We start from the raw sequence: 115,343 nt of genomic DNA, 5'->3' as shown, positions 1-115,343 counted from the left end.
GCTCGCCACCACCGGAGCCCGCATCAATGGAGCAGACTGCGCAGCGATCGGCATCGCCACCCACTATATGACCTCGGAAAAGCTCGACGCGGTCAAGGCCCGGATTATCGCCGACCCCGACGGCATCGGCGAAATCCTAGACGAGATGAGCGACCCACCGCCCCCCTCCCCCTGGGCAGCACAGCGGGCCAACATTGACCGGCTGTTCGCGTCCGACCGCTACGAAGACATCCTCGACGCCCTGCGCACCGACGGATCGGAATGGGCGCGCGCGCAGCTGGCGGTTCTCGCCACCAAATCGCCCCAGACGATCAAGGTCGCCCTGCGGCAAATGGCAGAAGGAGCGGCTTTTACCGACTTCGCGGCCAACATGCGCAATGAGTATCGCATCGCCTGCCACGTCATCCGCCGCCCCGACTTCATCGAAGGCGTACGCGCCGTCATCTTCGACAAGGACAATGCGCCAAGATGGAACCCGGCCACCCCGGAAGAGGTGCCGAATGCGCTTATCGACAGCATCTTCGCACCACTCTCACCGGACAGGGAATGGACGCCGCTTCCCGAACTCGGAGAGTGAACGGGCCTTAATCGGGGGTCCCGCTCTAAGCCCCGCCAATCAATCACACATCCCAAACGCCGCTAGCCGCCGCATCGTGCGCATATTCGGAAAAGCGTCTCGGTTTCCGGCCTAATACCCGCTCAACATCATCCGTGACATAGGCCAACTTGCCGTCGGCGATACCAGAATAGGTATAGGCATATTCTTCAGGCAAACCGTTCGACAGGATCGACTCCCGAAATGTGTCGAAGGGAATGGGGGTGAAGCTGATCTTCCGTCCCGTCGCCTTCGTCAACGCGTCGGCGGCGGCTTCAAAGCCTATCGATTCCGGCCCGGTCAGCTCATAAACCTGTCCACTATGCCGACCGTCCAATAACGCCTCTGCCGCGACAGCAGCGACATCTTCGATATCGATAAACGGTTCGGTCGCGTCACCAACCGGCAGCACGATCTCACCCGCCAGCACCGCGTCGAGGAAGAACATTTCCGAGAAATTCTGCATGAACCATGCCGGACGAAGGACTGTCCAGTCCGCCGCACTCGCCCTGAATCCGCCTTCAACCGCATCCAAAAAGCCCTCATCGGCTCGCCCGGAAAGCAGCACCTGCCGCTTTACCCCGCAATCCAGCGCAAGCTGTGCAAGCCGCCCAATCTGCGCGCCAGCATCGGGATGCGTATTATCATGATGCGCGATATAAAGGCCATCCGCGCCCTCCAGCAGGGATTTCCAACTGGCCTCCTCTTCCCACAGAAACGGCTGCTCCGCGCTCCGTGAACCAATGCGGACAGTGTGACCAAGAGCCGTCAAACGATCGGCCAGACGACGACCCGTCTTACCGGTGCCCCCGACGATGAGAATGGTCGATTTCTGGCTCATTTCTATCCCCTCGGCTGCCATCAGCATCTCAATTACAACGATGAATGTAACCTGGCGCGCGCTTTGTCCACGAAGAGTTACTATAATGGCCCCTCTACCGGCGACTGGCGCGTTGGCCGAGGACAGGCTATCAGCCCGTCATGAGCGAGGATATCCGCCACATTCTCGATCGCCTGCGCACGCCGCCCGACAATGTCGTGGCCCGCGCCCGTCGCATGGTTGAGGCTTATGTGCCGGAGGACCGTCGTGGCCCCGGTTGGGACCGCCACTGGCGCGAACTGGAAGCCTATATAGAATTGCCCGGCCGCTGGATCGGCGGAGAGAAAACCGAAGATGACGTCTGACAAAATCACCGACCTTCTCGTCACCCGCCTTGTTCGCGACCACGGCCGCAGCAAGCATCACTGGCGCAAGGTCCTGGGCGCCGTCCGCCTCTACAGCCGCGCCACCCATCCGCATTGCAACTGGACGATCACGCCAACGGGCACCTTCCATGAGGTTTCGGTGATCGAAGGGCTGATGGATGACCTTAGAATGCGTTATCCGGTGATAAGCGGCTGAAGCGACGATCCGCTTTCAGGCCGGTCTCATCAACTGCCTGCTTGCGTATTCACTGGCGGGGCGAGCGGGTTGGGATCCTTCACTTCGCCTTTTTCGATCCTTTTCTCCGCTTCGCCGCTTTCCTGATCGCCACCGGCCAGCGGTGATCCCCGTTCCGGCGGCGGGGTGTCGTCCCGGTCTTCTGCCGGTTCGTCAGATGATTGGCCGCTCTTCCCGTCCTGCTGCATCGACTTTTCCTTTTGCTGCTATCCTTGATCAACGCCGCGACGGCAGCAGATATCCATGACCGAAGCTGGCGCTGACATGGGCGAGTCAGGTGGCCCGGCATCCCAAAGCCATCGAAAGCGTTCAGCCACCATGGCTCGCGCGCTCAAGGTCTATCGCACCCCTATCGGCTTCCATGACGCCTATGTCGCTGCGCCCAGTCAAAAGGCGGCGCTGGAAGCGTGGGGCGCCGACGCCAATCTTTTCGCGCGCGGTTCTGCCGAGCAGGTCACCGAAGCAGAATTGATGCGAGAACCACTCGCCAATCCCGGCAAGGTCATCAAACGACCACGCGGCAGCGAGGCGGAACATCTGGCATCCCTTGCCAAATCACCGCAGCAACCCGGCGGGGCGAAATCCCGCCCTGAAAGGGCGACTCCTCCCAACTCACCGCCGAAGCGCGCCTCCCCTCCAACACCACGACCCAGTCGTAAACCGCTCGACAAGGCGGAAGAAGCCCTCGCCCAGCAGGAGAAAGAAGACAGGGCGGCGTTGAAAAAACTCGAAGAGAAACAGGCGCAGCTTCGCGCCCAGATTGAACAGCTGCGCAAGCAGCAGCAGGCCGCCTATCGGCAGTTGGCTGACCGCGTGGACAACGAACGCCGCAAATATGACACTGCGCTTGAACGCTGGCGCGCGTCATGATCGATCAACCCGCCAAAAAGATAAGGATTTTTACCGCTTTCCACCAACAGCTTGGCACCAGATCGACTTTGCATCGTTATCGTCATTCAGGAGGGGTCTTAAATGGACACCCGTGAAGAGATTGTTGCGATAGGGCTGCTGACGCAGAACGATATTCATCGGCTTGGCGAAAGTTTTTCCCGGCTCTTCCCGCTCCCGAGCGACGGCGCCTTCGACGATCTGATTAAGGCGATCGATGAAGCAGACCGCGAAAAGGACCGCCGTCCCAAACCATGATTGGCCGCCTACTGGACTACGGCTAAAGGAAAGTCGGGTCCGGCTGTAAATCTTCGACCTTATCATGGTCGGGGCAACCGGACCCGGTTCCGCAAGATCGGGGGAACCTCGCGGAAGCCGCAGGTTCCCCGAGCACCGGCGACTGAGCAGCATTCTACAATGGTGCGCCTCCGCGAACACTGACGCTTAATGCTGCAAGTCCGGCGATTTGGGACGAAGCCAAATCTCCTTTAGGAGAGTTGACGGAAAGCGGTGCTATCCCCATGGAATCGCAACTGGCTATCCCGATATCAGCAGGGCTTGAGCAGGCCGCCGCTGTGCCGTTATGACGCAACCATGCGATCCTCCCTTTTGCCGCTCCTGCTTGCCTTGTTCGTCGCTGGGTGCGCTTCGTACCAGCCCGTATCGGACACGCCGGTTCGCGTCGGGCCGCCCTATACGGTGCGCGGCGTCACCTATGTTCCCGCGCAACAACCGGGCTATGATGAGGTCGGCTATGCCAGTTGGTACGGAAATGAATCAGGTAACCGCACCGCGCGCGGAGAAAAGTTCCGGCCGGGCGGGATCAGCGCGGCCCATCCCACCTTGCCGCTGCCTTCCTATGTAGAGGTGACGGAGCTTGGCAGCGGCCGAACCGTGCTGGTTCGCGTCAACGATCGCGGCCCCTTCACCCGCGGGCGGATCATCGACCTTTCCCGAGGGGCGGCCGAAGCACTCGGGATACGCAATCAGGGGCAAAGCGCCGTGCGTGTCAGGCTTGCCGAACCCCGCGAGAAGGATCGCCAGCGCCTGCGCAAAGGCAAGGAAGCGAGCGAACGGCCGCCCCTCACCGGCGAAGCCCTTGCCGCGCAACGCCGCCGACTTCTTACACCCCGTTGAATTTAACCTCGCCTTGACGGACAACCGCTGTATAGCCGCATATATACCTTAAGCGTCAGGCGTCGCATGCATCGGTTCCTTGTTCTGCTCCTTCTGCTCGTTACCGGCTTTGCGGTTGAACCCGCCGAAGCGCGCGAACGCGGGCCTTTGGTATTGGCCGCCGCCAGCCTCCAGGAATCGCTGACCGCCGCTGCCGATGCCTGGACGGCGCAGGGGCATGACCGACCAATCCTGTCCTTCGCCGCCTCTTCCGCCCTCGCCCGGCAAATAGAGGCCGGGGCGCCTGCGGACCTGTTTTTATCGGCGGATGAACCTTGGATGGACGCCATCGCCGCGAAAGGGCTCGTCCGCCGTGGCACCCGTGTTCCGCTGCTTACCAACCGCCTCGTCCTGATCGCTCCAGCGGGCAGCGGAACGAAAATGGCGATCCGCCGTGGATTCCCCCTCGCCCGTGCGATCGGCACTGGCCGCCTCGCAATGGCTGACCCGGACAGCGTTCCTGCCGGAAAATATGGCAAGGCCGCGCTTGTCGCGCTCGGCGTTTGGCCAGCGCTATCTGGTAAAGTGGCGGCGGCGGAAAACGTCCGGGCGGCTCTGGCGATGGTGGAGCGGCGGCAGGCGCCCTTTGGCATCGTCTATGAAACCGATGCGCGGGCCACGAACGCCGTCCGTATAGTGGGCATCTTTCCTGCGGCCAGCCACCCGAAAATTACCTATCCACTGGCACTGTTAAGCCGCTCCACCCATCCCGAAGCGGCAGGATTTCACCGCTTTCTCCTGTCGCCACGCGGCAAGGCGATCTTCCACAGCTACGGCTTTGGAACGCATTGACGGTGACCGTCTTCAGCCCGGAAGAATGGGAGATCGTCCAGCTGTCCTTGAAGGTCAGCTTCGCGGCCATGCTCTTCGCTCTCCCCTTGGCCTTCGCCCTCGCCTGGGTCCTCGCGCGCTGGCGCTTTCCCGGCAAGCTGCTGCTCGACGCGGCGGTTCACCTCCCGCTTGTCCTGCCGCCGGTAGTGATCGGTTGGCTGCTTCTCCTGACCCTCGGACCTGCCGGCCCCGTAGGAAGCATAATGGAACGCTGGTTCGGTGTGACCGTCATGTTCCGCTGGACCGGCGCCGCCATCGCTGCTGGCATCATGGCCCTCCCCCTGATGGTGCGCGCGATCCGCCTATCAATCGAAGCTGTAGATCATCGTCTGGAAGAAGCCGCCCAAACCCTCGGCGCCAGCCCCGCCTGGTGCTTCCTGACGATCCTCCTCCCCCTGTCTCTACCCGGATTAGCTGCGGCATTCATTCTTGGTTTTGCCCGATCGCTCGGTGAATTCGGCGCGACCATCAGCTTTGTTTCAAACATCCCCGGAGAAACGCGCACCCTGTCGCTCGCCATCTACAGCGCCCTCCAAATCCCCGGCGCCGATGCCGTCGTATGGCGGCTTGCCGTAATTTCGATCTGCCTCTCGCTAGGCGCACTGCTGCTTTCGGAAGCGCTCAGCCGCCGGGTATCGGCGGATAGGTCCAGCCATGTCCTTTGACATCGACGTCCGCAAGGTTCTCGGCCCCACCCTCGTTACGGCACGCTTTGCAGCATCAGATGGCATCACCCTGCTCTGGGGACCCTCCGGCGTAGGGAAGACCTCGATCCTCAACATGATCGCTGGTCTGCTGCGCCCGGATCAGGGTCATATCAGCGTCGATGGAGAAATATTGTTCGATGCCGATGCCGCCATCGATCTACCCTCCCATCGTCGTCGCATCGGATATGTTTTCCAGGATGGCCGCCTTTTCCCCCATCTTCGGGTGCGGGCGAACCTGCTCTATGGCTATCGGCTTGCGACGCCGCAGGACAGATGGATGTCTCTACAAGCGGTCGTCGATTTTCTCGGGATTGAACATCTGCTCAGCCGCTGGCCACGCACATTGTCGGGCGGCGAAGCACAACGTGTTGCCATTGGCCGCGCTCTGCTGTCTGGCGCCCGAGCATTGCTCATGGACGAGCCTCTCGCCTCCATAGACCCCGCTCGCCGGGAAGATATTATGGATGTCGTCCTGCGCATACGGGATGAGCTTCGGCTCCCGATAATCTACGTCACCCATAATCCCGACGAAGCCGACCGTCTGGCAACGCGAAAGATCGAACTCACGCCTTCATTTCGATAAGGGCGACCAGCCCGCCACCTTCCGCATTCATAAGCCGGACGGACGCATCGAAGGTGAGTGCCAGTGACCGTGCTATAGTTAGGCCGATGCCTGTGCCGGGCCGCCCGCCCGGCTGTCCTGAAGCCCCACGAGTAAAGGGCTCAAACATCTGATCTAGCTGTTCCGCCGGTATGCCCGGCCCTTTGTCCCGGATGTGTATGACAAGTCGGCATCCCTGGCGGAAACATCCGATTTCGGCCTCGCCACCATATTTGAGGGCGTTACTGACCAGATTAGTGATGCATCGGCTCAGTGCATTGGGCTTGGCCCGGATCGTCCCGCCACACCCTCCCGCGAACCGCAATGGAGCACCCAGATCCTGCGCATCCTCGACCATGCTTTCCAGCATGGAATCGATATCAATGACGGACCATTCTTCCTGCGTCTCGGTACTGGCGGCGAGATCCAGTCCCTCTTTTACCAGGGTTTGCATCGCCTGATGATCCTGCAACAGCCGCGTACGCAACTCCTCATTTTCGACGAGTTCAAGCCGTAACCTTAGCCGGGTAAGCGGCGTCTGCAAATCGTGGCTGATGGCCGCCAGCAATTGCGTACGCTCGGCAAAACCAGCACGCGCACGCCGTTGCATGAGGTTGAAGGTCGATAGCGCCGCACGCACTTCTTCAGGCCCATTTTCAGGAATTTCCTCCGGGTCGAGCGACAGGGAGAAGGACTCCGCCGCATGCTCAAGGCGCCGCAGTGGTTGGGTTACGATCCGGGACACGATGATAGCAAGACCAGCAGATGCGACGATGATCAGGAGCATATAGAGCGGGTTGGCCATCATACTGGGCGGACGCTCCATGCGCGGCAGGTTGAGCGCCATGGATCGTCGAGCACCGGTGCTATCGGTAAATCGTACGATCCAGCATGACGGGCGCGGCGCGTTGACCACCCCAGCGGCGCCCGCCGATGGATCATAACGCAGGCGCGGAAAGCAAAATCCTGCAGGAACCTGACTAGCCTCCGGGTTCGACCCGGGGCCGAACCGCGCCCTGAGCGCTTTTGCAAGCTCAGCATCCGGTTCAGCCACTGCAATGCCCTCCGGTGCCAACGCCGCGCCCATGATCTGCTGGGCCGCCAGCATGGCCTCCACCCGTTTGGGATCACGCTGAAGGCGATGACCGATGTCCTCGGCGCTCGCCACCACCCGCTGCATGCGCCATTGCTGAAAGTCATGGCTCCTACTCTGTTCAGCAATCAGCAAAGCCAGCATCGCTGCCAACGACATGCCAATCGTCAGCAGCAGGAATATCTGTCCTGTCAGCGAGCGCAAAAAGCCTCGAACACGGCTCCAAAGACGCTCGATCATTCGTAGGACACCGGACTGGCGAGTACATACCCTTCGCCACGCACCGTCAGGACGAGTTCCTCACCCCCCGGCATGGTCGCCAGTTTCTGCCTCAATCGGCTCACCTGTAGATCGGTCGAGCGGTCGAATGCAGCAGTCGCTCGACGTTCAGGCACAAGGCTTTCCCGTGAGAGGACCACATTGGGCTCCTCGATAAACCGGGACAGCAAACGGAACTCCGCAGACGAAAGCATCACCAGTCGGCCGTCTTCAGCGATCAGCCTGCGCTGGAAGAGGTCGAGACGCCAGGGACCGAAGCTGGCGATGCGCACGCCTTTGTCGCGCTGCCGGTCGGGTTCGTCAGCATGGGACCTGCGTAACAGGTTGCGTATGCGAACGAGCAATTCGCGTGGCTCGAACGGCTTTGTGAGATAGTCATCCGCTCCCAGTTCCAGCCCGAGCACCCGGTCGATCGCACTGCCTCTGGCGGATACCATGATGATGGGGACGTCATTTCCTTCGGCCCGCAACTCCCGGCACAGGGTGAGCCCGTCGCCGTCCGGGAGGTTGAGATCAAGCACGATGAGGTCGGCCGCATGCACCGAAAGGGCCTGATAAAGCTCTCCCAAGCTGCCTGCGGCTACCACCTCATAATGTTCCTGCCGCAACTGCTGAACAATCAAATCCCGAATATCGGGGTCATCATCGACTACGATCAGGCGTGCTGGGCGGCTGTTCATCTGGTCAGGCATCGCCGCCTTTTACGGTGTTCAGCATGAAAAGTCTGCCTTCCTCAGAGCCCCTGATACGCGCTGATACATTCCGACATATTGCGATGCACAATGGCACATGTTCGGCCTTTTCAAACAGCTGCCAAGAAGCGAATAGGGGGCGTCGGAGCCGGTCAGATAGCTGGCCCGTCCTTCACCCGGCGCTCCCCTCCCCCTGCGCCGGGTGAAGTTTCCCCACTGCTGGACTCCCCACTGGATAACCTGCCGCCATGCCGCTGCGCTCTGCACTCTCTTCATCCCGCTACGCTCAATTAGGCGCGGCCATTTGTTTGCTCGCCACCGCATGCAGCCAAAGCAAACCGCCTGAGAAAAAGCAGGTCGAAGTGGGCGTAGTCACGCTTCAGGCGCAGGACGTTACCGTATCGACAGAGCTACCCGGACGCACCGCGTCGACGCTGATGTCTGAGGTGCGGCCTCAAGTTGCTGGCGTCGTTCAAAAGCGCCTCTTTACCGAAGGCTCCTATGTGCATGCGGGCCAGCCATTATATCAGATTGATCCGTCCCTCTACCGCGCCTCTCGCGATGAAGCGCAAGCTTCGCTAGCCAATGCGCAGGCGACAGCGGTCGCGGCGCAAGCCAAGGCGCGCCGCTATCAGGCGCTCGGGCAGACAGAGGCCGTGAGCGCGCAGGAGCGGGACGACGTGGTGGCATCTTCGCGGCAAGCAAGCGCCGCCATTCAACAAGCGCGCGCGTCGCTTCAGACTGCCAGCATAAACCTGCGCTTTACCGAAGTTCGGGCACCGATCAGCGGGCGCATTGGCCGTTCTTCGGTTACGCCGGGCGCATTGGTCACAGCTAGTCAAGCTGCCCCGCTTGCCACAATCCAGCAGCTTGACCCCATCTTTGTCGATATTACGCAGTCCAGCGCGCAGCTCCTGGCGCTGCGCCGCAATCTGGCCGCGGGTAAAGCACTACCCGCCAGTGCCACCATCCGGCTGAAACTGGACGACGGCAGCGACTATCCGCTTGAAGGCCGCATAGAATTTGCCGAGCCCATCGTGGACCCCAATAGCGGAACCATCACCCTGCGCGCACGCTTCCCCAATCCTGACAGTCTTCTCCTTCCCGGCATGTTCGTACGCGTCGTGGCCCCGCAGGCCGTCATACCCAAAGGCATACTTGCGCCCCAACAGGGGATCAGCCGCGATCCCAAGGGCAATGCCACCGCGCTTGTCGTCAATCGCGCGAACAAGGTGGAGCAACGTACCGTCACCACGGCACAGGCGATAGGCGACAAATGGCTCGTGACCGCAGGCCTCAAGTCCGGTGATCGGCTGATCGTCGAAGGAACGGACAAGGTGAAACCGGGCGATACCGTCCGCTCCGCAACCGTCGGCCAGGGGAGCTAGGTCCTCCGATGCTCAGCCGCTTTTTCATCGATCGGCCAATCTTCGCCTGGGTGATCGCGATCGGCATCATGCTGGCTGGACTTGGCGCCATGCTGTCGCTGCCTATTGCTCAGTATCCAGATATCGCGCCGCCTGCGGTCAACATCAGAGCAAATTATCCAGGCGCTTCGGCCGATACTGTAGAGACAAGCGTCACGCAGGTCATCGAGCAGCAACTGACTGGCATCGATGGCCTGATGTATTTCTCCTCGACATCCACCGCCAATGGCCAGTCGCGTATCACTGTCACCTTTGACAAAGGCACCGACCCCGATACTGCGCAGGTCCAGGTTCAAAATAAGGTGCAGCAGGCGTTAAGCCGGTTGCCCAACGCAGTTCAGCAGCAGGGCCTGACCGTCACTAAATCGCAGACCGATTTCCTGATGCTGGTGGCGCTGTACGATCGTACCGATCGAGCCACCCAGACTGATATCTCCGATTACCTGGTCAATAATTTTCAGGACCCCATCTCCCGCCTGGAAGGTATCGGCGACGTTCAGATTTTTGGATCCCAATATGCCATGCGCATATGGCTGGATCCCTACAAACTCGCCACCGTCAAGCTCATGCCGTCGGACGTCGAAAGCGCGATCCGGTCCCAAAATGTCGAGGTTTCCGCCGGTCAGATCGGCGCTGATCCGGCGCCCGCCGGACAGCAACTGAATGCCACCGTTCGCGCGCGTGCACGCCTCCAGACTCCCGAACAGTTTCGCAACATCATAGTGAAAACTCAAAGCGACGGATCCGTCGTTCACCTGTCCGATGTTGCTCGGGTCGAACTTGGGAACGAAAGTTACACCTTTTCAGCCGCGTTGAACGGACATCCTGGATCGGGCATCGCGCTCCAACTCGCGCCCGGCGCCGACGCTCTGAAGACCGCCGAACTCGTCAAGGCAAAAGTCGCCGAGCTGTCCACGAACCTGCCAAATGGGTACAGCATCGCATTCCCGCGCGATACGACACCCTTCATCCGGCTTTCCGTGGATGAGGTCATCAAGACACTTATCGAGGCCGTCGGGCTGGTCGTCGTGGTCATGTTCGTCTTTCTGCAAAGCTGGCGCGCGACGCTGATCCCGGCGGTGGCGGTGCCGGTCGTCCTGCTCGGGACCTTCGGCGTGCTCGCCCTTTTCGGCTATTCCATCAACACGCTCACCCTGTTCGGCATGGTGTTGTCCATCGGCCTTCTGGTCGATGACGCGATCGTAGTCGTCGAGAATGTCGAACGGCTGATGCACGATGAGGGGCTTGACGCGCGCGCCGCCACAATCAAATCGATGGAAGAGATAGGCAGTGCGCTGGTCGGCATAGCCCTTGTCCTTTCGGCCGTTCTCCTGCCCATGGCCTTCTTCGGCGGTTCGACGGGGGTTATTTACCGGCAGTTCTCCATCACCATCGTGTCCTCCATGCTTCTGTCCGTGGTGGTTGCGCTCATCCTGTCGCCCGCCCTGTGCGCCACATTGTTGAAATCGGCCAGTGAAGAGCGCCGTCAGCAAGGATGGGCGGGCCGGTTCAACCGCTGGTTTGGGCGCGTGACCGACGGCTACATGCGGCGGCTTGAGGCAATCATGCATCGGCGCGCCCTCTTCTGGACAATCTATCTGCTGATACTGGGCGTCCTTGCGCTGATCTTCGTTCGCCTGCCGACCAGCTTCCTCCCCGTAGAGGATCAGGGACAGGTCATGGTGCAGATGACCCTTCCCGCTGGCGCCAAGTCCACGCGAACCGCGCAAGTGGTCGAGAGTGTTCGCAGCTACTTCCAAAGCGAAGAAGGAAATAACGTCGGCAACATATTCATTGCCCAAGGTTTCAGTTTTGCAGGACAGGGCGAAAATACGGCGCAGGGTTTCATCAATCTCAATCCTTGGGAAGACCGGAAGGGTAAGACGAACAGCGCGACCGAGATCGCGAACCGCGCTACAAAGCAGCTCGCAGCCGTACGTGATGCGAAAATTCTGGCCATGACGCCGCCCGCCATCCGTGGCCTGGGCCAGTCGAACGGCTTTACCTTCGAGCTGCTCAACACAGGCGGCCTCAGCCGAGACAAGTTCCTGGCCGTGCGCAACCAGCTGCTCGCTGCAGCTTCGCAAAGCCCTCTGCTCGCGGGTGTGCGTGCCGCTACGCTTGAGGACACGCCCCAGTTGAAGGTCGATATCGATAATGAAAAGCTTGCTGTGCTTGGACTTACACAAAATGATGTGGACGATGTTCTAAGTTCCGCCTGGGGAAGTAGCTATATCAATGACTTCATTGATCGCGGACGCGTAAAACGCGTCTTTATGCAGGCAGACGCGCCTTATCGAGCTTTGCCGACCGACATTGAAAACTGGCAAGTGCGTTCCGCTGCCACGGGCGAGATGGTTCCATTCTCCGCTTTCGCCACCACCCATTGGGAAATGGGTCCGACAACAGTGTCGCGCTTTAATGGCCAATCCTCTTATGAAATACAGGGACAGGCGGCACCCGGTGCGAGTTCGGGGGAAGCCATGGATGAAATGGTGCGTTTGCAGCAGCAATTGCCGACCGGAACCAGCTATGCCTGGAGCGGCCTTTCCTACCAGGAACAATTGTCCGGCGGACAGGCGCCCTTGCTTTATTCTCTCTCCGTGCTGGTTGTATTTCTCTGCCTCGCTGCGCTTTATGAAAGCTGGTCGGTGCCACTCGCAGTATTGTTCGTAATCCCGCTGGGCCTGATCGGGGCAGTCGTCGCCGTTTGGGCGCGCGGGCTGGAGAATAATGTATTCTTCCAGGTAGGCCTCCTCACCACGATGGGGCTGGCGGCCAAGAACGCAATCCTCATCGTTGAATTCGCCGAGTTTGCCTATCGCGATGGCAAGGACGCGATGAGCGCGGCAATCGAAGCGGCCAGGCTCCGTTTCCGACCGATCATAATGACCTCGCTCGCCTTCATTGCGGGCGTTATGCCGCTGGCGCTCGCTCATGGCGCTGGCGCACAAAGCCGCATCGCCATCGGCACGGCGGTTGCTGGCGGCATGCTGACCGGAACCTTGCTTGCCATCTTTTATGTGCCGCTGTTTTTCTTCACGATCATGCGGCTTTTCAGACGCAAGGACCATTCATCTGTCACCGGATCGGAGGTGCCCGCATGAGGCGCTTGCTCCCCCTCGGCCTGTCCGTGACGCTGACCGCCTGCAATCTGGCACCCGCATATGAGCGGCCCACCGCGCCCGTTCCGCCCGCCTGGCCAAATGGATCCGCATATTCAGCCGCCCTTCCTACAGAAGTGGCAGGTTTGCCCTGGACGGCTTTGGTCGGCGACGAACGGCTGCGTACGATCATTGATCGGGCGCTGATCAACAATCGGGATCTTCGCGTAACTCTGGCCAACCTTCTCGCGGCGCGCGCCCAATATCGCATTCAGCGGGCCGCGCAGATGCCTACGGTTACGGCGGATGCCAACGCGACGCTCACGCACCGGAATGACCAGCGTCAGGACAATTACAGCGTGGACATCGGTTTTAGCGCTTTCGAAATCGATCTGTTCAGCCGCCTGCGGAACTTGAGTGAATCCGCCCTTCAATCCTATCTCGCAAGCCAGGAGGGCGCGCGCGCCGCGCGCATCGCGCTCGTGGCGGAAACGGCCAGCGCCTATGCAACGCTTGCTGCGGACCAGCAATTGCTCGCCGTAGCTCGCGATACGCTCAGCAGCGCCGAACGGACGCTCGCGCTTACACGATCGCTCAACGGCGTCGGTCTTTCCGGCAAGCTCGACGTCCATCAGGCGGAAACGATCGTCGAACAGGCGAGGTCCGATGTCGCGGCCGCAGTTACGCAGGTAGCGCAGGATCGCAACGCGCTGGATCTGCTCGCCGGGGCGCCGGTAGAAGAAGCTCTGCTCCCGCTATCCCTATCCGCTCTAATCAGCTCGACTGCGCAAGTTCCTGCCGGGACTTCGTCCGAAATCCTGCTCCAGCGGCCAGATGTGCTGCAGGCCGAACATCAATTACAGGCTGCGAATGCGAATATCGGCGCTGCACGGGCCGCGATGTTCCCGAAGATCAGCCTGACGTCAGCGATCGGCGTCGCCAGTTCAGCACTGTCGTCGCTTTTCACTGGCGGCGCATTCAGTTGGACAGCTGCTCCATCGGCGAGCCTTCCCATCTTCGGTGGCGGTGTGAAAGCCAATATCGAATATAGTAAGGCGCAACAGCAGGCCGCAATTGCCAGCTACGAGAATGCCATCCAGAGCGCCTTTCGTGAAGTCGCCGACGCCTTGGCACGCGGAGGCACCATAGGCGAACAGCAGCGGGCTCAGCGAGCTCTGGTCGCGTCGAATGAGAATGCCTATGCCTTGTCCGAACAGCGTTATCGGGCGGGTATCGATCCGTTCCTGACAACACTCGTGAACCAACGCTCGCTATATTCCGCCCGGCGGAGCGCGATCGCGACGGACCTTGAACTGTTGCTAAATCGTATATCCCTCTATCGCGCAATCGGTGCCGATTTTTAAGAGTTTTACTCGGTTGAGCCCCTAATGGTGACGGGCCGTATGGCTGCAACGCCGTCACCTCCCTCTCCACCGAGTTCGGTCAAGCCGGGCCAACTGACTTTAGGTGCGACAGTTTCCTTGCAGTTCGCTTTGACGAAATGAGCTTCGAACCACGCCGCGTTGTGCGCGGCATGGCTCGATCCTCACTCAACAGGCATTGGCAGTCCTCAGTTTTGATTATCAGGCGCTGACCTGAACTTCGCTGATAAGGGCCAATAACTGCTGAGCATGTTCTTTTCTGCAAATGAGCAGGTCAGGCAGATACACATTTGCCTGATTGTAGATCAGCGGGCTGCCATCAATTCGCGAGCAGTGCAGGCCATGCGCCTTCGCCACGGCGACAGGTGCCATACTGTCCCATTCATATTGGCCGCCGGAATGCAGGTAAATATCTGCCTGCCCCAATATCACCGCCATCGCTTTCGCGCCGGCCGAGCCCATCGGAACAAGCTCGGCACCCAGCTTTTCCGCGACCGCGACAGCTTCGGCGGCCGGGCGGGTGCGGCTGACCACCATGCGTAGCTTTTCGGGTGCAGGCGGGATCGGCTGCGGCTGATCCGACCGAACTATTGTACCCTTCCCTTTTCCGGTCAGGTCAAGGCCCGGCAGCGCTACAGCGCCGATCTCCGGCTGCCCATCGATCGCCAGACCGACATGGACCGCCCAATCGGATCGCTCCTCGCCATATTCGCGGGTGCCATCGACAGGATCCACAATCCAGACGCGGCTTTGGCTCAGCCGCTCGGCATTGTCCTTCTCTTCCTCAGACAGCAACCCGTCCTCGCCCCGTTGTTCACGCAGGGCGTGAACAAGGAATTGGTTGGCCGTTTGATCGCCCGCCTTGCCCAGCGCCTTGGCGCTGAACATGCCGCTGGCGCGCACCTCAAGCAGGATGCGCCCGGCGGTTTCGGCAAGATGCGCCGCAAGGTCGGCATCGCTCATCCCGCCGCTCATGGGATCAGCCTGGCTACGATGGCGTCGGCCGCTTCCTCGGCGGTCATGGCCGTTGTGTCGATGCGGATTTCCGGATCCTCTGGCGGCTCATAGGGGCTGTCAATGCCGGTGAAGTTCTTGAGATCCCCGGCACGCGCCTTCTTGTAGAGGCCCTTGACGTCCCGTGCCTCTGCTTCAGCAAGCGGCGTATCGATGTGCACCTCGATGAACTCGCCCGGCTGCATCATCTGCCGCACCATTTCGCGCTCCGACCGGAAGGGCGAGATGAAGGCGGTAATGACGATCAGGCCCGCGTCGGTCATCAGCTTGGCAACCTCGCCCACGCGACGGATATTCTCCACGCGGTCGGCATCGGTGAAGCCCAGATCCTTGTTCAGGCCGTGGCGTACATTGTCGCCATCCAGCAGGAAAGTGTGCCGGTTCATCCGCGCCAGTCTCTTTTCCACCAGATTGGCGATGGTCGACTTGCCCGCGCCAGAAAGCCCGGTGAACCACAGCACGGCAGGCTTCTGGTTCTTGAGGCCCGCATGGAACTCACGGGTAACGTCGGTCGCCTGCCAGTGGACATTCTGCGCCCGCCGCAGCGAGAAGTGCAGCATGCCCGCCGCCACGGTGGCGTTCGTGATCTTGTCGATCAGGATGAAGCCGCCCAGCGTCCGGTTCTGCTCATAGGACTCGAACACGATCTGCTTATCGGTGGACAGATTAGCGACACCGATGGCGTTGAGGTCCAGCGTCTTGGCCGCCAGATGCTCCATCGTGTTGACGTTCACCTGATATTTCGGGTGCTGCACCGTCGCGGTGACGGTCTGCGTCCCGATCTTCAGCCAATAAGGACGGCCCGGCAGCATTTCCTCGTCAGCCATCCACACGATGGTGGCTTCGAACTGGTCGGCAGCCTGCGGAGGATTGTCGGCCAGCGCGATGACGTCGCCGCGCGAGCAGTCGATCTCGTCGGCAAAGCAGATCGTCACCGATTGCCCCGCGACAGCCTGATCCAGATCGCCGTCCAGCGTCACGATGCGGGTGACGGTGCTGGTCTTGCCCGAAGGCAGCACGCGGATCGCATCGCCCGGCTTCACGGTGCCGGTGGCGATCAGGCCGGAAAAGCCACGGAAGTCGAGGTTCGGGCGGTTGACCCACTGCACCGGCATGCGGAAAGGCTTTTCCGCGTCGGTCGCGCTGTTGACTTCGACGGTTTCCAGATGCTCGATCAGGGCCGGGCCCTTGTACCAAGGCGTGTTCTCCGAAGGGCCAGTAATATTGTCGCCCTTGAAGCCGGAAATCGGCATCGGCACGAAATGCTGAATGCCGATCGAGCGCGCGAATTCGGTGTAATCCTTGACGATACCGTCATAGACCGCCTGGTCATAATCGACCAAGTCCATCTTGTTCACCGCCAGCACGATATTCTTGATGCCGATCAGGTGCGCCAGATAGCTGTGGCGCTTCGTCTGCGTCAGCACGCCCTTGCGCGCATCGATCAGGATGACGGCGAGATCGGCGGTCGATGCGCCGGTCACCATGTTGCGCGTATATTGTTCGTGGCCGGGGGTATCGGCGACAATGAACTTGCGCTTTTCGGTCCCGAAGAAGCGATAGGCCACGTCGATCGTGATGCCCTGCTCGCGCTCGGCGGCGAGGCCATCGACCAGCAGCGCGAAGTCGATTTCCTGGCCCTGCGTGCCGACCTTCTTGGAGTCCGCCTCCAGTGCCGCCAGCTGATCTTCGAAGATCATCTTGCTGTCATAAAGCAGGCGGCCGATCAGCGTGGATTTGCCGTCATCCACCGACCCGCAGGTGATGAAACGCAGCATCGTCTTGTGCTCATGCACCTTCAGATATTCGTCGATATCCTCGGCAATGAGGGCGTCGGTCTTGTAAATGGGTTCGTCGAGAGTGTCGGTCATGTCATCTGTCCCGTCATGCCAGCGCAGGGTGGCATCTCGTTGATCTGAAGGAAGGTTCTGCCTCGGGGCCTCAAATCCCGGCTAACGCCGGGATGAGGGCAGAGGTCAGAAATAGCCTTCCTGCTTCTTCTTCTCCATGCCGGCGCCGCCCGCATCCTTGTCGATGGCGCGGCCCTGACGCTCGGAGGTGGTGGTCAGCAGCGTTTCCTGGATGACTTCCGGCAGCGTCTTCGCTTCGCTTTCGACAGCGCCAGTCAACGGATAACAGCCCAACGTGCGGAAGCGGATCGATCGCATCACCGGCGTCTCGCCTTCCTTCAGCGGGAAGCGTTCGTCATCGACCATCAGCAGCATGCCGTCACGCTCGACGGTCGGGCGTTCCTCGGCGAAATAGAGCGGCACGATCGGCACATTGTTGAGGTGGATATACTGCCAGATATCCAGCTCGGTCCAGTTGCTGATCGGGAAGACGCGGATGCTCTCACCCTTGTTCTTCTTGGCGTTGTAGAGGTTCCACAGTTCCGGCCGCTGGTTCTTCGGGTCCCAGCCATGCGAGGCGGTACGGAAGGAGAAGATGCGCTCCTTGGCGCGGCTCTTTTCCTCGTCACGGCGTGCGCCGCCAAAGGCTGCGTCGAAGCCATAAAGGTCGAGCGCCTGCTTCAGACCTTCGGTCTTCCACATGTCGGTGTGCAGCGCGCCGTGGTCGAACGGGTTGATCCCGCGCTCCTGCGCTTCCGGATTGTGATAGACCAGCAGCTCCATGCCGCTTTCCTTGGCCATGCGATCGCGCAGCTTGTACATTTCCTGGAACTTCCAGGTCGTATCGACGTGCAGCAGGGGAAATGGCGGCGGCGAGGGATAGAATGCCTTGCGGGCCAGATGCAGCATCACCGCGCTGTCCTTGCCCACGCTGTATAACATGACTGGCTTTTCAGCCTCGGCCACAACCTCTCTCAGAATATGTATGCTCTCCGCTTCCAGGCGCGCCAGGTGGGTGAGCGTTTTTGTATCTGTCATCGTCTTGTCCAGCCTTTCGCAGACCCAGATGACAGAAGGCGCGAATCATCAAACCTCCCAGATGGGAGAGAGATATTTCTTCCATTGCCGCACGACGAAAATTTAATCAGCGGCAAGAGCGCGAGCCGACTTTTCAGGCATTTTGAGGCGACGCTTCGTCTTCACCCAACCTCAGTTCCACCTCATAGCCAGAGATGATCCGCTCCAGTGTTGTGCAATAATCGCCAAGGATGTCAGGCAGCGGTCCCCAATTTTCAGTCTCGTACTCAGGGAGTTGGATCAGCACCTCCCTCCGCATCATGCTGATCGCAGCGCCGATCACGACCTGATTAATCTCGATATAAACGTTCAGGGCCACAGCGGGAGGAAGCCCCCTCGCCTCCAGCATCGTGAGCACCCTCTGCGAATAGTCGAACGAATGCTGTTCGGGTTCTTTTCCAATCAGATTGGTGATGAGGTGAGGCAGGGACCGGAAGAGACGATAGGTAACTGTCGCATGTTCGCGCAATATATCCTGCCAACTCTGTCCTTCATCCTTGATCAGCGCTTGCCCTACTAGACGCTGTGCCACGAGTTGCAGCAGATGTTCCCGCCCCCGCACATAGCCATATAGCGTGGCAACACCGGTATTCAGCCTTTCGGCAACCAGACTCATCTCCAGCTTGGCGATGCCGACCTCGCAGGCGGCATCGACAATCATTTCCAGCGTCAGCCTTCGGGGACGCCCTACCGTCCGTTTCGCCTGCCTCGGCATTCCGCTCTCCAAATTCGATTTCAACGCGATTCTAGCGCGCCTGTTTATATTGACAACGATTGCTTGCGCTCCTGCACGAACCGATTGTTCTAAGGGTAGATTATATCGATCGCCTCGTCTCGGCGGTCAGGCGTATCCGCGCGCCACCGCACCGATCCGGTCGGCCGTTCGAGGCGCCGCCGTACCCGCCCCTCGCCGCTCCCCATGTGGAAGACATTAGCGGCGTCCTCGATCTGGCGGTCGCTCATCGTCATACGATCGCGCTGGTGCAGATAGTCTCCCCAGGTCGGACAATGATAATGTTCAGTCCAAAGTTCAGGATCGGCGATGTCACGCGCCACGGACCAGCCAAAGGCGCCACTCCGGAGGCGGGCGCTGCGCACCTTCTGCATCGCGGCATAGAAGTCGCGCGCCTTGTCAGTATCTACCCGATAATCGATTTCCACGACTATGGGACCACTGCGCGAGGTCAGTGCAAGGCCAACCTGCGGCTGATGACTGAGAATGCTTTGTTCCAATCCATCGGGGAGCGATCGCGCCAACGGAAAGACGAGACCGAGAATGGTGCTGAACACCATCGCTGCCCCCGACATCATCATCGCTTCACCTGTTCCTAGAGCGGTGGCTACCGAGCCCCACAGCCACGCACCCAGAGCGAGCCCACCCGTCAACGCCGAGCCATAGCAGGCAAGCGCGCGCGCCGTGACCCAGCGCGGTGCTGACATTTGCACAGCGACGTTGAACTGCGCGACCAGGATCATCCAGGCAAAGCCCGCAACCAGCAGTGCCGCGCAAGTCAGAAGGGTGTAGCTGCTGATCCCGGCGAGGATGATCATTGCGCCCAGCAGTATCGACAGCAGCCGCGCAGCCTGCTCAGGCCGCAGACGCCGACGCACTAGATCAAGCCCGGTGGCGCCCAGCACCGCGCCCACGCCATAGGCGCCCAATAACAAGCCATAGGTGCTTGCCGACCCGTGCAGCAGGTCCTTTGCGATCAAAGGTGTGAGTGCGGACACTGATGCCCCCGCCAGACCCACGACATGTGTGCGGATAAGCACGACCCGGATTGGGGGCGAATGCACCGCATAGCGCACGCCCGAGACGATCGCCCGATCGATCCTTTCCGGGGGCAAGCGCGAAGGCTTATGTTCCCGCTGCCACATCAGGAAGGCAAGGATCAGCGGCAGATAGAAGAAAGCGTTGGCCGCAAAGGCCGCCATTGCGCCCAGCGAGGCAACGATGATGCCGCCGATCGCGGGGCCGAAGCTGCGCGCCACATTGTAGCTGATCGTGCCGAGGGCGATCGCGGCAGGCAGATGCTCGCCGCTTACCTGCTCACCGATCGAGGCTTGCCAGGCAGGCCCATATAAGGCGACCCCCGTGCCGATCAGGAAGCAGAAGAGCAGCAATGTCCAGGGAGAGAGCAGTTCCGCACCGGCAAGCAGCGTGAGGCAGATCGCCATCAGTGATGCGAAGACAAGGCCAGCCAGCGCCACCTTGCGCCGGTCGAACATGTCCGCGATCGCCCCAGCGGGCAACGCGACGAGCATCAACGGCAGCATGAGGGCCGTTTGGACCAGCGCCACCATCTGCGGCGACGAACTCAGCCGCGTCATAAGCCAGGCCGCACCGACGCCTTGTATAAGTTGCCCGAAGTTCGAAAAAAGGCTGGCGATCCAGATTGTGCGGTAGGTCCGCTGGCGCAATGGCTCCAAAAGGGCGAAGCGGCCCGCCCCTGAAGTCGCGGTTTCAGCTGTGGTTACGGCCTTGTCGCTCATCTGCCTTAGTCTCGTTTCACGCTGAACACTTGTCTTGTGCGGCACAGAAACAGAATATTGCTGAACGTCCTGGAGTTTTCCAGCAAGGGTTTCGATTTAGATAGACTTATGGCTATCAGGCAGCCGGGGGGGCTCACACCAAGTTCAATCGCGACGGAATACAGGGGAGCGCTTTTCGAAGAAGGCAGCGAAAGCTTCCTGTGCCTCTTCGGATTCCAGCATCTGTTCGAAGAGCCGTGCCTCCTCTTCGATCCTGTCGAGCAGCGCGGCAGGATCGCCCTTTAGCAGCCGCCGGGTGACCGCAAGTGCCTTGGGCGGCTTATTCATGAGGGTGGCCGCCTTCGCCCGAGCGTGACCAAGTAGTTCTTCGGTGGGTATGACAGCTGTCACTAGACCTGAGCGGTCAGCGGTTTCGGCGTCCATGGGTTCACCCAGCAACAGCATCGCTGCCGCCTTTGCATGGCCCAGCGTTGCGGGCGCGAGCAGGCTTGAGCCAGCTTCCGGCACGATGCCCAGATTGACGAAGGGCATGATGAAGCGCGCGTCGGGCGCCGCATAGACAAGGTCGCAATGGAACAGCATCGTCGTGCCCACACCCACAGCGAGGCCCTGGACGGCAGCGATCAGCGGCTTGTCGAAGCTCGCAATGGCGCGGATGAATGCGAATGCAGCCGCGCCACCCTGCGGTCCTTGAGTGAAGTCCTTAAGGTCATTGCCTGCGCAGAAGGCGTCACCCTTTCCTGCGATCAGGACAGCGCCGATGTCGCTCCGCGCCGACGCGTCGGCAAGGGCTGCGGTCATGCTGTCGTACATGGCCGCGGTGAGCGCATTCTTCTTGTCGGGGCGATCGATGTGGATTTCCAGGACGCCGCCCTGTTCGATGATTTCGATCCCGTTGGTCATGACCGCCTCCGTTTCCTAAGCCCCCACTAATGTGTCGATCGGCCGGGCGTCTATCCTTTTTCCGTTAGACTGCCTACAGCCCTGGCATGAGCCGTCTACGGGAAATCGCCGACCCCTTCCTGCTGCTGCTGATCGCCATGGTAGCGCTGGCCTCCGTCCTTCCCGCGCGGGGCGAGGGTGCGCATATCGTTGGCATCCTTGCGGACGCTGGCATCGTGCTGCTGTTCTTCCTGCATGGGGCGAAGCTATCGCGCGAGGCGATTTGGGGCGGGGCGATGGCGTTTAAGCTGCATCTGGCGACGCTGGGAACGACATTCGCGCTGTTTCCGCTGATCGGGCTGGCGACGCAGGAGGTGGAAGCGATCCCCGGGCAGATGCGAGCGGGGTTGCTGTTCCTGACGCTGTTGCCCTCGACGGTGCAATCGTCGATCGCCTTCACGGCGATAGCGCGAGGCAATGTCGCGGCGGCGGTGGTGAGCGCGTCCTTTTCCAACCTGCTGGGGATCGTTCTGACGCCGTTGCTGGTGGCGCTGCTGATGCAGAAGAGCGTGGGGGGGACCGGCGGTCTGATCTCCCTGTCGGCGGTGGAGGGGATTGTATCGCAGTTGCTGCTGCCTTTCCTGCTGGGCCATATGGCGCGGCCGTGGATTGGCGGCTTTGTGTCGCGGCACAAGGCGATGTTGGGGCGAGTGGATCGGGGTTCGATCCTGCTGATCGTCTATTCGGCGTTCAGTGCCGCAGTGGTCGAGGGACTGTGGCATAAGGTGTCGCGGGGAGAATTGTTGTTGCTGGCGCTGTTGTCGATTGCGATTTTGGTGGTGGTGCTGCTGTTTACCTGGGGTCTTGGGCGCTTGCTGGGATTGTCGCGGGAAGATGCGGTCGTTCTGCAATTTTGTGGGTCGAAGAAGAGTTTGGCGACGGGGGTGCCGATTGCCGGGGTTTTGTTTCCAGCAAGTGCGGTGGGACCGATATTGTTGCCGTTGATGTTGTTTCACCAGATTCAGTTGATGGTTTGTGCCGGACTGGCGCGGCGTTATGGAAGTCGTGAAGGAAATGGCGAATAGAACGGGATTTTCCGAAGGTCCGTGAGTTGTTGTACATATGTATAAGTATGACGCGGTCATTATCGGGGGCGGGCATAATGGGCTGGTGTGCGCATTCTATCTGGCGCGCGCGGGTTACCGGGTCCGCATATTGGAGCGGCGGCGCGTCGTAGGCGGCGCTGCGGTGACGGAGGAGTTCCATCCCGGTTTCCGCAATTCGGTCGCCAGCTATACTGTAAGCCTGCTGCATCCCAAGGTCATCGCGGACATGGCACTGGCCGACCATGGCTATCGCGTGATCGAACGGCCGGTCGCCAATTTCCTGCCGCAGCCGGACGGACGCTATCTGAAAGTGGGCGGCGGCATCGAAAAGACGCAGGCGGAGTTCGCCAGGTTCAGCGCGAAGGATGCGGCCGCCCTGCCCGCCTATCAGGACGCGCTGGAGGTAATAGCGGGCCTGCTGCGCGACATGATGCTGAAAGCACCGCCCAATGTCGGCGACGGACTGTCCATGCTGACGGCGGCATTGTCGCAGGGGCGGCGCGTCGGCGCATTGTCGCTGGACGAGCAGCGCGACATGCTGGACCTGTTCCTGAAATCGGCGCGCGCCTTTCTGGACGGATGGTTCGAGAGCGAGGCGGTGAAGGCGGCCTTCGCCTTTGACGCGGTGGTCGGCAATTATGCATCGCCCGATACGCCGGGCAGCGCCTATGTCCTGCTGCACCATGTCATGGGACAGGTGAACGGCAAGAAGGGCGCATGGGGCCACAGCGTCGGCGGCATGGGCGCGATCACGCAGATCATGGCGAAGGTCGTCCGCGCGATGGGCGTGGAGATCAGCGTGGAAGCGCCGGTCGAGCGAGTGCTGGTGGACGGCGGACGGGCCGTCGGCGTCAGGCTGGAAAGCGGGGAGGAGGTCATGGCGGCGGCGGTGATAGCCAATGTCGGTCCCAAGCTGCTGTACGAACGGATGATGGACCCGGCCGATCTGCCGCCCGATTTCCGCAAGCGCATTCAGGGGTTCAGGACGGCGTCGGGCAGTTTCCGCATGAATGTCGCGCTGTCGGCGCTGCCGGACTTTGCCTGCCTGCCGGGACCGGGCGAGCATTTGCAGGCCGGGATCATCATCGCGCCGGACATGGACTATATGGACCGCGCCTTTACCGATGCGAAGGCCAGGGGCTGGTCATCCGCCCCGATCGTCGAAATGCTGATCCCGTCGATCATCGACGACAGCCTGGCGCCGCCGGGATGCCATGTGGCGAGCCTGTTCTGCCAACAGTTCGCGCCGCAGCTACCCGATGGCCGAAGCTGGGACGAGGCGCGGGGGCAAGCGGCGGACGACGTGATCGCGACGGTGGACGCTTATGCGCCCGGCTTTGCGGCGTCCGTGATCGCGCGGGACATATTGTCGCCGCTGGACCTTGAACGGAAGTTCGGGATGGTGGGTGGCGACATCATGCATGGCGCGATGACGCTGGACCAATTGTGGGCGGCAAGGCCGGTGCTGGGCCATGCCGGTTATCGCGGACCTGCCGAGGGGCTCTATATGTGCGGCGCGGGCACGCATCCGGGCGGCGGCGTCACGGGCGCGCCGGGACATAATGCCGCGCGCGCGGTGATGAAGGACTTGGCGCTGGGCGGACGGCTATGGCGGCGGAAGCGGGCCGATTGAGCCTGGCGGTTGGGGCCTCGAGTCTGCGCCCAATGGTCAGGCATGAAGGCGCGCGGAGAGAGATTCGCGCGGCACGAGCAGGCGCATGGACCCCGCCAACCCCCAAAATATCTCGAATCCGGCACGAAAATATCGGTTAATGGGCAAAAACACCCCTAGTTGCGGGCGATGAGACAGGTTAAGACCCGTCGTCCACGAAAGGGAGACGATCGATGAACAATACCGAACTCGCCGAAGCAGTTGCAGCCGAGCATGGCCTGACCAAGGCCGATGCCCGCAAATATGTGGACGGCGTGTTTGCCGCTATCGCTGGCGCCGCTGCCAAGGGTGACGAAGTTTCGCTGAGCGGCTTTGGGAAGTTCAAGGTCAAGGATCAGCCAGCACGCGAAGGCCGCAATCCGTCGACCGGCGCAACCATCCAGATCGCAGCATCGAAGAAGCTGACCTTCACGCCCGCAAAGGCGGTCAAGGATCAGCTGAACGGCTAACAGGCCGGGCGCCCCTTCCGGCAAGGAACGGGGCGCCGCGAATGTTACGATTGCATGACGTGCAATCGACATGCCGATCTAAACAATTGTCAGGAGAGGGTCGCGGCGGCAAATGCCGCCCTGCCTTTCAGGCATCCTCTCCTAAAACTCATTAGGCCGGTCCTTTTTGGACCGGCCCTTTTTTTGGCCCGCAGCGCGACGGCCGGTTACTTTCGGCGATGGCGGCGTATTTTGGATGCGTATTCCTCGGTCCTCCCCTGGCGACAATATATAAGATGGTTACGGCCCAAATTGTGGGTAGAGCCGCGTTCAATCAACATCTTCACCCATCATGTCGATAATGAGATGGGACAAGATCAGCCCTCTAGTAAGGGCGCCACAGCAGCGGAACATCAGAAGCGTCCATCATAGGGACAGATATCGCCACACTAAAGAAGTGAAGGTGATTTACATTTGAGTTGAAAGCGCGCAGAAGGTCGCCACAGTTATTCAGTGCGGAGAAGCGTGCCAATGTCTGAAAATTCGCAGCCCGACATCACGACGCTCACAGTTCAGCTTTTGAGTGCGTTTGTCTCCAACAATTCGGTTACGAGCGAGGGGCTCGCCGAGCTTATCCGGACAACCCGGATCGCCTTGACTGAAGATCCGGCGGCGGAGTCTGCCGATGCGCAGGCAGCGACTTACACACCGGCCGTTTCCGTTCGCAAAAGCCTGTCGTCACCCGACCACATCCTGAGCATGATCGACGGCAAGCCGTACAAGACGCTGAAGCGCCATTTGGCGACGAATGGCCTTTCGCCGGACGAATATCGCCAGCGCTACAATCTGCCCAAATCCTATCCGCTGGTTGCGCCCAGCTATTCCGAAGCGCGCCGCGCCGTTGCCACGCGCCTTGGCCTGGGACGCAAACCCGCGACAGCGAACGGCGTGAAGGCAGCCGCACCCCAGCAGGCGAATGCAGGCGACAAAGCCGCGCCGAAAACACCCGGTGCCGCAGCAAGCGCCAAGGCGCCCGCGGGCAAGGCGGCGAAGGCTGCAAAGCCCGCCAAGGCAGCGGCGAAGCCCGCCGCAAAGCCTGCCGCCGCTTCGGCAAAGGCGGCTGACAGCGCGCAGCCGAAGGCGGCCAAGGCAGCACGCAAGCCTCGCGCAAAGGCGGCACCGGCCGGGGCCGAAACCAAGAGCTGACGCTCCCTTCCTTTTCGAGATAATGGACGGGCCGTTGCGGTTGGCGCAATGGCCCGTTCTCGTCAGTCGATGGTCAGTCGTCCGCAGCGGTTACGCGTACCGGTACATGGCCCACCCGCTTGGCGAGTTCAGCTGCATCGGTCAGTTGCAGACGTCCCGAACGCAGGATGACATCGCCACGCCGCCGCATCTGTTGCAGGGTGCGGTTGACGTGAACGGACGTCAGGCCGAGGGCATCGGCAAGGGCGTTCTGCGTCAGCGGCCATGCAAAGCTGCCCTCGCTCACCAGACCGCACAGCGCCAGACGGTCGCGCAATTCCAGCATGAGATCCGCGATCCGTTCCTCCGCGCTGAGGCGGCCGAGGCGCGTGATCTGGGCAAGCAGATAGGCTTCGTCCAGGGCGTGGCTTATTCGATAGGCCTGCTGAAGCGCCGGGGAGCCGATGGACGGCGCGGCGCAGACCGTCAGCTGGCTGAGGGCGACGACGGTCGATACCGACAAGGGGCGGTCATGATGGCAATTGCCGATGAGGTCGCTGGGCAGGATTATGCTCATGATCTGCCGCCGTCCATCGGGCAGGAAGCGCGTTCGAGCGGCCCAGCCATTGAGGATCAGCAGCGGGTTCGAAATAGGCGCGCCCTCCGCGATCAGTTCGCGCGCGGGCTTTAATATGCGGCTGCGCAGGGCGGCATCGGCCAGCGCCGCCTCCGCATCCTGATCGAGAGGGGCAAGCGCGGAAAGCCTGCGGATGGCGGGGCGCGCCGGAGCGGACAGGCGGGTGATGACGGTCATGGCTGGACGACCGGGTTGATGACAGCGCGTTTGCCGATCAACCGCGCCATCGCGAACGGCTTTCTGAACCGGGGCGCATCAATGGACCGCAAGCCGCTTTTAATTGTCATGGATAGCGGCAAGTACTTCATTGGGAATGCCTGTCCCATTTCACCGACCTCCAGAAGCATCGATTTTGCCTGCAAAGGTTAATATGAACGGATGGGAAACGATGTTGGAGGCGAAAGGGTCCACATGTGGTGGTCAACCTGAACCGGTTCGTCTTAAGCCTGCCAATGCAGCTTGGCATTCGCCCGATGGCGTCGCGGGCGATGGAGCATTACCCACGTCAGCACCTGCGCGTCACTGGGGGGCCTGACAAAGAAGCGTCGAACGCGGGGAATTAGGCAGAGTATCGACGGACGCCGTGGGCCTGTTCCAACGGTGGCGCGGTTGGGGCGGTCAGAGACCAAGCTCCCCTTGCCGCGGGCGCACTGGCGCGGATATTGGCGGGGGAAGAGGCGGCTGCATGGGCGGCATGACGGCGGATGCTATCAGAATGCGGGCGAGGCCGGTCAGCGTATAGACGGCCTGCCGCTGTGCGCCGCGATTATGGTGATCGACGCGGTAGCCCTGATAATGACGGCGCAGCAAGCCCGCCGCGACCATTTCCGATACGGCGCGGCTAAGGTTGGTCTTGCCCGAGGCGCGGACGCGCAGCTTCACCTCCTCTTCGACCGCCAGGCTGGCGGCGTCCGGATCGGCGGGCAAGCGCCCCTGTACGGCAAGTTCGGCTCGCACGCGCGCGGTCAGCGCCATGCGGCGGGGATCACGGCCGCCCATGGGGGTCAGCGCGTCGCACAGCCAGTCGCGCAGGGGCCGCAAGCCGCCCTCTTTCGCCACTAACGGTCCTGCGCTGCCGTCCGGGCGCGCCGCTTCGGCAATCAGGGTCAGCAGCATGAAGGCGTAACGTGGCCGCGTGCTGACATGGGCAAGCCGGTCCAGCAGGGCGGACAAATCGCCACTGGAGGAAGAAGGAGGCTTGATCGAACCGTGAAACATAACGGGGATGAATCAAGCACAGGTGGAGGCCAATGTGAATCCCTTGCGTTGGGAATTGGTCGCTTTTGTCGCGAATGACACTTTGCCCGAGGGTAAAGTGTCATTGTTGGCACTTTGGTAGGTGGGGTAGTTGAGGAAGAGTGGATTGCGTTCAGTGGAGGCCTGAGCCGCCGCCGCTGAGTTCCTTGGCGATGGAGCCGACCATGTCCTTGGCATCGCCGAACAGCATCTGGGTGTTGCTGTTATAGTAGATCGGATTGTCAATCCCGGCGAAGCCCGCGTTCATCGAGCGTTTGATCACGAACACAGACTTGGCCCTGTCCGCCTCGATGATCGGCATGCCCGCGATCGCGCTCTGCGGATCGTCGCGCGCCGACGGGTTCACCGTGTCGTTCGCGCCGATGATCACCGCAACGTCCGCCTGCGGCAGTTCAGGGTTGATGTCGTCCAGGTCGACCAGCTGTTCATAGGGAACGTTGGCTTCGGCCAGCAGCACGTTCATGTGGCCGGGCATGCGGCCTGCCACCGGATGGATCGCGAACTTGACGTCTACGCCCTTCTTGGTGAGCGCCTGATACAGCTCGCTGACCTTGTGCTGCGCCTGCGCGACCGCCATGCCATAGCCGGGGATGATGACCACGCTGCTGGCATTTTCCAGCTGCATCGCGGCTTCCTCGGCAGAGGCGGAACGCACGACGCGGTCGTCCTTGCCGCCCGCAACGCCCGCGACCACCTTGCCGAAGCCGCCGAACATCACGTTGGCGAAGCTGCGGTTCATCGCCTTGCACATCACCAGCGCCAGGATGAAGCCCGAAGCCCCGTCCAGCGCGCCCGCGACGATCAGCAGCTTGTTGCCGAGCGCAAAGCCCATCGCGGATGCGGCAAGACCCGCATAGCTATTCAAGAGCGCGATGACGGTCGGCATGTCCGCGCCGCCGATCGGGATGACCAGCAGGATGCCGAACAGCAACGCCAGACCTGCGAACAGCGGGAACAGCCAGGTCTGCGTCGGGTCAAGCGCCAGCGTCACGCCGATCGCCACCGTCGCCAGCGCCACCGCGCCATTGACGATGCGCTGGCCGGGGAAGGACACCGGACGGCTGCCCATCAGTTCCTGCAGCTTGGCAAAGGCGACGATCGAGGCGGTGCAGGTCAGGAAACCCAGCAGCATCTCGAACATCAGCGCCCACAGGATGAAGCCGCCCGCATATTCGGCATGGGCGTGCTTGTAATATTCAGCCGCGCCGATCAGGCCGACGGCGAGCGCGCCAAAGGCGTGGGAGATGGCGGTTCGCTGCGGGATCGCCGTCATCGGCATCAAGAGCGCCATCGGAATGCCCGCCGCCGCGCCCGCGATCATCGCGATGATGATCAGGTTGTAATCCACCACCTCATGCTGGACGAGCGCGCCGATGATGGCGATCACCATGCCGATCTCGCCCGCGCGCACGCCGCGACGGGCTGTCGAGGGATGGCTCATCCACATCAGCGACAGGATGAACAAAGCAGACGCGACAATCGCCGCGAAGGGTACGAAAGCGTCCATCTGTTACTTCCCCCGCGGCTTGAACATCTTGAGCATGCGATCGGTGATCATGAACCCGCTGACCAGGTTCACGGTCGCGCAGAACACCGCGATGAAACCCAACGTCTTCGCCAGAGGCGTCGCCCCTGCCTCACCCGTGATCGTGATCGCCCCCACAATCACAACCGCCGCAATCGCATTGGTCAGCGACATCAAAGGCGAGTGCAAAAGCGGCGACACCTTCTTGATCAGCTGAAAACCCAAAAAGGCCGCCAATATGAAGACGAACAGATAATCTGCATTGAAAGCGTTCACTGACTTATCCCCTGTTTCAGGCCGCCGCTGCCCGCACGAAGCGCGGGTGAACGATCTCGCCATGGCGGGTCAGCGCAATCGCTTCGATCAGCGCGTCGTCGGCGGGCATCGCCAACCTCTTTTCCGCCTTGTCCCAATAGGCTTCGATGAAATTATAGCAGTTGCGCGCGAACAGGTTCGACGCGTCGACGGCGACCTTTGCCGCCCCATCGACAAGCCCGATAAGCTTGACCCCGTGACGCAGCACCATTTCCCCGGCGACGACACCTTCGACATTGCCGCCGCTTTCGGCGGCCAGATCGACGATCACGCTGCCCGGTTTCATGCTTGCGATCTGCGCATCGCTGATCAGGCGCGGGGCCGGCCGTCCGGGAATGAGGGCGGTCGTGATGACCATGTCCTGCCCGGCGATATGCCCGCTGACCAAGGCCGCCTGACGCTGCCGATAGGCTTCGCTCATTTCCCCGGCATAGCCGCCCATCGCTGCGGTCAGCTGGTCGCCGTCCTGAATCTCTTCGAATATGGGCTTGGCGCCCAGAGACATGATCTGCTCGCGTGTTTCGGGCCGCACATCGGTGGCGGATACGACCGCGCCCAGCCGCCGCGCAGTCGCGATCGCCTGAAGACCCGCGACGCCTACGCCCATGACGAACGCCTTGGCCGCCGCGATCGAGCCTGCGGCCGTCGTCATCATCGGCAGGCAGCGATTGAGTTCGGTCGTGGCCCGCGCAACGGCATGATAGCCAGCGAGATTGGCCTGGCTGGACAATATATCCATTGCCTGCGCGCGGGTCGTGCGCGGGAGCAGTTCGAGCGCCATCGCTTCCACTCCCAGATCGGCATAGGCCGCCATCCTGCCCGGATCCGCAAAGGGCGCCAAGCCACCGACCAGCTTCGTTCCCGGACGAACCCCGAGCAGTTCGGCGGCAGCCGGAGGACGCACCGTGACCACGACATCCGCCTGCCCAAGCGCTTCCTTGCGATCCACGATCAGGGCACCCTGCGCGGCATAGGCGTCATCGGAGAAACCCGCCGCAAGACCTGCACCGCTTTCGACCAGCGTCGACAGGCCGAGCTTTGCATATCGGGCGACAATCGAAGGCGTCATGGCTACACGATGTTCACCAGCCACCTGTCCGGCCAGGACGGAAATATTTACCATCGATCCTCTCTCTGCCTCAGTCAGCCGGACAACGATCACCGCAGCTGATATGCCTCGCTATGGGGGAGTAGCCCGATTCAGCCTTCGCGGGCCGCGCCAGTGATACATGTTATCTGACATATGTCAATTATCGATGCAGCCCACGCAGGTGTGTGTGCAGCGGGCCGTCATGGAGCAGGCGCCGTCATGAAGACTGGCGCCTGCCAAAGGTTCAAAGCGAAATGCCGCCATCCACGCAGGTGATCTGGCCGGTGACATAGGACGCCTGTTCAGACGAAAGGTAGAGCACCATGCTGGCAAGCTCCTCGCCCCGACCCGGCCGATTGCCCAGGCGAATGCGGCTGGTCATCCATTCCAGCGCTTCGGCCCCAGCGTCGCCGCCGGTCATGGCACGACCCGGATCATCGAGCGAAGCCTCCGTCTTGTCGATCGCACCCATGCCAAAGTTGAACCAGCCCAGGCGGACGACATTCGCGCGCACTCCGTAGACAGCCTCTTCAGCCGCCAGATAGAGAGCCATGCTTTCCAGACCCGCCTTTGGCACCGCCGACTGACCATCGCGATCGAAGCGGCGAGCGTTGCCGAAGCTGGTGCAAACAGTGATGACGCCCTTATTGGCGCGCATCTGTTCCTTGGTGGCGCTGATCACATTGAAGAAACCGAACAGTTCGGTCTTGACGAGAAATTCCATGAAGCTGGGCTTGACGTCCGCCAGTTGCAGAGTGTTGTCCCACATCGGCCCGGACGCATAGATGACCGTGTGGATATGGCCGAAACGCTTCACCACGCCGCTGATGCATTGCTCGACAGCCTGCAAGTCGGTTATGTCCAGCTTGCTGGCCGATGCCGTTACGCCTTCGCTTTCCAGTTCATTCACCAACGCATTCGCCTTGGTTTCATTGCTGTTGTAGGTGAAGGCGATATTGGCGCCAGTCTTTGCAAAAGCGCGCACGATCGCCGACCCCGCGCCGCCGGTTCCGCCGATGATGAACACGGCACCTTCGCGCCGCACCGTCAAATTATAGGTCATTTTTCCTCTCCATAAGTCCGCGTTGCAAGCACCCAATCCGCCAGCGAACGCCCGTCAGCGCCAAAGGTGTTGGCATATTACCTGACGGTTGTCGTTCATTTAGTCAATGACCAATGCGCTGTCCCGCCACCCAAAGGGCCGCCTCCCCCGCCCCATTCAGTCGACGCCGCCATTTATCAATTTGACGAATGGAGGCATATTCGTTAGCAGACATTTGTCGTTTGTCGAGAAATCAGCGACGGAGGAGCAGGGCATGAGCCGCTCCGGGTAGAGGATGAATGATCATCAAAAGGTCACCAAAAGCGCTGCATAGCGGAGGGCCAGCTCGCTCAAGGGCCAGGAAATACGCTGGTTTTCGGACCTGCGGCATGTCCTTGGCCACCGGCGGCCGACATGGTCCAATGCCGTCGGCGAAGATCGGATCCCTCGCGCGATTACCCTCATCATCGAATCAATCATCTGACAATTGTCTTTGAAGGAAGCAACGCCATGAGTGATTTTATCTTCACACCCGCCCTCGCGATCACGCAGATCGCTTTTGTGGTGCCAGACGCCATCGAAGCGGCCCGTGCCCATTCCCGCCGTTATGGATCGGGGCCGTTCTGGGCTGTCGAACATTATCCGCTTCACGTCCATCGCTATCGCGGCAAGGACAGCGTCATCGACGTCACCTCCGTCTATGGTCAGTGGGGCAATATCACCGCCGAATTCGTGCAGCAGCATGATGATGAACCGTCCGCCTATCGTGATCTTGTGAAGAAGGGCGAGTCGCGGATTCATCATTTTGCCATGTTCGTCGACGATCTGGACAAGCGGATGGCTCAATATGAAGCTGAAGGCTGCGAGGCTGCTCTTTATGGCGAAACCTTCCCTAATGGTATGGGCCGCTACGCCATCATGGATACGTCGAAACAACTTGGCGTGATGACTGAACTTTATGAAGAAGAAGGCACCCGTCCCTTCTACGACCATATGAAGAAGTCCGCAGAAGGATTTGATGGCACCGATCCGATCCGCCGGATGCAGTTCACCGACCTTTAAAACGAGGTGGAGCCGCCCCGACAGCTAACAGGTCGGGGCGGCTGCTGCATGTAGCAAACAGGTTGTTCAGGCGGTGCCCACTCGGCACTGCCCGCGACAGTCTGGGATCGAAATGCCGCCAGCAGCGAAATAGGGAGGGTAGCCAGCGCTACCCTCCCTTTCTGCATTCCCTGCGCGTTTGCGGACGGAAGCAATGCTCCCGCCCGCACCGCTGTGTCGTTGTCAGCTGCTCAGATGCGCCGTGGCACGCGCGGCCACCTCGCCCAGTTCGGACAGGATCGGGTTGCGGCGGAGCGTGAGCCCGCCATTTACCTGAAGATTCTGGCCGGTCATGAAACATTCGTCGGATGCCAGCCACACAACGGCAGCCGCAATATCTTCGCGCGTGCCAAGGCGGCCAAGCGGATATTCCTTTGCAAAGGCGTCGATCAGTTCCTTCACGCTGAAGCTGTCGCCAGCCATCGGCGTTTCGGTCAGGCCCGGCGAAATGGAGTTCGCCCGAATGCCGCGCGCGCCATATTCGTTGGCCACGGTACGGATCACATGGTCGATTCCGGCCTTGGTGCCCATATAGGCGGCGTGATTTTCGAGCATGATAGTCGCGGTGGCGGAGGAAATCTGAATGATCGATCCGCCCTGCCCCATTACCCGCAACATCGCCTGGATGAAGAAGAAGGGGCCTTTGAACTGGATGTCCATGATCTTGTCGAGATCAGCCTCCGTCGTTTCATGGGTCGGCTTCATCAGCCCCCAGCCAGTCGCGTTCACCGCGACGTCCAGTTTGCCATAGGTTTTGACGGCAAAGTCAGCGGCGGCATCGACATCGGCCTTGCTGGTGATGTCCATCAATATGTAGCTGCCGCCGATCTCTGCCGCGAGCTTGCGCAACGGCTCTTCGTGACGACCGGTCACGACGACCTTCGCGCCTTCCTGGGCGAGGCGCTCGGCGATCTTCTGGGCCATGTTCTGTTCGCCCGCGGCGCCGGTGACCAGTGCTACTTTTCCTTCAAGCCTCATATTCAACTCCTGGGATTTTCGGTGCCCCGCCGCAGCCTGATGAAAAGCGAAAAAGGCCGGGCCGCCTCGCCAGGCTGACGAGGCGGCCCGCCATGTCGTGTCAGAAGCGCGCGGTCAGCGACGCGCCCCAGGTCCGGCCCGGCGACGGGTTGGCCCAGTCGATGAAGGTGAATACCGCCTCGCCCGACGTGTAACCGTCGTACGTGGTGTTGTCGGTCACGTTCTTGACGAAGCCCGAGACCTCGAGCGTGGTGTTGCCGCTCACCGGGAACTCGTAGCGTACACCGAGGTCGACCTTCGTCACCGGCGGGATCAACGCACGCGGGTCGTTGATCACGTCCGTTTGGTAGCTCGATGTATGGAACAGGGCCGCGTTCAGGCCGATGGTCCCCGGACCGGCGTTGAAGCTGTAGTCCGAAATCAGACCACCGGTCCATTTCGGGGTGCGCCGCAGCTTCAATCCGGAAAGGTCTGTCGTTCCCTGCCCCAGATTACCGATGAAGTTCAGATACTTCGCTTCGAGATAGCCGAGCGATCCGGAGATCGTCCACCCCCGCATCGGCGCAACGGCCAATTCGGCTTCGATGCCCTGATAGCGAGCCTTGGCGGCATTCAGGGTGTTGGTGACGTTCGTGGTTCCGACGACCTGCAGGATATTTTCCTGCTTGTCGCTCAGCGTGTTGTGGAACGCGGAAAGGTTCAGGCGAACCCGGTTATTGAGGAATTCGGTCTTGAGGCCGACCTCGAACGCATCCATCGTTTCGGGCAAATAGGCCTGTGTTGCGGTAACCAGGTTGCCAGGACGACCGTTGAAGCCGCCGGTGTTGTAACCACGGCTGTATTGGGCATAGGCCATGACGTCGGGCGTAAACTTGTATTGCAGGTTCACCTTCGGCGTAAACTTTTTGAACTTGGCGCGCCCTGCAACGCTTCCGACCAGCGGCCCGATAACATCATTGTCCCGCACGGTAGAAAATACGGGGTCCCACAAACTATAGGCAGTCGTCTTCCTGTCCCAGGTCTGACGGGCACCAACCGACAACTGCAGTTTTTCGGTGATGTCATAGTCCGCCTGGAAGAACAAGGCGAAGGTCTTGTTGGTCTGATGCGTATCGTAGCGGTTGAGTGAATTGAGGAAGCCTACGCCCGGCGGAGTCGAGAAAGTCGGCAAGCCGTTCGTGAGGATCGGACTCCCCGTGGTGAGAAACCCGTCGGGCAGCATCGACACGTCAAGCGACGGATCTTGCACCTCCGTATAGGAGTAGTTCATGTAAAATGCGCCGGCAACGACGTTGAACGGCCCCTCGAACGACGTTGCGAAGCGGGCCTCCTGCGAGAACTGCTTGGCATCGACCCGGGCCTTGTCGCGAAACAGCGCAAAGCGGGTTGCGTCGAAATCGCTGGTCTGCCGTTCGTGGAACTCGCGATAGCCGGTCAGCGAAACGAATTTGACCTGATCGGTCAAATCGTACGACACTTCACCGGTCACCGCAGTCATGCGCAGAGATGCGGGAAGCTGGGTCGTTTCGACGACATTCTTGCCCTTGTCGAGATTGGCAAGCGGGCCGCAGACGATGCTCGTCGCCGGATTGTAACAGGTCGCGTTTGCGCCACCGACATAGCCCGGCAACGGATAAGGGATGAAATCGGGGACGTTAAGGGGCGTATAGGGCGGAATCTGGCTGTCGTTTTCCAGCCGGTCGAATGCCAAATAGATGTTCAGGCGATCGGTGGGGGTTGCAACAGCGGCGAGCGAGTATTGCCGGACATCACGATCGCCCTCCCGTCCGCCGGTCACGATGTTGCGGAACTGGCCATTATCCTTGCGCACCGAAACGGTTGCCTTGACCGCGAGCACGTCCTTGATCACCGGGGCCATGATGTAGCCTTCGTAGTCGTTCTGGCCGAAGCTGCCCACCGTGACGCGCACCTTGCCCGTCGTGTCCGCCGACGGGTCGGGCCGGAGGCGGATCACGTTGATCACCCCGCCGGTCGTGTTCTTGCCGTTCAGAACGCCCTGCGGGCCGCGCAGAACCTCCACGCGCTGGACATCGAACGCATCGATGAGCGCGCCGCGCTGGAACGCGATCGGAATGCCATCGAGCGTGATGCCGATACCGGCCTCGACGCTGGGCAGCACGTCCTGAATGGAAATGCCGCGCAAGCTGATCTGGGGCACGTCGACGGCGGCGCCTGAACGCGTGACGGTCATGCCCGGCACGAGGCCGCGAAGGCCGGTCAGGCCGTCGACGCGGGCCTTTTGAAGCGTGTCATTGCTGAACGCGGAAACGGAGACAGGCACACTTTGAAGTGGCTCGGCACGCTTCTGCGCGGTTACGATGATGTCCGAAAGTCCTTCGGATTGCTGCGGCTGATTGGCTGCGGTCGCGTCCGGCGCTTGCTGCGGCTCCGCGGCCAATGCCGCCTGAAAGCCGCCCAACGCAGTTGCGATCGCTATCGCCGACGAAAATGCCAGGCCTCGCATATGCCCTCCCCATTCAACGTTGATTATGATCCGATGTAGCCGCGACTCTTTTTGAATCGACTTGTCGCTACACAAGTGTGCTAGCTAACTGCTTTTCGCCGGAGGGTCAACAGTGAAGCATGCGCAGCAAGCGCTTGTGAGCATTTTTATCTGACATATGACGGTTATTTTCTCATTTCGTGGCGGGTTAAGCGGCTATCCCTGTCACGCGAGCGACCAGTCTTTGATGCATCATGTCGTCGCTTGAATATCAGACGTTCGTCATTTATCGTACGAATGTGCGGTGAGAGCCAGGCTCCGGCCGCGATCGCAAGGAGTGGATATCAGATGAGCGTTTATCTTCAGGCAACGTTGGAACTCGATTATGAGACGCTTCCCGTCTTTTTGAACATAGTTCCTGAGATGAAGCGCATCGCCGAAGGCGCGGGTTGGGAGATGATCGCCGGGCTCGTCACCAAGATCGGTCGGGCCAATACCGTCATCCATCTTTGGAAATTGCCGGACATGAACGCTTTCGATGCCGGTATACAGGCCATGGCGAACGCACCTGAAGGTGGCAAAATCTATCAGGAAATCTGCCGGAGCGGTGCGAAGGAAACGCTGATCTTCGCTGATGCAGCGCCCTATTCACCGGCGCACTGATGTTGATGCAAAGCTGAAAATGAAACGGCGGGAGGCTTAGAGCTTCCCGCCGTTTTTTATACTGTTGCTCCCCGGCCGCAGTGACCGGGGACCGTCGCTAATTACAGCTGATCCAGCTCGGCCATTATGTCTTGCGGCAAGACTGTCATGCAGGCCTGCGCATTGGCGTAAACCTGTTCGGGCTTGGTCGCCCCGGCGATCACGGATGAGACGAAGGGCTTTGCGGCGAGCCAGCCCAGAGCAAGCTTCACCATCGGAATGCTCGATTTGCGGGAAATCTCCCCGAGACGGCTGACCTTCTCAAACCGTTCCGGCGTCAGGAACTTGTCGAAGAAAGGTATCTGCTTGAGGGTTTCCAGACGGCCCGAACTGTCGTCGCCGCCCAGATATTTGCCCGTCAGCAACCCGTTGGCGAGGGGGAAATAAGGCAGAAACCCGACGCCATTGGCGACCATCAGGGGCGCAAGTTCGCTTTCGACATCGCGTGCCAGCAGGCTGTATTCGGATTGGCATGATATGAAAGCCGCACGATTGGTGGCTCCGGCTGCGTCCAGTGCTTCAGCAAGTTGCGCGGCGCTGTGGTTCGCACAGCCGACATAGCGCACCTTGCCCTCCTGAATCAGCTGGTCGAATGCGGCCAGCGTTTCGCTAATGGGCACCTTCGGATCGGGATAATGAAGTTGGTAGAGATCGACATAATCAGTGCCCAAATTGGCAAGGCTCTCTTCCAGAGCCTGCCGCACATAGGCAGGGGCCGCGCCCTGATTATCGTCGCTGTCGCCGACCTTGTCGCCGACTTTCGTGGCGATGATCACGGAATCCCGGCGACCGCGAAAAGCTTCGCCGAGGATGCGTTCCGATTCTCCGGGAGGAAAACCATAGTTGTTGGCGGTGTCGAAGAAGTTGATCCCGGCGTCCAGTGCAGCCGAGATCACCTCAAGGGATTTTTCCTTGTCCAGAAACCAGCCGAAATTATTGCAGCCAAGACCGGCAATAGAGACTTTAAGGTCGGATTTCCCGAGATTACGCTTTTCCATGTCGAGAATATCCCCTTCAGGGTTGGCCATATATGTAGCGGATGGGATCGGACCCGTCCCAGCCTTCGGCGGCATCGCGCACCATCTTGTAAAAGTCGCTGACAACGGCCTCTTCATAGAATTCGGTCAGCATGCCGAACTCCTTGCGCGTGTCCATCATCGCATAGGGGCTGGGTTTGGAGTCGCCGAGCGGTGACACGACGGAATAAAGGATATTATCAAAGCCCTTGCTTTCATAATCCTTGATCGCCGCGTGAATGTCGTCAACGAACACCGTCATATGGTGCAGGCCGGGACCACCCGTCGGATAAAGTTCGCTGTAGGCCGATGGCGTGTCACAATGCTGTTCCACCAGTTCGACCATCACATCGCCCCACTGGCCGACGACACCTGTCGTATCGAGGTCGATTTCCTTGCCGCGATAGGTTTGCAGGTCATGGGGAAGGTGCGCGAGCACAAAGAAGGGGCCAGAGCCGAAGCGGGCCATGTGTCGGCGCGCCCATTCGATCGCGTCCGGTACAACGAAGGCGATCTGCCGCACCTTCTTGAGTTGGCCTGAAACAGGTTCCAGGAACATCGAGCCTCTCCTTTTAATCGGCAATCGTCGGTTCGCCGCCCGATGATGCGGGCGCAGGTTTTTGCATTTCAGCAACCGCTAACCGAAGCTGCCACGCCTATCGGCGCTGCGGACGCGTACGCCCGCAACGCCGTTCGTCATTCAGCGGCGATGGACATCCCATTTTCTGCGATCAGTTGATCGATGCGATCGTGATAGTGGGAAATCCGCTTTTCCTGCCCGGCCAGTTCCGCGCCGTTCCATCCGCGCGAATGCATGCCGCGCTGCTGCGCCTCCATGATACCGGCATCGCCATCGAGCGTGATGCCAAGGCTTCCTTCGCCGAAGTTGCGCCATTCGCGTTCTACAGGCGCACGCACGGTGTCAGCCACGCCGCCCGCAGAGGTCAGCATCTTGGTGAAGAAATCCTCTGAACCCGTCGCATAGAACCAAGTGTCGAAGGTGCATTTTTCCGGGTCGGTCGGGTGCGGCCAAGCGCGCAGGAACAGCATGCCGTCCGAAAAACAGGTCAGCGTCAGGTTAGGGAAGATCGAATAGAGGAAGGTGTCGGTCAGCTGCGCGTCTTCCATCCGGTCATAATGGCTATGGCCGCGCTCGACGCCCAGCTTCCGCTTTTGCGCGATGATCGCTTCCCGGATAGCCAGCGGCTTGTCCTTGAAATCTTCCGGCTGCAATTCCCAGGTCTTGAGATCCTGAATCAGATACTCGTCGATCGCCAGCTTGCCATCGGGCAGATAGCGCGAAGGCTGGCTGCCCGGCGTCACAAGGCGCGCATGGCCGTTCTTCAGCGTTTCGATGACCGCTGTCACATAATAGGGCTCGTTCACATACAACCCCTCCGGATGCGCGGTGGGGATGTGATATGTTTCGCGGAAATTGTCCGAAATGATCTTCCAGTTGCAGGGCATCCGCACCGATATGGCCTGGGTGCAGTGCATCTGCTCGAAGGGATAGCGCGCCAACGGCTCGTACAGTTCGCCCAGATACTCCTTGAGAGGCATCGGGTTGGCGTCCATGTTCACCCAGACGAAGCTGGCGAAGGTCTCGCTGTTGATCTGGGCGAGCCGCTTGCGTCCGCATGGGGAGCCCGCAGAGAAGTCCTCCGGGTCCTGCGCGCCGATGCATTCGCCTTCCAGCGACCATTTCCAGCTATGATAGGCGCAGGTGAAGGATGGCATGGACCCTTCCGCCACGGACACCAGCTTGTTCCCGCGATGCTGACACACATTATAGAAGGCCTTGATGCTGCCATCTTCCTGACGCACCACAAGGATGGATTCCGTGCCAACCTCTTCCACCAGGAAGTCGCCCGGCTCAGGGATCTGGTCTTCCCGGCAAACCACGAGCCAGCTCTTGGTCCAGACTGCGTCCCATTCCCGCCCCGCGAAGTCGCGGTCGAAATAGCGCCAACCCTGAAGTTTCGAAGACCGTCCGGCTCCCGCCTCGGCGACCAGATTTTCCGTCATTTCCATCTCCTGTCGATTCAATCCAGGCGCATCCCGGCGCGCTGACCCTGTTTCCAATCGTCCAGCTACATCCAACGGCCCGCTTTACGCGCACTAGGCAAAAGGCGGCCAGGTTCCGGACGATCATGCATAACGGACAATTGTCCGTCAATAGCGGAGTATCATTCCCTCGCGGAGTCCACGCCTTTACGGCAGACCCCGCGCGAGATTTATGCTTGTGACGGCTTGTCCACCGCCTGGGCGATCTTCATCGCCAGATCTTCAGCAACCGGCTTCAGCATCGGTCCCAGCAGCAGGTTGAGAACCGGCCCGGTGGCTCCGCCCGCCTGAACGTTCAGCCGGAAAGTGATCTGCGTGTTCGGATCGCCCGCATCTGCCACGGGCGCTGCTGCTTGCACATCGACGCTGTTCGTGACGCGCCGCAGCAACCAGCGGGACAGGCGTTCCCACAATCTGCTCAGCCAGCCGCCGGAAGGAGAATGCGCGGGGACGGCGGCGGGTGGCGCGGCATTCGGCATGCCGCCGCCCAGATCGATCGCCAGAAACTCGCCCGAGCCGGTGACAGGCTCCTGCAGACCCTGCATCACGAAGGTGACGCGGCTAGGCTCGTTCCATTCCGTGACCTGGACCTTGAACTCCGCGCTGCGGGTCAGGCCGCCCAGTTCGCCCTTCACAACCCAGATGGATTCATCGCGGTTGATCTTCTCGTGGCGCTGGTAGCCTGTGAGGAACGGCGCCCAATTGTCCATGTCCTCGACGAAATTCCAGACCTGAGGCAGGGAGGCGGTGACCGTTGTGGTATGTTCGACTTCGGGCAATGTCGCCTCCTTTTCAGAACCTGTTGACGCTGGACGCCGCCTCGCGTCCGGCGATGTGGCCGAAGACCAGGCCCGGCCCGATCGTGGCCCCGGCGCCCGGATAGGCCATGCCGGTGAACCCGCCGGAGACGTTCCCCGCCGCGTAAAGGCCGGGGATGCGGCCGCCCCTGACATTCACCACTTCGGACTTGGCGTTGATCTTCGGGCCGCCCTTTGTGCCGAGCACGCCGGAATAGACACGGCAGGCGTAGAAGGGGCCTTGCTGGATCGGCCCCAGCGATTGGAGTGCTCCTTCGCGTGACGGGTCGCCATAATGACGGTCATATTTGCTCCGGCCACGGTGGAAGTCGGGGTCTTCACCCCGTTCGACATTCGCGTTGAAACGTGTAACCGTGTCTTCAAGGCCATCTGGGTTTACGCCGATTTTCTCCGCCAGTTCGCGCAGCGTCGGCGCGGATTCGAGCCATGCCGGAATCGGATCGCCCGGATAGCGCGTGCCGAACGGATATTTGTCGAGGAAAGTCGAATCGAGGATGATCCAGGCGGGCAGGTTCGGATAGTCGAACGCCACTGGGTCGAAGTTGCGGAAGGAGCGGCCAACGTCATTATAATTGTGGGCTTCGTTGACGAAGCGCTTGCCCGCGCGGTTGACCATGATCGAACCGGGCGAGGCTCTTTCGCCGACCACCATGCGGTTGAGCTGCTGCCCTTCATATTCGTCGCCGGGGATGCGGATCATCGGCATCCACCAGGCTTCATGGGCATTGGCCATGCTCGCCTGCGCCTCGGCCGCCATGATCAGGCCGTCGCCCTCGTTGAAAGGCGGGCTGAGCGGACCTTCGATGGGAGCGCCCATCAGGTCGGTCGCCATGTCCTTGTTCCATTCAAAGCCGCCGCTTGCCAGAATGACGGCGCGACGGGCGCCGATCCGGACCATACGACCATCCTGTTCAACCTCGATGCCGACAATGGCGCCATCGTCGATCACCAGGCGGCGGCCACGGGCGTTGCGGCGAAACTCCACGCCCTTGTCCACCGCGCCCTTGATGAGGCCAGCCATCAGCGCCATGCCGGTGCCCACCATGCCCTTAGCGAGGCGGTCGCCGATGATTTCGGGGTCCAGCATATTGGTTCCGTCATCAATGTCGGTCATCGCGACAGGCAGCGGGAAGCAGGGGGCCGAACGCAGATGCGCGCGCAGTTCCCCCAACTCGCCCGCAGGAAACAGGCCGGGGCTTACGGAGCGGCCGAAGGTGCCGCCGGGATGTTCCGGGTGATAGTCCGGCGTCTTGAGCGCCCGGAACGCCAGCTGGGTCTCTTGCTCAAGGTAACGCAACACGCCTGGCGCTTCATCGACATAGGTTTCGGCCAGTTCGATGTCCATTTTGCCGAGCGAAAGGCTGCGAAGATAGGTGAGCGCCTGTTCGCGCGAGTCGGTCGTTCCAACCTCGTGCATGTGGTGATTGTTGGGGATCCACGGCACGCCGCCCGACACGGCGCTCGTCCCGCCCAGCTTGTCGCTGCGCTCCAGCACCAGCGTCTTGCAACCGCGATGCTGCGCCGCGATCGCGGCGGAAACACCCGCCGCGCCGGAGCCCATGACCACCACGTCGAAAACCTCATCCCATACCGGCATTATAGCTCTCCAGTCGCTCGCGGTTCGCGCCGCTTCCTATGTCGTTTGCACTTGTCACGCATGGCTGCGGCCCTTGATCAGGTCCGCGGCCTTTTCGCCGATCATGATGGCGGGCATATTGGTGTTCCCGCCGACGAGCGTCGGCATCACCGACGTGTCGGCGACCCGTAGCCCGCCAATGCCCCGGACCCGCAGGCGGGCATCGACGACGCTGTCATCGTCCGATCCCATCTTGCACGTACCGGCCGTGTGATAATCCGCACTTGCGTTGGCACGGATGAAGGCGTCGATCTGGCTGTCAGTCTGTACGGACGCGCCCGGCGACAATTCATCGCCGCGATAGGGATCGAAGGCGGCCTGTCCGAAAATCTGGCGGCACACGCGGATGCCGTTGCGGAAATCGACCATGTCGCGGGCATCGCTGAGGTAGCGGTGATCCACGACCGGGGCGGCATGCGGGTCGGGCGAGGCCAACGTCACATGGCCACGGCTGTGGGGCCGGACGACGCAGACATGCGCCATGAAGCCGTGGCGCGGCATCAGGCCTGTCAGCGTGTCATTCATCAGCGCCAGCACGAGCGACAGCTTTATGTCCGGCTCAGCGATGTCCGGTTGCGATCGCACATAGGCGACCGCTTCCATGCCGGTGCTGGCGAGCGGCCCCGTGCGGAAAGCCAGATATTGCGCAAAGGCCAGCGCCCCCTTCAGCGGGCTGACATATTGATAATGGGATACTGGCTGCGTCACCGCCTGCTTCACATAGGTGGACAGATGGTCCTGAAGATTTTGACCGACGCCGGGCAGGTTATGGACCGGGTCCACGCCGACCTGCGACAGGGCCGAAGCGTCACCGATGCCGGACAGCATCAGAAGCTGGGGCGAATTGATGCCGCCGCCGCAGAGGATCACCTCGCCGCCCGCACGGAGGTCAAGCTCCTGCCCTTTTTCACGGATGCGAACGCCGACGGCGCGGCCATTTTCGACCAGTATCTTCAGCACTTGCGCGCCCAGACGCACCTCCAGGTTCGAGCGCGAGCGAAACGGCTTTATGTAGGCGGTTGCCGCGCTCCAGCGGCGGCCCCGGCTGACGAACATGTCGACGGGACCGGCGCCATCGCGAACCGCGCCGTTGGTGTCGTCATTATAAGGGTAGCCAGCTTCTTCGCAGGCTTGCAGGAACGCCTTGGCGAGTGGATTGTGGACGCCGGGGCGGCTGATCCTGACCGGCCCGGAGTGACCGTGCCACCGCGCATCGCCGCCCGGCTCGTAACTTTCGGCCCGCTTGAAATAGGGTAGCACGTCCTCATAGGACCAGCCGGAATTGCCCAGCGCCGCCCACCGATCGTAATCGCTCGGCGTGCCTCGATCATAGATCATGCCGTTGATCGAGCTGCCGCCTCCCAGAACCTTGCCACGGGGGAGGAAAAGGACGCGGTCGTTCAGCTCTTCCTGCGGCGCGCTCCTGTAGTTCCAGCTATGCTTGCCCGACGTCAAAAGCGGCATCAGCCCGCCGGGCGCATGGATGAGGGGATCACGGTCAGTGCCCCCCGCCTCAAGCAGGATTACCTTGTGGCGGCTGTCTTCCGACAAACGGTTGGCGACGGCACAGCCCGCCGCTCCCGCGCCGACAACGATATAGTCCGCGTTCAATGGCCGCACTCCGGCAACGAGATCCGTCCATCGTTAAGGGGAGCCGCGCCGCAACAGCCGACCATCGCACAGTGGCGGAAATGCAAATGACCTTGCAACGATCCTACTCCTCCAGGACGCATTTCGCCCCAATTTTTCCCCGGACGCCGTGATGCGCCCCGATCCACTTTATGCGACCCTTGTCACATTACGCAATGGCGGCCGACCGCAGCTGTCTCAACTTACCTCCGCAGGCACCGCGACCTCTACCTGGCCATCCACGACACGTGTTTCAAACGTGCGGAGCGGCTTGTCCGTCAGCTGACCCTTGGGATTTCCGGTTCGCAGGTCGAAGGGCATGCCATGTTCGGGGCACAGCACCATGCAGCGCCTGATGCGTCCGGCTGCCAGGGAAAAAGCGCGATGCGTGCATTCATTTTGCACACAGAAAAACTCTCCGTCCGCATGACACAGCAGAAGGTCCAAGCCGTTCACTGTTATCGGCTTGCTGCTGTTGTTCGGCAGATCGGCGGCCGCAGCGACGGGAAGGAAGTCGGCGCTCATGCTATGGTCAAGCCTCCATCAACGACAAATTCGGCACCCGTCACATAGGACGTCTCTTGCGATGCCAGGAACAGGGACATGTTCGCGACATCTTCCGGTCGGCCCAAGCGACCGAGCGGGATCGGCGCAGTGGCGGCGTCGATAGCGGCCGGATCGCCCTGAAGCAATTGGTCGACCATCGGCGTTTCGATCGTGCCGGGATGCACCGAATTGCACCGGATGCCATAGGGCGCTTCATCGAGCGCGACACTTTTGGTCAGCGCACGAACGGCCCCCTTGGTAGCGGCATAAGCAGCGCTTCTGTGAACGCCCGTCAATGCGGCAATGGACGAGATATTGACGATGGAACCGCCGCCATTGGCGCGCATGTGCGGGATCACCGCCTGGCAACCCAGGAACGTGCCCCGCAAATTGATTTCGAAAAGGCGGTCAAGCATGGCGACGGGTGTGTCAGAAACATATGCCGCATGATAGATGCCCGCATTGTTCACGAGAATGTCGATGTGCCCGAACCGTTTGAGGGCGTCGGCGGCGAGTTCCTGCCATCCCTCCTCCTGACGGACATCCTGCGATCGGGACAGCGCAACGCCGCCTTCCTGCGTGATGGACGCCGCGACCGCCGCAGCGCCCGCTTCGTCAAGGTCCGTCAGGATCACCGACGCACCTTCCCGAGCGAACAGGCGGGCGGTTGCCCCGCCCATGCCGTGCATCGAGCCAGCGCCTGTGATAATTGCCGTCTTGCCAGACAGTCGACTGCCCAACGCACCTCTCCCTACAGTCCGCTCCATATCCGGCGTGATCGACCACCACAGCCTTTCAGAGACAGACAAATGTCATATAAGGACCATCTATCGCGCCAGCGGAAAGCTGTAAAGCGATATCGTGCGCTAGGATACTATTTTTGCAACATCGGAGTTGACAGCCGTTTTCGAACCGACTTCACTTGAAACCTCACCCCGCTATGATATGGTTCAATGATGAAAAAACAGGGACTGGCGCCGCTCAAAGGTAAAGCGGAGAAAATATCGGCGAAGATCAAACCTCACAGTTTGAAAACAGATTCCGAGCCCAATACCCTTCAGTTTCTTCAAAGCGAGTTGCTTTCCGAACGGGAGAAGCTGGGGCAGCGCGCGCCGGGCAGAGCCCGCGTCGACCGGATCATCGAAGCGACGATTGAACTGCTCAAGGCGCATAAGCCAGCTGACATCTCCATCGCCATGATCGCCGATCATGGCGGCATTACCCGGACATCCATCTATTCCCACTTCGCCAGCGTCGACGAGATATTGGGCCAGATCGCCATCCGCTTCGTCCAGCAGACTGGCGTCGAAGTTGAACGCTATGTTCGGCGACGCAAGCCGGAAAGCCTGGAGCAATTGGTCACGTTGATGATCAAGGGAATCCAGGATTATTTCAACCAACCCAGTCCAGCAAAGCCGGGCGCCCTCGCCCGTCACATTCCGTTCGAATCCCGCCATTTGGTGCGGGATTTCGACAAGGTTGCCGCCCTGCCCTACCATACTTTGTGGCATACGGGCTGGGCGATCGAACCGCTGTCGGAAGAAGACCCGTTTCGTACCCTTGTCATCATCCAGTCAGCCATTTTCGAAGCCAGCATCCAGCAGCAGGGCAAGATAACGGATCTGGCGGTAAAGCAGGCGACAGAAGTCGCGCTGGATTTTCTCGCTCGGGCCGAAGCGCGTTACGGTGCGGCCCCGGAAGAAACCACGACCGCAGAGCCCACGCCGGAAGACAGAATAATGGCGGCCGCCAGAACCCTGGCCGCGCATGACGACCCGGCACTCATTGAGATGGCCACGGCGCAGATCGAATTGCTCGCGTCCACGGTCACCAAATTGGCGGCCAAGCCCGCGGCGAGGCGTCGCAAGAAAGCGTGAATTGAGCAATGCCGACGCTGTGTCGGCACTTTCGCTGAGGGTCCCCGGCGCTGAAGTTCCCCGGCCCAGCGTACACGGCTGCTGGGCGGGTGGCGGCGAAGGACGAGTCGTTCGCCTTCGCATCACCGCCGCATCTCCGTAACCCGGCATCCGTCCGATTACGGCATTGTTCCGCGCCCATGATGCCGACGCGGTTAGCGGCGGCGCGGCTCCCTTGCCCCCCTTTGCCCTTGCTTTTCAACGCCCGACAAGCGTCAGATATTGGTCGGCGATCACCGGCTTGGTCCTACGGCCTATTATCCAACTTTCCATTATGTCCGGAATGGGTTTTCATATGATCCGTGGCTGTCCCAGGACGAGCCATCGGTAATCAGATTTATAGTCGCGCGAAAAATGACGCGACAAACGGAAAACCGACAACAGACATGAATGGAGGGGATAACATGCGGACCTTTACAGGAACTTCGCTATTGGCGCTCAGTTTGGGCGTGATGGCACCCGGTAGCGCCTTGGCGCAAGCTTCGGCGGACTCGAAACAGTCCTCGTCGGCTGAGCTGGCGGACATCATCGTCACCGCCCAGAAACGGGCCGTGCCGTTGCAGGATGTCCCCGTTGCCGTGACGGCTTTCACCGGCGAGGCTATGCGCGCGTCCAACCTGGATGCGTTGACCGGGCTGCGCGGCATGGTGCCGGGCATGACGATCTCGCGCTCCGGCGCTGCGCTCAACACGCCGCAGATCAGCTTGCGCGGCATCTCGCTTCAAGATCCGAACCGCGCCGTCGAATCCGGCATCGGTTTCACCATCGACGGCATTCCGCTGGCATTTCAACGCGGTACGCTGCTCGACGCGTTCGACATCGAACGACTGGAGATTTTGCGTGGTCCGCAGGGCCTGCTGTTTGGTCGCAACACGACGGGCGGAACGGTGAACGTCATCCGCTCCCGTCCCGATCCCGACGCTCCCACAAGCGGCAGGCTGCGCGCGACGGTGGGCAGTTTCGGACGAACGGACTTTGAAGGTGTCGTGATGGCGCCGATCATCCCCGGCCTGTTGGCGGTCAAGGGCGCGATCGCGATCAAGAAGCATAATGGCGAGTTCCGCAACAGCATCACCGGCGATCGCGAAGGCAAACGCGATATGCGGGATTATATGCTGTCGCTGGTCGCTACCCCTTCAGACCGAACCAGCATCTACCTTTCGCTGGAGCGGATGGAGGATGATAGCGAAGTGCCGCCCTATGTGCCGGTCCTGACCCCCGACCTTATTCCGCTGACCGGCCCCAAGCTGCTGACGGCCAATGGTCTGGGCACGCTGGGATATCCGACTTATGTCACCGGGCAGAATATACAATGTCTTAATCCTGCGACCTCGATCGTTTGCAGGCCGCTCAGCAAAAAGCGTAATGATGTCGAGACGACGCAGTTTCCGGCCTATTACAATCTTAATGCAGTGACGCTGGAAGTCGCGCACGAACTCGATGGCGTAAAGTTGGTGAGCCTGTCGGGCTATCGTGAGGACGAAGAAGACCAGCTCGGCGACTTCGACGCGACCCGTTTTGCGATACAGCGTAACGACAAGCGGGAAAGCTCCTGGCAGTTTTCGCAGGAGTTGCGTGCGGAAACGCAGTTCGACGGCCCGATCAACTTCGTGGCTGGTGCATTCTTCATCGAATATGCGTTCACCGCGCGGCAGTTCCCGTCGGTCGATTTTGCCGGACTGTCGGCGACTACCGCGCCGGGCACGGCCTACTTCAACTCGCTCAACGCCTATCGCATCCGGCAGAAAAGCCGTTCCTTCGCGGTCTTCTTTCAGGGTGACTGGGACATTACGGACAAGCTGCGTCTGACGGCGGGTGCGCGGCAGACATGGGATCGCAAGCAGACGAACTTCACGCTGTGGGGAAGGCTACAACAGCCGATCCGCGATCAGTTCGTGCTTGGCCCGCAGCAAGGGCCGGTGAGCGCCTCGGTCAAGTTCGACGAGCTGACGCCGCGCATCGGGTTGCAATATAAGATCCAGCCCGACCTGCTGGTCTACGCCAACTGGAGCCGGGGCTATAATGCGGGCGGGTTCAACGGCCGCGCGGGAAGCATCGTCAACGCCGTCATTCCCTATCGTCCTGAAATCATGGATGCCTATGAAGTCGGCTTCAAGAGCGAATGGTTCAACCATCGGGTTCGCCTGAACGTCGCGGCATTCCACAACACGCTGAAGGACAAGCAGGAAGATGTCCTGACGGTCGCACCGGGCGGCGGCATTGTTACGGCAACGGTGAATGCAGCCAAGGCCCGATACAAGGGCGTGGAGGCCGAGCTGGCAGTGGTCCCTGTCGCCGGATGGACGATCACCGGATCGGCGGGCTATCTGGACGCGAAATATCTGAGTTTCGTCGGGAATCTCGCGGGTCAGGGCCTTGCGGACCTCTCGGACCTGAAGCTGCGCCGTACGCCTAAATGGACCGCGGGCCTGATCTCCGACTATGCTTTCGATCTGGGGGCAGGCCGAGCGGGACTTAATGCCGCCGTCTATCATACGTCGCGTTACGAAACGAGCGTTCTCAATGATCCACGCGGGTCGATTCCCCCGGTGACCAAGGTCGACCTGGCCATGCGTTACCAGTTCCCGGTGCATGACAAGCTGAACATGACGCTGACTGGCTTCGTCAAGAATGTGACGAACAACACCACTTATGACGGATTCACGTCCAGCAACACGATCGGGTCGTTCATCGACTTTGCGATCCCGTCGGTCGGCCGGACCTGGGGCGTGTCTCTGGCGGCAGACTTCTGATGGGGTTGGAGGATCTCATCCCGCGCAATGACAGGATGGCGCTGTTGCAGAATTGCTGGGTCGTGGCGGACCTGGACGATGCGATGGAGCGGTGGCTGTCCATGGGGGTCGGGCCGTTTTTCCGGCGCGACTCCGACTATCCTGACGCATTGTATCGCGGGCGGCCCGAGCCGCTCGCTTTCAGGGCGGCGCTGGCGCAGGCGGGGCCGGTTCAGATCGAACTGATCCAGCAGACGAGCAAGGGGCCGTCCGCCTATCGCGACATGGTTCCCGAAGGCCAGACCGGTTTTCATCATATGTGCCGGATAGTTCACAATGTCGGCGAAGAAATCGGGCGTCTGAAAGCGCGAGGCATAGAGATGGCGAGCGAGTTCCGGTCGGTCGGCGGGGCGCAGGTCGCCTATGCCGACACCCGCAATGAACTGGGCTGCATGCTGGAACTGGTGCCCGCAGAGCCGGTGTTGATCAACCTGTTCCGCGACGTGGCGCAAGCCGCGCAAGATTGGGACGGGACCGATCCCGTCCGCATGCTGGAACTTAAAGACGGCCCGGCCGCACAAGTGGGAGGATCACAGTGAAGACAGAGGCAGCCAAGACGCTGGACGAAGTTACGTTCGCGACGACGGCGGATGTCGTAATCGCGGGGCTGGGAGGGGCTGGCGCTTCCGCCGCGATTGCAGCGGCCGAAGCGGGCGCAGAGGTTTTGGTCATTGAAAGGACCTCTGGCGGGGGAGGCTCCACCGCCATGTCCGGTGGGTTCATCTATCTGGGCGGCGGCACGCCTCCGCAAAAGGCCAATGGCTTTGCCGACACGCCGGAGAATATGGCCCGGTTTTTAAAGGCCACGCAGCCGAAGGCGGCCGTGGACAAGATCGAGGCCTATTGCGAGGGTAGCGTCGGCCATTATGACTGGCTGATGTCGCTGGGCGTCACGTTCAACGAACGCTATTTCGACGGCAAGCATTTCCACCCCCATAGCGATGAAACGCTGGTGTGGACCGGAAGCGAAGCCTGCTGGCCTCTGTCTGAAGCGGCGGAGCCTTTCCCGCGCGGTCACAAGCCGGGCGGCGGATTTGTCGGGCATCTGCTGTTCGACCGGTTGCTCCAGCGCCTGCATGAACTCAAGGTGCGCGTCGTCTACGATGCAGCGGTCAACGCGCTGGTCCGGGACGAGGAAGGCGCGGTCGTTGGCGTCCAATATCGGCAGGAAGGCCGCAACATGGCGGTGGCGGCGCGCAAGGGCGTCGTGCTGGCGACCGGCGGTTGCGAGTGGGACCGGGAACTCGGCCTTGCCCATGGATCGAAAGCTGGACGGGAGGGCATCGCGCCTCTGGGCGTGCCGACTGCTGACGGATCGGGCATAGCGCTGGGCCAGAGCATGGACGCGGCGACCGTCGGGCTGGATCAGAGCATGATCACATCGCCCTTCTATCCGCCTGCCAGCCTGGTCAAAGGCATATTGGTGAACAGCGCGGGCCGCCGTTTCGTGGCGGAGGACGTCTATCATGCATGGTCCACGGATGCGATTTTGAACCAGCCCGAGGGCAAGGCTTACCTGATCTGCGACAATGTCAATTTCGGCAGGCCGGAGCTTGGCGACATCCGATCCGAGCGCAAGCATGAGGTCGTCGATGCCTGGGACAATATACCGGAAATGGAAGCCGACCTTGGCATGCCCGAAGGGTCGCTGGTGGAGACGATCGGCAATTATAATCGCTATGCCGCGACGGGCTATGACGAGGAATTCCGGAAGAACCCCAAATGGCTCGCCCCGATTTCGGAGATACCCTATGCCGCGATCGATTGTTCGGTAGGTTCGGCCTATTTCTGCTGCATCAGCCTGGGCGGCGTTGATACTGACGTCGATGGCCGCGCGCTGAAAACCGATGGCACGCCCGTTCCCGGCCTTTACGCGGTTGGTCAGGTGGCCCCCAATCTGTCGGTGGAAGGCTGGGGCTATGCGAGCGGTCTGTTGATCGGCGGCGCGACCTTCTTCGGGCGCAGGGCAGGCAAGGCCGCCGCCGCCGAACCGGCTCGCCACGCTCTCGATCCCGGATCGAAGCGCCCCGAATTACCGGCAGATGTCGCCTGATCACGCGCGCGTGATCGGCCGCCCCCCAAATCTAACATTTCAGGAGCATTTCATGACATCCACCCCCACGGCCAATCTCTACGAAAGATTGGAAGAAGATCCCTGGCGCTTCCTGGAGCTTAGCCAGGAGGAACTGTTCGACCTGGATTATGCCGAAGTCGAAAAGATTCAGCTCGCCCTGTTCCAGCGGCGATTCCGCGATTTGAAGCCCAAATTGCGCGCGCTCCAGCGTCTGGCCGAGGAAGTTGGGCTAGAGGAAATCAGCGGGTTCGATGACCTGACGCGTCTGGCGATGCCGCACACCATGTTCAAATCCTATTCCGCGCTGGACGTGCAGAAAGCGCGCTTCGACAAGCTGACCCGCTGGCTTCAGGCGCTTACCACGCACGACCTGTCGGGGGTGCATGCCGAACATTGCGAGTCGATCGAACAATGGTTGCTGGAAGTCGAGCGTTCGACGCCGCTGCGGCCGGTTACCTCATCGGGGACGAGCGGCAAGATTTCGCTCTTCCCCCTCAGTACCGTCGAAGAAACCCTGTTCGTTGACAAGAACACCTATATCGTCGAGCCATATCGCGACGAACCGGGTATTTACGCAAAGAGCGGCGAATATGTTTTCGTCTGTCCGTGGCCTTCGCGTTACGGCCGTCACAACATTCCGCTCATCATGCGTGTTCTGAAGGAAAATTGCTACGACGGCCGTGAGGACATGTTCATCACGCTGGATGATGGCACGCTGACCGCTGACGAGATGTGGCTGAACGGACGGCTGCAACGGGCACAGGCGCTGGGCGAGGAATTGGAGCTGAGTCCGGCCGAGCAGGCAATCGCCAGTGCGCTCGCAACCCGTGCGTCCAATGCGGATGAACGATGGACCCGCTTCATCGAACATGCCGTGGTTGGCCTGAAAGGCCAGAAGGTCATGTTTTACGGGGCTCTCATGAACCTCTACCTCATGGCCGAGGCGTGCCGGAAGATGGACATCTTCGTCGAATGGCATCCCGATTCCATGATCATGACCGGCGGCGGGAGCAAAGGGTTCAACTTCCCCGAAGGGTGGCGCGATGTCGTCGCCGAGCGGTTCCCGCATCATGTGCCGGGGCGCGTCAAGGAAGTCTATGGCATGACCGAATCCAGCTCGACGGCGGTCTGTTGCCCCCATGACAAGCTGCATCCCCTGCCCTGGGGCATCACGCACCTGATGGACCCGGCAACCGGTCAATCGCTACCGCGCACCGGCACGCAGACCGGACGCATGGTCGTGTTCGATCCCATGCCCACCACCTTCTGGGCCGGGGTCATCACGGGCGATCAGGTGACGGTCCATTTCGACGGCGGATGCGCATGCGGGCGCAAGGGTCCGTTCATGGACAATGACATCAACCGCATTTCGGAACTGAATGGCGGCGACGACAAGATCGTGTGCGCCCGCACGCCGCAGGCCTTCCAGAGCCTGGAAGATTTCCTGGCCAAGGCGTCCTGACCCAATCTGTCTCGGAGTATCGAAGATGAAAGAATATACTATCCCGCTCATCATCCGGGGCCGCATCATAGAAGATGACCTGGTCCGCTTTGAAGGACGCCGGGGCGAAATCGCGTTCCTGACCCCCGACGTGAACAAATATCTGGACCAGATCGTCCTGCGCAATGGCGCCGACCTTCAGGATTATTATTCCGTCAGCCTGGACAATATTCTCGACTTCCTGGAGGAATTGGGCCGCAGGCTGCACCCGGACACGAATCCCGACATTCGATTGGCGCTGGAAATGAACATGCAGTCGTCGGGCCAGTCGCCCGACATATTGCGCACCGCCTATGTCTCCTTTGCCGCCAATCTGCGCCGGACCATCGTCGAGGAAGCCGTCGATCAGAATATCGGCCGCGACTATCTGGAAGGCTGGAAGGCGAGACCACTGCACGATCGCGACGCGATGGTGCGCGCCTTTGGATCGCGCATCGTTCACCTGAACGCAGGCAACGCACCCAATGTGGCGTTGCACGCGGTGATCAACGGGGCCGTGCTGCGGTGTGACAATATCGTCAAAAGCCCGTCGAACGACCCTTTCACCGCCGTCGCCATCGCGAAGACGATGATCGCGATGGACCCCGACCACCCAATCACCCGCCACATGACCGTCGCCTATTGGAAGGGCGGGGACCTCGGCTTTGAGAAGAAGCTGTATGACACGCGCAACATCGACAAGATCGTTGCGTGGGGCGGCCCTGCGTCGATGAACCACATCCGCCAGCATCTGACCTCCGGCCTCGACCTGATCGCGCTCGATCCCAAGGTCAGCGCCTCGATCATAGGCGCGGAAGCGCTGGAATCAGAGGAGCAGATGGGCTGGGTCGCCCAGCAGTTGGCCAAGGATTTCGGCTATTTCAATCAGGAAGGCTGCGGCAACAGCCGCCTGGCCTATGTCGTGTGCGGCAGTGATGATTCATCGCTCGACCGGCTGAACCGCTTCGGCCGACTGGTGCATGAAGCGTTGCAGGCCCTGCCCGCCGCCTATAGCTCCCCCCACCCCGCGTTCGACCCGGTGCTGCGCGACGAGATAGAGGGTATCCGCTATTCCGACGATTATCGCGTGTTCGGCGTCAAGGCGAATGAGGGCGGCGTTATCGTATCGCAGCAGGCGGAGGCGGTTGAATTCAGCGACCGGATCGGTGGGCGCGTCATCAATATCATTCCCGTGCCAGACCTGGATGCAGCTGTGGCCGCCGTCACCATCCACACCCAGACGATCGGCATCTATCCCAATGCGGCGCAGGCGGAAATTGCCGACCGATGCATGTTGCGAGGGGCGCAGCGCCTCTCACCACTGGGCTGCATCGCTTATGAAGGGCTGGGTTATCCGCATGACGCCATGGAAATCATGCGCAGGCTCGCCCGCTGGGGTGTTCGCGAGCAATTTGACGAAGCCGTTGCGGAGGCAGGCGCCGGGATGATGTGCGCCGCCTGACGAGGCGGGCACATTTTGAAGGGGAGCGGGATCATGGATTCTCCGATTGGCCGCTCAATATTACGATCTTCCCCGATCGGGCGGCTCCGGTCAAAGCTCCCCTTCCTTTTTTTTGGCACCCGGCGAGACGGCGCCCCGCATCAGACTTGGCGGTATCGCTCGTCGATAAGCTGGACGGCCTCTTCTTCCCAATTGTCCAATATGTGACTGATCTGGTGGCCGATCTCCGACATGATCTGCCCCACCAGCATCGGTGAAAGGACAATGGAGATGATGGAAAAGGCCGCAACTTGCGGGTCGGTATCCGCCCGATAATATCCCTGACTTACCAATGTCCGGACCAATTCCTGCATCCGGATGAAGCTGCCCTGCGATTTCTTCTGCCGGTAGGAATGCCACACGGTCGAATAGGGGCGGAAACTTTCGATCAGGACCACGCTGGCCGTGCCCCGATGAACTTCCAGCACCTTCATCCAGGCACTGACAATCTTGCGCGTGGCGTCCTGGCAGTCGGTCAGGAACAAGCTGTTGAGATCATTGAGTATCTGCGCGATGTCGCTGCTCAGATTGTCCAGCGCCGCGTCGATCAGGCCGTTCTTGCCGTGATAATAATAGTGGATCATGCCGGCATTGGTGCCGGCGGCTGATGCGATTTCCCGCGTCGTCAGATCCAGATGACTCTTGTTCCGCAAGCCATGCTCCATTGCATGGAGCAGTTCGTTCGACACTTCGCGGTTGTCGGAGACCGTAGGCCGACCACGCGCGGAACATGCGCCAGGGCGGGCGTCGCCTGCGTTCGTCATGGGTACCTCTCCATCACTTTATCGATGCAGTCACTCCCGCCGACATTGTCCCATGAAAGGAAGAGAGGCGCAACCGCTACCGAAGGTGGCAGCGCTGCGCCTCGCTCATGGGTCGATTGATCTTACTGCGGAAGCTGGTGCAGCGCGCAGAGCTTGTTACCGTCCGGATCGCGCAGATAGGCAAGATATAGAGCCCCCATCGGCCCTTCACGGACGCCCGGGGCATCCTCAATGGAAACGCCGCCATTGGCTACCCCAGCCGCATGCCACGCGTCCGCTTGCTCAGGACCCTGAACGGCGAAACCGATTGTGCCGCCATTGGCATGCGTTGCGGGCTGGCCGTCAATGGGCTTGGTGATCAGCAGCGACAGGCCGTTGTGCATGTAGATCAGCCGTCCGTTATCATCGACGAAGGCCTGTGCGCCGCCCAGCGCCCCAAGCGTCGCGTCATAGAAGCGCTTTGATTTTTCTATGTCATTGCTGCCAAGCACGATGTGCGAAAACATGAAACTCTCTCCATAAAATGCCGTCCTTGCGGGCGGGAATGTGCAGATGGGAGCTGGTTATATTTCGAAGTAACTGACATCTGTCAATAACAGCATGGACTGTAGATTGACAGATGTTAGTCAATCAGCCGTTCAGGCGGGAGCGAGCGCGTCCTGCTTCGCCTCTCGCAGGCAGGACTGAGCAGCCCTGCGGCCTGTGAACACGCAATCCGCGAGGGAAAGGCCGCTAATGTAGGTGCGCGATGGTATGCTTCCGGTGGCCCGCCCCGCAGCATAAAGGCCCGCTATGATGCTGCCATCGGCGCGCCGCACAGCGCCTGTCGCCTCTTCGAGCGCCAACCCTCCCAAAGTATGGAAGGTGATGAAGCTGTAACGGTTGGCGAGGGACACATTCATTGCGACATAGGGACCATTGCCGAGCGACTTAAGATGATCCTTCAGCTTTGAAAAGTCGTCGTCATGCCGGTTGCGGACCATGTCTTCATAGCGCCGTACAGTCTGGCGCAGACGATTGGGATTGATGCCGCATTTTTCCGCAAGCACGTCCAGATCCCTTGCCCGCTTGGTGCCGCCAAGCATAAGATTCAGCATGGCGGGCGCGCCAAAACGCATGAATGCGTCCAGGCCATCCGTTGCCACCTGGCGCATCGCCTTGCGAATGTCTTTGGTGGACATGATCAGCCACGCCTTGCCCTCCGGCTGATCGGCAATGGCTCGGCCCAGAGTGCCGACATAGACGGCTTCGTTGGCAAACCGCTCCCCTGCCTGATTGACGAGAATGCCATCCAGCAACGCCGCCGGAGGAGATTGGACCCGGCCGACGAACATCGCGTCCATGCCCACGGTATCCGCGCCCAGCGCCGTGCCCATCTGCACGGCCGTGCCATCGTCACCCAGAGTGCCGAGGCGCATCATGGTCTTGTAATGCTTGCTCAGCATGGGCGCATGTTGGCCGAGCATGTCGAGGTTGAAGACGAAACCGCCCGTAGAAAGGATAACGCCAGTCTTCGCTCTGATATAGCGCAACTGGCCATGCTCCCGCTCCATGACGCGGGCAACCTTGCTCGCGGCTTCGGCCTTGCTCTCCTTGAACGGAGCGGTAGGCGGGAACTTGTCATAATATTTCTGATGCTCGGCATGTTTGGCGGCCGGAAGCTCCAGCGCAGCGACGCCGACGACGCGCCCGTCACTATCGACAACGAGGCTCTGAACGATCGTATGCAGCTTCTTGCGAATGGCTGACCGATCCGCGGTCTCGCGCAAGGCGCGATACAGCTTGTTTCCGGTAAAGCCGCGCCCCAGCGTCCGGTGCCCTCGCGGTGCGGGCCGGGCGTCGCGGCAATAGGCCTCCACCTTCTCATTGCCGGAATATTGCAGGAAATAGCCTTCCGGCGGATAGGTCGTCTTTCCGGTGTAAAGTTTGGTCCCGAACACGACGCCATGCGACTGCAACCATTGCAGATTGCCTGCGCTTTGATCGCAAAAGCGTTTCAGTGTCTCCGGCTGAACGACATCACCGACCTCCAGCCGAAGATATTTCAGCATGTTGTCGGGATCGTCCTCAACGCCGTTTTGCCGCTGAATGTCGGTCCCTGCCGCATAGACGACGCCGCCGCTGAAGGCCGTTGCGCCGCCGCCATTGAAGCGGTCTATGGCAATCACGCTGGCGCCGTTTTCCACCAGCTCGAGCGCTGCACAAATTCCCGCACCGCCATAGCCAACGACGACGACGTCGGCTGCATCGTCCCATTGGAACATGTCCGCATTGTCGATGGAAATCACCGGCTGACCATCTTGGGAAATCATTTCATCTCTCACGCCGTCATTTCCTTCGAAGATATTTCCGCGCCGTAGTTCATCATCGATCCGCACAATCCGCTTTTCCGCAAGCGTCCGATTACAACCTCATGCCGCCGCTCGCCTGAATAATCTGTCCGGTGAGCCAGCCGGATGCCGGGGATGCAAGGAACAGAACGATCTGCGCTATGTCGTCGGCGGTGCCGATGCGGCCCAGCGCGGCCATGTTTTTGAACATGCGCATTGCCTCCTCACTGTCCCGATAGCCGTTGATGAGGTCGGTATCGACCGGTCCAGGGGCCACAGCATTGACGCGAATATTGCGCGGCGCAAGCTCAACAGCCATCGAAACCGTGAACGAATTCACCGCCGCCTTGCTCATGGCGTAGGCGAAGCCGGGCGGCTGCGCCATCAGCCCGCTCATCGACGAGATATTGACGATCGCGCCACCATCATTGAACCGCTTCAACGCCTGTTGGGTGACCAATATCGGCGACTTGAAGTTGACCCGATACATGCTGTCGATTTCTTCTTCATCGATCGTGGTGATGGAAGAGGTTCGTCCCGCGCCGGCATTATTGACCAGAATATCAAGTCGCCCTCCGGCCTGTTCGTCAAACTGCTGGAACAGCTGCCCGACCCCTTCGGAATGGCTGAGGTCCGCCTGCACAATCACCGCATCGCCGCCCGCTTCGCGCACTTCGGCCGCCGTCCGTTCGGCGCCTTCGCGGCGAGAAGAATAGTGCGCGACGATCCGCGCGCCGCTTTGCGCCAGGGCAACGGCGATCTGCCGACCAATGCCTCCCGAGGCGCCGGTCACCAGCGCAACCTTTCCGTCCAATACAGCCATCTCACACCTCTCCTAATCAATTGCCCGACGCTTGAGGCCGGGCCAGCCGTCTTCACAAGACGGCGTCTTACGGTGTCATTACGTGACTAATGTCTGACAAACTGTCAATACTGCCCGCATATGTCCTTGATATGCGGTCGGGCTGACAGAGAGGGGAAAGGCCATTGTGTCCGCCAATCCGCCGTGTCATAGAAGCGTATATAAGACGAATGTCATTTAATTTCTGGAGAGGTCATGACTGAGGAGTTCGACTTCATCATTGTGGGCGCGGGCAGCGCCGGTTGCGTACTTGCAAACAAGCTTTCGGAAAATCCATCGAATCGGGTGCTGCTTCTGGAGGCCGGTGGCGAGAACAAGCACATGTTCGTTCGCATGCCAAAGGGCGTGGCGAAGCTGGTCGGCGACCCGACATTCGCGCAATATTTCCCTGTCCAACAGCCGCGTGAAGAAGGACTGGACGCGAGCGAGATCTGGCTGCGGGGCAGAGGACTGGGCGGATCTTCCGCCATTAACGGCATGATCTATATCCGGGGCCAGCCTGAAGATTACGAGCAGTGGGAAGAGCGCGGCGCGAGGGGATGGGGTTGGAACACCATGCTGCGGTCCTTCAACGCCATTGAAGATCATGAGCTTGGCGCATCCAACGAGCATGGCGTCGGTGGTCCTGTGCATGTCTCGACCTCCAAGTTCCATTATCCGCTTGCAGATCGGATGATCGAGGCGGGCAAGCAAATGGGCTTGCCACGCAACGACGATTTCAACGCCGGGAGCCGGGAAGGCGTCGGCTATTATCATTATAATATCAAGAACGGGCGCAGGCAGAGCGCGGCGGTCGCTTTTCTGGACCCGATACGCCATCGGCCCAATCTGGTGATCCGGACGGGCGTACAGGTGGATCGCATCATCATCGAACAGCGCAGGGCGAAGGGCGTCATGTGCAGGATCGGCGGGCGCAAGACGGAGTTCCGGTGCCGGGGCGAAGTCATCGTGTCGGCAGGCGCGATCGCATCCCCCAAGCTGCTCCAGCTTTCGGGGATCGGACCAGCCGAGGATTTGAAAGCCGCAGGCGTCGATGTCATTATGGACAGCCCGGACGTAGGCCGACGGATGCAGGAGCATCCCATCTACGGCATCAACTACGACTTGCAGGGCGAGAAGGGCCTGAACCATCGCTATCGCGGCCTGGGTCTGGCCCGTAGCCTGGCCGAATATTTCCTGTTCAAGGGCGGCCCGATGGCGACGGTCCCGCAGGAAGTCGGCATCTTTGCCCGCAGCCGTCCGAGCGTAGCCCGTCCGGACATTCAGTGCTTCGTTGGTGGCGTCACCCTGGCGCAGGGCGAGGCGGATGTTGCGGTTCCGACCAACGGGGTCAACAAGACACCCGGCATGATGATCGCCACCGCGATGCTGCGGGCCACCAGCGAGGGTTGTCTTACCATTACGTCGCCCAATGCCGACGATCCTTTGCGCATCCATCCCAACTGGCTGACGACGCAGGAGGATTGCGAGACGGCGGTTGCGATGGTGCGTTTCGTGCGCAAGTTGATGACGCAGCCCGCCATCGCTCCCTTCGTGACGCGCGAGATCGCGCCGGGGCTGAACGGTAATGACAGCGATGACCAGATACTGACGGCGGTGCGCCGCCATCTGAGCTGCGGCACCCATGCCGTGGCAACGTGCCGGATGGGCAGCGATGATGAATCCGTGGTCGATCCACGCACGCGCGTTCGCGGAGTGGACGGCCTGCGGGTGATCGACTGTTCGATCATGCCCAACCTGACCTCTGGCAATACCAATGCACCGGTAATGGCGATGGCCTGGCATGCGTCATCGCTGATCCTCGAAGACGCGCGCTGAAGGCGATGCAGGCAGCCGCGAGCAAGACCCGCAAAGGGCGTGCGCGGCCAGCCAAGGGATAGAATGCAGGAGAGATAATCATGACGACCCAATGGGATGAGGAAACAGACGTTCTGGTGGTAGGCTCCGGCGCCGCCGGTTGCTCTGCGGCGCTGGCCGCCCGGACGGCTGGCGCAGAGGTGCTGCTGCTGGAACGCACGGATAAGCTGGGCGGCACGAGCGCGGTTTCAGGCGGCGTGCCGTGGATCCCCAACAACCATCATATGCAGGAGATCGGGCGCAGCGATTCCCGCGAACAGGCCCTCACCTATCTTCGCCGCATTTCGCTCGGCAAGATGGACGACGTCATGATCGAAACCTTTGTGGACACGGCGCCGCAGGTGCTGCTGTTCCTCGAAAAGGAGACCGATCTTCGCTTCCGCGCGCTCCAGATGCCGGACTATCATCCTGAATTTCCCGGCGGCAATATCGGCCGTTCGGTGACTGCGGGGATTTTCCCCGCTGGGCAGCTTGGCGAATTGCGGCCCGCGCTGCGGGCCAGCGCGCATTTCCCTATCCCCATTTCCATCGCCGATGTGGAGGACGGCATCAACGTGCTGGATTCCGAGATTATCGGCGGGCGCCTTAATGAAGATATGGTCGGCATGGGCGGCGCGTTGATGGCGGGCCTGCTCAAGGGGGCCATGGACCATGGCGTCCGGATCAGGCGCAATGTCCGCGTCCTGCGGCTTGTGCAGGAAGGTGATGTCGTGGTCGGCATAGAGGCGGACAATGACGGCAAGCCCATGCGTATCGGCGCGAGGAAAGGGGTGATCCTGGCCTGCGGCGGGTATGAGTGGAACGAGGACATGACCCGGCAGTTCCTGCGCGGCCCGATGCACGGCCCGCACAGCCCGCCCTGGAACGAAGGCGACGGGCTGAAGATGGCGATGCAGGCTGGTGCCGCCCTTGGCAATATGTCGGAAGCATGGTGGCAGCCATCAGTGACGATACCGGGCGAAGAATATGACGGGCGGCCGCTCGTCCGGCTGACCGGCATCGAACGCTGCGGCCCCGGCTCTATCATCGTCAACCGGACAGGTCGCCGCTTCGTCAACGAAGCCTGCAACTACAATGACATCGGGCGCGTATTCCAAGCCTTCGACCCTGTGAACTTCGACTATCCCAACCTGCCCGCCTGGCACATCGTCAGCCAGGATTATATGGATCGCTTCCCCTTCCTGACGCGCTATCCGGGCGATCCGGTCCCATCCTGGATGGTGAGCGCCGACACACTGGCCGAACTGGCGGGCAAGATCGGGGTTGATCCCGCCGGGCTGGAGGCAGAGGTAGCGCGCTTTAACGATAATGCCCGCAAGGGCGTCGATCCCGACTTCCATCGCGGTGAAAGCGTCTATGAACTATATTGGGGCGATGCTCAGGCAGAGGGCGCCGCGAAGACGCTGGGGCCGATCGAACGCGGTCCCTATTATGCGGTGGAAACCAAGATCGGAACGATCGGGACGAAAGGCGGCCCACGCACCAACGAGCGGGCCGAGGTGATGAGCCTTTCGGGCGGCATCGTCCCCGGCCTTTACGCAGCGGGAAACGCCATGGCGAGCATCATGGGCATGGCATATCCGGGCGGCGGTGCCACGCTCGGCCCCGCGCTGACCTTTGGCCACATTGCTGGCCGTGAAGCCGCGCGCGGATCAAACCGCTTCTGAACACCCTATTGAGCGGAAGCGGCCCTCCCCCTTCCCGCGATGTTGACGAAGGAATTTCATCATGAATGATCCGAAAATTGTCGCGACCTATTACACGATCGCGGGCGATGCTTATCCCGGCGCGCCGGTCGCCAGCCCTTTTCCGTTGGAACGGCGCGCTGCGGCGGCCGTTGCCGCGGGCTATTACGGCATGGGCCTGTCAGGCGATGATCTGGCCGCGAATGTTGCCTTGCATGGCACGGCGGGCATTCGCCGCATCCTGGACGATGCCGGTGTCCAGTTTCTGGAAATTGAGTGCCTGACGGACTGGTTCGCGCAGGGCGAAGCGCGGGCCGCTTCTGACAAGATGCGTCGCCTATGGCTGGATACCGCCGTCGAGATCGGGACCAAGCATATCAAGATCGTCGGAGACATCAGCGATAGCGGCGTGTCGATGGAGACCATGGCCGCCGACTTCCGGCTGCTCTGCGACCAGGCTGCGGAGGTGGGCGCCCATGTATCGATCGAGGTCTTTCCCCTGGCGAATATCCGCGACCTCAAGTCGGGGCGGCAACTTATCGAAATGGCCGGGACCGATAATGGCGGGCTGTTGATCGACATCTGGCACATGACGCGTCCGGGCATACCCTATGAAGAGGTGGCCGCCCTTCCCGCCAGCTATATCAAGCATGTCGAGCTGGACGACGCGGCGGCCGAAGTCGTTGGCGGTCTTTTCGACGATTCGACGGACAATCGCCTGCTGCCGGGCGAAGGCAGCTTCGATGTGCCAGCATTTTTGCGAGCCATCGCGGCGACGGGATATGACGGCTGCTACGGGATCGAGATATTGTCGCACGAATTCCGCGCGCTTGAGCCGGAGGAAGCAGCGAAGCGATCCTTCGACGCCGTCGCGCGCCAGTTCGCGCTGGCACGGGAAAATGCCTGATCGGCCGTGGCGGTGTCCTCAAACGGGCGCTGCTGCAAGGACCATATGACAGTTTCAGGAGGACAGGGTGCCCGAGCAGGATGGGATTGAAGAGACCGACGTCATCGTGATCGGCTCGGGCGCTGCGGGGCTAGCAGCTGCCCTGAGCGCGCGCCACGCGGGAGCAGATGTCGTCATTCTGGAACGTTCGGAAAAACTGGGCGGGACCACGGCGATGTCGGGGGGCGTCCCCTGGATTCCATGCAACCACCATATGCATGAAGTCGGGACCAGCGACAGCCGCGAGGCGGCGCTCACCTACATGCGCCGTCAGTCCTTGGGCCGCATGGATGACGAGATGATCGAAACCTATGTCGATCAGGGTGCAGACGTCATCAAATTCATCGAAGCACTGACGGACATTCGATTTAGGGCGCTCAAATGGCCCGATTATCATCCCGAGCTGCCCGGCGGGACATTCGGACGGTCCCTGTCGGCGGGGTTGTTTCCCGGTAACAGGTTGGGGGAATTGCGGCCGAGATTACGGAGCAGCCTGACCTTTCCCATTCCGGTGTCGAGCAACGACCTTGAGGACGGCGTCGATATCTTCGACCCTGCCATAATCGGGGACCGGCTGGAAAAGGGGCTGGTGGGCGTCGGCAACGCGCTTGTGGCGGGGCTAACCGCCAGCGTGGTTGAGAAAGGCGTGCGCATCCTGTTCGGCATGCGGGCGCAAAGCTTGGTCATGCATGAAGGCGCGGTCACGGGCGTTGCGGGCAGCAAGGACGGCGAACCCTTCGAGATGCGCGCCCGGCGGGGCGTCATCATTGCCAGCGGTGGCTTTGAATGGAATGCCGGTCTGGTGAAGGACCTGCTGCGCGGCCCGCATGAGGGGGCGGCGAGTCCGCCGGACAATGAGGGCGATGGCCTGTTGATGGCGGCGGAGGCCGGGGCTGCCCTGGCGAACACCGATGAGGCGTGGTGGATGCCTATCATGAAGATTCCGGGCGAAGAATATGACGGCAATCCCGCAATCCGTTTCGCGGTAACCGAACTTACAAAGCCCGGATCGATAATGGTGAACCGCAAGGGGCAGCGGTTCGTGAATGAAGCATGCAATTATAATGACCTTGGCCGTTCCTTCTTTCAGTTCGACCCTCAAACGTTCGACTATCCCAATCGGGAGGCGTGGATCATTTTCCATCAGGCTTATCTGGACAAATATCCTGTACTCACGCGCTATCCGGGCGATCCCTTGCCGAACTGGATGATACAGGCGGCGACGTTGCGCGCCCTTGCCGAGCAGATCGGCGTGGATGCCGAGGGCCTGGAACATACGGTCGAGCAGTTCAACAGATCGGCTCGTGAGGGCAGCGACCCCGCCTTTCATCGGGGCGAGAGCCAATATGATCGCTACCATGGGGATTGGTCGCTGGAAGGCGCGCTTCAAACGGTCGGGCCGCTGGATCAGGCGCCCTTTTACGCCTGCCGGGTCTATCCCGGGGTTCTAGGAACGAAGGGCGGCCCGAAAATCAGCGCAAGAGCGGAAGTGCAGAATTTGCGTGGAGGTAATATCCCCGGCCTTTATGCGGCTGGCAATGCCGCCGCGAGCATTACCGGCATGGCTTATCCCGGAGCGGGCGGAACGATCGGCCCGGCACTGGTCTTCGGCCATATCGCTGGCCGAGAGGCTGCGGTCAGGACGAACCGCAGATAGGCATCCCAAAAATAGATACATATATTTATCGTTCGCATGTTTACTTACTTGACAGCCGTCGTTGATGGTGCTGGAATGCGCTGCCTGATAGAGGTGCAGCAATTAGCACCCAATGCGAAGCGGCCGGAAATGGTACTACTTCATAACAAGGCCAGACAAAGAAAACATAATATTCGCCTTGCCACAATTTCGGTCGAATAACTTATAATTATAATATTTAGTCGAGGGGAAGATCAATGAAGAAGAAGGCATTTTCGATCGTTGGTTTGTTATTGGCGAGCGTGGCCCCCGTGCCCCTGCTTGCCCAGACGGATGCAGCCCCACAAGGTGACGCAGCGTCGACGTCCTCGCCAATAGGTCTTCAGGAGATCATCGTCACGGCTCAGCGCCGTAGTCAGAATTTGCAGGATGTCCCCGTCGCGGTAACGGCGTTTACGGGAGAAGCTCTGGAAACAAAGGGCATTTTCCGCGTGTCGGACCTCCAACAGGCCGACTCTTCACTGTTCGTCTCACAGATGTCCGGCGTTGTTGTGCCATTCCTGCGCGGCGTCGGAAATCCCGGTGCATCGACACCGGGTAATGAGGCAAGTGTTCCTGTATATATTGACGACGTCTATTATTCACGTCTTGCGAGCGCCTATCTTGAACTGGCGAACATCGAGCGCGTTGAAGTTCTAAAAGGCCCGCAAGGCACGTTGTTCGGCCGCAATTCAACTGGCGGCCTGATGCAGGTATTCACGCGCGATCCCGGCGACACCACCGATCTTTCGGCAACGCTGGGCTATGCCAATTACGATACGATCAGCGGCAAGCTGTATGCGGCGACGCCGCTGGGTGAAGGCGTCGCCGCCGGAATCTCCTTCAGCGGTTTGAACCAGGGCGATGGATGGGGCAAAAACCTGTTCACCGGCAAGGATACGTACCGCCGCAAATTCTATAATATCCGATCGAAGGTCGTGTTTGAACCGAGCGACACGACAAAGATCCGCCTGAGCGGCTTTTATACCTATCAGCGGCAGAATCAGGGCAATTCGGTCCGTATCTATCCGGGAACGACCCGTGGCTATCCGCTGGGCTCACCACTTGAGGGCACCCAATATTTCGATCCGCCGGGCTTTTACGATATCAACGAGAATACCGAGATTTTCCATCGTCTGCGCGGTTGGGGTGGTGCGCTCAAAATCGACCAGGAACTGGGCTTTGCGGATTTCACCAGCATCACTTCCTACCGGAAAGCCAAGGAATTACTGAATTATGAGGGCGATCATACCGAATTGAACTGGCTGGCATTTCCGATCAAGATCGGAGACCGGCAGATTACCCAGGAACTTCAGTTGAAGTCTTTGCCTTCATCGAAGATCAGCTGGATATTGGGCCTTTTCTACATGAATTCGCGCACCGACGTGAATATCGCTCTCAATGGTGACGCCCTCACTCTGAACGGTCTTGCCAGCCAGAATATTGGTAGCCAGCAAAGGATCGAGTCTCTGGCTCCCTTCGCACAAGCGACCTTCCCCGTCGTGGATGACAAGACGAATGTCACGCTTGGCCTGCGCTACACGAAAGATCGCGTGGAAGGGAACGGCCGTGTTTCGCTGACACCGCTAGTTGGGGCTGACATACCAGCCGGAAACTATCATCAGGTCGCCAACTTCGACAAATGGACCTACAAAGTTTCAGTCGATCACAAATTTACCGACGATATCATGGCGTATGCGACATGGAGTCGCGGCTATAAGTCGGGTACGTTCAATACTATTCCGCTGGCCGCCCCGCCGACCAATCCGGAAACGGTGACGTCCTACGAGGCGGGTTTGAAGATGACCCTGTTCGATCGCAGGGTGCGCGCTAACTTTGCCGCGTTCCGCAACGACATCAAGGACCCGCAGGTCCAGCTCGTCCAGCTTGTGGACACGCCAGCTGGGCCGACACCCTTCGTCGCCTTTGCCAATGCGGACAAGGCGCGGACAAAAGGTTTCGAATTCGACACGACATTCCTGGTGACCGAGCGGTTGAGGCTCGACCTGGCGGGGCAGTATCTCTGGGCGAAATTCCTCAGCTTTGACAGTGCGCCGATCAACGTTCCCATCTTCGCCCCGCCTTGGGGCGTCGCCCTGGCGGTGGGCGATGTGGGTGGGAACAGGCTTTCCCAGACCCCGAAATGGAAAATCAACGCTGGCTTCAACTATGATCTGCCAACCTCTGTCGGTCAGTTCAGCTTTGCCGGTCAGATGTCATACCGTTCCAACCTGAAGTGGGACCCCGACAACATTTTAACCGAACCGAAGCTGACCCTGTTCAACGGCAGCATCTCGTTCAAGCCGGAATTCAATGACAAGCTGACCTTCCGTCTATGGGGCGCGAACCTCACCAACGAGAAATATTTCAACAACGAAATTCCGCAGACCAATACGCCCGCCGGTGATCTGGGCGGCGTTGGTGATCCGCGGACGTACGGGGTCGAAGTCCGCTTCGATCTCTGATCACGGGCGCCTGCATGGTTGCTGAAAAATAAAAGGATGACCCGCGCCAGGTTAAACTGGCGCGGGTCATGAACATAGCCGGTATCGCCATATCTATGGTCGACAGGGCGCCTTTGCGCCCTTTTCCGCTTTTTTTTGGAGGCGATTATGCTCCTGCACGAAGATTACCCACACACAGTTCCAGCCCGAGCCTGGTTGCGTTGGAAAGAAAATTACTTCTGGGTCTTCATGGACCCCGATCGCGACCTATGCTGCCTTGCGCATAGTACGGCAGAGCCGACCTTTGACCGGGCTTTTGCATCTTTCACGGTGCTGCATAAGGGTGTGAAGGTCAGCCATAGCGGCGAGGTTCCCCTGCCCCAACCGTTCGAACATCAGAAGCTGCTGCGCTACGGCAATCAGACGGTGCATTTCCTGAGGCCGCAGGAAGAGTTTCTTGTTGAATATGAGGACGAAAATGTTGCGGCATCGCTGCGGTTTACCCGGCGCATGCATCTGTTCGACTTCCTCGCCTGCGCGGACGTCAATCCTGACCAGTTCTCTATTTCAGAGAATACCGCGCTCGATAGATCCGGCTTTCGCCATCAGGGTCAGTGCATGAATGCCACCGGCAAGGTGACGTTCAAGACAGGTGAGCTTGCGGGCGTGTCTGTTGACGTGGATGGGTCGGGCTATCGCGACCACAGCTGGGGCATGCGCAATGACCAGATAGTGATGGATCACAACTGGTCATTCTTCAACTTCCCTTCCATGGGCTTCCACCTTTTCACGGTGCGTAACATCGTTCGTCCTGAGAATATGACGGCGGAAGGCTATATCGCGCGGCCGGAGGGGAATGAGGTCATCAAGACACTCAGAATCGAGAATGTCGGCGAAGGGCCGGAAGGAATGCCGGACAAGGTCATATTCCACACCATGACCCTTGGCGGCGAGAAATTCACCCTGACCGCTGATGTCGGCAACGCCTTCGCCCGTCTGCCGCTGCATTCGCAGAAGCCCGGTGCCAAGGTCTATTATAATGTCGAAAATATGTGCCGGGTGAGGTGTGAAGAGACCGGCGAGGAAGGTCTGGCCAATGTCGAGATCGGCACATTGAAGGACGTATGAAGCGCTGACACGCCCTCCGGCTGGAAATATATGCCGGATGGCGCGTCCCTCTAAGCCTCCCGAATATGAGCGCCGGGGATCGTCCGTTCGTAGCAGCCATAGCCTTTCACCGTCCCGTTGAGGAGGAGGCTGACGGACTGCTCGTCGACCACGCGCGTCGGACCCGGATCGGTAGGATAGACGCCGACATATGTGTCGTTGGGCGAAGCGAGCGACAGGTAGGAGCTGCCGTGGAATCCAGCCGTGTCGATGACCAGCGTGCCGTTCTCATAACTCAGCACCGTCCGGATCAGCTTTTGGTCGTCATCCACATGGTTGCATCGTTCGATCCGTTCGATCTTCGCTTCGAAGCTCTTGCCATCCTCGTAGATGACTGCCTCTGAAAACACGACCTGCTCGCCCTGATCGATCTCTGCATCGAAGAGCAGGAAGGACAAGCCGTTTTCAAAATAGCCCTGAAACCACTGATGGCTGTGCAGATTGCGGTTGTCGCGCCCGCCAAGGCTGTGATCCCGGTTGGCCATCGCGTTGAAAGAGAATTGCTCACTGCCGACGCGGATTGATCCGGAAAGAAGACCGGGCTGTTCGATGTGGCCAGCAGGGAGAAATTCCTGCAACGCGCCCACCTTATGGAGATCCCAGATGTCGGCCGTCGATGTGAAGGTCAGGTCAAACGAAGCAGGCGTACGCCGTCCGTCTCCCACCAGCCCGTCGAGCATCTGCGCGGCGGGAACACGCATCACGCCACCGTTGAAGCGGTAAGTCAGCTTGCGTCCAGGCTCCACGATCCGCACCGCCAGATGAGGTCCGCCCGGCCCATCCTCAGCGGCATGGGCATTGCCGATGGCTCGATGGGCAATGACCGTGTTGTCGGGCAAGCGGATGATGACGACCTCACGAAAGAGGGTTAGGTCATGATGCCAGCGGCCGATGTGGAACCAGAGGCCCACGCCCGATTGCGGATCGAACCCGGCGAGACAGAAATTCTCGCTCCAATTGTCGATATCGGGAAAGGCGCCCTCCCAGGGCGTTTCCTTCAGCGGGATGTGCATGATCTTCTCCAACGCAGGGGGAGCGCCCACGCCTTTAGCGGACGGAGGGAAACACCGGCGCGCGCTTTTCGAGAAAGGCTGTCACGCCCTCTTCGAAATCAGCGTCGCCGACGCAGGCGACGATGCCGTCTGTTTCTGCATCAAGGACCTGCGCAAGGCTGCGCGCGGCCGCTTCATTGACCAGCTTTTTCGCGGCCACGACGGCGCGCTGCGGCGCCTGCGCGAGGCGGCGGGCGATCTTCATCGCTTCCCCTTCCAGCGCTTCTGCTTCAACGATCTTGTGGAGCATGCCCAAGCGGTGCGCTTCAGCGGCATCGACCTTTGCCCCCGTCAGCAGCAGCATGCGGGCCATGCGCGTTCCCACCACCTGCGGAAGCACCGCTGTCACGCCGCCATCGGGACTGAGTCCGACACGCTGGTGGGCGAAGACGAAAGTCGCGCTTTCGTCGCCAATCGCATAGTCGGCGATCAGGGGGTAGAACAGTCCCGCGCCCGCGACCGCTCCCCGTACCGATGCAAGGATTGGCCGATCGAACGCGACGACGGCCTCCACCAAGTGTCGTGCCAACGGAAGGCGGCGAGCGAAATCCGCCTGCCGCACCCCCACCTCCTGCTTGATCGAGTCCGCAAAGCTCGCGACGTCGCCGCCTGCCGAAAAAACCTTGCCCTCGCCCCGGACCAGGATGCAGCGCACGGTTCGATCCGCCTGCGCCGCGCGGAAAAGTTCAGTCAGCAGCGGCACCATCGCCTTGGGAATGGCGTTGCCCTGTTGCGGCCGGTTGAATGACAGACGCAGGACGCCATCTTCCAAATCGACCAGATAGCTTTCGTCCGGCGCCGATTGAAGCATGACCGATATTCCTTCCCTGCTGATCAGGCCAGCGCTTTGCGAACGGCAGCCTGGATCGTATCGGCGCTGGGCGCGAACGCCTGCTCCAGCGGCTTGGAAAATGGCACGGCGCAATAGGCTGCGCCCACCCGCTGGACCGGGCCTTTAAGCGTGCCCCACAGTTCCTCGGAGATGACCGACGCGATTTCGGCGCCGATGCCGAACTGCTTCACCGCCTCATGCACGACAACCGCGCGGCCGGTCTTGCGCACGGAGGCAAGCACGGTTTCGCGATCCCACGGCGAGATGGTGCGAAGATCGATGACCTCGACCGAAATCCCTTCCGCTGCCAGTGCGTCCGCCACGGCAAGGCTGAGCGTCACCATCAGCGAATGCGCGATGATCGTCACATTGGCGCCTTCGCGAGCGATGCGCGCCTTGCCGATCGGCACCAGCTGCTTGGTCACCGGCGCGGGGGTCCAGTAGCTTGGCATATTCTCGATGAAGAGCACGGGATCGAGATCATCGATCGCCGCCCGCATCAGGCCATAGGCATCATCCGGGGTTGAAGGCGCGACCACCTTTATGCCTGCCGTATGGGCGAACCATGCCTCAAGATAGTCACTATGCTGGCCACCCGTGGAGAAGCCCGAGCCCGTCATGGTGCGGATGACCATCGGCACGCCGGTCTGGCCGCCCGACATGAAGCGCAGCTTGGCGGCATGGTTGAAGATCATGTCCATCGGGACCGCGATGAAGTTCATCAGCATGATCTCGGCCACCGGCTTGTAGCCGCCGACGGCAGCGCCGATCGCCGCGCCGATGATCGCCTGTTCGGATATGGGCGTGGACTTGACGCGCTCTTCGCCGAAGCGGGTGGACAGACCCTTGGTCACGCCCATGACGCCGCCGTCCTGCGGGTCTGCCACATCCTCGCCAAGGACGATCACCTTGGAATCGGCCTCCATGGCATCGTGAAGGGCGAGGTTGATGGCCTCCACCATCGTCATCTTCTTGGGTTCGGTGTCCTGCGACGCGGGTGAAGCCTGCGCGGCGGATGCAGTGATTGTGTCGGTCATTGCCATTACCTCAAGCGATTTCTTCAGCGAACACGTCACGCTTCAGTTCGGCGACGTCGGGGAAGTCTGCCGCCATGGCGGCTTCGATCGCGGCCACGATCCGGCTGTCCGCGTCCCGTTCGATTTCGGCTAGGTCCGCTTCCGTGGCGATGCCTTCGGATAGCAGCCGGGTACGAAGGACGGGCATCGGGTCCTTGGTCTGCGCCTCGGCATAGATCGCCTTGTCCATGTAATGACCTGCCTCACCGAGGATATGGCCATTGAAGCGGAAGGTCATGGCCTCGATCAGTGTCGGCCCCTCCCCTGCCCGGGCGCGTTCGATCGCCACCTTGGCAGCGCCGAACATCTCATCCGGATCGTTCCCGTCCACGGTCACACCGGGCATGCCGTAAGCCGCCGCACGATCCGAAATGCGATCAATCGCCCGCGAATATTCGGGAGCCGTATGTTCGGCATAATGGTTGTTCTGGCACAGGAAAATGACGGGCAGCTTCCACACGGCGGCCATGTTCATCGATTCATGGAAGGCGCCGATATTCGTCGCCCCATCGCCAAAGTTCGCAACGGATACCCGGTTGCGGCCGTCGAGCTTCGCTGCCCAGCCAAGGCCGGTGGCGATCGGCATGGACGATCCCACGATGCCGGTCGTCACCATCATGCCCTTTCCAGGGCAGGTCAGGTGCATCGGCCCACCCTTGCCCTTGCACGTGCCGGTTACCTTGCCTGCAAGTTCCGCCCATAGCTCATCCAGAGGAAAACCCTTGGCGAGCATGTCGTGGATGCCGCGATAGATGGTGCAGATATAATCGTCATCATCCAGGCTGACGGAAATCGCCGAGGGGATGATTTCCTGCCCGCGTGGGCTGTAATAGGGCATCACCAGCTTGCCCGCCATCATCTGCTTGATGACATGTTCGTCATTCTGCTTGATGAGCGTTGCCTTGCGATAGATTTCCAGGAGCGTTGCCGCGTCTGGTTTTGGCCAATTGGACATGTCATCCACTCCAGCTGATTTTCTTAATAGGACTTCGGCAGATCCAGGACTTTTTCGGCGATGAAGCTCAGGATCAGTTGCTCGGTGATCGGCGCGATCCGCATCAGGATTGACTCGCGGAACAGCCTTTCCACCTGATATTCGGTCGAATAGCCCATGCCGCCATGCGTCATGACGGCGCGGGTGCAAGCGTCAAAGGCAGCGCGGCCACCCAGGAACTTGCCCGCATTCGCCTCCGCGCCACAGGATTTACCCGTGTCATACAGGTGCGCCGCCCGCATGATCATCCAATAGGCGGATTCCAGATAGGTCCAGTTTTCCGCCAACGGATGCTGGATGCCCTGATTCTGGCCGATATATCGGCCGAACACCTTGCGCTCACCGGCATATTTGGCCGCTCGCGCCAGTGCTCCCCGGCCCAGCCCGACCGCTTCGATGCCAACGAGTATGCGTTCGGGATTGAGGCTGTGCAGGATGTAATGGAACCCCTTGCCCTCTTCACCGATCCTGTCCTCATCCGGCACGAAATAATCATCGATGAAGGTGGCGTTGGAATCCACCGCGTTCCGGCCCATTTTGGGGATACGGCGCACCTCAATCTGACTCTTGTCGAGGTCGGTGTAGAACAGCGTCATGCCGTCGGTCGGCTTCTTGCATTGTTCCTTGGGCGTCGTGCGGGTCAGCAGCAGGATTTTGTTCGCGACCTGCCCGGACGATGTCCAGATTTTGCGGCCAGTGACGCGATATCCGCCCGGCACCTTCGTCGCGAAGGTCTTGATGCTTGTGGTGTCGAGCCCGGCGTCCGGCTCCGTCACGCCGAAGCAGGCGCGATCCGTGCCCGCGATCAGCGGTTCGAGCATCCGCTTCTTCTGCTCGGCCGTGCCGTGAACCACCACGGCATGGGGGCCGAAGATGTTGAGGTGGATCGTGCTCGCCGCCGAATAGCCGCCTGCGCTGGCCGACACCTCATGCATCATGATGGCGGCTTCGGTTACGCCCAGATTGGCGCCGCCAAACTCCTCCGGCATGGTGATGCCCAACCATCCGGCATCGGCCATCGCCTTGTGGAATTCGGATGGGAAGGTCTTTTCATCTTCGCAGCGGGACCAATAATCGTCGCCGAACTGGTCGCACACCTTCCGCACACTGTCACGGATGGCTTCCTGTTCTTCTGATAAGCTTATATCCACTGCACTGCTCTCTTTGCGCGGGGCTTGCCGATTCAAGCGCGCCTAAACATTGGTACGCGATATTACTATATGCTCCACTCCCTATGTCAAGCGCGCTGAGGGGTGGCGCGGAAAAGGATGGATTTTGACCTCCTGCAATGCGTCTGTTGATTAATATGTCATCGTACCATATGCATGCGGTCTAAAGAGGAGGCCAATGACAAACGCACGTCATATTTGGGCCGTGGCCGAAGCCTTGCAGCGAGAGGTCCGCCCCTTCGTCACCGACAGCGATGCACGCGCCACGCTGGACAATGGCATACGAGTCCTGACCGCTACGGCCAATGGATTGGAAATGGGGCCTTCTGCCTTCATGGACTCGCCCAGTCCGGTGCAGCTCGTTGACACAGACCGATTAGGAGGCCCCGCTGAAAACGCCGCCGCCTATCGAACGACGGGCGCGGTCATCACAGACGTGGCCGGATGTCTGGACCGGGGCGATCAACTTACCGCTTTCAGGGACGCGATAGCCGGTGAGCGCGGACTTCTGGAGTCAGCCGTCGCGCGCATGGACGATGTCGAGCGCGCCGCGCCCCGGCAGGTGGGAGCAGATAAGGACTCCATCGACCCCAAAAGATTGGAAGCCTATCTCCGGCAGCGAACCGGACGCGAAGGATTGCGCGTCGATTCGTTCAAGCTGGTCGTCGGCGGCAGGTCGCGCCAGACGGCGCTCCTTGGCCTAACAGATATGGGTGATCTGCCTGCCCGGCTGGTCATCCAGCGCGGCATCCCCAATCTTGCCACCGATGACAGCTTCCTGGACGAGCTGACACAGTTCAATTTGCTGGACCTGCTGCATAAGGCGGGCATGCGCGTGCCAGCCCCGGTTATGGTCGAAACGGACCCCGCGTGGCTCGATGCCCCCTTCATGCTGGTCGAGCATGCTCCGGGCACGACAGCGCAACCGGAATATTGGCTGCCAGTCGCTGACCGCAATGTAGTGCTGAATCTGGCCAGGCAGATGGCGATCCTGCACAAGCAGCCGGTCGAAGAGGTGGGACAGGGCCTGCGCCCTTCGCGCAGTTCATTCGACACTGAAAGCTGGCAGGCGGAACTGGCAGAGATGGCGAGCGAATGGCACGCCCTTGCCCGCTGGCCTTCCATTACCATGTCGGCCGCCATTTCCTGGCTGCGCGCCAATGTCGACTGTCTGGATGACCGGCGATCGATCGTCCACAATGACATGATTTTTCATAATGTTCTGGCTGAGAACGGCAACATCACCGCGGTTCTTGACTGGGAGCAGGCGGCGATCGGTCATCCGGGTGAGGACCTTGGCTATTGTTACCCGGTCGTAATCGCGGCGACTGACTGGGAAAGTTTCATGGATGCCTATCGCGCTGCGGGCGGCCTGGACATTCCGCAGAGGCAGATTGATTATTTCGCTCTACGTGCCGGATTGCGGCTCATGAATCTGGTGCTCAAGGGCGGGCGCGATACCTTTGAGAAGGGTCTGAGCGACGACATATTGGTTGCAAGCGCTGGCGCGCATTTCACGCAACGGCTGATGCACCGCATCGCCCTGGTGTTGCATTCCGTGCTGAAGCGTTCGTGATGCGCCTCGTAGAACCGTTCGCGCTTCACGTTCCGCAGGAGCAGCTTGACGATCTGGGCCAGCGACTGGAGCGGACGCGCTGGCCGGATGAGGAGCCTGTATCAGGCTGGGAACAGGGCGTGCCATCAGCCCGGCTGCGGGCCTTGGCCGACCATTGGCGGACAAATTACGATTGGCGGAAATGCGAGGCGCTGCTTAACGGCCTTGGCCAGTTCCGCACGCGCATCGACGGGCTGGACATCCATTTCCTCCACATCCGTTCGGCCGAGCCGGACGCGATGCCGCTCCTGCTGACACATGGCTGGCCTGGTTCGGTGCTGGAGTTCCGCAACGTCATCGGCCCGCTGACCGATCCGCTTTCCCATGGCGGGAAGGCTTCAGACGCATTCCACCTCATCATACCCTCTCTCCCCGGTTATGGGTTTTCCGAAAAGCCTCCCGTCAGTGGTTGGGGAGTGGAACGGATCGCCAAAGCGTGGGCCGAGTTGATGCGGCGTTTGGGCTATCGCCGTTATGTGGCGCAGGGCGGCGACTGGGGTTCGTTGGTGACGATGTGCCTCGCAGTCGGTGAGCCTGCGGAGCTGGCGGCTGTCCACTTCAACATGCTTTCAATCGTGCCGCCCGATCTGGCGGGCTCTCTCGATCCTGAAGAGCAGACAGCGCTGGAATCGATGCGGCAGTTTAATGACGTGGAATCCGCCTATGCCCGGCTTCAGGCGACCAAGCCGCAAACGATCGGCTTTGCGCTGGCGGACTCCCCGATCGGCCAGGCAGCGTGGATTTATGAAAAGCTCCAGCGCTGGTCCGACTGCGACGGCGTACCCGAAAGCGTCTTTGCTCTGGACGAGATGCTGGACAACATCACCCTTTATTGGCTGACCAACAGCGGCGCGTCGTCCGCGCGGCTCTATTGGGAAAGCATGAGCGGCTTCCGGCCCAGAAATGTCCGGGTGCCGCTCGGTTACAGCCACTTTCCGCGTGAGATCATCTGGCCTGCCCGCGCATGGGCGGACCGTTACTTTGAAAACATCATTCACTGGACCAATGTCGATAAGGGCGGCCACTTCGCCGCCTGGGAACAACCCGACATCTTCGTGCGCGAACTCCGCGACTGCTTCCGGGCGCTCCGCGGCTGACAGCATGTGCGGCCAAGTGCGATCCAATCACTGATATTGAGGGCATATAATGGCGTCTGAGAACATACTCCCCCTGACGGGCATCAGGGGAATCATCGCGCAGAAGATGAGTGAAAGTCTGCAAAAGACCGCCCAGCTCAGCTTCTTCTGCGACATTGACGCATCCGCGCTTGTCGCTGCCCGCAATAGCTGGAAAGCGGCCGACACGAAATTGGGCTATGAAGATCTGATCATCGCCGCCCTGACATCCATCCTGCGCGATTTTCCCCTGTTCAATGCGGTGGAGACGGATCGTGGCGTGGAGCCGCAGGAGCAGATTCACGTCGGTTGCGCAATCGCGCTGCCCGGCGCGCTGGTCGCACCGGCCATTTTCGATGCAGGCAACCTTTCCCTGCCCGACATTGCGGAGCGACGCGCGGACTTGGTGGCGCGGGCCAGGGTGAACAAGCTCACCATCGCTGAACTCACGGGTGCCACAGTAACCGTCACCAATCTGGGCCTGACGCGCGTCGAGCATTTCACACCGATCCTCAGCTATCCTCAGCAAGCGATCATCGGTCTGGGGCGCATGACGGCCAAGCCCTGGGTAGCGGAAGATGGCGAGACGATCGTGGTGAGGCCGGTTATGGGCTTGTCGCTGACCGTCGATCACCGGATCATTGATGGCGCTCCTGCGGGCGATTTCCTCACCCGCCTGGCGCAGGAACTGGAAAGCGGCGCTGCCTTCTCCCCTCCTACGATCTGACCCGCAGCTGACAAGAAAGGGGCCGCGTATCATCCGATGCACGGCCCCTTTGGCCTTACCATGCCATTTCTAACGAAAAAGCGTGGCTCAGCCCCCCTTTTTGCCTTCCAGATAGAGATCCAGCTCAGCATAGAAATGCTGGATGCGGCGCTCCTGCTCGGAAAAGACGATGGTGCCGTTCAGTCCCTTTGATCGCATGCCGCGCTGCATCGTCACCATGTTGGCGATGTCCTGCTCGACCACTTCACCTGCCATGGGGTTTTCGTGGGTGGAACGACGGATCGGGGGGCGAACCTTGCCCGAAACATCGACGTCGTCCTCCACGCCCATATAGGCTGGCGGCCGCCGACCTTCCGCCAGCTTGGCGGACAAGACAAAGACATCCTGATATCCGCGTTCCGGGTCGGTCGGATGAGGCCGGAACCGCTGGAGCAATATGCCTTCGGGATGCATGTTCATCGTCACGTTCGGGAACAGCGACGGGTTCCAGTCGTCGGTCAGCTGATTGTCGGTATAGCCGGAATAATCCACGCCAAAGGGATTGTTCTCGCTCCGCTTGGCCTGCTGCAATGCCCGGCGGACATGCCGCGCATCACCTTTAAGCGCGGACATCTTCACGCCCGCTTCCTGAAGAAAATAGGCGAGACCGACATTCACGAAGCGATTGTCTGGCCAGCGAGGGCTGACAGAGCCTACCGAGAACAGATTGCGATTATGCCCGTTACGGTAGAAGTCGTACTGGACATAATGATCATCGACATAGGGTTTGATCTGGGGATGCGTCGCGTGCGCGTGATAGGTCTCATTGAACGCCGAGTACATCGTCTTCCAGTTTGCGGGGATATCGACCGTCAAATGCTTGACGACGAACATCTCCTCAATCTTGTAGGAAGCCAGCATCGGGAGAAGATCGGCGTAATATTCCTCAAACGGCATCGGATTGGGATTCATGCTGACGAACACCAATCCGCCCCATTCCCTGACATGGACCGGGGTCAGGTCCAGGTTCTGGCACAGCGCCTCCTCGCGGAATGTCTCCCGGTCGGTCACGCGTACATTCTTGCCGTTCAGGTTGAAGCGCCAACTGTGCACGATGCAGGTAAAGGAGGTGGCGCCGTGGCCGAAATCATCCTGTACCAGTTCGTTTCCGCGATGTTTGCATACATTGTAAAAGGCCGCCACGCCTTCCTTGTTGCGGACAATGATCATGGACTGCTTGCCGACGTCGAACCGGAACCAGTCGCCGACATTGGGAATATCGCTGGAAACCCCCGCCAGCAGCCAGACCTTGCTCCACAACCGCTCCTCCTCGGCCGCCATGACCACCGGGTCGATGGACCTGCTGGTTTTGACGGTACGATAATCGGCGATATTAGGATGAAGGTCTTCCAGACGCCAAGGCGACTTTTTTTCAAAGTCGGCAGTGACTTCCCCCGGCTCCAGGATAAAGCTTTCCGGATCAGACAGTTGTTCTTTAATCGGACGGTCGTTGAACCGGATTTCCGCGTAGCGAGCATTGGCCGCCATTTATCTTACTCCTGAGTACCCCCGGATCAGAACTGGACACGCTTCGTAAAGCCGCCGTCGATGACCAGATTGGCCCCCGTAACGTAGTCGGCCGCCGGGCTGGCGAGGAATACGATCGACTTCGCAACCTCCTGGGGTGATCCCAGACGTCCCATCGGAATCTGGGCAACAATGCCGTTATAGAGGTCCGGCATGAGCGCCTTGGCCCCTTCCCAGTTGCCGCCGGGATAGCTGATCGGGCCAGGCGTCACCATGTTCACACGCACGCCCTTGGCCGCCCAGACTTGAGACAGCTGCTTACCGTAGGTAATCAGTGCCGCCTTGATGGCGTTAAACGCCTGGGGCATGAGGAATGTCTCGATTGCAGCCGTGCTCGACATGAAGATAACCGAGCCAGCTTGCGACTTTTCAAGATATGGCTCGAGTGCTTCGCATGCATCGACCGCGCCCAGCATGTCGATACGATAGCTTTCGTCCCAGTCCATGGCGCCTTGCGCGCCCGATGAGCTGATCGAATGGATGAATATGTCGCACCCGCCCAGTTCTTCGGCGAGGCCCGTCAGCATCGCCTTATACCCTTCGCGGTCCTCCAGCGTGAATTCCCGTGTGACGGCCTTGCCGCCCAACTCGCTGTTGAATTCCTCCAGCGCGTCTCCGTTGCGCGAGAAGAGGCCCAACTGCGCGCCTTCCGCAGCGAACAGTTCGGCGGCGGCGCGGCTGATCCCGCGGGTCGCGCCGCCCATGATGACCTTCAATCCTGACAAGCCCAGATCCATGAACCCTCTCCCATTTTTGGATAATGACTGGCAAAGCCGAACGACCGGCCTCCGCGCCCCATCATCATTACTATGCTAGCATACTATTTTCAATAGCCGACATTAGTCATTTTTCCAGTAAAGTTGATCCATGCCTTCGCCAGCGTCGAAGCGCGCCTGAATCGCCTTCATGCTGGCCACGCTGTCGGGGTGCGCGAACAGCCCCTGGCTGATCAGCTGGTCGTTCTCAATGCCTTGGCTCTGGTTGAGATCTTCCGCTTCGCCCAGCATCTTCTTCATCCCGGCGACCGACTGCGGCGGGAGCGATGCGATATGCCGGGCGAGCGCAAGCGCCTCTTCAACCGCTTTGCCTTTGGGAACCACGCGATTAAGGCCGCCAAGCTCATATAGCCGTTGCGCGGTCAGGGGGCGCCCTGTCAGGACGACTTCGGCAGTGGCCGTCCGTCCTATCAGACGCATCAGACGGGACGTTCCTCCGATCCCGGTGCCTGCGCCAATGGCTACTTCCGGCTGGCTGAAGCGCGCCTGCTCCTCGGCAACCCGCAGATCGCATCCCCAGCCCAGCTCACAACCGCCGCCCGATGTGTCACCGTTGATCGCGGCAATCGTGACCGCAGGTCCACGGTTGAGAAGCTGAAGCGAGCGGAACCACCCGGCCGGGTCGCCGGTAGCGGCCTTCCCTTCGACCAGGTTCACGATGTCGCTCAGATAGGCATGTTCGAGCCAATGCCCCTCGATGGATGACGCGAGCACGATGACGCGGGCCTTTTGCTCAATCGCCGCCTCCAACGCGTCCGCAAGCAGGCTCACCGTGGCGCAGGTGGTAAGGCTTCCCGATACGCCGCCATCGCCCACCGTGATCAATGCGATGCCCTCAGCGGGCAATTGCGTGTCCACATTTCCCTTCACGTGCTTCTCTCCTGATTCTGACAGATCGCATTGGAGTATCGCTCAACGCTCCTTGACAACCGTCACTACAATATGGCGCATAAACATACAAATGTCATTTATTGATGCAGGCAGGGCCATGATGCAAGATGATGAGACAAGGCCACCGCCAAACGTCGGCATGATTCGCAGCGGCATCCGGCACGGAACAAAGGGGGATGAAGGTGGCGAGAAGCAGTGACAAGATGAAGCGGGCGGAAAAGTCGGATAACGACGCGCAACAATGCTCATTCCCGATGTTCAAGAAGACATTGGCATATCAGGCGCAATTGCTGGCCCGTATCACGCAAGCGGATTATCTTGAGAGAATCAGGATGACAGGAATAGCGCCCGCGCAAGCCTATGTTCTTGGAGAATTATGGCTGGAGGAACCTCTCTCTCAAGTAGAATTGTCACGAAGACTCGAGATTGGCAAAGCCACAATCGGACAGACGCTTCAGAGGCTTGAGAAAGCCGGCATAATAGAGCGGCGGCGTGTCGCGGCCGATCGGCGACTGGTAATGGTCCACTTGACCGCAAAAGGGCAGACATTGCACCAGCCGTTGAAAATTGGGGCGGTTGAGCAGGACGAGCTGCTCGCGCGAAAGCTCGGGTCCGAACGAATCGCCATGCTGACGGACCTTCTGGAGGAATCAAACCGACTCCTGTCGGGCAGCTTGCCGGTCGACGCGGGCGGAACGAAAATATTGGAGTGAGGCAAATTCCGCGCCGCTCGCATATTTTTGCGGTCGATAGTATGCTAGCGTTCTAAGTTCTGCTATCTGTTGTTACAAGGTCGAGCGAACCCAAGCATCACTGGGAGAGGACATGAAGTTCGAGCATTATGAAACCCTCGCTTTCGAGCGTGAAGGACGGGTTCTGACCATAAGGATGAACCGCCCGGACGTGCTGAACGCCGTCAGTTCCGCTCTCCACGAGGAAATGGCCCGCGTCTTCTTCGACGCTGCGGACGATCCCGAAAGCGACATCATCGTCCTGACCGGATCAGGCAACGCCTTTTCCGCAGGCGGCGACCTGGAGTGGCTGGAAGACCAGGCCGCAGGCCGCCGTGAACCATTCGTCAATGATGCAAAGAGCATGCGGCGCATCGTCATGGGCCTGCTCGACTGCCCCAAGCCGGTGATCGCCAAAGTGAATGGCGACGCGATCGGATTCGGCGCGTCTATTGCCCTGTTGTGCGACATCGTCATCGCCGCCGATCATGCCCGCTTCGCCGACCCCCACGTTAAGCTGGGCCTTGTGGCCGGTGACGGGGGCGCTCTGATCTGGCCGCAACTGATCGGTTTCGGCAAGGCGAAGCATTATCTGCTGACCGGCGAGGCAATCGGCGCGGTGGAAGCGGAAAGATGCAATTTGATCAGCTTCGTGGTTCCGGCGGCCGAACTGGACGGCTATGTCGCCAAATATGCGGAACGCCTCGCCCGCGGCGCGCAATCGGCGATACGCTACACCAAATCGGTCACCAACATCGCCCTGCGGCAATTGTTCAGTTCCGTGTTCGAAGCTGGCGTCGCTTATGAAGGACTGGCGACCTACACCGCCGATTTCGGCGAAGCGTTGCGCGCGGTTCGCGAGAAGCGGCATCCGTCCTTCACTGGCCGTTGATCGCGGCTCGAAGGATTGGGCGCTTTCCATCTTGCGTTCCCCTGCATTACGTATGTATGCATATGGTATTGACACACACTATTTAGGGCTAGGTTGAGCCGATGGATCCCGCCTACAGTGAAGATGATAAGGCGTTCAGAGCTGAAATCCGAGCGTTTGTGGAAGCCCACCTTCCAGCGGACCTCGCCCGGCGCGGCCGCCACGACTTTCATCCCCACCGCGAGGATCAGGCGGCCTGGACGCGCATTCTCGCCGAGCGGGGATGGTCGATGCCGCACTGGCCTGCCGCCCATGGCGGTCCGGGCTGGAGCGCCATTCAGCGGTTCATCTTCGAGGATGAGATGCGGCGCGCCTATGCGCCAACCGCAGACCGAATCGGTGCCGAGCTGGTCGCGCCGGTCATCTACACATTCGGTTCCGAAGAGCAGCGGCAGGCCCATCTTCCCGGCATAAGGCGGGGCGAGACATTCTGGGCGCAGGGATTTTCGGAGCCGGGCGCGGGCTCCGATCTGTCCTCGCTGCGCACGCGCGCGGTGAGGGATGGCGACCATTATATCGTCAACGGGCAAAAGACCTGGACCACCGAAGGGCATCATGCCGACATGATGTTCATGCTGGTGCGGTCCAACCCTGACGTCAAGCCGCAGGCTGGTATATCGTCGCTGGTCGTGGACCTGAAGACGCCCGGCATCACCCGCCGCCCGATCTGGACATTGGACGAGGGATTGACGGTCAACGAATTCTTCTTCGACGATGTTCGCGTGCCGGTGGGAAACCTCATCGGAGAGGAAGGACAGGGCTGGACCCACGCCAAGTTCCTGCTGGGGAATGAGCGCACCAACAGCGCCGAAGTCCCGCACACCCGGCGTGACATCGCGCAGCTTCGCGAAATCGCTCGGATCGAGAGGAAGAACGGGCGTCCGTTGATCGAAGACCCGCTCTTTCGCGCAAAGCTGGCCCGTATCGAGATCGACACGAAATCGCTGGAAATCGCGGTGCTGCGCGCACTGACATCCGACAATCACGGCAGCGCGTCCGTCGCGTCTTTGGTCAAGGTTCGCGGGTCGGAACTGCGCCAGCGCGTGGCCGACCTCGCCGCCGAAGCATTGGGCGACCATGGCATAGCCGTCAGCACCGATGGCGACGCCGAATATCGCCTGTACGATCAGGATCATGGCGTCAGCCCCACGCCGGAACATGGCATCGGCGTTGCGGCCAAGGCGATGTTCCGCCGCGCAACCACCATCTATGGCGGGGCGAACGAAATTCAGCGCACCCTGATCGCCAAGACCGTCCTGGAGCTGTGACATCATGGATTTCAACTATACAGCCGAGCAGGACGCTCTGCGGGACAGCGTCCGGCGCTTCGTCGAACGGGAATATGACTGGGAAAAGCGGTTCGCCATCATCCGATCGGCGGACGGAGCCGCGCCGGATCATTGGGGAGCCTTCGCTGAACTGGGCTGGCTTGGCGCGGGACTGACGGAAGAGGCGGGCGGTTTTGGCGGCGGCGTCACAGAAAATGCGCTGATAGCCGAGGAACTGGGGCGCGGTCTGGTGACCGAACCCTTTGTCGGCCATGTCCTCGCCACCCAATTGCTGGCGACCATTGGATCGGACAGGGCGAGCGCCATGCTCGCGGACCTGATCATGGGCGAGAAGCGCGCCGCTGTCGCCTTGCAGGAGCCTCAAGGGCGCGGCGACTGGCGGACTGTCGAAACGCGCGCGGAAGGTTCGGGGTCGTCGCGGCGCCTCACCGGGGTGAAATCTCTGGTCGAGGGCGCGAACCACGCAGACTGGCTCCTCGTGACCGCCCGGCATGACGATCAGGTCGGCATTTATCTCGTTCAACAGGGTCAGGCTGGTGTCGATTTGCGACGCTATCGTACCCTGGATAATCGGCGGATCTGCGACATCCATCTGGAGGGCGCGTCGGCCGAATTGCTCATGGAGGGCGCTGAGGCCGAACGTGCCGTCGCGCTGGCCGTTGATCATGCCATCCTTGCCGTTTGCGGCGAAGCGCTTGGCATCATGGACGCTGCGCTCTGGGCAACGCGTGACTATCTCAAGGTCCGCAAGCAGTTCGGCACGACCATCGGCAATTTCCAGGCTCTTCAGCATCGCATGGCAGACATGCTGATAGAGGTGGAGATGACGCGCTCCGCGCTGTTCAATGCGCTGGGAGCGATGGAAGAAGAAGAGGCGATCAGGACCGCCGCCGTGTCAGCGGCCAAGGTTCAGGCGTCAACCGGAGGGCTGTTCGTCGGACAGCAGGCGATCCAGCTTCACGGCGGGATCGGCGTGACCGAAGAACTGAATATCAGCCATCATTATCGCCGCCTCTTCGTCATCGCGCGGCAGTTTGGCGACGCCGACCTGCATCTTGCTCGCTTCGCTCAAGCGACGGACGAGGTAGAAGGTCGTTAGGATTGGGCGACATCGCGAAACAGGGCGACGTCCTGATTCCCCGCTTCACGGAGCGTAACAAGGCCCATTTCTTCGATCAGCCACTCTCCGTCTGCCAACCTGAAGCCATAAGATAGCAGGCCCCAAAGCTCATGAAGCGGCGGCGTCAACTCTTCGCAGCTGGCCCAGCCGTAGCGTTTTGCCCGCAGGGTCGCATGTTCGGCCGTCACGGAAACGATCGGGTTGAGCAACATGTGGCAGGACGTCTTGGCGGGAGGATTGAGTGAAGCGATCCCTGCCACCAATTCGTCCACAGGCACGACCGCAGCCTCATCGCCTACCAGAACCCCTATCCTCACAATGACCATGGGCGTGAAACTGCGTCTTACGCGCCGCCAATCTTTCGCATCAACGGCTTCGTCGAGCGCATATGCGGCTTTCAAGACCGCTTCGATAGGGTTGGGATGGGTCATGGCGCGCTAACCGACATGCGCGCGCCCCAGCGGATCGCCCGCCGGATGACTTCCATATAGACCGGACTGTCCCACGGTCCGACCTGCGGCTCAATCTCCGCGATAAAGGGTTGCATGTCATATCGTCCGCAGCTGTGGCCGGGTGCGAGGAACAGCGCCTCGCCCGCGCCGTGACGATGCAGCACCGCTTGCGGACGCGGCGCATCCTCCAGCCATGGCCCCTTCACATAGCCGGGCGCATCGCCAGTATAGTGGGACTCGAGCAGGATTTCGCTCTCCCCTCGCAGTTCCAGAATATAGGGTTCGTCCACCACCTCGAAAGGCGGCAGGCCCGCTACGATCGGGTGGTCGGATACGGGGCGCACGGTAAAGGGCTGGGGCGCGAGGTGGGAGAGAAAGCGGCAGCCCAAAAGATCCATATAGGCCGGATGCCGGTCTGGCGTGTCCGTAAGGCCGGGCAGTTTTATGCCGCCAATCTCCACCGCTGGGCCGGAAAACTCGATGTACGCCGCGCTGCCATGGACGGCGAGCCACCTTCCGCCGCGCGCCAGGAATTGCTCCAGTTCTGCCAGTGCTTCGCCTTCTGGGAAGATGTTCGTGGTGTAGGTCACCAGAAAATCAGCGGTCCTCAGCGCGTCCAGATCATGAAAATCGTTGGTGCATGTCGTCCTGATGCGCTCATGCTCCCCCAACCGCTCCAGCAAGCGGCGGCGCACCATGTCGAAATCATGAAAGTTTCCACCAATTACGAGCAACGCCCGCACGATGCCGCTTGCCGGTTCATCCTTCATTGCTTTTCCCTTGCCATCGCTTCAGTTCCAGTTCGCCTGCCCGCCATCCACCGGGATAGTCGCGCCGGTGATGTAGGCGGCATCATCGCTCGCGAGGAAAAGGACCGCGCGTCCGATATCGGACTGGGGATCACCGATCCGCCGCATGGGGATGGTGGACAGATAGGCGTCCGGTCCCTCCGGCTTGGCGTCCAGCCAGGCGAGCATGGCGGGCGACCCGGCAAGTGGCGCAATATTGTTCACGCGGATGCCGTCTGGTCCCCATTCGGATGCCGCCGCCCGCGTGATCGCGCCGATCGCCTGTTTCGCGGCCGAATAAACGGCGGTCCCGCTCGTGTCCCAGTTTACGGCGGTCGAAGAGACGATGTTGATGATCGCCCCGCCACCCCGCCGCTTCATATGGGGGTGAACCGCCTTCATCATGCGGAACGCCGCGAACGGCCCGCTCTCGAAGGTCAGCAAGAGCCCCTCATCATCGATGTCGAGCAGCGGCGCCAGCACCGCCTGCTGTGCATTGTTGACCAGAATATCGATGCCGCCATGCCGATCGACGGCATAGGCGACGAGAGCCTCTATGTCCGCCGCGTTCCTCACATCGGCGGGTGGAGCCACATCCGACTGGCCACCCCCAGCCGCTATTTCGGCATGCACGGCGTCCAGCTTGGCCTTTGTGCGGCCTGCCAATATCACAATCGCTCCGCCCGCTGCCAAAGCCAGCGCGATACCGCGCCCCACACCCTGCCCCGCTCCCGTGACGAGCGCGATCTTGCCCATGATGTTCATATGACTGACCTTTCTCTTCCCCCGTCAATATTGCGCAGACTGCCCGCCATCGATCGGGATCACGGCGCCGTTCACGAAGGATGAGTCGGCGGACAGCAGGAAGGCCACGACCGACGCGACCTCGTCTGGAGCGCCCATGCGGCGCATTGGATTATGCGCGACGAACTGCGCGGCGGCTTCCTGCCAGTCATCGGGATTTATTTGGCGCAGCGATGCTTCGACCAATGGCGTCAGGATAGCGCCCGGAGCAACCGCGTTGATGCCGATGCCCATCGCGCCATATTCCAGCGCTGCGTTGCGGGTCAGGCCCACGATCGCATGTTTGCTGGCGGTGTAACCGGCCTGCCGCCCCGAGCCGCGAATACCTAGCGCGGAGGCAGTATTGACGATCCGGCCATGTCCCTGCCTCGCCATCACTTTCAGCACATGCTTCAGGCCCAGCAGGACGCCTTTGGCGTTGACCGCCATGATGCGATCGAAAAATTCGGCATCGACATCCTCGGTAGCCACCTGCCGGTCTTCGATGCCCGCATTGTTGAAGAAACCGTCGATCGTGCCGAAGCGGGTCACGGTCTTTTCCACATAGGCGCGCACCTGATCTTCCTGCGACACATCAGCTTGCACCAGGAGAATTTCTGCCTCCGGACAAAGCTCCTGGACGGCGCCGTTCGTTTCTTCCAGACCCTTGGCGTTCACATCGACCAACGCCAACCGCGCACCATCCTGCGCACAGCGGATTGCTGCCGCCCGGCCAAGGCCAGAACCCGCGCCGGTGATGATGATGACCTTCCGTTCCAACCTTACCATTGCCGCCTCTCCCACCGGGCCTTCCCCTGTCTGCTGAACATTGCCGCAGCCACCAATACACGACATATGTCACTTTTATTCCTGTGACACCGCCCTCGGTGCTGACAGATGTTGCATAAACGATCTAAAGCATATAGTACGCATACGGATTAGATGCGTAAAGAGGCAAGGACGGGCGAGGCGTACACGACGCTCGGTTCGGCCGCTGAGCACCAACATATTTTCCTAGGTAAGCAAGGAAGAGGGCATGAGTTTTCTAGAAGGCAGAGTGGCGATCGTTACGGGCGGCGGGCGTGGTGTCGGCCGCACCTATGCGCTCAAGCTTGCACAGCATGGGGCGAAGGTCGTGGTCAACGATCTGGGCGGCGACGCAGCGGGCAGCGGCGGCGAGGATCTGACCCCCGCGCAAGAGGTCGTCAATGAGATCAAGGCTCTGGGCGGCGAGGCCATCGTCAATGGCGGCGACGTTTCCAACTGGGACAATGCCCGGGAGATGGTCAGCCAGGCCGTCGAAACCTTCGGCCGCCTCGACATCCTCATCAACAATGCGGGCATCCTGCGCGACCGCATGCTGGTCAACATGACCGAAGAGGAATGGGACATCGTGGTCAAGGTGCATCTGAAGGGCACCTTCGCACCGACGCACCACGCCGCCAATTACTGGCGCACGGAGAGCAAGGCGGGGCGCCAGCCGGACGCCCGTGTCATCAACACGACGTCGCACTCGGCCCTGTTCGCCAATATCGGTCAGGCGAACTATGCCGCAGCCAAGGGTGGCATTGCGAGCTTCAGCCAGGTCGCCGCACGCGAATTGCAGCGGATCGGCGTCACCGTAAACGCTATCGCACCGCGAGCGGAAACCCGCATGACGGCAGGGTTGCGCGAATGGACGCCCGAACAGCTGGAACGCCGCGACCCTGAATGGATCGCCGGTTTCGTCGCCTGGCTCGCCAGCGCCGAGGCAAGCCAGGTGAGTGGCCGCGTGTTCGAGGTCTGGGGATACGGCATCACCGTCGCCGAAAGCTGGCAGCATGGTCCGAGCTGCGAAGCGTCGAAGGACCCGACGGTGCTCGGCGAACGCGTCTCCAAGATTTTGAAATTCGCGCGTTCGAACGCCGGGATCAACCCGGGCGAATGGCTCGACCCCTGATAGCAGCGTGACGGCGGCGGGCCGTCGAACGTCCGCCGCCTCTTTGGATGGGTAAGCTCACAGGAATATCGCAATGTCTCTGGACGCTTTGTTTGAACCGCTGACGATCGGGTCGCTGGACATTCCCAACCGGGTGATCATGGCGCCCCTCACCCGTGCCCGCGCGGACGACCGGCACGTGCCCACCCCGCTTCAAGGCGAATATTACGCCCAGCGCGCGGACGCGGGCCTCATCATTTCCGAAGCGACTGCGGTCGATCCACTCGGCATGGGCTGGTATCGCGCTCCGGGCATTTGGTCCGACGAGATGACGACAGGCTGGAAAGCCGTAACGGAGCGTGTCCATGCGGCGGGTGGGCGCATCTATTGCCAGCTGTGGCACATGGGCCGATTGGTGCTGCCGGATTATATCGGGGGGCAGCAGCCGATTGCTCCATCGCCCATTCCTGGCGAGGGCGAAACGATGGCGCCGCCCCCTGAAGACTATCAGGGCGGTTTCCTGCCGATGAAAGCTTATGTCGTCCCGCGCGAAATGACGGAGGCCGATATCGGCCAGCTAGTCGCCGCCTATGGCCGAGGAGCAAGAAACGCGAAGATCGCGGGCTTCGATGGCGTCGAAATCCACGGCGCCAACGGCTATGTCATCGACCAGTTCCTGCAATCGAAAAGCAACCATCGGCAGGATGGCTATGGCGGCAGTGTGGAAAACCGCGTCAGGCTGTTGCGTGAGGTCATCGATGCGGTGACGGCCGAGGTCGATCCCGCCCGAGTGGGCCTTCGCGTCAGCCCTACCAGCGAGCGCAAGGGCATGGGCGATGCGGACCCGGGCGCTTTGACGGAGGCGATCGGCCGCCTCGCGCAACAGAGCGGGCTTGCCTATATTCACCTGATCGAGCCCATCGCGTCCGGCTTCATGGAAAAGCCCGATTACCCGGTCATCGAACGGTTGCGCGCCGTCTTTTCGGGCACGATCATTCAGAATGGCAGTTTCGACGGCCCCGCTGCGGGCGACGCCATTGCCAAGGGCAAGGCGGACGCCATTTCCTTTGGCCGTCCCTACATCGCCAATCCCGACCTCGTCGCCCGGATAAGGCGCGGCCTTCCTCTCGCGGAGGCGAATTTCGACTATGCCTATGTCGGAGAGGAACGAGGTTACACGGATTATCCTGCTTTCAGCGCATCGGGGTGTTCCGTCTGAGAGACAAATATCATGGCGATGGACGCGGACGTCGTTCATTCGCCACCATGCTAAATCGATCATCTTCGGCGTCACGGTAGCGCCGCCTAAGGAGAAAATATCATGTCGACTGAAATCCTGCTGCCCAAGCTCGGCTTTTCGATGAATGAAGGACTGTTGTCCGAATGGCTCGTGGCCGATGGCGGGGCAGTAACGGCCGGAGAGCCGCTATTCGCTCTGGAAAGCGACAAGTCCACGCAGGAAGTGGAAGCACCCGCGTCGGGCACGCTGAAGATATTCAAGGAAATCGGGGAAACCTATCCCGTGGGAACGGTGCTGGGCGAGATTATCTGACGAATTACTGATAGGAACTGTTTTCTCTGGAGAGGCGGCGCAAAGCCGAAAATCATATGAAACGCACCGATAAGGTCATCATCACCTGCGCCGTCACGGGGTCGATCCATACGCCGAGCATGAGCCCCCATCTGCCGATCACTGCTGACCAGATCGCCGCTGAGGCGATCGCGGCGGCAGAGGCAGGAGCCGCGATGGTTCATCTGCATGCCCGCAATCCCGAAACCGGGCAGCCGTCACAAGATCCCGAACTCTTCCGGCAGTTCCTCCCCCGGATCAAGCAGGCCACCGACGCCATCGTGAATATCACCACCGGCGGCGGTCTGGGCATGAGCCTGGCTGACCGGCTGGCGCCCGCAAAGATGTTCAGGCCCGAAGTCTGTTCAATGAACATGGGATCGGTGAATTTCAATATTTCCGGGGCCGGGGCCAAGATTTCGGATTGGCAATATGATTGGGAACTGCCCTATCTGGAAATGACCAAAGACTTTATCCTGTCGAATACCTTTGCCCAGATCGAGCAGGCGATGACGCAATTGTCGGACCAGGGCACGCGGTTCGAGTTCGAATGCTATGACGTCGCGCATCTTTACAATCTTGCCCATTTCGTCGACCGCAAGATGGTGGAGCCGCCCTTCTTCATTCAGGGCGTGTTCGGCATATTGGGCGGCATTGGCCCCGATCCTGAAAATGTCATGCACATGAAGACGACGGCGGACAGGCTGTTCGGCGAGGACTTCATCTTTTCCGCGCTTGCCGCAGGAAAGCACCAGATGCGGCTTGTCACCTTGTCTGCGCTGCTGGGTGGATCGGTGCGCGTGGGTCTGGAAGACAGCCTTTATGCGGGCAGGGGCAAGCTGGCGACGTCCAACGCCGAACAGGTGGCGAAAATCCGCCGCGTGCTGGAAGAACTCAGCCTGACCGTGGCCACGGCGGACGAAGCCCGCGCCCTGATGCAGACAAAGGGTGGAGACGATGTCGCATTCTGACGGTGAAGCGATCGGCGGGCTGCTGTCGCAGGGTCTGGCGCTCGCGGAAGGGGCGCCGCTCGATGACAGCGGCCTCATCCTGCCGTCCGATTATCCCAATGTCGCTGCCGCCGCTACGCCAGACAAATTGGCCATCATATTCGGCGATCATAGCTGGACTTATGCTCAGCTGGACCGAGGCTGCGATGCTGTCGTCACATTGCTCGGCGAGCATGGCGTCGGACAGGGTGGCCGCCTCGCTTATCTCGGCAAGAATAACGACCTTTTCTTCCTCATCTTGATCGGGGCCATTCGTGCTGGCGCCGTTCTCGTGCCAATCAACTGGCGCAATACGGCTCCGGAAACGGCCTATGTGCTGGAGGATAGCGAGGTCAGCCTCGTCATTGCAGATAGCGAGTTCCTTCCGCTGCTCAAGGAAGCGGACACGCGAGGCCTTCCGACGCTGGTCGTGGATGAAGAGGGGCCGCAAGGTCTGCGCAGCCGGATCGCAGCGGCACAGCCAACGCCTCGCAAGCCACTGGACCCACACGCGCCCTGCCTTCAGCTTTATACCAGCGGCACTACGGGGCGTCCCAAGGGCGTCGTCACATCCCAATATGCGTTCGGCATCCACCGCCATGTCGAGAACGTGTCCGGCTATTTCGCCGACTGGGGCGATGACGAGGTTTTGCTGTCCCCCCTCCCCACCTTTCATATCGGCGGGATGTCCTGGGTATGCACAGCCTTGGTGCGCGGTGCGACTGTCCACATCATCGCCGACACCGCGCCTGCGACCATCCTGGACGCTTGCCTGGAATTTGGCGTTACCCGCACTTTCATCGTTCCGACGCTGGTGCGCGGGCTGATAGCAGAGATGGATGCGCGCAATGTGCGCGTGCCGACGCTGCGCGGCATCCACTATGGCGCCGCGTCGATGGACCCCGGTCTGCTCGAACGATCGGTCGATCGCTTCTCCTGCAACTTCCTGCAATATTACGGCATGACCGAAAACACCGGGACGATGTCGATCCTTGGGCCGCAAGAACATGACGTTCATCGCGCTCATCTGCTCCGGTCGGTGGGGCGGCCTTTGCCCGGTTTCAGCGTTGCGATCCGCGATCCTCAGGGCCAACTCCTACCCGTAGACCAGCCAGGCGAAATCTGGGTCAAATCGCCCAGCCTGCTGATCGAATATTGGAACAATCCGAAAGCAACGTCAGAAGCCTTGATCGACGGCTGGTATCGATCGGGTGACGGAGGAAGGCTGGACAAGGACGGTTATCTGTTCCTGACCGACCGGATCAAGGACATGATCGTTTCGGGCGGGGAGAATGTCTATCCGGCCGAGGTTGAGGCCGTGTTACGCGATCATCCGGCCGTGATGGACTGCGCCGTGTTCGGATTGCCCCATCCCAAATGGGGCGAAGGCGTGACGGCGGCGGTGGAAGTTCGTCCGGGTCATGCACTTGATGCCCAAGAACTCATCAGCTTCGCGCGGCAGTCGCTGGCCGCCTACAAGATTCCGCGCCGGATCGAACTAGGCGTTGCGCTTCCCCGCACAGCGTCGGGGAAGGTCCAGCGCGGACTAATCCGCAAGCAATTCCTGGGCGGGGAATAAGCCGAGTATCGGCGCGCACGGAGGCAATCCGTGCGCGCCGATGCCGCCCTATGCTTCGTTCACCTGCGCCGAGCAGCGGTCGAGTACCACCACGTCTCTTCCAGCAGCCACCGCGCGGAAACGCAGCTGGCCGCCGCCCTGCTCGTAAAATTCAAAGCGGATCGTCTCGCCCGGCATGACCGGCTTGCTGAAGCGGACGAACATGCCCTTGAAGCGCGCCACGTCATTGTCGCAATAATGCGCCAGCACCGCGCGATTGGCCAAGCCCTTGGTACACAGGCCATGCAGGATCGGCCGGTCGAACCCCGCCTTTCGTGCAATCGCCGGCTCTGCATGCAACGGATTCCAGTCCCCGCTCAAACGATAGATCAGGGCCTGTCCCGGACGGGTGGCAATTTCCACCACCGCATCGGGCTTTCCTTCCGGCACCGGATCAGCGGCCGGGATGGCATTGCCGAAACCGCCCTCCCCACCATTGCCGCGCATGAACAGCGTCGATCGCACGGTCGCCAGATGATCCCCCGTGGCCGTATCATACAGCGCCTTCTCCTGATGGAGCAGCGCCCCGCGCCCTTCACCTTTGTCCTCGACCCCCGCCACGCGATATTCGCCCCTTATGGTGCCCGTCGGGGGCAGTGGCTTGTGCATCGTCAGATGCTGCTCAGCGTGCAGAATTTTCACCCAGTCGATGCCGAATTCCGGCCGTTGCGCCCAAAAGCCGGGATGACACAGAATGTTCGCGAAGCAGGGCAAGGAACGCAGGTCTTTTTCATAGACGAACGGCAGCTCTGCCTCATCAAGCGGGTCCAGACCATAGCCCAGCCCCAGCGCATGGAGGATCGTGTCGCGTTTGTCATAGGATTGGACGATGGGCTCAATCGTCAGGTTCCTGATTTTCTCAATGTCCAAGCGTCATCCCTCCAATGGCGTTTCAAGACCACTCAACAGCCCAGTGGCGTTATATGGTGCGTTATAGTACCATACGCATTATATCTGATTTGACAACCTTTGGCACGGGGATATAGATTGCAGGGATACCAGTTATTGACGCCTGATATGGAGCTTGCGTGCCGGACTTTATTCCTCCGTTCAGCACCCGCCTGACGAACCGGCAGGTCATCCTTGCACGCCGTCCGGCGGCCAGCCCCGTCGCTGTCGATTTCGCCCGGAAAGACGTCAGCATTGCATCGCCCGAAGAGGGCCAATTTCTGGTGCGCAACCTCTATCTTGCGGCGGACCCGGTCCAGCGCGGTTGGGCGGCCAACGAGGCCCTCACGCCACTGGGTGAGCCGATGCGTTCCCTTGCTGTCGGCGTGGTCGTGGAAAGCCGCGATGATGGAATCCGATCAGGCGATGTGGTCTACGGCTTTTTTGGTTGGCAGGATTACAAGGTCGCGACACGCGGCGACCTGTTGTCGCACATCCCCCATCCGCGCGCACCGCTTTCCGCCTATGCCGGGGTGCTTGGCATGCCCGGCGTGACGGCATGGCTCGCCTTGCAAGACATCGCTCCACCCTATGAGGGCGCGGCCATGCTTGTCTCAACGGCGGCAGGTACGGTGGGCAGTGTCGTGGGCCAGATCGGACAGCGCGCCGGCGCCTTCGTCGTCGGCCTGACCGGCAGCGATGAGAAGGTGGAAAGCTGCGTTCGCGACTATGGCTATGACGTCGCCTATAATTACAAGTCGGTCGATCTGGCGGCCACCCTCGCGGAGGCTCGCCCCGGCGGCTTCAACATCTATTTCGACAATACCGGAGGCCCGATCCTGGACACGGCGATCCGCGCCATGGCGAGGCACGGACGGATCGTGCATTGCGGCACCGCCGCCACGCCCAGTTGGAATCCTCCGCCGACCGGCCTTCGAAACGAGCGCGAGATATTGATGCGCGCGCTTCTTTGCGGTGGGTTCGTCATCTTCGATCATGTCGCCCGTTTTCCCGAAGCCGTGGAAAAGCTGAGCGACATGGTGCTGAACGGCGAACTCAAATTTCACGACCATGTCGAACCCGGCATCGACCGGGTCAGTGGCGCCCTTGAAGCGCTTTTTGCTGATAGCAACGCGCCCAAGACACTGGTCTATATTGGCGAGGATTAGCGGCTTCTGGAACTGCGCTCGCGTTCAGTCGGGCCGCCACTCGCCTATGGCAGGCCGCACCGGCTGAACGACGAAATCGCCCGTGAACACGCCTTCCTTGGTGAAGGGGTCGCCCGCGAGCAGCGCGCGGACTGCGGCCTCATCTTCGGCCTCCAAAAGGAAGGAACTGCCTTGAGGGCTTGAGTCCGGCTTGTCTCCATCCAGCATCGCGCCAGCGACTTTCACCGCAGCACCCTGTTCCAGCCAATAATCCAGATGGCGCTGCCGATGCTCCAGCCGAAGCGGCAGGGCGCCGGGCTTATCGGCGGCCAGAACGATGAAAAACATGATCTTCCCGCCTTCCCGTCGCTGATTTTTAGTCTTCGCCCTCGATCAGGCTCGAACCACCCTGCTCTCGCAGGACATCCTTCAAATTCTGCTTCACCTGCAACAGCACTTCCTCGCACACTCCCCTGTCGGCGTCCGACACGCCTTCCAGGATACGGCGGTTCATCGTCGCGGCCAGTTCGATCATGAGGCCGATCACATCGAACCCCTTTTCCGTGATGAACACGCGCTTGGCCCGGCGATCATTGGCATCTGCCCGGCGTTCGACATGGCCCGACGCTTCAAGCCGATCTATCAACCCGCCGACGGTCACCTTGCCCACTTCCATCAGCCGGGCGAGATCGACCTGCATCATCCCGTCATTGCCTGCTCGCGACAAAGTGCTCAGCACCGACCATTGCGACCGGGTGATCCCGTAAGGCCGCATCAGCAAGTCCATCACGGTGCGCCGGATACGCGATACGTCATGAACCAGATAGCCGAACGTGAACTGTTTCGCAGAGGGCCGTTTCGGCGTCTTCTTTTTCGGTGCGGCAGCTTTCAGCGTGTTCGTCATTCTCACCATCCAGTTAAAGGCAATTCAGTGCATCAGCTTCACCTGATGCTCTATAATTCGCCCACTATTGCAATAGCGTATGATAGCGAACCCGATGATCAGCAGGCGTATGATGTCTCATAGCCTCTCTATGCTGACCAACCATGATCTGGCAACCGCCTTCATTTGCCGAACAGGTCGCGGCCGATGATCTGCTTCATGACCTCCGCCGCGCCGCCCGCGATGCGCACGATACGGGCGTCGATATAGGCCCGCGCGATCGGATATTCGGTCATATAGCCATAGCCGCCGAAAAATTGCAGACATTGGTCCACGACCTTAACATGCAGGTTGGTGACCACCAGCTTCACCTTCGCCGCTTCGACGCCTGTCAACTCTCCCGCAAGGAAGCGCTTGATGCACCAATCGGTAAAGGTCCGCGCCGACAGGATTTCGGCCGACAGTTCGGCGAGCACGAATTGGGTGTTCTGGAAATCAGCCAGGGTCTGACCGAACATCTTGCGTTCGGCGGTATAGGCGACCGTCCATTCCAGCGCGGCTTCCGCCACGCAGATGCTACGCACCGCCTGCGTCAGCCTTTCCTGCGCCAGCTTGCCCATCATGATCCCGAAGCCGCCACCCTCGCGGCCCAGAAGCCTCCAGGATTCCGCGCGCGCGTCCTCCAGGAAAATTTCCGACGTATCCTGTGCTTTCAGGCCAATCTTCTCAAGATTGCGGCCGCGCTTGAAGCCCGCTTGATGCGTGTCGATCGCGATCAGGCTGACGCCCTTGGCGCCCGCCGCCGGGTCGGTCTTGCACGCGCAGACCATTATGTCGGCCAGCTGGCCGTTGGAAATATAGACCTTCTGCCCGTTCAGTACATAATCATCGCCCTCGCGAATGGCGCGGGTGCGGACTTCCTTTACGTCCGAACCAGCACCCGGCTCGGTCAACCCAAGCGCGCCGATATATTCGCCCGCGACCATGCGGGGCAGGACCTCGCGTTTCAGCTCCTCAGTGCCTGCCGTCAGGATATAGGGCGCGACCATTTCCGAATGCACCATGAAGCCGGGGCCGGTGATCCCCTTCTTCGCCAGTTCCTCGATGACGACGACATTGTAGAGCCAATCCGCGCCAAAGCCGCCATATTCCTCAGGGATGTTGGGGCAAAGGATGCCCACCTCGCCCGCCCGCTTCCAAACCTCGCGGGGGACGACCTCATCCTTTTCCCACTGATGATGGTTGGGAACCAGTTCCTCATCCACGAACCGGGCCACCGTTTCGCGAAATTGTTCATGCTCGGCGGAAAAGATGCCGCGTCCGCCTTCGCTGGGGTGCTGCGCTTCAACCACGGCGCGCCTCATGCATTGCCAATGTTCTTTCCGCCTGTTTCAGATGAGGGATGTCCAACATCTTGCCGTCGAGTCCCAAGGTTCCGGAATCCGGGTTGGCGGCGAACAGGTCGACCACTCGCCGGGCGAAATCCACCTCATCAGCGGAGGGCGAGAAGCTTTCGTTGATGATGTCCACCTGCGCGGGATGTATCGCCACGCGGCCTGAAAAGCCTTCTGCCCGCGCGGCCTTGCATGAAGCGCGCAGACCTTCGGGATCACGAAAATCGACGTAAAGCGTGTCCACCGCTTCGCCGCCAGCAGCATGCGCGCCGAGCAGGCAGAGCGAACGCACCATCTTGTAGGTGTGCGTCCATTCGCCATTCGCGTCGGTGTTGCCGCTCGCGCCGATCGCTGAACTCAGATCCTCCGCGCCCCATGTCAGCCCGTAAAGCCGGTCCAGACCCGCCGCCGCATAATCGCCCAGCCGGAAGGGGGAGACTGCGGTTTCGGTCGCCACCGGCAGGATGCGGATCGAACCCTGTTTGACACCGGATGCGGCTTCCAGCGCGCTCAGATAATGGCTAACCTGCGCCACATCCTCCGGCCCGTTGACCTTGGGCAGCATGATGCCGTCGGGCGCGACAGGCACGATCGCGGCCAAGTCTTCCAGAGTCCAGGGCGTGTCCAGCGGATTGACGCGCACCCATAGCTGCGACTTTCGTGCAGCGCGCGGACGTTCCTTGATAAAGGCCGGAACCATCTCCCGCGCTACTGGCTTGCGCGCGACGGCGACGGCATCTTCCAGGTCCAGGATGAAGGCATCGGCAGCGACGCCATCGACCTTGCCCAGCTTCTTCTCGCTGTCGCCGGGGATGAAGAGGAAGGAACGGATCGGCAACGTCATGACGCGGGCCTCTTGAGCTGGAGGCCGGACCGCTTGCACGATGCGACCAACTCATCCTTCTGATTGTAGCATTTGTGCAGGAAGGTCACGATCCCGGCTTCGGGACGCGACTTTGACTCGCGCAGATCGATGACCTCGCTCGTGACGTGGATGGTGTCGCCATGGAACAGCGGGTTCGGGAAGCGCACCTCGTCCCAGCCAAGGTTCGCGACCGCAGTACCCAGCGTCGTGTCCCCGACCGAAATGCCCACCATCAGGCCAAGCGTGAAGGCCGAATTGACCAGCCGCTGCCCGAAGGGCGTGCCCTTCATATATTCCTCATCCAGGTGCAGCAGCGCCGGATTATGGGTCATGCAGGAAAACAGAACATTGTCTGTTTCGGTGATGGTGCGGCGGATGGGATGCTCGAACAGCATGCCGACTTCAAGCTCGTCAAACCAGACTCCAGGCATCACGCAAGTCCTAGGATAGAGATGGCGGCGATGCCCTGATAGGGAACACCGCCCAGATTGTGCGTCAGTCCGATGGACGGGTTCGACAGCTGCCGCTCCCCTGCCCGGCCCAGCAACTGGCTGTAGACCTCATAGGCCATGCGCAGCCCCGAAGCCCCGATCGGGTGGCCGAAGCATTTGAGACCGCCGTCGATCTGGCAGGGCATCGCCCCATCCCGGTCGTAGCGCCCGTCCAATATGTCGAAAACCGCCCGGCCATCCTCGGAAAAGCCAAGGTCTTCCATCGTCACCAGTTCGGTGATGGAGAAACAATCATGCACTTCGCTGAGGTTCACCTGGCGCTTGGGATCGGTGATCCCTGCTTCCTTATACGCCCGCGCCGCCGCGTTGCGGGTGGTGGCGACATAGCTGCCGTCCCACTCATTGGTCTGGGTCTCGCGGCCGGAACTGGTCGACAATTGCAGTGCCTTGATCGTCACCAAGTCCGTCTTGCCCAGAGCGCGCGCGATTTCCGGCGTGGTCACGATCGCGCATGCCGCGCCATCCGACACGCCCGAACAGTCAAACAGGCCCAACGGATCGGAGATCATCGGCGCGTTCATGATGGTTTCCATCGGCACCGCCTTCTGGAAATGCGCCTTGGGACTGTGCACGCCATTCTGGTGGCTTTTCCACGACACATGGCTGATGGCGCGCTTCAAGTCTTCCTTGCTGGTGCCATATTTGGCCCGGTAGTAAGGCGCGAGCTGGGCGAAGCCCGCAGGCGCGGAACCCATCGGCATCCACAGGTCGTTGAACGTACCCTTGAAGGCAGGAGGCAGGCCGCCAAAGCCCGTGTCCTTCAGCTTTTCCGACCCGATCGCCAGCGCGATATCCACCGCGCCCGACGCCACAGCATAAGCGGCTCCGCGCAGCGCTTCGGTTCCGGTCGCGCACATATTTTCGACGCGGCTCACGGGAATGCCTTCAAGCCGCAGCGCCATCGCGGCGGGAATGGAGCTGTTGCCGACATTGACGCTATCGCCCCAGCAACCGAACCATGCCGCCTCGATCTGGTTGCGCGCGATCCCCGCATCGGCGAGCGCTTCCTCAAACGCTTCCTTCATCAGGTCAGCCGACCCCATGTCCCATCGTTCGCCGAATTTCGAGCAGCCCATCCCCAGAAGGGCCACCTTATCCTTGATACCCGTCGCCATGTCGCGAACTCCTCAGGCCGCGCTCAGCGGCGTCGATTTCCAGAAGTAGCGGTTATATCCCCGCTGGCGGTCCTTCTCCTTGATGCGGAAGACCATGCGAACCTGATCGCCCGTGTCGATCCCGTCAGGGCCGATATCCACCATCTCCATCAGGACGCGCGCGCCATTGTCGAACTTGACGAAGCCGACCCACAACGGTGGTGAAGGATGATAGGACAACCAATCAGCGGTCGATGTCAGGACTTCCGCAGTCTTGTTCCGCAAGGGAACATCAGTGAACTGCTCCCCCGGCGCATGACATTGCACGCAATATTGCATCTGGGGGAACTGAACCGCGCCGCAATTGCCGCACTTACCGGCATTGAAACCTTCGAGTTGGGCGGCGGAGCGATACTGCTCGGTCAGAGCCGTCTTGGCGCTCTTCTCCGAACGCATGCCCCATTCATTGTCGATCCCGCCGTAGAATGACAGCATCCGCAGATAGCTGTCCGTCCGCAAGGCATCCGCGATGGAACCCGCAACGCCCCGCGCCGGGCGGACTGACGCGATGGCCTCCGTCGCCTGAAATATCAGCACATCGGCGCCCTGACCGAAGCCGATCAGCAATATCCGGTCGCCCGGCTGCGCCTTTTCCAGCGTCGCCGAGAACATCAGCAGCGCATGGGCCGCACCGGCATAACCTACGCCGTCGTCCAACGCTCCTGCTACCGTGCCTCCAAACTTCAGCGCCTTGGCCACCATGTCCGCCGCACCCTTCAGATAGGAGGGCATGACGAAATGCTGGATGTCGCCGATGGTGAGTTGCGCCTGATCCAGCGCCGCCCTGACAGCTTGGGGCACAATCTTCGCGTAACCTTCGTCGCGGACCCACCGTTCTTCCCAGCCATAATCGCTCTGGGCGTTCGCCGACCGGAAATGATCGACGAAAACTTCGGTGAGAGACGCTGATCCGATTAACCGCGCCACCACGTCATGATCGGAAATCACAAAGGCGGCCGCCCCTGCGCCAAAGCTCATTTCCTGCGCGCTGGCGGGTTTCGCGAAGGGATTGTCGGATGCGACCACAAGCGTCGCTTCCGCGCCCTTGAGCGCCTGCAGCAAGGCGGATGTTCCTGCCCGCTGTGAGCCAGCCGCATCCGACGTAGCAACACTCGCCGGAGCACCGATCGCCCGTGCCATGATCGCCGCATTCTGAAGGTCGGCATAAGGCAGGCTGGTCGATGCCAGCCGTACGGCCTTTACGTTATCAAGGCTGGTATCAGCCAGGGCATCGCGGGCAGCTTCGACGCCCATAGTTATGGCGTCCTCATCCCAGCTGGTAAACGCCCTGCTGCCTTTCGCCTGCCCACGCAGGCCCGGCGCCATCCAACCATGCGCTTCCGCTATCAAGGAACGATCCAGCCGAAGCCGGGGAACATAAGCGCCGTAGCGCGAAATGCCGAGTTGAGTCATTCACCTCACCTGCTCAAGGACGCGGCACCCTGCCGCCTGCCGTCGCTCACCGTGACGGCCATATTCAGCCAAAGACTCATTTAGTTCGCTAGATTATGTTACGCAAGGGTCTTATTCGATACAGTCGGCTTTACGACCGGATATTCGTGTTATATATGACCGTATGCTTGCATACTTATGGAGGGATGCATGAAGATCCTTGTGCCCGTGAAGCGGGTCATTGACTATAATGTGAAGCCGCGCGTGAAGGCGGATGGGACGGGCGTTGATCTGGCGAACGTCAAGATGAGCATGAACCCGTTCGACGAGATCGCGGTCGAGGAAGCCATTCGCCTGAAGGAAAAGGGCGTGGCGACCGAGGTCGTGGCGGTGTCGATCGGCGTTGCCAAGGCGCAGGAAACGCTGCGCACTGCCTTGGCGATGGGCGCGGATCGTGCGATCCTGATCCAGACGGATGACGAAGTCGAACCGCTGGGCGTCGCCAAGCTGCTCGCCAAGGTTCAGGAAGAGGAAGGCGCTGGCCTGATCATCCTGGGCAAGCAGGCGATCGATGATGACAGCAACCAGACCGGCCAGATGCTGGCCGCGCTGCTCAATCTGCCGCAGGGCACCTTTGCGTCGAAGGTCGAGGTTGAGGGCGACAAGGTCAGCGTGACCCGCGAAGTCGATGGCGGCCTGGAGACGGTAAAGCTCAACGTCCCTGCGATCGTCACGACCGACCTGCGTCTCAATGAGCCGCGTTATGCTTCGCTGCCCAACATCATGAAGGCGAAGAGCAAGCCGCTCGCGACCAAGGCGCCTGCCGATTACGGCGTGGACATCTCGCCGCGTCTGGAAACGTTGAAGGTCACCGAACCCGCCAAGCGCTCGGCCGGCGTCAAGGTGGCCGATGTCGATGAACTGGTCGCGAAGCTCAAGGCTCTGGGAGTTGCAGCATGAAGACTCTGGTATGGGTTGAACATGAGGGCGGCGCCGTCAAGGACGCGACCCTTTCCGCCGTCACCGCCGCTGCGAAGCTGGGTGAAGTGCATCTGCTGGTCGCTGGCGCTGGCGTCGGCGGCGTGGGTGAAGCTGCCGCGAAGATCGCGGGCGTGGGCAAGGTCCATGTCGCCGATGACGCGGCTTTCGGTCATGCGCTGGCCGAGAATGTTGCGCCTCTGATCGTCGAACTGATGGGCAGCCATGACGCGTTCGTCGCGCCTGCCACCAGCAATGGCAAGAATATTGCGCCGCGCGTCGCGGCTCTGCTGGACGTGATGCAGATCAGCGACATCCTGTCGGTCGAGAGCGAGGATACGTTCACGCGCCCGATCTATGCGGGCAATGCCATCGCGACGGTCAAGTCGAAGGATGCGAAGAAGGTCATCACCGTGCGTGGCACCGCTTTCGAGAAGGCGGCGCGTGAGGGCGGTTCGGGCGTGGTGGAACCTGTGGCCTCGACCGGCGACAAGGGGCTGTCGAGCTTTGTCGGCGCCGAGATCGCCAAGCAGGAGCGTCCGGAACTGACCTCGGCCAAGATCATCGTGTCGGGTGGCCGCGCGTTGAAGGATGGCGAGACGTTCGAGCAGGTGATCTTCCCGCTGGCCGACAAGCTGGGTGCGGCGGTTGGTGCTTCGCGCGCCGCTGTGGACGCGGGTTATGTGCCGAACGATTATCAGGTTGGGCAGACCGGCAAGATCGTGGCGCCGGAAGTCTATATCGCCGTCGGCATTTCTGGCGCGATCCAGCATCTGGCGGGGATGAAGGACAGCAAGACCATCATCGCCATCAACAAGGATGAGGATGCGCCGATCTTCCAGGTCGCGGACATCGGCCTGGTGGGTGATCTGTTCAAGGTTGTGCCGGAGTTAAACCAGAAGCTTTGAAGCTTCCTTTTTTCAACACGCCAATGAGCCCTCGATCCTGTGACGAGGGCTCATTGCAACGCTGCCGCCGATTTCAGCGCAGGACAAGGATCAAAGCGGCTTCGCGCCTTTAGCTTTGGCCCTCAAATTCCTCCACCATCGCCTGACGGATCAGATACTTCTGCACCTTTCCTGTCACCGTTGTCGGAAACGCGTCAACGATCCGTATGAACCGGGGTATTTTATAGTGGGATATCTGGTTCACACAAAATGCCCTGACCTCATCTTCGGCCAGTTTTTCGTCGGCGCGCAATGTTATCCACGCACAGACTTCCTCCCCCATATGATCGTCCGGCACGCCTACGACGGAGACATCCTCGACGGCGGGGTGCATCCGCAGAAAATCCTCGATCTCACGGGGATATATATTCTCCCCCCCACGAATGATCATGTCCTTTATCCGGCCTACGATGCTTCCATAGCCAGCGTCGTCCAGGACGGCCAGATCGCCGCTGTGCATCCATCCGTCTGAATCGATGGCTGCCGCCGTCTGCACGGGATCGTTCCAATATCCCATCATGACGGAATAGCCTCTCGTACATAATTCTCCCGGTGTTCCACGCGGGACGATCGCGCCGTCGGCATCGACGATCTTGCATTCGAGGTGTGGTTGGACCTGGCCGATGGTGGTGGTTCGACGTTCGATCGAATCTCCGGGCACGGTCTGGAAACTGACAGGACTGGTCTCCGTCATCCCATAGGCGATCGTCACATTTCGCATATTGAGGCGATCAACAACGTCCCGCATCAATGGCTCCGGACAAAGCGCCCCGGCCATGCACCCGGTGCGCAAAGAGGACGTATCGGTCGCATCCGTCTCGAGCCGCGCCAGGACCGCAATGAACATCGTCGGAACGCCATATAGGGCGGTACAGCGTTCCTCCGCGACCGTACGCAGCACCGCCGCAGGATCGAACGCGCTCGATGGATAGATCATGGCCGATCCATGCGTGATGGCGGCAAGGTTGCCCATGACCATCCCGAAACAATGGTACAGCGGCACAGGTATGCAAATGCGGTCGCCGGGGGTCAGGCCCATGGCGCTGCCGACAAAATAACCATTGTTAAGGATGCCACGATGGCTGAGCGTAGCGCCCTTCGGCAAACCTGTAGTGCCGCTGGTGAACTGAATGTTCACCGCGTCCTCCGCCCGAATTTGCGGCTCGATTGAACGCAGATGATCCAGAGACGGAGCCGACGATAGCAGGTCGTCAAACCGCAGCCAGCCCGGACGCGGCTGTTCACTGATAAGGATGGCCGCTTTGAGCGTCGGCAGCCGCTTTGCTTCCAATTGCCCCGGTACGCAGCCGGGCAGCTCCGGAGCCAGCGTCTCGATCATATCGGCATAGGCACTGGTCTTGAACCGTTCGGCTGCAATCAGCGCACGCAGGCCGACATTGTTGATTGTATATTCGACTTCCGACAATCGATAGGCGGGGTTTATCGTTACCAGGATCAGACCGGCTCGGGCTGCTGCGAACTGCGTCAAGGCCCACTCCGCGCAGTTAGGCGACCAGATGCCGATACGATCCCCAGGCTGCAAGCCGAGTTCCAAAAGACCGGCAGCCAGCTTATCGGCAAGGGCAAGTAGATCATCATAGGTCCAGCGGATATTCTGTTCCACCGAAACCAAAGCATCGCGATCACCCCACCGCGCGGCAGCGTCCGCCAGAGCCTGTCCTATCGTCAAATCCAGAAGCGGGGGATCCATACTACCCCGGACGTAGCTGAGAGCGCTCACTTTCCACATCCCCTCAGGGCCACTGGCATACTCCTCTCGAATATTGGCTGCGGTTCCGCAGCGACAAATTGCATAAGCACCTGATTGTCGCGGACAGCGTCGCCTCTGCAAGTATGCTACTGTTAGGCACTTGCCTGTGAGCCGCCTCACCTTTCCGTTGCTTTGCGACTAAAGTCAGGCAATGTTCCGGAACCGGGCAAGGATTGATAAACCGACAAATGACGGAGAGGCAACGGTGACGATGAGGCGATCATCCCTTGACGCGCACAGCGTTCCTCCTCCTGGCGAACAGGAGATGCAGGCGCATTTAAACAAAGTGCTGATGAGCCCCGTCTTTGAACGCAGTCCCCGTATGCAACGATTTTTACGCTATCTCTGCGAGGAGATGTTCGCGGGGCGCGGATCACTCCTGAAGGAATATAGTATTGCGCTTGGGGTTTTCGACAAGCCTCAGGATTTCGATCCCGGCACCAGCGCGACTGTCCGGGTGGAGGCAGGACGCCTGCGCCGCCTGCTGACAAGCTATCAGATCAACCATGGCCAATCCGACACCATTCTGATTGTCATTCCCAAAGGAGGATATGTCCCAAGCTTCCAACGCAAGACGGAACAATCGGAAATTGTTGAGCGAGACGATGACGCTCCTGGAAAGGCTGCGACCCCGGATTTACCTTCGCATATGGAACTGCGCAGGGTAACGGTATTATCTTGCTCTTTCCGGTTAAGAGGCATTTCCCAACTGACGGCCGAGTTCCTTGAAGAATTCGACCGCTTCCACACATATTTTTCCTCGGCCGTGAAGCAATTGGGCGGCGTCATGGAGAACGGCGCAACGGCTCGGCTGACCGTTTATTTCGGCTGGCCTGCCTCGCTGGAAGATGCTTCGGGACGGGCCATGACAGCGGCAACGGAAATCATTGCCTATGCGCGGCGTGAACATGGAGATAATTGTGAGGTCCGTGTAGCCATTGATACAGGCAATGTTCTCTCACGACCTTGCCTGGAACAGCCGCTGATATTGGGTGACGTACCCACCATTGCCCTACAGATAATCGATCACACGCCCTCTAACGCAATTCTCGTTTCGGAGGAGACCCGCCAACATTCACGCACTGCATTTGAAACCATTCCGGCTGGAGCGATCGACGCAGAGGATGGGCACCAGATTCTTCTTTGGCGGCTGCTAAGCCCTAGATCGACAACATGCTTTCTAGCCAAACAAGATGCTCCGTCGGCCGACATCATTGGCCGAGGTGCTGAATTGGATCTGCTACGCAACCGTTGGCTCCTGGCTTCCGCCGGAGAGGGACAATCCGTCATCGTGGAAGGTGAAGCGGGAATCGGCAAATCCTGTTTGTCTGAAGCATTGATCAAACGGCTGCGGCCCAGGGGCTATCACATTCGCCTGCAATGCTCTGCGCACCACAGCAACAGCGCACTTTATCCCGTTATCCAAATCCTCCGCCGGTTGATGGCAGGGAACGATCCATCAAACGCCGTGCTGGGTCGATTTCTTGAGCGAGTCGGTCTGGACGGGCCGATCAACAGGACACTGCTTCAAACATTGCTCGCTCAGGCGGATGTCGAAGAAAATATGGAGGGCATCCTTCCGTCGGCGAGCGAAAAGAAAGAGAAGACGCTTCAGCTTCTGATCGCCATCCTTTCTGCCTTATGTAACCGCAGACCAGTTATCCTTCTTGTCGAAGACATACATTGGGCGGACCCCACGACGCTGGAGCTGATTGGATTTGCCGCGTCGGCATGCCAGGATTTACGGCTCTACCTGCTAATGACGGGCAGGTCAGGGTGCGCGGCGCTGTTTGGACCGGGACAACCGGTTACTGTTCTTCGTCTCACCCGATTATCCCGCCAGGATTGCAGCCGGATAATTGACGGCATTGCGGGGGATGCGGCGTTGCCAATCCCGGCGCGGGACACGATTATCGACAAAGCCGACGGGGTGCCGCTCTATCTGGAGGAACTGACGAAGCTCCTGCTCGCCCAGAATGTTGGGAAGGGCGATCTGTCGACAGTACCCGATAGCCTGAACGACTTGCTGGCATCTCAGCTCGGCTGCATGGGCTTTGCACGCCGGGTTGCGCAGGTGGCTTCCATAATAGGACGGGACTTCCCTGCCGAGATATTGAGGGCTCTGGTCGGCGATGAAGATCAGCGGGTGGCCGCTGCGATCGACCAGCTGCTGGCCGCCGGCATTCTGACGCGCGGTCGCTCCAACGGCAAAGGTCGATATGCCTTTCGGCACGCGTTGCTCCGCGACGCGGCCTATACGTCGATGATGGACGCAGATCGTCAGGACCTGCATTCTCGAACTGCCGACATCCTGGTTGATTATTTCCCGGAAATCGCAGCCGATCACCCCGAAGTAATCGCGGGGCATATGCGCCATGCGGGGCGTTTCGACGAGGCTGTATCCTTCTGGCTGGATGCTGGCCGAAAAGCGGCGCAAAGATATGCGCTCGCTGAAGCAAGCGCGAACTATCGCGCGGCCATCGAAACCCTTGCATCAATTTCACCAAGTGTCGGGCGAAGCGAACGTGAACTCGACGCTCTGTTGGAGCTGGGCGCGACTGTTCGGGAAGCCGAAGGCTATTACGCCCCGGACTTGAAGCAAATTTACGAGCGCGCGCACCTGCTGGCGGAGGAGGTCGGACGGCCTGAAGCGCTGGCGGCTAGCCTGCATGGGCTTTGGACCGTGGCGGCGGGCCGTGGGCGCTGGAAGCATGCCGACCTGTTGGCGATTGAGTTCGACCAGTTCATTCATTCACTGGGACCAAATGCCCGCCTGGAAGCGGAAGGAGGGCGCCTGCTGGGCGCTGGCGCAGCATTTCGGGGAGACTTTGCCGCAGCCCGAACGCACTTCGAGCGCGTGGTCGCTATCTATGATCCCGCGCAACACGGCCGCAGCTTCGGCTATAATCCCGGTGCGGCCTCCACGGCCTATCTTTCCTGGGTGCATTGGCACACCGGCAATCCTGAACAGGGCAGGCGAGAGGCTGAGCGCGCCTTGGCCATGGCGGAAACCCTTGGCCACCCGGCAACTTTGTCGCTGGTGCTGGTGTGGCTGCTCTTCCACGCGGTTTGCGAAAGGGATTACGGCCGTATCCACACCTATAATGACCGGCTTCAAGAGCTATGCTCGCAGCAGCTTTGCCGGTTCTGGCAACCGTTCGGACGAGCATGCCTGTCCTGGGCGTCGTTCCATTCAACGCGTGATCCGTCACATCTGGATCAGCTCCTGGCCCATACAAAGGCCTTTTCTGAGCATTATCTCACATCCTGCCTGCACCTGCTCGCCGCTGATATCTGCGACGAAATGGGCCATTACGAAAAAGGCCTGCATCATACCGGTTTGTCCGCGACGTTCATGGCCCAGCATGACGAGCGGATATGGGAAGCGGAATATTGGCGCTTAACCGGACAGTTGCACGCACGCTGGGGGCCGGACAAGAGCGAGGCGCGGCGTTGCCTGGAACAGGCGCTGACCATCGCGCGTCAGCAAAACGCAGTCATGCTGGAACAGCGGGCCATCGTCGGCCTGCAAGCTCTGTCGGGTACGGATATCGGCCTCGTTGCATGAGCTGCCGACGCTGACCACGAGATGATGCCCGATGATCTGGGAAGCCCGCCTAGCTGCGGGATGATCCCCGGTCAGCCATAGGGCAGCAGGGACAATGGCATCTCTATAGGCGGCGCCTCCTCAACCGGAATGGGCCGGGTGTAAAATCGGCCGGTCTCGCCCGAGGGGAAGGGCGTGTCTATCCATTGCCTTGGCCGATCGGCAGGCACCACAGGCAACTCGATCGCCGAGGGGCGTGCGGCATCGTGATGGATCGTCTGGCGCGCGATCCGATAATCTTTTGGAGCAGCGGTGGAGAGGTCGATGAAATCCTGCGGATTCACCTCGCTGTTCGGATAATCGCTGCTCGAAATGACGATACGAACGCGGTGCCCCTTTTTGAACAGGTTGCTGGTTGGCGCCAGCTCGATCTCATATCTTTCGACCGCATCCGGCATCAGCCCTTCCGGAGCCTTGCGCGATTTACGATAGCGCGCCCGCACCATCCCGCTCGCCAGATTGTAGGAACGGCCGTCCGGAAACAGGTCGATCAGCTTCACGAACCAGTCGCAGTCCGTTGCCGACGATTGCGCATGGAGGATGACCCGGATTGCACCCGTCACCTCCATATCCTCTTCCAGCGTCGCCGTGGTATAGACAAGAATGTCCGGCCGATGGTCGTTCGGCCGTTGATCCGCAGGCCCGCCGTGCAACGAATGCCCGCCTAGCGAAGGCACGGGGTTAGCAGGATCGCTGACATAATGGTCAGCGGGTTCGTCCGCGCTCGGAAGAGTCGGGGACAGCAGCCCGCCGCCCTCTGCGCCATTCGCGTTACCATCGCTGCGCAAGTAGAACAGCGTCGGCCGAGCATCTGGAAGCGGCCAATCCTGCTCGGCCCGCCAACGATTTTCGCCCATCACGTACAGGATCACCCGATGGTCGTCCCCTTCCCCCGCGACCCCGAGAAGATGGCGGTCCATCCACGCCCCCATCATGGCGACGTCATCGACCAGCGCATTGGGGAAATGACACAGCATCCCGTTCGCGACGTGACCCCATGGCCCTATGATCAGCCGCTGTCCCTGACGCGCGGCTTCAGTAGCGCCATGGCGAGAGATGTTGACGAACGCGTCCAGCGAATTGCGGTTGAACAGATCATACCACCCGGTGAAATGCAGAACCGGCACTTTCACCCGGTCAAACCGCGAGGCTGCATCGTTCGGGGCGAAGAATTCCGGATTATCCCTGTTGTCGAGCCAAGCATTCCAGAATGGCATATGCCGGTTAATCGGGACGTCCTTCAGCGCGTGCCCGCGCGCGATCTCGAAAGCCAGGTCTGGAGATGCCATTAACATTTGCGGAGCCGCAAAGCCGCTGGGCAAGCCGACTGCCAGAGCGTCGGCCTTGATCGCTGCGGTCACCTCTTCGCCCATCCGTGCCGCGGCGGTGAACGCCATGCCCATGGTCCAGCACAAGGCCGTGCTATCCATCACGCCCCCTTTATAGACCCAGCCATTGTTGAACTGGTTGACGGCCGGAACCTGAACGAACGCGGCGCCGATCTCATTATCTTCGGCCTGGAGGTGCAGCAGCTGCGTCCCGCCCATATAGGACTGGCCAGTAGTGCCGACCTTCCCGTTGCACCAACCTTGCTGCTTGATCCAGCGGACAGTATCGATGCCGTCCTGCCGTTCACCCCACCCCTCATTCATCATCGGGTCGAACACGCCGCCCGACCCGTTCGTACCGCGCACATCCTGAACCAGAACGGCGTAGCCTCGCCGGGTCAGATAAGTGGGCGTGCCGAACGAACCCTGCACAAACAGCTTGTTATAAGGCGTGCGGATAACAATCACGGGATAGCCGACGTCCGGTTCCACCTGTCCCGACGCCATCGGCAGGTAGAGGTCGGCGGCCAGATCAACGCCATCGCGCATTGGCACGCCAATGTTCCGGAAAACAGCTGTTTGCGCGGTTGTCAGATCCGATGGCACAATGGTCACTCCACTGATTGAAGGGCGCAGCGGGCCGTTTTCCAACCGATCGCTGTGTTTCCCCCGATATACTCTTCCCAGACGCCGTTGGAACATATCAGTTCGCTATCTAACCGTATGCTACTATCATCAAATGGCGCATTGGGAGAGCATTTCCGAAAGGCTCGAATGAGGCCTGAAGAATATGTCGGAAAATGCATTGGAGGGGAATTGAATATGTCTGTCAGGAAGTGGGCGCTATTGGCCTCTGCGCCGCTGTTTCCGGCCATGGCCCACGCGCAAACCCCGCAGTCGGAGGACCAGCCTTCAGGCGCGGGAATGCTGCAAGATATTATCGTCACGGCCCAAAAACGTGCCGAGCCACTGCAATCGGTGCCTGTTGCTGTTTCCGCTTTCAACAGCGAAACATTGGAGCATGCGCGTCTGGATAACCTGACCGGACTGCGCGGACTGGTGCCGGGGTTGACGATCAACCGATCCGGCGCGTCCGTGGACGTTCCCCAGCTTAGCTTGCGCGGCATGTCCATTCAGGACGTGCTGCCCAGCCTTGAATCCAGCATCGGCTTTACAGTTGACGGCATCCCGATCGCCTTCCAGCGCGGATCGCTCATGGACGCCTATGATATTGAGCGGATCGAAGTGCTTCGCGGCCCGCAGGGTGTCTTGAATGGCAAGAACACGACGGGCGGCACCATCAACGTCATCCGCTCACGGCCCGACCCGGCAGCCGACGCAACCGGCAAGGTTCGCTTCACCATCGGCAGCTTTGGCGAAAATGATTATGAAGGCGTCATAATGGCGCCGATCGTCAATGACCTGTTGGCGGTCAAGGGCTCGATCACGGTACGAAAGAATAACGGCCAGTTCAGAAATATCGTGACGGGTGGACGCAATGGAGATCGGGACGTCCGCACGTTCGGATTGGCGTTCGTCGCTACGCCAACGGACAAGCTCAACCTGTATCTCGCGCTGGATCGGGTGGAAAATGACAGCGACTTGCCGCCCTATTCCCAATTGCTGACGCCAAATCTGATCACCTACAAGGTGCCGGGTTATTTCGGCGGCGCCAACTCGCCTTGCCTCAATCCCTATACGGCTTCGATCTGCACGCCTCTCACCAAAGACAAGAATGTTGTCGAATCGAGGCCGTTCCCCGGCTCCCTGCGGCTTAATGCCCTGACCGGCGAAATTTCATATCAGGCAACAGATGATGTTCGGCTCGTCAGCCTGACCGGCCTTCGCGAGTTCAAGGAATATACGCTCGGAGACTATGACTCCACACGCTTCGCCCTGGCGCGCAATGAGAGCAATTTGAAGGCACATCAATTTTCCGAGGAACTAAGGTTCGAAACGTCTTTCAATGGCCCCTTCAATCTCGTCGGCGGCTTCTTCTACATGAACTATGAATATACCCAGAAAACCAACTTGTCGGTGGACCTCGCCGCCTTGCCTCCCATCGCCACGGGATTGCCCGATTGGCTGCCGCCGGGTTTTGCCTACCTCAATTCGGTGGATGCCTATGTCACCAACCAACATAACCGGTCGACCGCGCTATTCTTTCAGGCCGATTATGACCTGACGGACCAGCTTCGCCTGACTGTCGGTGGGCGCCAGACCTGGGACCGCAAGAAAACGCATTATGTCCTCTATTCGGCCGTGCCGGGAACGGTGCGGGACATGAGCGTTCTGGGACCGCTGGTGGGCGACGTCTCTGCTGGGGTGAGCTTTCAGAAGTTCACGCCAAAGGTCAACGTCCAGTATAAGTTCAATCCCGACATACTAGCCTATGCGAGCTATAGCCGAGGTTACAATACGGGAGGTTTCAGCGGCCGCACGGGTAACATTGTAACAGCCGTTCAGCCCTATGACCCCGAAGTAATGGATGCATTTGAAATCGGGTTCAAAAGTGAGCTCTTCGATCATCGTGTCCGCTTCAACATCGCGGCATTCCATAATATTCTCGACAACAAGCAAGAGAATGTTCTCCAGGTTGATGGATCGCGTCTCTTGTCCAGCACCTTAAATGTCGCGAAGGCGAAATATACGGGGGTCGAGGCAGAGTTGACCCTCGTGCCCACTCGGAACTGGACGATACTCGCGACAGGCGGCTATCTGCACGCCAAATATTCAGAGTTCAGGGGTAACCTTGGGCAGGGGGACGCTGACCTGTCGGTACTCCGCCTACGTCGCACGCCCAAATGGACCGCTGGCCTCGTTTCCGACTATACAGTTGACGCCGGAACCGGGACATTCGGTCTGAACGCTGCGCTATACTATACTTCACGATATGAGACGGACGCATTGAACGATCCGCGAGGATCGATCCCGCCTGTTGCCCGAATGGATGTAGGCATCCGTTACCAACTGCCGGTCAGTGATGCCACCAAGTTGGAAATTTCCGGTTTCGTGAAGAACGTCACCGACAACACCACTTACGATGGCATAACGTCGGGTGAGAGTCCGGGTTCATTGGTCGAGTTCGCGAACCCCATCACGGGCCGGACATGGGGCGTTTCCCTGTCCGCGCGCTTCTAAAGCGGTTCTATCCGGAAGCTCGTGCCTGTCGCACCAAATTGCGGCTGGCACGAGCCAAGGAATTCTCCAACAAACAAGCCAGCGACTGATCGCCTGATCAGCGACCGCGCCACACCCCCGCGCGCTTCTCCACAAAAGCGCTCATGCCTTCTGCCCTGTCCTCGGTAGCGGTAAGGATCTGGAAAAGACGCCGCTCGGTCAGGATGCCTTGAGCCAGCCCCGTTTCAAAGGCGATGTTCACCATCTCCTTGTTCACCATTGCTGCCATTGGCGGCATCGAGGCGATGGCGGCGGCGGTTTTGAGCGCCTCTTCCAACAGCTGCGCAGCAGGCACGATGCGACTTACCAATCCGGAACGCTCCGCTTCGGCGGCATCCATCATGCGGCCGGTCAGGCACATCTCCATCGCCTTCGCCTTGCCCACGGCGCGGGTCAGGCGCTGGGAACCGCCCATGCCAGGGGCGACGCCCAACTTGATTTCGGGCTGGCCGAACTTTGCCGTGTCGCCTGCGATGATGAAATCCGCCATCATCGCCAATTCGCAACCGCCGCCCAGCGCAAAGCCCTGCACAGCCGCGATCCACGGCTTGCGCGTTGCCACCACGCCAGTTTGCCAGCCAGAAAAGAAATCCTCCAGGAAGAAGTCCGCCGCCTGCTTCTCGACCATCTCCTTGATGTCGGCGCCTGCCGCAAAGGCCTTCTCACCGCTTCCGGTCAGCACCGCGCACCGTTGTGCCGGATCGGCGTCATAGGCGGCGAATGCAGCGCTCAGATCCTTGAGCACCTGGCTATTGAGTGCATTGAGCGCTTGCGGCCGGTTGAGCGTGATTAGTGTAACGGCGTCATGCTGTTCGACGATAATGGTTTCAAAGGTCATGAGAGATTTCCGTTTGAGGCAGAGGGGTCCATTCCTTGTCCTGCGGCAGAGGCGCGAAGAGACTATCTATCAAGGTGCCATCGACCTCCTCGGGCGTCGCCGGGGACCATTTCGGAGCATTGTCCTTGTCAAAGATCACCGCGCGCACACCCTCGATGAAATCGGGACGGCGAATGATGTGGCAGGCCAGGCGATATTCGTTCCGCATATTGTCCGCAAAGTCGGTGAAGCCAGCGCCTTCCACCAGTTGGCGCAGGGCGACCTTGACCGCTTGTGGCGATTTGGTTGCGAGCACCGCCAACTGCTTGTCCGCCCATTCCGACCCGTCCGCCTGGAGGGCAGCAAGGATATCCTCCAGGGCATCGCTCGCGAAAAGGCGATCAATCCCGTCCCGCTGCGCCATCAACCGGGACTCCGGAGCAAGTTCATTTGCCTGATCGAGGATGGTCGCAACATCGGAGGGATACGTAAGGATTTCCGCCTTGAGCGCATCCAGCCTGTCAGATCCGACATAATGGGTCGCAATCCCGATCGCGACGCAATCCGCGCCATCCAGACGTGCTCCAGTCGCGGCAAGCCATGTACCGATCCGTCCCGGCAGCCGAGGCAGAAACCAGCCTCCGCCCACATCTGGAAAAAGGCCAATTCCGGTTTCAGGCATCGCGAAGGTCGTACGCTCCGTCGCGACACGATATCGGCAAGGCAGTGAGAGACCGACGCCGCCGCCCATCACAATCCCATCGATGAAGGCAACGATGGGCTTATCGTAGACGAACAGCAGATGGTTCATTCGATATTCGACGCGGAAGAAATGCTCGGCCGCTGCGCAGTCCGTTTTTGCGCTATTGGCAATAAGCGCGATGTCACCTCCGGCACAGAATCCGCGCCCTTCGGCATGGTCGATCATGACCATGAGTACCGCCGGGTCGTCGCGCCAGTCCAGCAGCACCTGATTGATTGCCTCGCACATCTCCGGGGTCAGCGCGTGGATAGCCTTGGGACGGTTCAGCCGGATGCGGCCCACGCCATTTTCGACCGAGAGGATCAGCTGGTCAGTCATATCTTTTCCCTGCACGCGCGGAGCGTCTCCGATGATGATCCCGCGCGTGATCTGGCCGTGTTTCCCAGCACCGATATTCCAAAAAGCACAGCAGTCGTGCCAATCGCCATGGAGCTGTGCTGTCCATGCGCGGGCGCGATTGTGCAATCAACATCTCATATTCGCAAATTGGGTCTGCATTTTTGCAGTAATTTACATGCTCATAGACGACGCATCGCTCGACTGAGCAGCCGCTAGCGCAATGCTTCTCCCACAGGCTGCGGGCGAACCCCCATGACAAAAGCCCGCTACTTGGGGGCAGCGGGCTTCTGTATCTTGGCGCTATTCGGGCCGATCAGTGGAGGCCTGAGCCGCCGCCGCTGAGTTCCTTGGCGATGGAGCCGACCATGTCCTTGGCGTCGCCGAACAGCATCTGGGTGTTGCTGTTATAATAGATCGGATTGTCGATCCCGGCAAAGCCCGCGTTCATCGAGCGTTTGATCACGAACACCGACTTGGCCCTGTCCGCCTCGATGATCGGCATGCCCGCGATCGCGCTATTGGGATCGTCGCGCGCCGACGGGTTCACCGTGTCGTTGGCGCCGATGATCACCGCCACGTCCGCCTGCGGCAGTTCGGGGTTGATGTCGTCAAGGTCGACCAGCTGTTCATAGGGAACGTTGGCTTCGGCCAGCAGCACGTTCATGTGGCCGGGCATGCGGCCTGCCACCGGATGGATCGCGAACTTGACGTCTACGCCCTTCTTGGTGAGCGCCTGATACAGCTCGCTGACCTTGTGCTGCGCCTGCGCGACCGCCATGCCATAGCCGGGGATGATGACCACGCTGCTGGCATTTTCCAGCTGCATCGCGGCTTCCTCGGCAGAGGCGGAACGCACGACGCGGTCGTCCTTGCCGCCCGCAACGCCCGCGACCACCTTGCCGAAGCCGCCGAACATCACGTTGGCGAAGCTGCGGTTCATCGCCTTGCACATCACCAGCGCCAGGATGAAGCCCGAAGCCCCGTCCAGCGCGCCCGCGACGATCAGCAGCTTGTTGCCGAGCGCAAAGCCCATCGCGGATGCGGCAAGACCCGCATAGCTATTCAAGAGCGCGATGACGGTCGGCATGTCCGCGCCGCCGATCGGGATGACCAGCAGGATGCCGAACAGCAACGCCAGA

General features: G+C 60.4%; 103 protein-coding genes (2 of these 103 running past the window's edge). 48 read left to right on the top strand and 55 right to left on the bottom strand.

The features are described from left to right. Window positions 1-577: the 3' portion of an enoyl-CoA hydratase/isomerase family protein gene (locus tag ACZ51H_RS16490; RefSeq protein ID WP_464803118.1), read on the top strand. It extends 506 nt beyond the left edge of the window; the window shows 577 of its 1,083 coding nt (coding positions 507-1,083); its start codon lies off the left edge, out of view; the stop codon is at window positions 575-577. 43 nt (window positions 578-620) lie between these two features. Here ACZ51H_RS16490 and ACZ51H_RS16485 read toward each other — a convergent pair whose 3' ends face one another. Beyond that, a complete protein-coding gene (locus ACZ51H_RS16485; protein WP_464803117.1) occupies window positions 621-1,436 on the bottom strand; it encodes an NmrA family NAD(P)-binding protein in 816 nt (271 codons plus the stop codon). Window positions 1,437-1,576: 140 nt separating this feature from the next. Here ACZ51H_RS16485 and ACZ51H_RS16480 point away from each other — a divergent pair, with 140 nt between their 5' ends. Both ACZ51H_RS16480 and ACZ51H_RS16475 read left to right on the top strand, forming a co-directional pair. Beyond that, window positions 1,577-1,780 (top strand): hypothetical protein, encoded by a 204-nt coding sequence (locus ACZ51H_RS16480; protein ID WP_464780361.1) that lies wholly within the window; start codon window positions 1,577-1,579, stop codon window positions 1,778-1,780. After that, window positions 1,770-1,997, top strand: coding sequence for a hypothetical protein (locus ACZ51H_RS16475; RefSeq protein WP_464803116.1), 228 nt, complete (start codon window positions 1,770-1,772; stop codon window positions 1,995-1,997). Before ACZ51H_RS16480 ends, ACZ51H_RS16475 begins: the two co-directional genes overlap by 11 nt. A gap of 29 nt (window positions 1,998-2,026) precedes the next feature. Here the strand turns inward: ACZ51H_RS16475 and ACZ51H_RS16470 are convergent, their stop codons facing one another. Further along, on the bottom strand, window positions 2,027-2,224 hold the full coding sequence (locus ACZ51H_RS16470) for a hypothetical protein (protein WP_464803115.1): 198 nt from the start codon (window positions 2,222-2,224) through the stop codon (window positions 2,027-2,029). 55 nt (window positions 2,225-2,279) lie between these two features. Between ACZ51H_RS16470 and ACZ51H_RS16465 the strand changes: the two genes are divergently transcribed. The 6 genes from ACZ51H_RS16465 (at window position 2,280) to ACZ51H_RS16440 (ending at window position 6,221) form a co-directional block, all read left to right on the top strand. Next, window positions 2,280-2,906, top strand: coding sequence for a hypothetical protein (locus ACZ51H_RS16465; protein ID WP_464803114.1), 627 nt, complete (start codon window positions 2,280-2,282; stop codon window positions 2,904-2,906). A 102-nt stretch (window positions 2,907-3,008) separates the two neighbouring features. Then, on the top strand, window positions 3,009-3,182 hold the full coding sequence (locus ACZ51H_RS16460; protein ID WP_464803113.1) for a hypothetical protein: 174 nt from the start codon (window positions 3,009-3,011) through the stop codon (window positions 3,180-3,182). A gap of 336 nt (window positions 3,183-3,518) precedes the next feature. Continuing rightward, on the top strand, window positions 3,519-4,061 hold the full coding sequence (locus tag ACZ51H_RS16455) for a septal ring lytic transglycosylase RlpA family protein (protein ID WP_464803471.1): 543 nt from the start codon (window positions 3,519-3,521) through the stop codon (window positions 4,059-4,061). A gap of 66 nt (window positions 4,062-4,127) precedes the next feature. Next, complete coding sequence (gene modA, locus ACZ51H_RS16450) at window positions 4,128-4,892, top strand: molybdate ABC transporter substrate-binding protein (protein WP_464803112.1); 765 nt, start codon at window positions 4,128-4,130, stop codon at window positions 4,890-4,892. Between the two features lie 2 nt (window positions 4,893-4,894). After that, the gene (gene modB, locus ACZ51H_RS16445; protein WP_464803111.1) at window positions 4,895-5,596 is read left to right on the top strand and encodes a molybdate ABC transporter permease subunit; all 702 of its coding nucleotides are present in this window, start codon (window positions 4,895-4,897) and stop codon (window positions 5,594-5,596) included. Further along, window positions 5,586-6,221, top strand: coding sequence for an ATP-binding cassette domain-containing protein (locus ACZ51H_RS16440; RefSeq protein WP_464803110.1), 636 nt, complete (start codon window positions 5,586-5,588; stop codon window positions 6,219-6,221). The genes modB and ACZ51H_RS16440 overlap by 11 nt, the downstream gene beginning before the upstream one ends. On the opposite strand, the gene ACZ51H_RS16435 is transcribed toward ACZ51H_RS16440, so the two are convergent. Then, window positions 6,202-7,572, bottom strand: coding sequence for an ATP-binding protein (locus tag ACZ51H_RS16435; RefSeq protein WP_464803109.1), 1,371 nt, complete (start codon window positions 7,570-7,572; stop codon window positions 6,202-6,204). The genes ACZ51H_RS16440 and ACZ51H_RS16435 overlap by 20 nt on opposite strands. Then, the gene (locus ACZ51H_RS16430) at window positions 7,569-8,303 is read right to left on the bottom strand and encodes a response regulator transcription factor (RefSeq protein WP_464795369.1); all 735 of its coding nucleotides are present in this window, start codon (window positions 8,301-8,303) and stop codon (window positions 7,569-7,571) included. The genes ACZ51H_RS16435 and ACZ51H_RS16430 overlap by 4 nt, the downstream gene beginning before the upstream one ends. 248 nt (window positions 8,304-8,551) lie before the next feature. Here ACZ51H_RS16430 and ACZ51H_RS16425 point away from each other — a divergent pair, with 248 nt between their 5' ends. From ACZ51H_RS16425 to ACZ51H_RS16415, 3 genes are read left to right on the top strand one after another with little or no spacing between them, the layout of a single operon-like run. After that, entirely contained in the window at window positions 8,552-9,691 is a 1,140-nt protein-coding gene (locus ACZ51H_RS16425; protein WP_464803108.1) for an efflux RND transporter periplasmic adaptor subunit, read from the top strand. A gap of 8 nt (window positions 9,692-9,699) precedes the next feature. Further along, entirely contained in the window at window positions 9,700-12,837 is a 3,138-nt protein-coding gene (locus ACZ51H_RS16420; protein WP_464803107.1) for an efflux RND transporter permease subunit, read from the top strand. Continuing rightward, window positions 12,834-14,198: an efflux transporter outer membrane subunit gene (locus ACZ51H_RS16415; protein WP_449468978.1), complete on the top strand. Its 1,365-nt coding sequence runs from the start codon at window positions 12,834-12,836 to the stop codon at window positions 14,196-14,198. Before ACZ51H_RS16420 ends, ACZ51H_RS16415 begins: the two co-directional genes overlap by 4 nt. A gap of 219 nt (window positions 14,199-14,417) precedes the next feature. Here the strand turns inward: ACZ51H_RS16415 and ACZ51H_RS16410 are convergent, their stop codons facing one another. The 6 genes from ACZ51H_RS16410 to ACZ51H_RS16385 all read right to left on the bottom strand — a co-directional run bounded on the left by ACZ51H_RS16410 (window position 14,418) and on the right by ACZ51H_RS16385 (window position 21,553). Beyond that, window positions 14,418-15,191: a 3'(2'),5'-bisphosphate nucleotidase CysQ gene (locus tag ACZ51H_RS16410; protein ID WP_460988939.1), complete on the bottom strand. Its 774-nt coding sequence runs from the start codon at window positions 15,189-15,191 to the stop codon at window positions 14,418-14,420. Then, on the bottom strand, window positions 15,188-17,101 hold the full coding sequence (gene cysN / locus ACZ51H_RS16405) for a sulfate adenylyltransferase subunit CysN (RefSeq protein WP_460988938.1): 1,914 nt from the start codon (window positions 17,099-17,101) through the stop codon (window positions 15,188-15,190). Before cysN ends, ACZ51H_RS16410 begins: the two co-directional genes overlap by 4 nt. 105 nt (window positions 17,102-17,206) lie before the next feature. Further along, window positions 17,207-18,118 carry a sulfate adenylyltransferase subunit CysD gene (gene cysD, locus ACZ51H_RS16400; protein ID WP_460988937.1) on the bottom strand — a complete coding sequence of 304 codons (912 nt, stop codon included), beginning with the start codon at window positions 18,116-18,118 and terminating at the stop codon, window positions 17,207-17,209. Window positions 18,119-18,251: 133 nt separating this feature from the next. Continuing rightward, entirely contained in the window at window positions 18,252-18,872 is a 621-nt protein-coding gene (locus ACZ51H_RS16395; protein WP_464803106.1) for a TetR family transcriptional regulator, read from the bottom strand. A gap of 89 nt (window positions 18,873-18,961) precedes the next feature. Next, window positions 18,962-20,650 carry an MFS transporter gene (locus ACZ51H_RS16390; protein WP_464803105.1) on the bottom strand — a complete coding sequence of 563 codons (1,689 nt, stop codon included), beginning with the start codon at window positions 20,648-20,650 and terminating at the stop codon, window positions 18,962-18,964. 144 nt (window positions 20,651-20,794) lie between these two features. After that, complete coding sequence (locus ACZ51H_RS16385) at window positions 20,795-21,553, bottom strand: enoyl-CoA hydratase (RefSeq protein WP_464803104.1); 759 nt, start codon at window positions 21,551-21,553, stop codon at window positions 20,795-20,797. A gap of 86 nt (window positions 21,554-21,639) precedes the next feature. Between ACZ51H_RS16385 and ACZ51H_RS16380 the strand changes: the two genes are divergently transcribed. From ACZ51H_RS16380 to ACZ51H_RS16365, 4 genes are all read left to right on the top strand, one after another. Further along, a complete protein-coding gene (locus ACZ51H_RS16380) occupies window positions 21,640-22,617 on the top strand; it encodes a bile acid:sodium symporter family protein (protein ID WP_464803103.1) in 978 nt (325 codons plus the stop codon). A 37-nt stretch (window positions 22,618-22,654) separates the two neighbouring features. Further along, on the top strand, window positions 22,655-24,271 hold the full coding sequence (locus ACZ51H_RS16375) for a phytoene desaturase family protein (RefSeq protein ID WP_464803102.1): 1,617 nt from the start codon (window positions 22,655-22,657) through the stop codon (window positions 24,269-24,271). 212 nt (window positions 24,272-24,483) lie between these two features. After that, window positions 24,484-24,759, top strand: a complete 276-nt coding sequence (locus ACZ51H_RS16370; protein WP_097093579.1) for an HU family DNA-binding protein — start codon at window positions 24,484-24,486, stop codon at window positions 24,757-24,759. 510 nt (window positions 24,760-25,269) lie between these two features. Continuing rightward, window positions 25,270-25,944 carry a Ros/MucR family transcriptional regulator gene (locus tag ACZ51H_RS16365; RefSeq protein WP_464803101.1) on the top strand — a complete coding sequence of 225 codons (675 nt, stop codon included), beginning with the start codon at window positions 25,270-25,272 and terminating at the stop codon, window positions 25,942-25,944. Window positions 25,945-26,017: 73 nt separating this feature from the next. Here ACZ51H_RS16365 and ACZ51H_RS16360 read toward each other — a convergent pair whose 3' ends face one another. Then, window positions 26,018-26,737 (bottom strand): Crp/Fnr family transcriptional regulator, encoded by a 720-nt coding sequence (locus ACZ51H_RS16360; protein ID WP_464803100.1) that lies wholly within the window; start codon window positions 26,735-26,737, stop codon window positions 26,018-26,020. 18 nt (window positions 26,738-26,755) lie between these two features. On the opposite strand from ACZ51H_RS16360, the gene ACZ51H_RS16355 reads away from it, so the two are divergent. After that, window positions 26,756-26,929, top strand: coding sequence for a hypothetical protein (locus tag ACZ51H_RS16355; RefSeq protein WP_460988929.1), 174 nt, complete (start codon window positions 26,756-26,758; stop codon window positions 26,927-26,929). A 249-nt stretch (window positions 26,930-27,178) separates the two neighbouring features. Here ACZ51H_RS16355 and ACZ51H_RS16350 read toward each other — a convergent pair whose 3' ends face one another. The 5 genes from ACZ51H_RS16350 to ACZ51H_RS16330 form a co-directional block, all read right to left on the bottom strand. Then, window positions 27,179-27,778 carry a hypothetical protein gene (locus ACZ51H_RS16350; protein WP_464803099.1) on the bottom strand — a complete coding sequence of 200 codons (600 nt, stop codon included), beginning with the start codon at window positions 27,776-27,778 and terminating at the stop codon, window positions 27,179-27,181. A gap of 151 nt (window positions 27,779-27,929) precedes the next feature. Continuing rightward, complete coding sequence (locus ACZ51H_RS16345; RefSeq protein WP_464803098.1) at window positions 27,930-29,324, bottom strand: NAD(P)(+) transhydrogenase (Re/Si-specific) subunit beta; 1,395 nt, start codon at window positions 29,322-29,324, stop codon at window positions 27,930-27,932. Window positions 29,325-29,327: 3 nt separating this feature from the next. Further along, window positions 29,328-29,618: an NAD(P) transhydrogenase subunit alpha part 2 gene (locus ACZ51H_RS16340; RefSeq protein WP_196227069.1), complete on the bottom strand. Its 291-nt coding sequence runs from the start codon at window positions 29,616-29,618 to the stop codon at window positions 29,328-29,330. Window positions 29,619-29,634: 16 nt separating this feature from the next. Next, window positions 29,635-30,780: an NAD(P) transhydrogenase subunit alpha gene (locus ACZ51H_RS16335; protein WP_464803097.1), complete on the bottom strand. Its 1,146-nt coding sequence runs from the start codon at window positions 30,778-30,780 to the stop codon at window positions 29,635-29,637. Between the two features lie 211 nt (window positions 30,781-30,991). Continuing rightward, window positions 30,992-31,810: an SDR family NAD(P)-dependent oxidoreductase gene (locus ACZ51H_RS16330; RefSeq protein ID WP_460988924.1), complete on the bottom strand. Its 819-nt coding sequence runs from the start codon at window positions 31,808-31,810 to the stop codon at window positions 30,992-30,994. Window positions 31,811-32,299: 489 nt separating this feature from the next. On the opposite strand from ACZ51H_RS16330, the gene ACZ51H_RS16325 reads away from it, so the two are divergent. After that, window positions 32,300-32,851: a VOC family protein gene (locus ACZ51H_RS16325; protein WP_449468953.1), complete on the top strand. Its 552-nt coding sequence runs from the start codon at window positions 32,300-32,302 to the stop codon at window positions 32,849-32,851. A 222-nt stretch (window positions 32,852-33,073) separates the two neighbouring features. Here the strand turns inward: ACZ51H_RS16325 and ACZ51H_RS16320 are convergent, their stop codons facing one another. Together ACZ51H_RS16320 and ACZ51H_RS16315 are read right to left on the bottom strand one after the other, a co-directional pair. Next, entirely contained in the window at window positions 33,074-33,868 is a 795-nt protein-coding gene (locus ACZ51H_RS16320; protein WP_460988923.1) for an SDR family oxidoreductase, read from the bottom strand. A gap of 100 nt (window positions 33,869-33,968) precedes the next feature. After that, on the bottom strand, window positions 33,969-36,353 hold the full coding sequence (locus ACZ51H_RS16315) for a TonB-dependent receptor (protein ID WP_464803096.1): 2,385 nt from the start codon (window positions 36,351-36,353) through the stop codon (window positions 33,969-33,971). A 327-nt stretch (window positions 36,354-36,680) separates the two neighbouring features. Between ACZ51H_RS16315 and ACZ51H_RS16310 the strand changes: the two genes are divergently transcribed. Continuing rightward, window positions 36,681-36,995, top strand: a complete 315-nt coding sequence (locus tag ACZ51H_RS16310) for an NIPSNAP family protein (protein ID WP_464803095.1) — start codon at window positions 36,681-36,683, stop codon at window positions 36,993-36,995. Window positions 36,996-37,096: 101 nt separating this feature from the next. Here the strand turns inward: ACZ51H_RS16310 and ACZ51H_RS16305 are convergent, their stop codons facing one another. From ACZ51H_RS16305 to ACZ51H_RS16270, 8 genes are all read right to left on the bottom strand, one after another. Beyond that, window positions 37,097-38,032 carry an aldo/keto reductase gene (locus ACZ51H_RS16305; protein WP_464803094.1) on the bottom strand — a complete coding sequence of 312 codons (936 nt, stop codon included), beginning with the start codon at window positions 38,030-38,032 and terminating at the stop codon, window positions 37,097-37,099. A gap of 16 nt (window positions 38,033-38,048) precedes the next feature. Continuing rightward, window positions 38,049-38,609 carry a VOC family protein gene (locus ACZ51H_RS16300; RefSeq protein ID WP_464803093.1) on the bottom strand — a complete coding sequence of 187 codons (561 nt, stop codon included), beginning with the start codon at window positions 38,607-38,609 and terminating at the stop codon, window positions 38,049-38,051. A 137-nt stretch (window positions 38,610-38,746) separates the two neighbouring features. Further along, window positions 38,747-40,075 carry an aromatic ring-hydroxylating oxygenase subunit alpha gene (locus ACZ51H_RS16295; RefSeq protein ID WP_464803092.1) on the bottom strand — a complete coding sequence of 443 codons (1,329 nt, stop codon included), beginning with the start codon at window positions 40,073-40,075 and terminating at the stop codon, window positions 38,747-38,749. Window positions 40,076-40,284: 209 nt separating this feature from the next. Then, on the bottom strand, window positions 40,285-40,893 hold the full coding sequence (locus tag ACZ51H_RS16290; protein WP_464803091.1) for a CoxG family protein: 609 nt from the start codon (window positions 40,891-40,893) through the stop codon (window positions 40,285-40,287). A 13-nt stretch (window positions 40,894-40,906) separates the two neighbouring features. Beyond that, entirely contained in the window at window positions 40,907-42,529 is a 1,623-nt protein-coding gene (locus ACZ51H_RS16285; RefSeq protein WP_449468940.1) for an FAD-dependent oxidoreductase, read from the bottom strand. A gap of 54 nt (window positions 42,530-42,583) precedes the next feature. Beyond that, window positions 42,584-44,188 carry a GMC family oxidoreductase gene (locus tag ACZ51H_RS16280; RefSeq protein ID WP_464803090.1) on the bottom strand — a complete coding sequence of 535 codons (1,605 nt, stop codon included), beginning with the start codon at window positions 44,186-44,188 and terminating at the stop codon, window positions 42,584-42,586. 207 nt (window positions 44,189-44,395) lie between these two features. After that, window positions 44,396-44,722, bottom strand: coding sequence for a Rieske (2Fe-2S) protein (locus ACZ51H_RS16275; RefSeq protein ID WP_196227127.1), 327 nt, complete (start codon window positions 44,720-44,722; stop codon window positions 44,396-44,398). Beyond that, window positions 44,719-45,483, bottom strand: coding sequence for an SDR family NAD(P)-dependent oxidoreductase (locus ACZ51H_RS16270; protein ID WP_464803089.1), 765 nt, complete (start codon window positions 45,481-45,483; stop codon window positions 44,719-44,721). Before ACZ51H_RS16270 ends, ACZ51H_RS16275 begins: the two co-directional genes overlap by 4 nt. Before the next feature lie 288 nt (window positions 45,484-45,771). Here ACZ51H_RS16270 and ACZ51H_RS16265 point away from each other — a divergent pair, with 288 nt between their 5' ends. The 6 genes from ACZ51H_RS16265 (at window position 45,772) to ACZ51H_RS16240 (ending at window position 54,467) form a co-directional block, all read left to right on the top strand. Next, window positions 45,772-46,620, top strand: a complete 849-nt coding sequence (locus tag ACZ51H_RS16265; RefSeq protein WP_464795389.1) for a TetR/AcrR family transcriptional regulator — start codon at window positions 45,772-45,774, stop codon at window positions 46,618-46,620. 443 nt (window positions 46,621-47,063) lie between these two features. Continuing rightward, window positions 47,064-49,412, top strand: a complete 2,349-nt coding sequence (locus tag ACZ51H_RS16260) for a TonB-dependent receptor (RefSeq protein WP_464803088.1) — start codon at window positions 47,064-47,066, stop codon at window positions 49,410-49,412. Next, window positions 49,412-49,990, top strand: coding sequence for a VOC family protein (locus tag ACZ51H_RS16255; protein ID WP_464803087.1), 579 nt, complete (start codon window positions 49,412-49,414; stop codon window positions 49,988-49,990). Before ACZ51H_RS16260 ends, ACZ51H_RS16255 begins: the two co-directional genes overlap by 1 nt. Beyond that, the gene (locus tag ACZ51H_RS16250) at window positions 49,987-51,504 is read left to right on the top strand and encodes an FAD-dependent oxidoreductase (RefSeq protein WP_464803086.1); all 1,518 of its coding nucleotides are present in this window, start codon (window positions 49,987-49,989) and stop codon (window positions 51,502-51,504) included. The genes ACZ51H_RS16255 and ACZ51H_RS16250 overlap by 4 nt, the downstream gene beginning before the upstream one ends. A 52-nt stretch (window positions 51,505-51,556) precedes the next feature. After that, window positions 51,557-52,987 (top strand): long-chain-fatty-acid--protein ligase, encoded by a 1,431-nt coding sequence (locus ACZ51H_RS16245; protein WP_464803085.1) that lies wholly within the window; start codon window positions 51,557-51,559, stop codon window positions 52,985-52,987. Between the two features lie 25 nt (window positions 52,988-53,012). After that, a complete protein-coding gene (locus ACZ51H_RS16240; protein WP_464803084.1) occupies window positions 53,013-54,467 on the top strand; it encodes an acyl-CoA reductase in 1,455 nt (484 codons plus the stop codon). Window positions 54,468-54,607: 140 nt separating this feature from the next. On the opposite strand, the gene ACZ51H_RS16235 is transcribed toward ACZ51H_RS16240, so the two are convergent. The 4 genes from ACZ51H_RS16235 to ACZ51H_RS16220 form a co-directional block, all read right to left on the bottom strand. Further along, window positions 54,608-55,270, bottom strand: coding sequence for a TetR/AcrR family transcriptional regulator (locus ACZ51H_RS16235; protein WP_464803083.1), 663 nt, complete (start codon window positions 55,268-55,270; stop codon window positions 54,608-54,610). Between the two features lie 122 nt (window positions 55,271-55,392). Further along, on the bottom strand, window positions 55,393-55,776 hold the full coding sequence (locus tag ACZ51H_RS16230; RefSeq protein WP_460988908.1) for a VOC family protein: 384 nt from the start codon (window positions 55,774-55,776) through the stop codon (window positions 55,393-55,395). A gap of 132 nt (window positions 55,777-55,908) precedes the next feature. Beyond that, window positions 55,909-57,594 carry an FAD-binding protein gene (locus ACZ51H_RS16225; protein WP_464803082.1) on the bottom strand — a complete coding sequence of 562 codons (1,686 nt, stop codon included), beginning with the start codon at window positions 57,592-57,594 and terminating at the stop codon, window positions 55,909-55,911. A gap of 79 nt (window positions 57,595-57,673) precedes the next feature. Further along, complete coding sequence (locus tag ACZ51H_RS16220) at window positions 57,674-58,423, bottom strand: SDR family NAD(P)-dependent oxidoreductase (protein WP_464803081.1); 750 nt, start codon at window positions 58,421-58,423, stop codon at window positions 57,674-57,676. A 234-nt stretch (window positions 58,424-58,657) separates the two neighbouring features. Between ACZ51H_RS16220 and ACZ51H_RS16215 the strand changes: the two genes are divergently transcribed. From ACZ51H_RS16215 to ACZ51H_RS16190, 6 genes are all read left to right on the top strand, one after another. After that, on the top strand, window positions 58,658-60,280 hold the full coding sequence (locus ACZ51H_RS16215; protein WP_464803080.1) for a GMC family oxidoreductase: 1,623 nt from the start codon (window positions 58,658-58,660) through the stop codon (window positions 60,278-60,280). Window positions 60,281-60,360: 80 nt separating this feature from the next. Continuing rightward, the gene (locus ACZ51H_RS16210) at window positions 60,361-61,986 is read left to right on the top strand and encodes an FAD-dependent oxidoreductase (protein WP_464803079.1); all 1,626 of its coding nucleotides are present in this window, start codon (window positions 60,361-60,363) and stop codon (window positions 61,984-61,986) included. 61 nt (window positions 61,987-62,047) lie between these two features. Continuing rightward, window positions 62,048-62,911, top strand: a complete 864-nt coding sequence (locus ACZ51H_RS16205; protein WP_464772794.1) for a sugar phosphate isomerase/epimerase family protein — start codon at window positions 62,048-62,050, stop codon at window positions 62,909-62,911. Between the two features lie 67 nt (window positions 62,912-62,978). After that, window positions 62,979-64,607, top strand: a complete 1,629-nt coding sequence (locus ACZ51H_RS16200; protein ID WP_464803078.1) for an FAD-dependent oxidoreductase — start codon at window positions 62,979-62,981, stop codon at window positions 64,605-64,607. Between the two features lie 236 nt (window positions 64,608-64,843). Continuing rightward, window positions 64,844-67,090, top strand: a complete 2,247-nt coding sequence (locus ACZ51H_RS16195) for a TonB-dependent receptor (RefSeq protein ID WP_464803077.1) — start codon at window positions 64,844-64,846, stop codon at window positions 67,088-67,090. Between the two features lie 147 nt (window positions 67,091-67,237). Continuing rightward, window positions 67,238-68,197 carry a hypothetical protein gene (locus tag ACZ51H_RS16190; protein ID WP_464803076.1) on the top strand — a complete coding sequence of 320 codons (960 nt, stop codon included), beginning with the start codon at window positions 67,238-67,240 and terminating at the stop codon, window positions 68,195-68,197. Between the two features lie 50 nt (window positions 68,198-68,247). Here ACZ51H_RS16190 and ACZ51H_RS16185 read toward each other — a convergent pair whose 3' ends face one another. The 5 genes from ACZ51H_RS16185 to ACZ51H_RS16165 form a co-directional block, all read right to left on the bottom strand. Further along, window positions 68,248-69,249: a hypothetical protein gene (locus ACZ51H_RS16185; RefSeq protein WP_464803075.1), complete on the bottom strand. Its 1,002-nt coding sequence runs from the start codon at window positions 69,247-69,249 to the stop codon at window positions 68,248-68,250. A gap of 34 nt (window positions 69,250-69,283) precedes the next feature. Beyond that, on the bottom strand, window positions 69,284-70,099 hold the full coding sequence (locus ACZ51H_RS16180; RefSeq protein ID WP_464803074.1) for an enoyl-CoA hydratase/isomerase family protein: 816 nt from the start codon (window positions 70,097-70,099) through the stop codon (window positions 69,284-69,286). A gap of 23 nt (window positions 70,100-70,122) precedes the next feature. Then, window positions 70,123-71,088 (bottom strand): alpha-ketoacid dehydrogenase subunit beta, encoded by a 966-nt coding sequence (locus ACZ51H_RS16175; RefSeq protein WP_464803470.1) that lies wholly within the window; start codon window positions 71,086-71,088, stop codon window positions 70,123-70,125. Between the two features lie 79 nt (window positions 71,089-71,167). Next, complete coding sequence (locus ACZ51H_RS16170) at window positions 71,168-72,151, bottom strand: thiamine pyrophosphate-dependent dehydrogenase E1 component subunit alpha (protein ID WP_464803073.1); 984 nt, start codon at window positions 72,149-72,151, stop codon at window positions 71,168-71,170. Window positions 72,152-72,174: 23 nt separating this feature from the next. Further along, window positions 72,175-73,341 carry an acyl-CoA dehydrogenase family protein gene (locus ACZ51H_RS16165; protein ID WP_449468906.1) on the bottom strand — a complete coding sequence of 389 codons (1,167 nt, stop codon included), beginning with the start codon at window positions 73,339-73,341 and terminating at the stop codon, window positions 72,175-72,177. Window positions 73,342-73,537: 196 nt separating this feature from the next. Between ACZ51H_RS16165 and ACZ51H_RS16160 the strand changes: the two genes are divergently transcribed. Genes ACZ51H_RS16160 through ACZ51H_RS16150 form a run of 3 tightly spaced genes read left to right on the top strand, consistent with a single transcriptional unit; the run spans window position 73,538 to window position 76,816 of the window. Continuing rightward, entirely contained in the window at window positions 73,538-74,935 is a 1,398-nt protein-coding gene (locus tag ACZ51H_RS16160; RefSeq protein ID WP_464803072.1) for a phosphotransferase family protein, read from the top strand. Next, window positions 74,935-76,071 carry an epoxide hydrolase family protein gene (locus ACZ51H_RS16155; protein ID WP_464803071.1) on the top strand — a complete coding sequence of 379 codons (1,137 nt, stop codon included), beginning with the start codon at window positions 74,935-74,937 and terminating at the stop codon, window positions 76,069-76,071. Before ACZ51H_RS16160 ends, ACZ51H_RS16155 begins: the two co-directional genes overlap by 1 nt. A gap of 49 nt (window positions 76,072-76,120) precedes the next feature. Beyond that, window positions 76,121-76,816 carry a 2-oxo acid dehydrogenase subunit E2 gene (locus tag ACZ51H_RS16150; protein WP_449468903.1) on the top strand — a complete coding sequence of 232 codons (696 nt, stop codon included), beginning with the start codon at window positions 76,121-76,123 and terminating at the stop codon, window positions 76,814-76,816. Between the two features lie 87 nt (window positions 76,817-76,903). Here ACZ51H_RS16150 and ACZ51H_RS16145 read toward each other — a convergent pair whose 3' ends face one another. From ACZ51H_RS16145 to ACZ51H_RS16135, 3 genes are all read right to left on the bottom strand, one after another. Further along, window positions 76,904-78,343: an aromatic ring-hydroxylating oxygenase subunit alpha gene (locus ACZ51H_RS16145; protein WP_464803070.1), complete on the bottom strand. Its 1,440-nt coding sequence runs from the start codon at window positions 78,341-78,343 to the stop codon at window positions 76,904-76,906. 26 nt (window positions 78,344-78,369) lie between these two features. After that, the gene (locus tag ACZ51H_RS16140) at window positions 78,370-79,119 is read right to left on the bottom strand and encodes an SDR family NAD(P)-dependent oxidoreductase (RefSeq protein WP_460988892.1); all 750 of its coding nucleotides are present in this window, start codon (window positions 79,117-79,119) and stop codon (window positions 78,370-78,372) included. A gap of 102 nt (window positions 79,120-79,221) precedes the next feature. After that, complete coding sequence (locus ACZ51H_RS16135) at window positions 79,222-80,028, bottom strand: enoyl-CoA hydratase/isomerase family protein (protein ID WP_464803069.1); 807 nt, start codon at window positions 80,026-80,028, stop codon at window positions 79,222-79,224. A 224-nt stretch (window positions 80,029-80,252) separates the two neighbouring features. Between ACZ51H_RS16135 and ACZ51H_RS16130 the strand changes: the two genes are divergently transcribed. The 4 genes from ACZ51H_RS16130 to ACZ51H_RS16115 all read left to right on the top strand — a co-directional run bounded on the left by ACZ51H_RS16130 (window position 80,253) and on the right by ACZ51H_RS16115 (window position 84,099). After that, window positions 80,253-80,762 carry a MarR family winged helix-turn-helix transcriptional regulator gene (locus ACZ51H_RS16130; protein WP_464803068.1) on the top strand — a complete coding sequence of 170 codons (510 nt, stop codon included), beginning with the start codon at window positions 80,253-80,255 and terminating at the stop codon, window positions 80,760-80,762. A gap of 112 nt (window positions 80,763-80,874) precedes the next feature. Continuing rightward, entirely contained in the window at window positions 80,875-81,672 is a 798-nt protein-coding gene (locus ACZ51H_RS16125; RefSeq protein WP_196227098.1) for an enoyl-CoA hydratase/isomerase family protein, read from the top strand. Between the two features lie 101 nt (window positions 81,673-81,773). After that, the gene (locus tag ACZ51H_RS16120) at window positions 81,774-82,979 is read left to right on the top strand and encodes an acyl-CoA dehydrogenase family protein (protein WP_464803067.1); all 1,206 of its coding nucleotides are present in this window, start codon (window positions 81,774-81,776) and stop codon (window positions 82,977-82,979) included. Between the two features lie 4 nt (window positions 82,980-82,983). Beyond that, entirely contained in the window at window positions 82,984-84,099 is a 1,116-nt protein-coding gene (locus ACZ51H_RS16115; protein ID WP_464803066.1) for an acyl-CoA dehydrogenase family protein, read from the top strand. On the opposite strand, the gene ACZ51H_RS16110 is transcribed toward ACZ51H_RS16115, so the two are convergent. From ACZ51H_RS16110 to ACZ51H_RS16095, 4 genes are read right to left on the bottom strand one after another with little or no spacing between them, the layout of a single operon-like run. Beyond that, window positions 84,096-84,551 (bottom strand): nuclear transport factor 2 family protein, encoded by a 456-nt coding sequence (locus ACZ51H_RS16110; protein ID WP_464803065.1) that lies wholly within the window; start codon window positions 84,549-84,551, stop codon window positions 84,096-84,098. The two genes, ACZ51H_RS16115 and ACZ51H_RS16110, sit on opposite strands and share 4 nt — an antisense overlap. After that, a complete protein-coding gene (locus ACZ51H_RS16105; RefSeq protein ID WP_464803064.1) occupies window positions 84,548-85,342 on the bottom strand; it encodes a ThuA domain-containing protein in 795 nt (264 codons plus the stop codon). The genes ACZ51H_RS16110 and ACZ51H_RS16105 overlap by 4 nt, the downstream gene beginning before the upstream one ends. A 21-nt stretch (window positions 85,343-85,363) precedes the next feature. Next, on the bottom strand, window positions 85,364-86,125 hold the full coding sequence (locus ACZ51H_RS16100) for an SDR family NAD(P)-dependent oxidoreductase (RefSeq protein WP_464803063.1): 762 nt from the start codon (window positions 86,123-86,125) through the stop codon (window positions 85,364-85,366). Window positions 86,126-86,149: 24 nt separating this feature from the next. Next, the gene (locus ACZ51H_RS16095) at window positions 86,150-86,932 is read right to left on the bottom strand and encodes a glucose 1-dehydrogenase (protein WP_464803469.1); all 783 of its coding nucleotides are present in this window, start codon (window positions 86,930-86,932) and stop codon (window positions 86,150-86,152) included. 247 nt (window positions 86,933-87,179) lie between these two features. On the opposite strand from ACZ51H_RS16095, the gene ACZ51H_RS16090 reads away from it, so the two are divergent. The 5 genes from ACZ51H_RS16090 (at window position 87,180) to ACZ51H_RS16070 (ending at window position 92,199) form a co-directional block, all read left to right on the top strand. Next, on the top strand, window positions 87,180-88,082 hold the full coding sequence (locus ACZ51H_RS16090; protein WP_460988872.1) for an SDR family NAD(P)-dependent oxidoreductase: 903 nt from the start codon (window positions 87,180-87,182) through the stop codon (window positions 88,080-88,082). 79 nt (window positions 88,083-88,161) lie between these two features. Further along, window positions 88,162-89,280 carry an alkene reductase gene (locus ACZ51H_RS16085; protein WP_464803468.1) on the top strand — a complete coding sequence of 373 codons (1,119 nt, stop codon included), beginning with the start codon at window positions 88,162-88,164 and terminating at the stop codon, window positions 89,278-89,280. A 102-nt stretch (window positions 89,281-89,382) separates the two neighbouring features. Continuing rightward, a complete protein-coding gene (locus ACZ51H_RS16080; protein WP_196227089.1) occupies window positions 89,383-89,613 on the top strand; it encodes a biotin/lipoyl-containing protein in 231 nt (76 codons plus the stop codon). Between the two features lie 56 nt (window positions 89,614-89,669). Beyond that, window positions 89,670-90,602, top strand: a complete 933-nt coding sequence (kce, locus tag ACZ51H_RS16075; protein WP_464803062.1) for a 3,5-dioxohexanoate:acetyl-CoA acetone transferase — start codon at window positions 89,670-89,672, stop codon at window positions 90,600-90,602. Further along, window positions 90,589-92,199 (top strand): class I adenylate-forming enzyme family protein, encoded by a 1,611-nt coding sequence (locus ACZ51H_RS16070; RefSeq protein WP_464803061.1) that lies wholly within the window; start codon window positions 90,589-90,591, stop codon window positions 92,197-92,199. Before kce ends, ACZ51H_RS16070 begins: the two co-directional genes overlap by 14 nt. Before the next feature lie 48 nt (window positions 92,200-92,247). On the opposite strand, the gene ACZ51H_RS16065 is transcribed toward ACZ51H_RS16070, so the two are convergent. Then, window positions 92,248-93,108, bottom strand: coding sequence for a MaoC/PaaZ C-terminal domain-containing protein (locus ACZ51H_RS16065; protein WP_464803060.1), 861 nt, complete (start codon window positions 93,106-93,108; stop codon window positions 92,248-92,250). 158 nt (window positions 93,109-93,266) lie between these two features. On the opposite strand from ACZ51H_RS16065, the gene ACZ51H_RS16060 reads away from it, so the two are divergent. Next, window positions 93,267-94,295, top strand: a complete 1,029-nt coding sequence (locus ACZ51H_RS16060; RefSeq protein ID WP_464772772.1) for a zinc-binding dehydrogenase — start codon at window positions 93,267-93,269, stop codon at window positions 94,293-94,295. Window positions 94,296-94,319: 24 nt separating this feature from the next. On the opposite strand, the gene ACZ51H_RS16055 is transcribed toward ACZ51H_RS16060, so the two are convergent. The 7 genes from ACZ51H_RS16055 to ACZ51H_RS16025 form a co-directional block, all read right to left on the bottom strand. Beyond that, window positions 94,320-94,622 carry a YciI family protein gene (locus tag ACZ51H_RS16055; RefSeq protein ID WP_449468880.1) on the bottom strand — a complete coding sequence of 101 codons (303 nt, stop codon included), beginning with the start codon at window positions 94,620-94,622 and terminating at the stop codon, window positions 94,320-94,322. A 28-nt stretch (window positions 94,623-94,650) separates the two neighbouring features. After that, window positions 94,651-95,178 (bottom strand): MarR family winged helix-turn-helix transcriptional regulator, encoded by a 528-nt coding sequence (locus tag ACZ51H_RS16050; protein WP_449468879.1) that lies wholly within the window; start codon window positions 95,176-95,178, stop codon window positions 94,651-94,653. 161 nt (window positions 95,179-95,339) lie between these two features. After that, complete coding sequence (locus ACZ51H_RS16045; protein WP_464775252.1) at window positions 95,340-96,521, bottom strand: acyl-CoA dehydrogenase family protein; 1,182 nt, start codon at window positions 96,519-96,521, stop codon at window positions 95,340-95,342. After that, complete coding sequence (locus ACZ51H_RS16040) at window positions 96,502-97,395, bottom strand: HpcH/HpaI aldolase/citrate lyase family protein (protein ID WP_464772770.1); 894 nt, start codon at window positions 97,393-97,395, stop codon at window positions 96,502-96,504. Before ACZ51H_RS16040 ends, ACZ51H_RS16045 begins: the two co-directional genes overlap by 20 nt. Further along, the gene (locus ACZ51H_RS16035; RefSeq protein ID WP_404957684.1) at window positions 97,392-97,847 is read right to left on the bottom strand and encodes a MaoC family dehydratase; all 456 of its coding nucleotides are present in this window, start codon (window positions 97,845-97,847) and stop codon (window positions 97,392-97,394) included. The genes ACZ51H_RS16040 and ACZ51H_RS16035 overlap by 4 nt, the downstream gene beginning before the upstream one ends. Beyond that, on the bottom strand, window positions 97,847-99,043 hold the full coding sequence (locus ACZ51H_RS16030) for an acetyl-CoA acetyltransferase (RefSeq protein WP_464803059.1): 1,197 nt from the start codon (window positions 99,041-99,043) through the stop codon (window positions 97,847-97,849). Before ACZ51H_RS16030 ends, ACZ51H_RS16035 begins: the two co-directional genes overlap by 1 nt. A gap of 12 nt (window positions 99,044-99,055) precedes the next feature. Then, complete coding sequence (locus ACZ51H_RS16025) at window positions 99,056-100,495, bottom strand: 3-oxoacyl-[acyl-carrier-protein] synthase III C-terminal domain-containing protein (protein WP_464803058.1); 1,440 nt, start codon at window positions 100,493-100,495, stop codon at window positions 99,056-99,058. 189 nt (window positions 100,496-100,684) lie between these two features. On the opposite strand from ACZ51H_RS16025, the gene ACZ51H_RS16020 reads away from it, so the two are divergent. Next, the gene (locus ACZ51H_RS16020; RefSeq protein WP_449471415.1) at window positions 100,685-101,434 is read left to right on the top strand and encodes an electron transfer flavoprotein subunit beta/FixA family protein; all 750 of its coding nucleotides are present in this window, start codon (window positions 100,685-100,687) and stop codon (window positions 101,432-101,434) included. Then, window positions 101,431-102,360 (top strand): electron transfer flavoprotein subunit alpha/FixB family protein, encoded by a 930-nt coding sequence (locus tag ACZ51H_RS16015; RefSeq protein WP_464803057.1) that lies wholly within the window; start codon window positions 101,431-101,433, stop codon window positions 102,358-102,360. Before ACZ51H_RS16020 ends, ACZ51H_RS16015 begins: the two co-directional genes overlap by 4 nt. A gap of 109 nt (window positions 102,361-102,469) precedes the next feature. Here ACZ51H_RS16015 and ACZ51H_RS16010 read toward each other — a convergent pair whose 3' ends face one another. Continuing rightward, the gene (locus ACZ51H_RS16010) at window positions 102,470-104,110 is read right to left on the bottom strand and encodes an AMP-binding protein (protein ID WP_464803056.1); all 1,641 of its coding nucleotides are present in this window, start codon (window positions 104,108-104,110) and stop codon (window positions 102,470-102,472) included. Window positions 104,111-104,492: 382 nt separating this feature from the next. Between ACZ51H_RS16010 and ACZ51H_RS16005 the strand changes: the two genes are divergently transcribed. Beyond that, window positions 104,493-107,738 carry an ATP-binding protein gene (locus ACZ51H_RS16005; RefSeq protein WP_464803055.1) on the top strand — a complete coding sequence of 1,082 codons (3,246 nt, stop codon included), beginning with the start codon at window positions 104,493-104,495 and terminating at the stop codon, window positions 107,736-107,738. Window positions 107,739-107,809: 71 nt separating this feature from the next. On the opposite strand, the gene ACZ51H_RS16000 is transcribed toward ACZ51H_RS16005, so the two are convergent. Next, window positions 107,810-109,654 (bottom strand): CocE/NonD family hydrolase, encoded by a 1,845-nt coding sequence (locus ACZ51H_RS16000; RefSeq protein ID WP_464803054.1) that lies wholly within the window; start codon window positions 109,652-109,654, stop codon window positions 107,810-107,812. A 273-nt stretch (window positions 109,655-109,927) separates the two neighbouring features. On the opposite strand from ACZ51H_RS16000, the gene ACZ51H_RS15995 reads away from it, so the two are divergent. Further along, a complete protein-coding gene (locus tag ACZ51H_RS15995; RefSeq protein WP_464772763.1) occupies window positions 109,928-112,246 on the top strand; it encodes a TonB-dependent receptor in 2,319 nt (772 codons plus the stop codon). 97 nt (window positions 112,247-112,343) lie between these two features. On the opposite strand, the gene ACZ51H_RS15990 is transcribed toward ACZ51H_RS15995, so the two are convergent. The 3 genes from ACZ51H_RS15990 to ACZ51H_RS15980 form a co-directional block, all read right to left on the bottom strand. Next, on the bottom strand, window positions 112,344-113,123 hold the full coding sequence (locus ACZ51H_RS15990; protein ID WP_464772762.1) for an enoyl-CoA hydratase-related protein: 780 nt from the start codon (window positions 113,121-113,123) through the stop codon (window positions 112,344-112,346). After that, window positions 113,113-114,183, bottom strand: coding sequence for an enoyl-CoA hydratase/isomerase family protein (locus ACZ51H_RS15985; protein ID WP_464772761.1), 1,071 nt, complete (start codon window positions 114,181-114,183; stop codon window positions 113,113-113,115). The genes ACZ51H_RS15990 and ACZ51H_RS15985 overlap by 11 nt, the downstream gene beginning before the upstream one ends. A 334-nt stretch (window positions 114,184-114,517) precedes the next feature. After that, window positions 114,518-115,343, bottom strand: partial view of an NAD(P)(+) transhydrogenase (Re/Si-specific) subunit beta gene (locus tag ACZ51H_RS15980; protein WP_464803053.1) — the 3' portion only. The gene runs 569 nt beyond the window's last position; 826 of the gene's 1,395 nt are visible here — the last part of the coding sequence; its start codon lies off the right edge, out of view; its stop codon occupies window positions 114,518-114,520.

The sequence above is a fragment of the Sphingobium sp. TomMM15 genome, from assembly GCF_055397045.1.
This window is presented reverse-complemented; position numbering and strand designations above follow the sequence as displayed.

Coding starts and splice junctions, on each gene's coding strand:
- ACZ51H_RS16485 (WP_464803117.1), bottom strand. CDS start 1,436: ATGAGCCAGAAATCGACCATTCTCATCGTCGGGGGCACCGGTAAGACG.
- ACZ51H_RS16480 (WP_464780361.1), top strand. CDS start 1,577: ATGAGCGAGGATATCCGCCACATTCTCGATCGCCTGCGCACGCCGCCC.
- ACZ51H_RS16475 (WP_464803116.1), top strand. CDS start 1,770: ATGACGTCTGACAAAATCACCGACCTTCTCGTCACCCGCCTTGTTCGC.
- ACZ51H_RS16470 (WP_464803115.1), bottom strand. CDS start 2,224: ATGCAGCAGGACGGGAAGAGCGGCCAATCATCTGACGAACCGGCAGAA.
- ACZ51H_RS16465 (WP_464803114.1), top strand. CDS start 2,280: ATGACCGAAGCTGGCGCTGACATGGGCGAGTCAGGTGGCCCGGCATCC.
- ACZ51H_RS16460 (WP_464803113.1), top strand. CDS start 3,009: ATGGACACCCGTGAAGAGATTGTTGCGATAGGGCTGCTGACGCAGAAC.
- ACZ51H_RS16455 (WP_464803471.1), top strand. CDS start 3,519: ATGCGATCCTCCCTTTTGCCGCTCCTGCTTGCCTTGTTCGTCGCTGGG.
- modA (WP_464803112.1), top strand. CDS start 4,128: ATGCATCGGTTCCTTGTTCTGCTCCTTCTGCTCGTTACCGGCTTTGCG.
- ACZ51H_RS16440 (WP_464803110.1), top strand. CDS start 5,586: ATGTCCTTTGACATCGACGTCCGCAAGGTTCTCGGCCCCACCCTCGTT.
- ACZ51H_RS16435 (WP_464803109.1), bottom strand. CDS start 7,572: ATGATCGAGCGTCTTTGGAGCCGTGTTCGAGGCTTTTTGCGCTCGCTG.
- ACZ51H_RS16430 (WP_464795369.1), bottom strand. CDS start 8,303: ATGCCTGACCAGATGAACAGCCGCCCAGCACGCCTGATCGTAGTCGAT.
- ACZ51H_RS16425 (WP_464803108.1), top strand. CDS start 8,552: ATGCCGCTGCGCTCTGCACTCTCTTCATCCCGCTACGCTCAATTAGGC.
- ACZ51H_RS16420 (WP_464803107.1), top strand. CDS start 9,700: ATGCTCAGCCGCTTTTTCATCGATCGGCCAATCTTCGCCTGGGTGATC.
- ACZ51H_RS16415 (WP_449468978.1), top strand. CDS start 12,834: ATGAGGCGCTTGCTCCCCCTCGGCCTGTCCGTGACGCTGACCGCCTGC.
- ACZ51H_RS16410 (WP_460988939.1), bottom strand. CDS start 15,191: ATGAGCGGCGGGATGAGCGATGCCGACCTTGCGGCGCATCTTGCCGAA.
- cysN (WP_460988938.1), bottom strand. CDS start 17,101: ATGACCGACACTCTCGACGAACCCATTTACAAGACCGACGCCCTCATT.
- cysD (WP_460988937.1), bottom strand. CDS start 18,118: ATGACAGATACAAAAACGCTCACCCACCTGGCGCGCCTGGAAGCGGAG.
- ACZ51H_RS16395 (WP_464803106.1), bottom strand. CDS start 18,872: ATGCCGAGGCAGGCGAAACGGACGGTAGGGCGTCCCCGAAGGCTGACG.
- ACZ51H_RS16390 (WP_464803105.1), bottom strand. CDS start 20,650: ATGAGCGACAAGGCCGTAACCACAGCTGAAACCGCGACTTCAGGGGCG.
- ACZ51H_RS16385 (WP_464803104.1), bottom strand. CDS start 21,553: ATGACCAACGGGATCGAAATCATCGAACAGGGCGGCGTCCTGGAAATC.
- ACZ51H_RS16380 (WP_464803103.1), top strand. CDS start 21,640: ATGAGCCGTCTACGGGAAATCGCCGACCCCTTCCTGCTGCTGCTGATC.
- ACZ51H_RS16375 (WP_464803102.1), top strand. CDS start 22,655: ATGTATAAGTATGACGCGGTCATTATCGGGGGCGGGCATAATGGGCTG.
- ACZ51H_RS16370 (WP_097093579.1), top strand. CDS start 24,484: ATGAACAATACCGAACTCGCCGAAGCAGTTGCAGCCGAGCATGGCCTG.
- ACZ51H_RS16365 (WP_464803101.1), top strand. CDS start 25,270: ATGTCTGAAAATTCGCAGCCCGACATCACGACGCTCACAGTTCAGCTT.
- ACZ51H_RS16360 (WP_464803100.1), bottom strand. CDS start 26,737: ATGACCGTCATCACCCGCCTGTCCGCTCCGGCGCGCCCCGCCATCCGC.
- ACZ51H_RS16355 (WP_460988929.1), top strand. CDS start 26,756: ATGACAGCGCGTTTGCCGATCAACCGCGCCATCGCGAACGGCTTTCTG.
- ACZ51H_RS16350 (WP_464803099.1), bottom strand. CDS start 27,778: ATGTTTCACGGTTCGATCAAGCCTCCTTCTTCCTCCAGTGGCGATTTG.
- ACZ51H_RS16345 (WP_464803098.1), bottom strand. CDS start 29,324: ATGGACGCTTTCGTACCCTTCGCGGCGATTGTCGCGTCTGCTTTGTTC.
- ACZ51H_RS16335 (WP_464803097.1), bottom strand. CDS start 30,780: ATGGTAAATATTTCCGTCCTGGCCGGACAGGTGGCTGGTGAACATCGT.
- ACZ51H_RS16330 (WP_460988924.1), bottom strand. CDS start 31,810: ATGACCTATAATTTGACGGTGCGGCGCGAAGGTGCCGTGTTCATCATC.
- ACZ51H_RS16325 (WP_449468953.1), top strand. CDS start 32,300: ATGAGTGATTTTATCTTCACACCCGCCCTCGCGATCACGCAGATCGCT.
- ACZ51H_RS16320 (WP_460988923.1), bottom strand. CDS start 33,868: ATGAGGCTTGAAGGAAAAGTAGCACTGGTCACCGGCGCCGCGGGCGAA.
- ACZ51H_RS16315 (WP_464803096.1), bottom strand. CDS start 36,353: ATGCGAGGCCTGGCATTTTCGTCGGCGATAGCGATCGCAACTGCGTTG.
- ACZ51H_RS16310 (WP_464803095.1), top strand. CDS start 36,681: ATGAGCGTTTATCTTCAGGCAACGTTGGAACTCGATTATGAGACGCTT.
- ACZ51H_RS16305 (WP_464803094.1), bottom strand. CDS start 38,032: ATGGAAAAGCGTAATCTCGGGAAATCCGACCTTAAAGTCTCTATTGCC.
- ACZ51H_RS16300 (WP_464803093.1), bottom strand. CDS start 38,609: ATGTTCCTGGAACCTGTTTCAGGCCAACTCAAGAAGGTGCGGCAGATC.
- ACZ51H_RS16295 (WP_464803092.1), bottom strand. CDS start 40,075: ATGACGGAAAATCTGGTCGCCGAGGCGGGAGCCGGACGGTCTTCGAAA.
- ACZ51H_RS16285 (WP_449468940.1), bottom strand. CDS start 42,529: ATGCCGGTATGGGATGAGGTTTTCGACGTGGTGGTCATGGGCTCCGGC.
- ACZ51H_RS16275 (WP_196227127.1), bottom strand. CDS start 44,722: ATGAGCGCCGACTTCCTTCCCGTCGCTGCGGCCGCCGATCTGCCGAAC.
- ACZ51H_RS16260 (WP_464803088.1), top strand. CDS start 47,064: ATGCGGACCTTTACAGGAACTTCGCTATTGGCGCTCAGTTTGGGCGTG.
- ACZ51H_RS16255 (WP_464803087.1), top strand. CDS start 49,412: ATGGGGTTGGAGGATCTCATCCCGCGCAATGACAGGATGGCGCTGTTG.
- ACZ51H_RS16245 (WP_464803085.1), top strand. CDS start 51,557: ATGACATCCACCCCCACGGCCAATCTCTACGAAAGATTGGAAGAAGAT.
- ACZ51H_RS16240 (WP_464803084.1), top strand. CDS start 53,013: ATGAAAGAATATACTATCCCGCTCATCATCCGGGGCCGCATCATAGAA.
- ACZ51H_RS16235 (WP_464803083.1), bottom strand. CDS start 55,270: ATGACGAACGCAGGCGACGCCCGCCCTGGCGCATGTTCCGCGCGTGGT.
- ACZ51H_RS16230 (WP_460988908.1), bottom strand. CDS start 55,776: ATGTTTTCGCACATCGTGCTTGGCAGCAATGACATAGAAAAATCAAAG.
- ACZ51H_RS16220 (WP_464803081.1), bottom strand. CDS start 58,423: ATGGCTGTATTGGACGGAAAGGTTGCGCTGGTGACCGGCGCCTCGGGA.
- ACZ51H_RS16215 (WP_464803080.1), top strand. CDS start 58,658: ATGACTGAGGAGTTCGACTTCATCATTGTGGGCGCGGGCAGCGCCGGT.
- ACZ51H_RS16210 (WP_464803079.1), top strand. CDS start 60,361: ATGACGACCCAATGGGATGAGGAAACAGACGTTCTGGTGGTAGGCTCC.
- ACZ51H_RS16205 (WP_464772794.1), top strand. CDS start 62,048: ATGAATGATCCGAAAATTGTCGCGACCTATTACACGATCGCGGGCGAT.
- ACZ51H_RS16195 (WP_464803077.1), top strand. CDS start 64,844: ATGAAGAAGAAGGCATTTTCGATCGTTGGTTTGTTATTGGCGAGCGTG.
- ACZ51H_RS16190 (WP_464803076.1), top strand. CDS start 67,238: ATGCTCCTGCACGAAGATTACCCACACACAGTTCCAGCCCGAGCCTGG.
- ACZ51H_RS16185 (WP_464803075.1), bottom strand. CDS start 69,249: ATGCACATCCCGCTGAAGGAAACGCCCTGGGAGGGCGCCTTTCCCGAT.
- ACZ51H_RS16180 (WP_464803074.1), bottom strand. CDS start 70,099: ATGCTTCAATCGGCGCCGGACGAAAGCTATCTGGTCGATTTGGAAGAT.
- ACZ51H_RS16175 (WP_464803470.1), bottom strand. CDS start 71,088: ATGACGATGGTGGAGGCCATCAACCTCGCCCTTCACGATGCCATGGAG.
- ACZ51H_RS16170 (WP_464803073.1), bottom strand. CDS start 72,151: ATGTCCAATTGGCCAAAACCAGACGCGGCAACGCTCCTGGAAATCTAT.
- ACZ51H_RS16160 (WP_464803072.1), top strand. CDS start 73,538: ATGACAAACGCACGTCATATTTGGGCCGTGGCCGAAGCCTTGCAGCGA.
- ACZ51H_RS16155 (WP_464803071.1), top strand. CDS start 74,935: ATGCGCCTCGTAGAACCGTTCGCGCTTCACGTTCCGCAGGAGCAGCTT.
- ACZ51H_RS16150 (WP_449468903.1), top strand. CDS start 76,121: ATGGCGTCTGAGAACATACTCCCCCTGACGGGCATCAGGGGAATCATC.
- ACZ51H_RS16145 (WP_464803070.1), bottom strand. CDS start 78,343: ATGGCGGCCAATGCTCGCTACGCGGAAATCCGGTTCAACGACCGTCCG.
- ACZ51H_RS16140 (WP_460988892.1), bottom strand. CDS start 79,119: ATGGATCTGGGCTTGTCAGGATTGAAGGTCATCATGGGCGGCGCGACC.
- ACZ51H_RS16130 (WP_464803068.1), top strand. CDS start 80,253: ATGAAGCGGGCGGAAAAGTCGGATAACGACGCGCAACAATGCTCATTC.
- ACZ51H_RS16125 (WP_196227098.1), top strand. CDS start 80,875: ATGAAGTTCGAGCATTATGAAACCCTCGCTTTCGAGCGTGAAGGACGG.
- ACZ51H_RS16120 (WP_464803067.1), top strand. CDS start 81,774: ATGGATCCCGCCTACAGTGAAGATGATAAGGCGTTCAGAGCTGAAATC.
- ACZ51H_RS16115 (WP_464803066.1), top strand. CDS start 82,984: ATGGATTTCAACTATACAGCCGAGCAGGACGCTCTGCGGGACAGCGTC.
- ACZ51H_RS16110 (WP_464803065.1), bottom strand. CDS start 84,551: ATGACCCATCCCAACCCTATCGAAGCGGTCTTGAAAGCCGCATATGCG.
- ACZ51H_RS16105 (WP_464803064.1), bottom strand. CDS start 85,342: ATGAAGGATGAACCGGCAAGCGGCATCGTGCGGGCGTTGCTCGTAATT.
- ACZ51H_RS16100 (WP_464803063.1), bottom strand. CDS start 86,125: ATGAACATCATGGGCAAGATCGCGCTCGTCACGGGAGCGGGGCAGGGT.
- ACZ51H_RS16095 (WP_464803469.1), bottom strand. CDS start 86,932: ATGGTAAGGTTGGAACGGAAGGTCATCATCATCACCGGCGCGGGTTCT.
- ACZ51H_RS16090 (WP_460988872.1), top strand. CDS start 87,180: ATGAGTTTTCTAGAAGGCAGAGTGGCGATCGTTACGGGCGGCGGGCGT.
- ACZ51H_RS16080 (WP_196227089.1), top strand. CDS start 89,383: ATGTCGACTGAAATCCTGCTGCCCAAGCTCGGCTTTTCGATGAATGAA.
- kce (WP_464803062.1), top strand. CDS start 89,670: ATGAAACGCACCGATAAGGTCATCATCACCTGCGCCGTCACGGGGTCG.
- ACZ51H_RS16070 (WP_464803061.1), top strand. CDS start 90,589: ATGTCGCATTCTGACGGTGAAGCGATCGGCGGGCTGCTGTCGCAGGGT.
- ACZ51H_RS16055 (WP_449468880.1), bottom strand. CDS start 94,622: ATGTTTTTCATCGTTCTGGCCGCCGATAAGCCCGGCGCCCTGCCGCTT.
- ACZ51H_RS16050 (WP_449468879.1), bottom strand. CDS start 95,178: ATGACGAACACGCTGAAAGCTGCCGCACCGAAAAAGAAGACGCCGAAA.
- ACZ51H_RS16045 (WP_464775252.1), bottom strand. CDS start 96,521: ATGAGGCGCGCCGTGGTTGAAGCGCAGCACCCCAGCGAAGGCGGACGC.
- ACZ51H_RS16040 (WP_464772770.1), bottom strand. CDS start 97,395: ATGACGTTGCCGATCCGTTCCTTCCTCTTCATCCCCGGCGACAGCGAG.
- ACZ51H_RS16035 (WP_404957684.1), bottom strand. CDS start 97,847: ATGCCTGGAGTCTGGTTTGACGAGCTTGAAGTCGGCATGCTGTTCGAG.
- ACZ51H_RS16030 (WP_464803059.1), bottom strand. CDS start 99,043: ATGGCGACGGGTATCAAGGATAAGGTGGCCCTTCTGGGGATGGGCTGC.
- ACZ51H_RS16025 (WP_464803058.1), bottom strand. CDS start 100,495: ATGACTCAACTCGGCATTTCGCGCTACGGCGCTTATGTTCCCCGGCTT.
- ACZ51H_RS16020 (WP_449471415.1), top strand. CDS start 100,685: ATGAAGATCCTTGTGCCCGTGAAGCGGGTCATTGACTATAATGTGAAG.
- ACZ51H_RS16015 (WP_464803057.1), top strand. CDS start 101,431: ATGAAGACTCTGGTATGGGTTGAACATGAGGGCGGCGCCGTCAAGGAC.
- ACZ51H_RS16010 (WP_464803056.1), bottom strand. CDS start 104,110: ATGGATCCCCCGCTTCTGGATTTGACGATAGGACAGGCTCTGGCGGAC.
- ACZ51H_RS16005 (WP_464803055.1), top strand. CDS start 104,493: ATGCAACGATTTTTACGCTATCTCTGCGAGGAGATGTTCGCGGGGCGC.
- ACZ51H_RS16000 (WP_464803054.1), bottom strand. CDS start 109,654: ATGCGCGATGGCGTTGATCTGGCCGCCGACCTCTACCTGCCGATGGCG.
- ACZ51H_RS15995 (WP_464772763.1), top strand. CDS start 109,928: ATGTCTGTCAGGAAGTGGGCGCTATTGGCCTCTGCGCCGCTGTTTCCG.
- ACZ51H_RS15990 (WP_464772762.1), bottom strand. CDS start 113,123: ATGACCTTTGAAACCATTATCGTCGAACAGCATGACGCCGTTACACTA.
- ACZ51H_RS15985 (WP_464772761.1), bottom strand. CDS start 114,183: ATGACTGACCAGCTGATCCTCTCGGTCGAAAATGGCGTGGGCCGCATC.